Origin of the sequence: Pseudomonas sp. PDM21, assembly GCF_014852505.2 — a bacterium.
In the GTDB taxonomy this organism is placed as follows: Bacteria; Pseudomonadota; Gammaproteobacteria; order Pseudomonadales; family Pseudomonadaceae; genus Pseudomonas.
In genome coordinates this window covers 5,615,001-5,730,343 of sequence record NZ_CM181223.1, presented here as the reverse complement: position 1 = coordinate 5,730,343, position 115,343 = coordinate 5,615,001, and the positions used below count along the sequence as shown (strand labels likewise).

99 protein-coding genes, 4 tRNA genes, 2 rRNA genes, 1 other RNA gene and 1 riboswitch (2 of these 107 cut by a window edge) are annotated in these 115,343 nt (G+C 63.5%); of the genes, 65 read left to right on the top strand and 41 right to left on the bottom strand.

The features are described from left to right. The 9 genes from IB275_RS26460 to IB275_RS26420 all read left to right on the top strand — a co-directional run. Nucleotides 1-341: the 3' portion of an HAD family hydrolase gene (locus IB275_RS26460; RefSeq protein ID WP_038803369.1), read on the top strand. Its footprint begins 304 nt before the window's first position; the window shows 341 of its 645 coding nt (coding positions 305-645); the start codon falls outside the window, past its left edge; the stop codon is at nt 339-341. 2 nt (nt 342-343) lie between these two features. After that, nucleotides 344-1,075, top strand: coding sequence for a glycosyltransferase family 2 protein (locus IB275_RS26455; RefSeq protein WP_192292716.1), 732 nt, complete (start codon nt 344-346; stop codon nt 1,073-1,075). Continuing rightward, complete coding sequence (locus tag IB275_RS26450; RefSeq protein ID WP_192292714.1) at nt 1,072-1,398, top strand: cupin domain-containing protein; 327 nt, start codon at nt 1,072-1,074, stop codon at nt 1,396-1,398. Before IB275_RS26455 ends, IB275_RS26450 begins: the two co-directional genes overlap by 4 nt. Beyond that, nucleotides 1,395-3,170, top strand: a complete 1,776-nt coding sequence (locus IB275_RS26445) for a hypothetical protein (protein ID WP_192292712.1) — start codon at nt 1,395-1,397, stop codon at nt 3,168-3,170. Before IB275_RS26450 ends, IB275_RS26445 begins: the two co-directional genes overlap by 4 nt. Beyond that, complete coding sequence (locus IB275_RS26440) at nt 3,167-3,790, top strand: hypothetical protein (protein WP_192292710.1); 624 nt, start codon at nt 3,167-3,169, stop codon at nt 3,788-3,790. Before IB275_RS26445 ends, IB275_RS26440 begins: the two co-directional genes overlap by 4 nt. Nucleotides 3,791-3,801: 11 nt before the next feature. Further along, complete coding sequence (locus IB275_RS26435; protein WP_192292708.1) at nt 3,802-4,122, top strand: hypothetical protein; 321 nt, start codon at nt 3,802-3,804, stop codon at nt 4,120-4,122. 2 nt (nt 4,123-4,124) lie between these two features. Beyond that, nucleotides 4,125-5,612, top strand: coding sequence for a GMC oxidoreductase (locus IB275_RS26430; protein WP_192292706.1), 1,488 nt, complete (start codon nt 4,125-4,127; stop codon nt 5,610-5,612). After that, the gene (locus IB275_RS26425) at nt 5,609-6,613 is read left to right on the top strand and encodes a WavE lipopolysaccharide synthesis family protein (RefSeq protein ID WP_192292704.1); all 1,005 of its coding nucleotides are present in this window, start codon (nt 5,609-5,611) and stop codon (nt 6,611-6,613) included. The genes IB275_RS26430 and IB275_RS26425 overlap by 4 nt, the downstream gene beginning before the upstream one ends. 74 nt (nt 6,614-6,687) lie before the next feature. Beyond that, nucleotides 6,688-7,809, top strand: coding sequence for a glycosyltransferase family 4 protein (locus IB275_RS26420; RefSeq protein WP_225607700.1), 1,122 nt, complete (start codon nt 6,688-6,690; stop codon nt 7,807-7,809). A gap of 47 nt (nt 7,810-7,856) precedes the next feature. Here IB275_RS26420 and IB275_RS26415 read toward each other — a convergent pair whose 3' ends face one another. Next, entirely contained in the window at nt 7,857-9,341 is a 1,485-nt protein-coding gene (locus IB275_RS26415; protein ID WP_138214200.1) for an APC family permease, read from the bottom strand. Nucleotides 9,342-9,471: 130 nt separating this feature from the next. After that, a complete protein-coding gene (locus IB275_RS26410; protein WP_192292702.1) occupies nt 9,472-10,965 on the bottom strand; it encodes an aldehyde dehydrogenase in 1,494 nt (497 codons plus the stop codon). A gap of 308 nt (nt 10,966-11,273) precedes the next feature. Here IB275_RS26410 and IB275_RS26405 point away from each other — a divergent pair, with 308 nt between their 5' ends. From IB275_RS26405 to IB275_RS26390, 4 genes are all read left to right on the top strand, one after another. After that, the gene (locus tag IB275_RS26405; RefSeq protein ID WP_225601720.1) at nt 11,274-12,020 is read left to right on the top strand and encodes a FadR/GntR family transcriptional regulator; all 747 of its coding nucleotides are present in this window, start codon (nt 11,274-11,276) and stop codon (nt 12,018-12,020) included. 91 nt (nt 12,021-12,111) lie between these two features. Continuing rightward, nucleotides 12,112-12,906: a cache domain-containing protein gene (locus tag IB275_RS26400; RefSeq protein WP_225607699.1), complete on the top strand. Its 795-nt coding sequence runs from the start codon at nt 12,112-12,114 to the stop codon at nt 12,904-12,906. A 61-nt stretch (nt 12,907-12,967) separates the two neighbouring features. Further along, entirely contained in the window at nt 12,968-13,639 is a 672-nt protein-coding gene (locus IB275_RS26395) for a YceH family protein (RefSeq protein WP_081520087.1), read from the top strand. A gap of 113 nt (nt 13,640-13,752) precedes the next feature. Further along, nucleotides 13,753-14,055 carry a hypothetical protein gene (locus IB275_RS26390; protein WP_192292700.1) on the top strand — a complete coding sequence of 101 codons (303 nt, stop codon included), beginning with the start codon at nt 13,753-13,755 and terminating at the stop codon, nt 14,053-14,055. 61 nt (nt 14,056-14,116) lie between these two features. On the opposite strand, the gene ssrA is transcribed toward IB275_RS26390, so the two are convergent. The 10 genes from ssrA to IB275_RS26340 all read right to left on the bottom strand — a co-directional run bounded on the left by ssrA (nt 14,117) and on the right by IB275_RS26340 (nt 28,482). Continuing rightward, nucleotides 14,117-14,474, bottom strand: a transfer-messenger RNA (tmRNA) gene (ssrA, locus tag IB275_RS26385). Nucleotides 14,475-14,548: 74 nt separating this feature from the next. After that, on the bottom strand, nt 14,549-15,226 hold the full coding sequence (locus tag IB275_RS26380; protein ID WP_081520675.1) for a type 1 glutamine amidotransferase domain-containing protein: 678 nt from the start codon (nt 15,224-15,226) through the stop codon (nt 14,549-14,551). Nucleotides 15,227-15,312: 86 nt separating this feature from the next. Beyond that, a complete protein-coding gene (locus tag IB275_RS26375) occupies nt 15,313-16,326 on the bottom strand; it encodes a sodium:calcium antiporter (protein WP_138214212.1) in 1,014 nt (337 codons plus the stop codon). 55 nt (nt 16,327-16,381) lie between these two features. Then, nucleotides 16,382-16,551: riboswitch (yybP-ykoY riboswitch) on the bottom strand. Between the two features lie 37 nt (nt 16,552-16,588). Next, complete coding sequence (locus IB275_RS26370) at nt 16,589-19,873, bottom strand: acetyl-CoA carboxylase family protein (RefSeq protein WP_192292698.1); 3,285 nt, start codon at nt 19,871-19,873, stop codon at nt 16,589-16,591. 150 nt (nt 19,874-20,023) lie between these two features. Then, nucleotides 20,024-20,290, bottom strand: a complete 267-nt coding sequence (locus IB275_RS26365) for a PA2433 domain-containing protein (RefSeq protein WP_081520678.1) — start codon at nt 20,288-20,290, stop codon at nt 20,024-20,026. An 83-nt stretch (nt 20,291-20,373) separates the two neighbouring features. After that, the gene (locus IB275_RS26360; protein WP_192292696.1) at nt 20,374-21,777 is read right to left on the bottom strand and encodes a sensor histidine kinase; all 1,404 of its coding nucleotides are present in this window, start codon (nt 21,775-21,777) and stop codon (nt 20,374-20,376) included. Beyond that, complete coding sequence (locus tag IB275_RS26355; RefSeq protein ID WP_081520680.1) at nt 21,774-22,451, bottom strand: response regulator; 678 nt, start codon at nt 22,449-22,451, stop codon at nt 21,774-21,776. The genes IB275_RS26360 and IB275_RS26355 overlap by 4 nt, the downstream gene beginning before the upstream one ends. A gap of 190 nt (nt 22,452-22,641) precedes the next feature. Next, entirely contained in the window at nt 22,642-25,464 is a 2,823-nt protein-coding gene (locus tag IB275_RS26350) for an FAD-binding and (Fe-S)-binding domain-containing protein (protein ID WP_192292694.1), read from the bottom strand. 80 nt (nt 25,465-25,544) lie between these two features. Continuing rightward, nucleotides 25,545-26,690, bottom strand: coding sequence for an FMN-dependent L-lactate dehydrogenase LldD (gene lldD, locus IB275_RS26345; protein ID WP_192292692.1), 1,146 nt, complete (start codon nt 26,688-26,690; stop codon nt 25,545-25,547). Nucleotides 26,691-26,805: 115 nt separating this feature from the next. After that, nucleotides 26,806-28,482, bottom strand: a complete 1,677-nt coding sequence (locus IB275_RS26340; RefSeq protein ID WP_192292684.1) for a lactate permease LctP family transporter — start codon at nt 28,480-28,482, stop codon at nt 26,806-26,808. A gap of 346 nt (nt 28,483-28,828) precedes the next feature. Here IB275_RS26340 and IB275_RS26335 point away from each other — a divergent pair, with 346 nt between their 5' ends. After that, nucleotides 28,829-29,605: an FCD domain-containing protein gene (locus tag IB275_RS26335; RefSeq protein ID WP_192292683.1), complete on the top strand. Its 777-nt coding sequence runs from the start codon at nt 28,829-28,831 to the stop codon at nt 29,603-29,605. A gap of 36 nt (nt 29,606-29,641) precedes the next feature. Here the strand turns inward: IB275_RS26335 and smpB are convergent, their stop codons facing one another. Beyond that, nucleotides 29,642-30,121, bottom strand: a complete 480-nt coding sequence (smpB, locus tag IB275_RS26330; RefSeq protein ID WP_017518965.1) for an SsrA-binding protein SmpB — start codon at nt 30,119-30,121, stop codon at nt 29,642-29,644. A 154-nt stretch (nt 30,122-30,275) separates the two neighbouring features. Here smpB and IB275_RS26325 point away from each other — a divergent pair, with 154 nt between their 5' ends. Then, nucleotides 30,276-30,710 carry a type II toxin-antitoxin system RatA family toxin gene (locus IB275_RS26325; RefSeq protein ID WP_081520685.1) on the top strand — a complete coding sequence of 145 codons (435 nt, stop codon included), beginning with the start codon at nt 30,276-30,278 and terminating at the stop codon, nt 30,708-30,710. Continuing rightward, nucleotides 30,703-31,011, top strand: coding sequence for an RnfH family protein (locus tag IB275_RS26320; RefSeq protein ID WP_192292681.1), 309 nt, complete (start codon nt 30,703-30,705; stop codon nt 31,009-31,011). The genes IB275_RS26325 and IB275_RS26320 overlap by 8 nt, the downstream gene beginning before the upstream one ends. 87 nt (nt 31,012-31,098) lie before the next feature. On the opposite strand, the gene IB275_RS26315 is transcribed toward IB275_RS26320, so the two are convergent. Then, entirely contained in the window at nt 31,099-31,635 is a 537-nt protein-coding gene (locus IB275_RS26315) for an outer membrane protein assembly factor BamE (protein ID WP_192292679.1), read from the bottom strand. A 96-nt stretch (nt 31,636-31,731) separates the two neighbouring features. On the opposite strand from IB275_RS26315, the gene fur reads away from it, so the two are divergent. Beyond that, a complete protein-coding gene (gene fur / locus IB275_RS26310) occupies nt 31,732-32,136 on the top strand; it encodes a ferric iron uptake transcriptional regulator (protein ID WP_009613072.1) in 405 nt (134 codons plus the stop codon). Nucleotides 32,137-32,208: 72 nt separating this feature from the next. Here the strand turns inward: fur and recN are convergent, their stop codons facing one another. Then, the gene (gene recN / locus IB275_RS26305) at nt 32,209-33,885 is read right to left on the bottom strand and encodes a DNA repair protein RecN (protein WP_192292678.1); all 1,677 of its coding nucleotides are present in this window, start codon (nt 33,883-33,885) and stop codon (nt 32,209-32,211) included. Between the two features lie 197 nt (nt 33,886-34,082). On the opposite strand from recN, the gene grpE reads away from it, so the two are divergent. The 9 genes from grpE to IB275_RS26260 all read left to right on the top strand — a co-directional run bounded on the left by grpE (nt 34,083) and on the right by IB275_RS26260 (nt 44,907). Then, on the top strand, nt 34,083-34,646 hold the full coding sequence (grpE, locus tag IB275_RS26300) for a nucleotide exchange factor GrpE (RefSeq protein ID WP_081520689.1): 564 nt from the start codon (nt 34,083-34,085) through the stop codon (nt 34,644-34,646). A gap of 90 nt (nt 34,647-34,736) precedes the next feature. Beyond that, nucleotides 34,737-36,653, top strand: coding sequence for a molecular chaperone DnaK (dnaK, locus tag IB275_RS26295; RefSeq protein WP_184592263.1), 1,917 nt, complete (start codon nt 34,737-34,739; stop codon nt 36,651-36,653). Nucleotides 36,654-36,775: 122 nt separating this feature from the next. After that, nucleotides 36,776-37,906 carry a molecular chaperone DnaJ gene (gene dnaJ, locus IB275_RS26290; RefSeq protein ID WP_081520691.1) on the top strand — a complete coding sequence of 377 codons (1,131 nt, stop codon included), beginning with the start codon at nt 36,776-36,778 and terminating at the stop codon, nt 37,904-37,906. Between the two features lie 58 nt (nt 37,907-37,964). Continuing rightward, the gene (gene dapB, locus IB275_RS26285) at nt 37,965-38,771 is read left to right on the top strand and encodes a 4-hydroxy-tetrahydrodipicolinate reductase (RefSeq protein ID WP_192292676.1); all 807 of its coding nucleotides are present in this window, start codon (nt 37,965-37,967) and stop codon (nt 38,769-38,771) included. Nucleotides 38,772-38,958: 187 nt separating this feature from the next. Further along, nucleotides 38,959-40,095, top strand: a complete 1,137-nt coding sequence (gene carA / locus IB275_RS26280; RefSeq protein WP_138214225.1) for a glutamine-hydrolyzing carbamoyl-phosphate synthase small subunit — start codon at nt 38,959-38,961, stop codon at nt 40,093-40,095. Nucleotides 40,096-40,124: 29 nt separating this feature from the next. Beyond that, nucleotides 40,125-40,778 (top strand): leucine efflux protein LeuE, encoded by a 654-nt coding sequence (gene leuE, locus IB275_RS26275; protein WP_192292674.1) that lies wholly within the window; start codon nt 40,125-40,127, stop codon nt 40,776-40,778. Between the two features lie 19 nt (nt 40,779-40,797). Continuing rightward, nucleotides 40,798-44,019: a carbamoyl-phosphate synthase large subunit gene (carB, locus tag IB275_RS26270; protein ID WP_138214226.1), complete on the top strand. Its 3,222-nt coding sequence runs from the start codon at nt 40,798-40,800 to the stop codon at nt 44,017-44,019. After that, nucleotides 44,016-44,492 carry a transcription elongation factor GreA gene (greA, locus tag IB275_RS26265; protein ID WP_017518953.1) on the top strand — a complete coding sequence of 159 codons (477 nt, stop codon included), beginning with the start codon at nt 44,016-44,018 and terminating at the stop codon, nt 44,490-44,492. Before carB ends, greA begins: the two co-directional genes overlap by 4 nt. A 10-nt stretch (nt 44,493-44,502) precedes the next feature. Continuing rightward, a complete protein-coding gene (locus IB275_RS26260; protein ID WP_192293631.1) occupies nt 44,503-44,907 on the top strand; it encodes a DUF4149 domain-containing protein in 405 nt (134 codons plus the stop codon). A gap of 42 nt (nt 44,908-44,949) precedes the next feature. Here IB275_RS26260 and IB275_RS26255 read toward each other — a convergent pair whose 3' ends face one another. After that, a complete protein-coding gene (locus tag IB275_RS26255; protein WP_192292672.1) occupies nt 44,950-45,264 on the bottom strand; it encodes a YhbY family RNA-binding protein in 315 nt (104 codons plus the stop codon). 78 nt (nt 45,265-45,342) lie between these two features. Here IB275_RS26255 and rlmE point away from each other — a divergent pair, with 78 nt between their 5' ends. The 18 genes from rlmE (at nt 45,343) to IB275_RS26165 (ending at nt 62,821) form a co-directional block, all read left to right on the top strand. Then, nucleotides 45,343-45,966, top strand: coding sequence for a 23S rRNA (uridine(2552)-2'-O)-methyltransferase RlmE (gene rlmE / locus IB275_RS26250; protein ID WP_045216738.1), 624 nt, complete (start codon nt 45,343-45,345; stop codon nt 45,964-45,966). 201 nt (nt 45,967-46,167) lie between these two features. After that, nucleotides 46,168-48,084, top strand: a complete 1,917-nt coding sequence (ftsH, locus tag IB275_RS26245) for an ATP-dependent zinc metalloprotease FtsH (protein WP_192293629.1) — start codon at nt 46,168-46,170, stop codon at nt 48,082-48,084. A 9-nt stretch (nt 48,085-48,093) separates the two neighbouring features. Further along, nucleotides 48,094-48,963, top strand: a complete 870-nt coding sequence (gene folP / locus IB275_RS26240) for a dihydropteroate synthase (RefSeq protein WP_192292652.1) — start codon at nt 48,094-48,096, stop codon at nt 48,961-48,963. Then, nucleotides 48,960-50,300 (top strand): phosphoglucosamine mutase, encoded by a 1,341-nt coding sequence (gene glmM / locus IB275_RS26235; protein ID WP_192292650.1) that lies wholly within the window; start codon nt 48,960-48,962, stop codon nt 50,298-50,300. Before folP ends, glmM begins: the two co-directional genes overlap by 4 nt. A gap of 65 nt (nt 50,301-50,365) precedes the next feature. After that, on the top strand, nt 50,366-51,121 hold the full coding sequence (gene tpiA / locus IB275_RS26230) for a triose-phosphate isomerase (protein ID WP_192292648.1): 756 nt from the start codon (nt 50,366-50,368) through the stop codon (nt 51,119-51,121). A gap of 2 nt (nt 51,122-51,123) precedes the next feature. Then, complete coding sequence (secG, locus tag IB275_RS26225) at nt 51,124-51,516, top strand: preprotein translocase subunit SecG (protein WP_081520701.1); 393 nt, start codon at nt 51,124-51,126, stop codon at nt 51,514-51,516. Nucleotides 51,517-51,532: 16 nt separating this feature from the next. Further along, nucleotides 51,533-51,618 (top strand) — tRNA-Leu (locus tag IB275_RS26220). A 93-nt stretch (nt 51,619-51,711) separates the two neighbouring features. Further along, nucleotides 51,712-51,788, top strand: a tRNA-Met gene (locus tag IB275_RS26215). 127 nt (nt 51,789-51,915) lie between these two features. Beyond that, nucleotides 51,916-52,374, top strand: a complete 459-nt coding sequence (rimP, locus tag IB275_RS26210; RefSeq protein WP_045216751.1) for a ribosome maturation factor RimP — start codon at nt 51,916-51,918, stop codon at nt 52,372-52,374. Between the two features lie 45 nt (nt 52,375-52,419). Further along, the gene (gene nusA, locus IB275_RS26205) at nt 52,420-53,901 is read left to right on the top strand and encodes a transcription termination factor NusA (protein WP_017518943.1); all 1,482 of its coding nucleotides are present in this window, start codon (nt 52,420-52,422) and stop codon (nt 53,899-53,901) included. Nucleotides 53,902-53,928: 27 nt separating this feature from the next. Further along, nucleotides 53,929-56,466 carry a translation initiation factor IF-2 gene (gene infB, locus IB275_RS26200; RefSeq protein ID WP_192292646.1) on the top strand — a complete coding sequence of 846 codons (2,538 nt, stop codon included), beginning with the start codon at nt 53,929-53,931 and terminating at the stop codon, nt 56,464-56,466. A gap of 106 nt (nt 56,467-56,572) precedes the next feature. Next, entirely contained in the window at nt 56,573-56,959 is a 387-nt protein-coding gene (gene rbfA, locus IB275_RS26195) for a 30S ribosome-binding factor RbfA (RefSeq protein WP_045216758.1), read from the top strand. A 3-nt stretch (nt 56,960-56,962) separates the two neighbouring features. Continuing rightward, the gene (gene truB, locus IB275_RS26190; protein ID WP_192292644.1) at nt 56,963-57,877 is read left to right on the top strand and encodes a tRNA pseudouridine(55) synthase TruB; all 915 of its coding nucleotides are present in this window, start codon (nt 56,963-56,965) and stop codon (nt 57,875-57,877) included. A gap of 98 nt (nt 57,878-57,975) precedes the next feature. Continuing rightward, nucleotides 57,976-58,245, top strand: coding sequence for a 30S ribosomal protein S15 (gene rpsO / locus IB275_RS26185; protein WP_017518939.1), 270 nt, complete (start codon nt 57,976-57,978; stop codon nt 58,243-58,245). A gap of 169 nt (nt 58,246-58,414) precedes the next feature. Then, nucleotides 58,415-60,520: a polyribonucleotide nucleotidyltransferase gene (gene pnp / locus IB275_RS26180; protein ID WP_192292642.1), complete on the top strand. Its 2,106-nt coding sequence runs from the start codon at nt 58,415-58,417 to the stop codon at nt 60,518-60,520. A 94-nt stretch (nt 60,521-60,614) separates the two neighbouring features. Beyond that, nucleotides 60,615-62,036: a DUF4013 domain-containing protein gene (locus IB275_RS26175; protein WP_192292640.1), complete on the top strand. Its 1,422-nt coding sequence runs from the start codon at nt 60,615-60,617 to the stop codon at nt 62,034-62,036. Nucleotides 62,037-62,229: 193 nt separating this feature from the next. Next, a complete protein-coding gene (locus tag IB275_RS26170; protein WP_081520706.1) occupies nt 62,230-62,577 on the top strand; it encodes a BON domain-containing protein in 348 nt (115 codons plus the stop codon). A 46-nt stretch (nt 62,578-62,623) separates the two neighbouring features. After that, entirely contained in the window at nt 62,624-62,821 is a 198-nt protein-coding gene (locus IB275_RS26165) for a CsbD family protein (protein WP_081520707.1), read from the top strand. A 62-nt stretch (nt 62,822-62,883) separates the two neighbouring features. Here the strand turns inward: IB275_RS26165 and IB275_RS26160 are convergent, their stop codons facing one another. The 9 genes from IB275_RS26160 to IB275_RS26120 all read right to left on the bottom strand — a co-directional run bounded on the left by IB275_RS26160 (nt 62,884) and on the right by IB275_RS26120 (nt 74,397). After that, nucleotides 62,884-64,338, bottom strand: a complete 1,455-nt coding sequence (locus IB275_RS26160) for a rhomboid family intramembrane serine protease (protein WP_192292638.1) — start codon at nt 64,336-64,338, stop codon at nt 62,884-62,886. A 72-nt stretch (nt 64,339-64,410) separates the two neighbouring features. Then, entirely contained in the window at nt 64,411-64,734 is a 324-nt protein-coding gene (locus tag IB275_RS26155; RefSeq protein WP_225601718.1) for a DUF2845 domain-containing protein, read from the bottom strand. Continuing rightward, nucleotides 64,731-65,021 carry a DUF2845 domain-containing protein gene (locus IB275_RS26150; RefSeq protein ID WP_139791700.1) on the bottom strand — a complete coding sequence of 97 codons (291 nt, stop codon included), beginning with the start codon at nt 65,019-65,021 and terminating at the stop codon, nt 64,731-64,733. Before IB275_RS26150 ends, IB275_RS26155 begins: the two co-directional genes overlap by 4 nt. An 11-nt stretch (nt 65,022-65,032) precedes the next feature. Next, a complete protein-coding gene (locus IB275_RS26145) occupies nt 65,033-68,161 on the bottom strand; it encodes a DUF748 domain-containing protein (RefSeq protein ID WP_192292634.1) in 3,129 nt (1,042 codons plus the stop codon). Between the two features lie 100 nt (nt 68,162-68,261). Continuing rightward, nucleotides 68,262-68,942, bottom strand: a complete 681-nt coding sequence (locus IB275_RS26140; protein WP_318652556.1) for a response regulator — start codon at nt 68,940-68,942, stop codon at nt 68,262-68,264. Between the two features lie 125 nt (nt 68,943-69,067). Continuing rightward, a complete protein-coding gene (locus IB275_RS26135) occupies nt 69,068-70,246 on the bottom strand; it encodes an acetyl-CoA C-acetyltransferase (RefSeq protein ID WP_192292632.1) in 1,179 nt (392 codons plus the stop codon). A gap of 98 nt (nt 70,247-70,344) precedes the next feature. Next, nucleotides 70,345-71,223, bottom strand: a complete 879-nt coding sequence (locus IB275_RS26130; RefSeq protein WP_192292630.1) for an oxygenase MpaB family protein — start codon at nt 71,221-71,223, stop codon at nt 70,345-70,347. 82 nt (nt 71,224-71,305) lie between these two features. After that, a complete protein-coding gene (gene acs, locus IB275_RS26125; RefSeq protein WP_192292628.1) occupies nt 71,306-73,243 on the bottom strand; it encodes an acetate--CoA ligase in 1,938 nt (645 codons plus the stop codon). 62 nt (nt 73,244-73,305) lie between these two features. After that, on the bottom strand, nt 73,306-74,397 hold the full coding sequence (locus IB275_RS26120; RefSeq protein WP_192292626.1) for a DJ-1/PfpI family protein: 1,092 nt from the start codon (nt 74,395-74,397) through the stop codon (nt 73,306-73,308). A 100-nt stretch (nt 74,398-74,497) separates the two neighbouring features. On the opposite strand from IB275_RS26120, the gene IB275_RS26115 reads away from it, so the two are divergent. Then, on the top strand, nt 74,498-75,472 hold the full coding sequence (locus IB275_RS26115; RefSeq protein WP_192292624.1) for a GlxA family transcriptional regulator: 975 nt from the start codon (nt 74,498-74,500) through the stop codon (nt 75,470-75,472). Nucleotides 75,473-75,514: 42 nt separating this feature from the next. Here the strand turns inward: IB275_RS26115 and pgi are convergent, their stop codons facing one another. From pgi to dksA, 11 genes are all read right to left on the bottom strand, one after another. Then, complete coding sequence (gene pgi / locus IB275_RS26110) at nt 75,515-77,179, bottom strand: glucose-6-phosphate isomerase (RefSeq protein ID WP_192292622.1); 1,665 nt, start codon at nt 77,177-77,179, stop codon at nt 75,515-75,517. An 84-nt stretch (nt 77,180-77,263) separates the two neighbouring features. Then, complete coding sequence (gene panD, locus IB275_RS26105) at nt 77,264-77,644, bottom strand: aspartate 1-decarboxylase (RefSeq protein ID WP_017518923.1); 381 nt, start codon at nt 77,642-77,644, stop codon at nt 77,264-77,266. 122 nt (nt 77,645-77,766) lie between these two features. After that, nucleotides 77,767-78,618: a pantoate--beta-alanine ligase gene (gene panC / locus IB275_RS26100; RefSeq protein WP_192292620.1), complete on the bottom strand. Its 852-nt coding sequence runs from the start codon at nt 78,616-78,618 to the stop codon at nt 77,767-77,769. After that, entirely contained in the window at nt 78,618-79,415 is a 798-nt protein-coding gene (gene panB, locus IB275_RS26095) for a 3-methyl-2-oxobutanoate hydroxymethyltransferase (protein WP_138214248.1), read from the bottom strand. Before panB ends, panC begins: the two co-directional genes overlap by 1 nt. 141 nt (nt 79,416-79,556) lie before the next feature. Further along, entirely contained in the window at nt 79,557-80,042 is a 486-nt protein-coding gene (gene folK, locus IB275_RS26090; protein ID WP_192292618.1) for a 2-amino-4-hydroxy-6-hydroxymethyldihydropteridine diphosphokinase, read from the bottom strand. Then, the gene (locus IB275_RS26085) at nt 80,039-81,448 is read right to left on the bottom strand and encodes a polynucleotide adenylyltransferase PcnB (protein WP_138214250.1); all 1,410 of its coding nucleotides are present in this window, start codon (nt 81,446-81,448) and stop codon (nt 80,039-80,041) included. The genes folK and IB275_RS26085 overlap by 4 nt, the downstream gene beginning before the upstream one ends. Nucleotides 81,449-82,211: 763 nt before the next feature. Further along, a complete protein-coding gene (locus IB275_RS26080) occupies nt 82,212-83,648 on the bottom strand; it encodes a sigma-54-dependent transcriptional regulator (RefSeq protein ID WP_192292616.1) in 1,437 nt (478 codons plus the stop codon). 26 nt (nt 83,649-83,674) lie between these two features. Then, the gene (locus IB275_RS26075; protein WP_192292614.1) at nt 83,675-86,626 is read right to left on the bottom strand and encodes a sensor histidine kinase; all 2,952 of its coding nucleotides are present in this window, start codon (nt 86,624-86,626) and stop codon (nt 83,675-83,677) included. Further along, nucleotides 86,610-86,786 (bottom strand): hypothetical protein, encoded by a 177-nt coding sequence (locus tag IB275_RS26070; RefSeq protein ID WP_015478907.1) that lies wholly within the window; start codon nt 86,784-86,786, stop codon nt 86,610-86,612. Before IB275_RS26070 ends, IB275_RS26075 begins: the two co-directional genes overlap by 17 nt. 84 nt (nt 86,787-86,870) lie before the next feature. Further along, nucleotides 86,871-87,758 carry a tRNA glutamyl-Q(34) synthetase GluQRS gene (gluQRS, locus tag IB275_RS26065; RefSeq protein ID WP_192292612.1) on the bottom strand — a complete coding sequence of 296 codons (888 nt, stop codon included), beginning with the start codon at nt 87,756-87,758 and terminating at the stop codon, nt 86,871-86,873. 82 nt (nt 87,759-87,840) lie between these two features. Continuing rightward, nucleotides 87,841-88,284: an RNA polymerase-binding protein DksA gene (dksA, locus tag IB275_RS26060; RefSeq protein WP_015478905.1), complete on the bottom strand. Its 444-nt coding sequence runs from the start codon at nt 88,282-88,284 to the stop codon at nt 87,841-87,843. Between the two features lie 334 nt (nt 88,285-88,618). Between dksA and IB275_RS26055 the strand changes: the two genes are divergently transcribed. After that, nucleotides 88,619-89,791, top strand: coding sequence for a pyridoxal phosphate-dependent aminotransferase (locus tag IB275_RS26055; RefSeq protein ID WP_192292609.1), 1,173 nt, complete (start codon nt 88,619-88,621; stop codon nt 89,789-89,791). After that, on the top strand, nt 89,791-90,498 hold the full coding sequence (gene sfsA / locus IB275_RS26050; protein WP_192292607.1) for a DNA/RNA nuclease SfsA: 708 nt from the start codon (nt 89,791-89,793) through the stop codon (nt 90,496-90,498). The genes IB275_RS26055 and sfsA overlap by 1 nt, the downstream gene beginning before the upstream one ends. Nucleotides 90,499-90,644: 146 nt before the next feature. Here the strand turns inward: sfsA and IB275_RS26045 are convergent, their stop codons facing one another. Continuing rightward, a complete protein-coding gene (locus IB275_RS26045) occupies nt 90,645-90,980 on the bottom strand; it encodes a Rieske (2Fe-2S) protein (RefSeq protein ID WP_192292605.1) in 336 nt (111 codons plus the stop codon). A 255-nt stretch (nt 90,981-91,235) separates the two neighbouring features. On the opposite strand from IB275_RS26045, the gene IB275_RS26040 reads away from it, so the two are divergent. From IB275_RS26040 to IB275_RS26020, 5 genes are read left to right on the top strand one after another with little or no spacing between them, the layout of a single operon-like run. Continuing rightward, nucleotides 91,236-92,291 (top strand): hemin-degrading factor, encoded by a 1,056-nt coding sequence (locus IB275_RS26040; protein WP_192292602.1) that lies wholly within the window; start codon nt 91,236-91,238, stop codon nt 92,289-92,291. Between the two features lie 9 nt (nt 92,292-92,300). Then, nucleotides 92,301-93,194 carry a heme/hemin ABC transporter substrate-binding protein gene (locus IB275_RS26035; protein WP_192292599.1) on the top strand — a complete coding sequence of 298 codons (894 nt, stop codon included), beginning with the start codon at nt 92,301-92,303 and terminating at the stop codon, nt 93,192-93,194. A 50-nt stretch (nt 93,195-93,244) separates the two neighbouring features. Beyond that, complete coding sequence (locus tag IB275_RS26030; protein WP_192293625.1) at nt 93,245-94,228, top strand: FecCD family ABC transporter permease; 984 nt, start codon at nt 93,245-93,247, stop codon at nt 94,226-94,228. Next, the gene (locus tag IB275_RS26025; protein WP_192292596.1) at nt 94,228-94,995 is read left to right on the top strand and encodes a heme ABC transporter ATP-binding protein; all 768 of its coding nucleotides are present in this window, start codon (nt 94,228-94,230) and stop codon (nt 94,993-94,995) included. The genes IB275_RS26030 and IB275_RS26025 overlap by 1 nt, the downstream gene beginning before the upstream one ends. Nucleotides 94,996-95,006: 11 nt before the next feature. Beyond that, nucleotides 95,007-95,903: a ChaN family lipoprotein gene (locus tag IB275_RS26020; protein WP_192292593.1), complete on the top strand. Its 897-nt coding sequence runs from the start codon at nt 95,007-95,009 to the stop codon at nt 95,901-95,903. Between the two features lie 527 nt (nt 95,904-96,430). On the opposite strand, the gene IB275_RS26015 is transcribed toward IB275_RS26020, so the two are convergent. From IB275_RS26015 to IB275_RS26005, 3 genes are all read right to left on the bottom strand, one after another. Continuing rightward, nucleotides 96,431-97,231 carry a cyclic nucleotide-binding domain-containing protein gene (locus IB275_RS26015; protein WP_192318834.1) on the bottom strand — a complete coding sequence of 267 codons (801 nt, stop codon included), beginning with the start codon at nt 97,229-97,231 and terminating at the stop codon, nt 96,431-96,433. A gap of 104 nt (nt 97,232-97,335) precedes the next feature. Further along, complete coding sequence (locus IB275_RS26010; RefSeq protein ID WP_045216847.1) at nt 97,336-97,608, bottom strand: TfoX/Sxy family protein; 273 nt, start codon at nt 97,606-97,608, stop codon at nt 97,336-97,338. Between the two features lie 229 nt (nt 97,609-97,837). Next, nucleotides 97,838-99,400 carry a bifunctional aminoglycoside phosphotransferase/ATP-binding protein gene (locus tag IB275_RS26005; RefSeq protein WP_192292587.1) on the bottom strand — a complete coding sequence of 521 codons (1,563 nt, stop codon included), beginning with the start codon at nt 99,398-99,400 and terminating at the stop codon, nt 97,838-97,840. A gap of 216 nt (nt 99,401-99,616) precedes the next feature. Here IB275_RS26005 and mrcB point away from each other — a divergent pair, with 216 nt between their 5' ends. The 3 genes from mrcB to IB275_RS25990 are packed head-to-tail and all read left to right on the top strand — an operon-like array spanning nt 99,617 to nt 103,114. Continuing rightward, entirely contained in the window at nt 99,617-101,941 is a 2,325-nt protein-coding gene (gene mrcB, locus IB275_RS26000) for a penicillin-binding protein 1B (RefSeq protein ID WP_192292584.1), read from the top strand. A gap of 16 nt (nt 101,942-101,957) precedes the next feature. Continuing rightward, the gene (locus IB275_RS25995) at nt 101,958-102,785 is read left to right on the top strand and encodes a tetratricopeptide repeat protein (RefSeq protein ID WP_081520735.1); all 828 of its coding nucleotides are present in this window, start codon (nt 101,958-101,960) and stop codon (nt 102,783-102,785) included. Beyond that, the gene (locus IB275_RS25990; protein WP_192292581.1) at nt 102,785-103,114 is read left to right on the top strand and encodes a YqcC family protein; all 330 of its coding nucleotides are present in this window, start codon (nt 102,785-102,787) and stop codon (nt 103,112-103,114) included. Before IB275_RS25995 ends, IB275_RS25990 begins: the two co-directional genes overlap by 1 nt. A 7-nt stretch (nt 103,115-103,121) precedes the next feature. Here the strand turns inward: IB275_RS25990 and IB275_RS25985 are convergent, their stop codons facing one another. Continuing rightward, a complete protein-coding gene (locus IB275_RS25985; RefSeq protein WP_192292578.1) occupies nt 103,122-103,574 on the bottom strand; it encodes a DUF4124 domain-containing protein in 453 nt (150 codons plus the stop codon). Between the two features lie 403 nt (nt 103,575-103,977). On the opposite strand from IB275_RS25985, the gene IB275_RS25980 reads away from it, so the two are divergent. The 10 genes from IB275_RS25980 to IB275_RS25935 form a co-directional block, all read left to right on the top strand. After that, nucleotides 103,978-105,708 carry an acetolactate synthase 3 large subunit gene (locus IB275_RS25980; protein ID WP_081520738.1) on the top strand — a complete coding sequence of 577 codons (1,731 nt, stop codon included), beginning with the start codon at nt 103,978-103,980 and terminating at the stop codon, nt 105,706-105,708. A gap of 2 nt (nt 105,709-105,710) precedes the next feature. After that, nucleotides 105,711-106,202: an acetolactate synthase small subunit gene (ilvN, locus tag IB275_RS25975; RefSeq protein ID WP_081520739.1), complete on the top strand. Its 492-nt coding sequence runs from the start codon at nt 105,711-105,713 to the stop codon at nt 106,200-106,202. Nucleotides 106,203-106,246: 44 nt separating this feature from the next. Continuing rightward, nucleotides 106,247-107,263: a ketol-acid reductoisomerase gene (gene ilvC / locus IB275_RS25970; RefSeq protein ID WP_017516327.1), complete on the top strand. Its 1,017-nt coding sequence runs from the start codon at nt 106,247-106,249 to the stop codon at nt 107,261-107,263. A gap of 149 nt (nt 107,264-107,412) precedes the next feature. Then, the gene (gene pssA / locus IB275_RS25965) at nt 107,413-108,237 is read left to right on the top strand and encodes a CDP-diacylglycerol--serine O-phosphatidyltransferase (RefSeq protein WP_017516328.1); all 825 of its coding nucleotides are present in this window, start codon (nt 107,413-107,415) and stop codon (nt 108,235-108,237) included. Between the two features lie 57 nt (nt 108,238-108,294). After that, nucleotides 108,295-109,305 carry a protein-methionine-sulfoxide reductase catalytic subunit MsrP gene (gene msrP, locus IB275_RS25960; RefSeq protein ID WP_192292574.1) on the top strand — a complete coding sequence of 337 codons (1,011 nt, stop codon included), beginning with the start codon at nt 108,295-108,297 and terminating at the stop codon, nt 109,303-109,305. Continuing rightward, complete coding sequence (gene msrQ, locus IB275_RS25955; RefSeq protein WP_192292571.1) at nt 109,305-109,913, top strand: protein-methionine-sulfoxide reductase heme-binding subunit MsrQ; 609 nt, start codon at nt 109,305-109,307, stop codon at nt 109,911-109,913. The genes msrP and msrQ overlap by 1 nt, the downstream gene beginning before the upstream one ends. A gap of 545 nt (nt 109,914-110,458) precedes the next feature. Then, nucleotides 110,459-111,995 (top strand): 16S ribosomal RNA (locus IB275_RS25950). 64 nt (nt 111,996-112,059) lie between these two features. Beyond that, nucleotides 112,060-112,136: transfer RNA gene (locus IB275_RS25945), tRNA-Ile, on the top strand. A 27-nt stretch (nt 112,137-112,163) separates the two neighbouring features. Then, nucleotides 112,164-112,239: transfer RNA gene (locus IB275_RS25940), tRNA-Ala, on the top strand. A 229-nt stretch (nt 112,240-112,468) separates the two neighbouring features. Further along, nucleotides 112,469-115,343, top strand: a 23S ribosomal RNA gene (locus IB275_RS25935); it runs 17 nt beyond the window's last position. The 16S and 23S rRNA genes sit together here with 2 tRNA genes alongside, the layout of an rRNA operon.

Here is a 115,343-nt window from a genome sequence, read left to right as displayed (position 1 = left end):
GTGGCTACAAGCTGGCCGTGGCTTCCAACTCCATCCGAAACACCGTCGAGGTGATGATGGACAAGGCCCGCCTGGACCAGTACCTGGACCTGAAGCTGTCCAACGAAGACGTCAAGAGTCCCAAGCCCGCACCGGACATCTACACCAAGGCTATCCAGTCCTTCGGTCTGTCGCCCGATGAGTGCCTGATCGTCGAGGACAACGAGAACGGCATTCGTGCCGCCCGCGCTTCGGGAGCCCATGTGCTGGTCGTCGAGGACGTAGCCGACGTCAACCTGGACAACATCACCCGCCGCATCGAGCAGATCGAAGCACAGCGGCAAGAGCGGCTGGAGGCCTGATCATGCGCAAACTGAACATCGTACTGCTCGCCGGTGGCGAGGGTGCCTCGGTGAAGGCCGAAAGCAGCTACCCCGATTACCTCTCCGAGCGTGACGGCATTCCTCTGATCCAGCACCTGGTGGAGAACTGCCTTACCCTTGAGCCCGCACGCATCATCTGCATGCTGCCCAAGGACGACGTCAGCAAGTACCACCTGCGCAACATGCTGCAGCAGATGACCCCGGTCGCCTCCGTGCAGGCTGTCCAGGCGCTGACCATGGGTGCGGCCTGCACCGCGCTGCTGGCGGCGGAAAGCATCGACAACGATGACGAGCTGCTGATCATCAACTGCAACGAGCTGCTCGATGGCTCGCTTCGCGACATCATTGGCGGCTTCCGCAACGACCAGTGCGACGCTGGCGTGGTGGTCTTCAAGTCCCTGCATCCGCGCTATTCCTTCGTGCGCATGAATGCCGAGGGCTACGTCACCGAGGCAGCCGAGAAGAACCCGATCAGCAACCACGCGGTAGCTGGCCTGTACTGGTTCGACCGCGGCGCGGTGTTCGTCGAGGCGGTGAAGGAGATGATCCGCAAGGACGCCAAGGTGAACGATGCCTTCTACATCGCCCCGGCGCTCAACGAGCTGGTGCTGCTGCACAAGAAGATCGGCACCTTCCGCGTCGAACCGAGCCAGTATCACCCGCTGAAGAACACCCACCAGCTGCACGCTTTCGAAACGTTAGGTGCCCGATGAATTCCGCCAACCTGAAGGATATGGTCAAGGGCTGGTTCGTCGGCGGTTTCACCCCCACCGCATTCAGCACCCAGGCCTGCGAAGTCGCGGTAAAGCCCTATCAGGAAGGTGATGCCGAGGCCGCGCATTACCACAAGATCGCCACCGAGGTGACCCTGGTGCTCTCCGGCGAAGTGGAGATGTGCGGCAAGACCTGGGGCGCCGGCGAGATCATCGTGCTCGAGCCGGGTGACATCACGGCCTTCAAGGCGCTTTCCGATGCCGTCACCGTTGTGGTGAAGATTCCCGGTGCACTGAACGACAAGTATCTCGTAGAAGTATGAAGACGATTCAGCTCCAACATGATGCGAAGCTGGGCTATCTGCTGCCCAAGCAGCTGCGTGACATTCCCGCCGATCTGGACGTTACCCAGGACTGCCAGCAGCTGATCTCCTTTCGTGCTTTCAAGGACCGCAGTCCGGACGTCACGGTCAAGAAGGTGCATGCCGCGAAACGGCCGCTGGATATCTATGGGGCTAACTCGTATTGCTTCTATGGGCTACAGAGCGACTCGCCACTGGCGCCCTTGCTGTTGTGGGATGCAGCGCATTTCCTGGAGGTCGGCAAGACCCTGACGTTGATCGAAGATGTCCCGCAGGAAAGTTACCTGGATCGCGAATATTTCAGCGGCGCGCTTGCCTGCATCGAACGTAGCCCGACCCGCGTCACCTACCGGAAAGTCTCCCGGTTGCCGGCGGAAGCCGATGACGACCTCGACAGCTGGACCTTTGGCCTGCCGGTCGGACCTGAAGATGCCACCGTGCTCAACGCAGTCGTTCAGCGCATTCTCGAGCTGGATATCCCCAACAAGGAAATCCTGCTCTGCGGCACCCCAGGCAAGAACTTCCGCTACTTCGATCAAGTGCGCATAGTCGGTGAGGACATCACCGCGCCTCCCGTGCAAATCTGCAAAAAGAAGAATCGCCTGGCCCAGGAGGCTCGCTACAACAACTTGGTGATCCTCCACGACCGCGTGTTCCTGCCCAGCCATTTTGGCGAGATGGTGCGCCGGTTCGGCCCGCGCTATCCGCTCATGACGCTGCAAAGCCTGTTCTTCGACAACCGCGTGTGCCTTTACCCGCGCCGTTACTCAGACCTCGGACGGTCTGTGAACGAGATGGGCGGTGGCATCAAGGGGCTGCACCGTACCAGCCAGTCGGCCGTGACCGTCGCGCCTTCGACCTTCACCGAACTGGAGCGATCGGGCTTCTGCTTCGCCAATCCGATTCGCTACAACAACGATATTTCCTACCCGACCGGCAGCCTGTACATCTGCCGCAAGGAAGTGTGGGAACTCTGCCCGCTGGACGAGTCCCTGCTGTGGGTGGAATACGAGGATATCGAGCACGGCGTGCGCAGTTCCAAGTTGGGAGTGCCCACTCGTATCAACCCGCATGGCATCACTCAAAGCATCACCTCGCGGGCAGTCCTGGGATCCAGCGCCTACGTGGAAGTGCCCGACGGCGGGATTGCGTCCGCGTCGCCGAACTTCCTCTCGGCGCTGCCCAAGAAGCCGCTGCTGCGCATGACGCCCGCAGCTGCACTGTCCAGGCTGCAGGTTTTTGCTGATCGATACGTCAGCGATGAAAGTGCTCCGCCAATACCTACCGGTCTCAAGGATCTCGGTGCGCGCCGTTGGGTGCGACTGATCAGTTCGGTGGTGCGCCATGCTTCGTTCTCCAACGACCTGGCTTCGGTCCGCCAGTTCATCTCCGATTTCGAGAAACTGGTGCTGCTCGATCAGCTGCCCGACGGACTGCGCCTGGAGTACGAACAGAAGTTCCTGAAGAACCCGGCCGACGCGAAGCGGAACTTCATCATCGATTGCTGGCCGGTACGCAGCATGATCAAACAGCGCACGCTGCAGACCTGGTTCTTCGAGAGTCCGCGGGAGTACTTCCACCGTCGCGCTCTGTCGCTTCCGGGCGTGCTGATTTCCGCGCTGGGTCTTTACCGGAAGAATGGCCGATTCTTCTATTTCACCAGCTTCAAGGAGTGCGTCCGAGCCATTCATAACTCGACGCCCTTCGACACCTATGCGAAGGCCGACTCGTGAAAGTGTTCGTAGTGGCCCGGGATGCCGGGATAGTGGACGTCGATGGCCTCGTCGCCAGGCTTTCCTCGATCCAGACGGAAGATGCGGCCAGAAGCAGCATCGTTGCCGTCGACAACTTCTACAACCTGGCGGCGCAGCCCGACGCCCAGTCGGCTTCGCGCCAGGCCTTCCTGCTCGATGATTTCGTGCATGAGAAGGCAAGCGTCTCCGATGGCAAGGTCGTGCTCGATACCAACCGGATTGCCGAGCAGATCGGCACCATCGAGCAGGACTGGCTGGTCGTCGATTTCGGCCAGCATGCCTTCAACACCGGCGAAGACTTTGTCGGCAAGCTGGCTACCTGCCTGTTCATGCTGCCCCCGGCCCTGCATCTGAAGCTCGCCTTCGTCGTTCCGCGCGTGCAGCTGCCTCTGTACCTGCGCGCCAGCAATGCCGCGTTCAATGTTTTGCCCGAGGTCAGGAGCCTGTCCGGCCGTTCCCTCGAAACCGACCTGCTCTTTCTTTCCGCCACGACTGAAAAGCTCGTTGCGAGAGTCCCGCTGCTCAAGTGGCCCTTCGTGATGCTGCGGGCGTTGGCACGCTTTGCCATCCGCCGAATCAGCAACCGCGCACGAGCGTAACAGGGATACCCATGGAAGATGTAAAGCGTAGATCCTTCGTATCCGGCCTGCTTGTGCTGGCGGGCGGCCTTGCCGGCCATGCGCTTACCAAGGGGTTCAGCAATGCCAGCGCCCGGCGCTCCGACCCGCACTCCTTCGTAATGCGCAACAAGCACCTGAACCTGCAGCTGGTTTCCCAGGAGTTGCTGCTTAAGATCCTCTCGCAACGAGTCACCGAGCGTGACCGGATGGCGCTGATGGGGCAGTTGGTGAACCCCAATCGCCATCTCATCGTTGCTGACGCCGCCAGGCGTCAGCACGGCGTTCCCGGCTTCTTCCGAGTGTCCGAATAAGTATGTTTGTAGATACCCTGATCATCGGTAATGGCTTTGCTGGCCGGAGTGTGGCGAGCGAACTGCACGGAGAGGTGCTGATCGTCGAGCGCGGCGAGAAGTTCAACATCTTCGAGCGCCGCCAGCGATTCTACGAGATCCAGAAGGAGGGCAAGATCGATCGCCACTCCGCCATGATCCGTCACTCCTATGTCTCCGCGTTGCCCTTCAACAAGCCGGAGAAGATCGGCGGTGACTGCCGCTCCGAATACATCCTGGTGGATGGCGGTTGCTCCAATCACTGGGGCGGGCTGAGCTTCCGACTGACCGAGAACATCTTCTCTGATCGCAAGGGCACTTTCGCCTGGCCGTTCACCATGGCACAGGTGAAGCCCTTCTACTCCAAGGCGGAGCAGTTGCTGCGTATCGCCGCTGACCCGAACGACCCGGACGAGCGCAATCCGCAGGCGCAGATCAAGGGGGGCGCCAAATGGCGCGCAGCATTGGAGCCCTTTTTCCCTGCGGCCTATATCGGTGCGCAGTCGCACAACCTGACCGGGGATAACTCCAATGGCCAGGGATCGTGCATGGGAGCCGGTGATTGCGAGCTCTGCCCGCTGGACGCCAAAACCCGCTCGCTGCACATCCGCGCCGGAACTCGCGTACTCAATGGCGTCCTGGTCGAGTCGCTGCGCTTCGAGAACGGCAAGGCCGTGGAAGCGCTGTGCACGACCCAGGATGGGCCTCTGAGCATCAGCTTCAATCGTGTCATCGTGGCCGCCCACGGTGTCGAGTCGATGAAGCTGCTACTCAAGAGCAACCTGCCCAAGGCCACGCCCGCGCACCTGATGGGGCATCACTACCAGGATCACGCCATCGCCCAGCTGACCTGCAAGCTGCCCGGCTCGGCGCTTCCCTACCATGAGCTGAATACCTCTGCGCAGCTGGTCATCCCCGAACTGTCGGGAGAGCGCGATGGCATCGAGTACACCACGCTGGGCCTGATGACTCCGATCTCCGATCAGGCGCTCAGTGGTGCCCTGGACCTGAACAAGATCAACCACTGGGAGCTGGAGGAAGCAATTCGGGAAGTCGGTTCGACTCTGGCGCTGTTCATCCTGCTGGAAATTCCGCCGGAATGGGACGTGGCCATCAGTTACAAGAACGGCAAGATCTCGCTGGAGAGCGAGGTCTACCACCGCGAGAAAAAGATCTACGACAGGATCGTCCAGGACATCTACGACAAGATCGAATCCGCGGGTGCCGTACCGCTCAAGAGCGGCGAGATGAAGCATTACAACAAGTGGTTTGGTACTCACCACCTGGTTGGCACGCTGGGCATGGGCAATGGCCCACGCTCGGTCGTCGATTCCGAGTTCAAGCTGCGTGGCACCGACAACGTCTATGTCACCGGTTCTGCCGTGTTCCCGCGTTGCGGCTCGCGTAACCCGACCGTCACCGTCGTGGCACTGAGCCTGATGCTGGCCGACCAGCTCAACGGCCGCGCATGAGCATTGCATCCCGGCAGCTCACCGTCCTGCTCCAGGGGCCGCTGTTCGATGGCGCAGTGGACCTTGCGGGGCGCGCTGTCGAATCGGTCAGGCGCTTCCTGCCGGACGCGCAGATCGTTCTCGCCACCACCGACATCACTGGCGTCCCGCCTTTCGAGGATGTGGACTTCGTCGCCGACGGATCGGCACCGTACTTTGAAGACGTCAATGGCAACGTCAACAACGTGAACAAGCTGATCTCGTCGATGATCAACGGCCTGTCGCTGGTCAAGCGAGAGTACTGCCTGAAGATGCGCACGGACCATGTGCTGTGCAGCGATGCCGTGTTATCGCGCATGGGCGGCGGGGCACAGGGAGAGTTGTTCGTCGAGCGTGTCGCGGTGTCCAACCTGTTCCTGCGCAATCCCTGCCTGGTCCCCTACCTGTTTCACCTGACCGATACCCTGCAGTTCGGGCGAACCGAGGACCTGCGCAAGCTATGGGGTATCGATCTGCTGCCGCATGATTTCCTGTTCCTTCCAGATGGTCCACGTACCAATCCGTTCGGAACGTTCCAGGGCTTCACCTCGTTCCGTCTCCTGCCGGAGCAGGCGATCTTCCTGCGTTTCGCTCAGCGCAACGGGCTGAAACTCGATCTGGAACACATCTCTCACACTTCCTTTGAACTGTTCTCTGCCTGGGAAAACCTGTTGGCAGCGAACTTCGAGATATACGACTGGCAGAACCTGGGAATCGAACCACCCAAGCGCTTCCTCAGTGCGCCTTACGCGCCGGAATCGGTGATGACCGAGTGGGATTTGGAAATCCTGCGTACGCAGAATTCTTCCCTGCAAAAGGCGCTTCGGTACGCCGACCTGCTCATCAACAAGTACCTGCTGTGCTGGTTCCGCCGGCGCTGGTTGGTCTCGGTCGGATCGCTGCTGCTGTTTTCGTTTTCATCCAGTGCCGCAGTGAGCGTTCGGAATCTCTATCGGCGGGTCAGTGGCGCAGGTCGGCTCTGAATGGCATGCGCGGCCATGAGCAGTGAGCTCCATCCTGGACGTTCCAAGGTATGCCTCCGTCAGGGGAGGCTGCCTTGAAGGTCCTGCATTTCTACAAGACCTTCGGCCTCGAGCAGTACGGCGGTGTCGAAATGTTCATTCGGCATCTGGCTCATTCCACCGCGATCCAGGGTTGCGAAAACACTGTGCTCTCGCTGGACCGCGAGCCGATGAAACCGGTTACGACGTCCAGTTTTCGTCTGGTCCAGGCCAAGCAGGATCTGCATATCGCATCGACTGGGTTTTCCTGGTCCTCGTTGAGCGCGTTTGCGCGCCTGGCTGAGCAGGCCGACGTCATTCACTACCATTTCCCCTGGCCTTTCATGGATCTCGTCCATCTCCTCAAGGGGTTGGGCAAGCCGAGCGTGGTGACCTACCACTCCGACATCGTCCGGCAGAAGGTGCTGTTGCAGCTCTACCGTCCGCTGATGCGGGCGTTCTTGGGGCGGGTGGACGCGATTGCCGCCACCAGCCCCAATTACCTGGAAAGCTCAACGGTTCTCCAGAGCTATCAGGATAAGGCCTGCTCCATTCCCATCGGCCTGGAACAAGACCTCTATCCGCGCCCGGACGTCACCGAGGTCGCTCGACTGCACCGCCAGTTCGGCGAGCGCTTCTTCCTGTTCGTCGGGGTGTTGCGTTACTACAAGGGTCTGCACTACCTGCTCGAAGCGATGCGATCAGCTCCCTGGCCGCTGCTGATCGTCGGTGCCGGACCGATGGAGCAGGAACTCATGCAGATGGCCAAGGAGCACGGCCTGAACAACGTGCATTTCCTCGGGCAGGTCAGCGAGCAGGAAAAGATAGATCTGATGTGCGCCTGCTATGGCGTAATTTTCCCCTCGCACCTTCGCTCGGAAGCCTTCGGTATCGGCTTGCTGGAGGGCGCGATGATGGGCAAACCGTTGATCTGCAGCGAAATCGGTACCGGCACCAGCTTCATCAATCAGCACGAAGAAACCGGCATCGTTGTCCCGCCGGCTGATGCTAGGGCGTTGCGCCAGGCCATGCAGACGCTATGGGACGACCCGGTACTGGCAGAGCGTTATGGGCGAGCTGCTCGATCGCGCTTCCTGAGCACCTTCACTGCCAGGGGGATGGGTGAAGCTTATAGCGAGCTCTATGCTCAAGTGGCAGGCCGGCAGGCCGACCGATAGAAAAACGCCCGGCATCCTGCCGGGCGTTTTCGTTTCGCTTCGAACGCTTACTGCTGATGCAGCTTCCACGCATCCCCGTGGGGAGCGGTGCCTTTGTCGTACGGGCGGAACAGGGTCATGTAGGCCAGGCCCAGCAGGATCACGATGCCGCCCACCAGGATGATCCCGTAGTTCAGGTACCAGGGTGCATCCGGCGTACGGGGCCAGGACATGTTGATGATCGCCAGCACACCATAGGTCAGCGCCAGGACGTTCACGATCCACCCCCAGTTGCCCAGGGTGAAGGCGCCGCTCGGCTTCCAGCCGCGCAGGCGGGCGAACAGGGCGCCGCCAACGATCATCTGGAACGACAGGTAGATACCGATGGCGGCGAAGCTCACCACCATGGCGATGGCGTTCTGCAGGTAGAAGCCGGCGCAGACGATCACGGACGGGATCACGCCGCAGGCGATCAGCGCCGCGACCGGCACGTGGGTGTTGGGCGACAGGCGCTTGAGCAGGCCGCTGCCCATCACCATCTCGTCGCGGGCGTAGGAGTAGAGCAGGCGGCTGGCGGCGGCCTGCAAGCTGAGCACGCAGGAAACGAACGAGACGATGATCACCGCCATCACCAGGCGCGCGCCGGTTACACCGAAGGCGTTGTCGAGGATGGTGGTCATCGGGTCTTTATCCGCGCCGGAGATCACTGCAGCCATGTCCGGTACCGCGAGGATCAGCGCCAGGGCGGCGAAGATGGCTGCGCCGCCGCCGATCCAGATGGTCATGCGCATGGCCTTGGGAATCCGCCGGCTGGGGTTCGGGGTTTCCTCGGCGACGTCACCGCAGGCCTCGAAGCCGTAGTAGAGGAACATGCCGGCCAGCGAGGCGGTCAGGAAGGCGGGCCAGTAGCTGCCGTCGATGCGGATGTCGAAGGTGTTGAACAGCACCGAGAAGGGCTGGTGGCGTTCGAAGATCAGCAGGTAGGTGCCGATCACCAGCGCGCCCAGCAGCTCGCAGATGAAGCCGAACATCGCCACGCGGGCCAGCAGCTTGGTGCCGGACAGGTTGAGCAGAGTGGCGATCACCGTCAGCGCCAGGGCTACGAGGGTGTTGGTCACCGGTGTGGATTCGAAACCGAGCAATGTGGCGATGTACGGGCCGGCCCCCAGGGCCACGGCGGCGATGGTCACGCACAGCGACACCGAGTAGATCCAGCCGACCATCCAGGCCCAGCGCTTGCCCACCAGGCGTCGGGCCCAGGGGTAGACGCCGCCGGAGATGGGGAACTGCGAGACGACCTCGCAGAAGATCAGGCACACCAGCATCTGCCCGATGCCCACCAGCAGGTAGGACCAGAACATCGGCGGGCCCCCGGCGGCCAGGCACAGGCCGAACAGGGTGTACACGCCGACCACCGGCGAGAGGTAGGTGAAGCCCAGGGCGAAGTTCTGCCAGAGGGTCATGCTGCGTTCGAAATTGGAGGTGTAGCCCAGCGCGCGGAGTTGCTCCGCGTCGCGGTCCAGGGCGGCGCCTGGCTGGATCGAGCTGTTCATCGTGGGTGTCCTGTCTGAGGTTTTCGCGTCGGCAGCCAATCGGGTGCAACGGAAAGCGTTGTTGTTATTGTTCGGCGCGCGGGTTCAGCCGCGCGCCGTCTTGCTCCAAACCTCTCGTTTCCGGATCGCGTTACAGCTTGATCCAGGTCGCCTTCAGCTCGGTGTACTTGTCGAAGGCGTGCAGCGACTTGTCGCGACCGTTGCCCGACTGCTTGAAGCCGCCGAAGGGCGCGGTCATGTCGCCGCCGTCGTACATGTTCACCCACACGCTGCCGGCGCGCAGGGCGCGGGCGGTGAGGTGGGCCTTGGAGATGTCGCGGGTCCAGACCGCCGCCGCCAGCCCATACGGGGTGTCGTTGGCGATGCGGATCGCTTCGTCGGCGTCCTCGAACTCGATGACCGAGAGCACCGGGCCGAAGATTTCCTCGCGGGCGATCTTCATCGCGTTGCTCACGCCGTCGAACAGGGTCGGCTCGACGTAGGTGCCGCCTGTTTCCTCCAGCACGCGCTTGCCGCCGGTGAGGATCTTGGCGCCCTCGTCCTGGCCTGCCTGGATGTAGCCCAGCACCTGCTCCAGCTGGCGGCCGTCGACCAGCGCGCCGACGTTGGTTTCCGGGTCCAGCGGGTGGCCGGCTTTCCAGCCCTTGAGGGCCTCGACCACCAGCGGCAGGAATTTCGCCTTGATCGACTTCTGCACCAGCAGGCGCGAGCCGGCGGTGCACACTTCGCCCTGGTTGAAGGCGATGGCCGCGGCGGCGGACTCAGCGGCGGCCTGCAGGTCCGGCGCGTCCTCGAAGACGATGTTCGGGCTCTTGCCGCCGGCTTCCAGCCAGATGCGCTTCATGTTCGATTCGCCGGCATAGACCATCAACTGCTTGGCGATCTTGGTGGAGCCGGTGAACACCGCGGTATCCACGTCCATATGCAGAGCCAGGGCCTTGCCGACGGTGTGGCCGTAGCCCGGCAGCACGTTCAGCACGCCGGCGGGAATGCCCGCTTCGATGGCCAGCTGGGCGATGCGGATGGCGGTCAGCGGCGAGCGCTCGGACGGCTTGAGGATCACCGAGTTGCCGGTGGCCAGTGCCGGGCCGAGTTTCCAGGCGGCCATCATCAGCGGGAAGTTCCACGGCACGATGGCGGCGACCACGCCCACCGGCTCGCGGGTGACCAGGCCTAGCTGGTCATGGGAGGTGGCGGCCACTTCGTCGTAGACCTTGTCGATGGCCTCGCCACTCCAGCGCAGGGAGTCGGCGGCGCCCGGCAGGTCGACGTTCAGCGAATCGCCGATGGGCTTGCCCATGTCCAGGGTTTCCAGCAGCGCCAGCTCCTCGGCGTGCTCTTCCAGCAGGGCGGCAAAGCGGATCATCACGGCCTTGCGGGTGGCCGGCGCTTCACGCGACCAGACGCCGGAATCGAAGGTGCTGCGGGCGCTCTGTACGGCGCGCTCGGCGTCGGCATCGCCGCAGCTGGCGACCTTGGCCAGCAGGCGGCCGTCCACCGGGCTGATGCAATCGAAGGTCTCGCCGGAGGCGGCGGCAAGGTACTCGCCCTGGATGAAGGCGCGGCCCTCGATCTTCAGGGCCTTGGCGCGGGCTTCCCATTCGGCGCGGGTTGGCTGGCTCATGCGTATCGCTCCTCGTTCTTCCTGTTGTTGGCGGAGACGGCCTGCGGACCGTCGCTGGCAAATACATTTGAAACCATATCTTATGTTTTCCAGGTTGCCAATACAGGTCGAAAAATGAGCGTCTGAAAGGGGTTTTCGTGGCAAAAGACCTTGCTGAAAGTCCGGAAAGCGATTTAAAAATATGGAGACATAGTTTTCGCGAAGCCACAGCCGGGCTTGCCGGTAGACTTCGCCATCGACACCAGAACAGAACGCCAGAACAGGAATATTCCGCGCAGGACGCCTCCGCGCCCCTCGCACTGCTGCCTATGAACGAATTCAGGAAAGTCCGCCCCGCCAGTTTCATGCGCCTGCGCCAGGAAGGGCGCACCGAGGAAGTCGCGCGCCGGCTGGTGGAAATGGTCGACCTCGGCCTCTACGCCGAAGGCGAGCAACTGCCCAGCGAAAGCGAGCTGGCGATGCAGTTCGGCGTCGCCACCGTGACCCTGCGCGATGCCCTGGCGGAGCTGCGCGAACGCGGCGTGATCGAGACCCGGCGCGGGCGCAACGGCGGCAGTTTCGTCTGTTCGCCGCAGCACACGTCCGAGGACGCCCTGCTGGGGCAGCTGCGCCAGATGAGTGCGCTGGAGCTGCGTGATCTGGGCGACGAGCATGTCGCCATCGCCGGCGCTGCCGCGCGCCTCGCCGCGCAGCGCTCCACCTCCGATGAGCAGGCGCGCATCGCCCAGTACCTCGATGCGTTGGCGAGTGCCACCACCCGGCAGGAACAGCGCCGCGCCGATGCGCGCTTCCATATCGAGATCGCCGTCGCCGCCCAGTCGGTGCGCCTGACCCACGCGGAGACGCGCCTGCAGGCGGAAATCGGCGAATGGCTGTGGCTGCCGGTGGAAGGCTTCCCGGGCGCCGCGGTCATCGAACAGGAGCACCGCGCGATCCTCGAAGCGATCAGCGCCGGTGACTCGAACCTGGCCGGCGCGCTGGCCGAGGCGCACGTCACCCGTGGCATCAAGCGGCTGATCAACCTGCGCCTGAGCCTGCTGGCCGAAGACGGCTGACTGGCACAGCGCTTGCTGCTTTCACGGCGCGGTCGAGCGAGCGCATTGACTGACTTTCTGATCCGACTCTGCGAGCCTCTCTGGCCCGCCCTTGAGCAAGAACAACGACAAGAACAGCGAGGCCCCGGTCATGTCCAGCGATCAACCCACGGATGAGCTCCAGCGCTGCGCCCAGCGCATCGACGCTTCCATCCGTAACGTTTTCCAGCGCCTCGACGAGCTGGCCGGAGAGGTCGTGGCGATCTGGCGCACGCTGGCGGAGGAGGGCAAACGCCCGTCCTCGAAGGACCTTGGCGCCCTGCGCCCGCGCATTCAGCACGACCTCACCGATGACGGCACGCGCCTGCACGGCACCGGCGTGGTGATCGAGCCGGGCGAGCTGGCCGACCAGGAGATGTACCTGGAGTGGTGGTACCACGGCCGTGGCGACAAGGTCGTGCCCATGAGCCTGAACTTCAACCGGCGTAGCGAGAGCTTCTACAACTACCTCAACATGCCGTGGTTCTCGCGCCCGCGCACCAGCGGCCAGCCCTCGGTGGTCGGGCCCTTCGTCGACCTCTACGGCACCGACCTGTACATCCTCGCCTTCTCCGTGCCGATCCAGGTGGACGGCCGCTTCATCGGCGTCGCCGCCGCTGACATTGCCCTGCACGAGTTCGAGGGCGTGCTGTTGGGCAGCCTGATGCAGATGGGCCATGAGGCCCTGGTGGTGAATGGCGAAGGGCGAGTTGTCGCAGCCAATACCGCCAACTGGTTCACCGGCGACCTCGCCCGGCGCACGCTGGGGCGTGATGCGCAGGGGCGCGAGCAGGAGCTGGCGGCGTCCTTCTCGCACTGGGCGGTCATTGAGCGACCGTTGAACCGTCGTCTTGCCGGCGCCGCCTGAGGCTGCCAAACGCTGCGTAAACGGCTAGGCTAGGGCGGTTTCCTCATCGACGGATACCGCCATGAGCCAGTCGCTCGACACCCTCTCCGACTTCGAACCCCTGAGTGCAACGGATGCCCGCGTTCTCGGGTGCCTGATCGAAAAGCAGCTCACCACCCCCGAAGCCTACCCGCTGACCCTCAACGCATTGGTCACCGCGTGCAACCAGAAGACCAGCCGCGACCCGGTAATGAACCTCACGCCCGGTCAAGTTGGCCAGTCCCTGCGTCATCTGGAAGGGCGCGAAATGACCCGTCTGGTGATGGGCAGTCGTGCCGACCGCTGGGAGCAGCGGCTGGACAAGGCGCTCGAACTGGTCAAACCACAGGTCATCCTGCTCGGCCTGCTGTTCCTGCGCGGCCCGCAGACCCTCAACGAACTGCTCACGCGCAGCCAGCGCATGCACGACTTCGACGACACCGAGGAAGTCCGTCACCAGCTCGAACGCCTTGCCGGCCGTGGCATGGCCCTTCAGTTGGAACGCCTGAGCGGCCAGCGTGAGGATCGCTACATGCACCTGCTGGGCACCGAGGAAGACCGCGAGGCTGCCATTGCCGCCAGCGGTAGCCGTGCCTCCAGCGAGCGCAGCGACGGTGGTGGTCATGACGAGGGCCGTCTGGTCGAACTGGAAGGCCGCATTGCGGCTCTTGAAGAGCGCCTCGCGCTACTGGAAATGGGCATCTCCCGAGACTGAGTCGGAAGATTCCTCCGACAGGCCGACCAAGGTCGGCCTGCTCGCCTGCTAATACAGCGTTAACATTTGTCCCCGATAGTCATGCTTGCCCCCGCTTTACCCCGGAGTACCCCATGAGTCGCAAACCCTCCCAGGCCCAGTTGAGCGCCGTGCTCAGCCAACTCACGGAAACCGACTTCAAATCCCTTGGCGATCTCACCGGCCCCCGCGAAGCCAATCTCTTCGCCATCCGCGAACTGTTCCGCCAGGGGCTGATCAAGGGCGTGCTGATCGACGATCCCTTCGGCGCTGCGGACGAAGACGGTCCGCTGCTGTGCAACGCCGAACGTCTGCGCCTGCGCAAACCGTGCGTGGAAAGGGTAGTGGAAGAGCAGGCCGAACCGCTGATGCCACGGCTGGGGTTCCTGACGCTCTAGGCAAATCGCGGGCAAGAAAAAAGGCGCTGGGCTTGAGGCTCAGCGCCTTTTTCTTTGGATTTGGTGGAGCCGGGGGGATTTGAACCCCCGTCCGCCAGTTCTCCGCTGTCGGTTCTACATGCTTAGCCATCTCTATTAGGTTAACTCCTTGCGGCCCGAGTGGCAGGGCGCTTGGAGCGAGCTGTATGAGTTTTAGCCGTTACGTCTACAGCGAACTTGGCGGCGATCCTGTTCTATATGACAGACCTAATCTTCGGGTTTACAGGCATCCCCTAGGGTCTGCTAGCGGCACTTAGGCTGCTAGGGCGTAGTTGTCGTCGTTGGCAACTATAAAGTTGTGGCAGCTGATTTACGAGAACTGTCACCTACTCGGCATGCCCCTCGAGTTTTGTTACCGGCGTCGAATCCTAATCGGCCCCAAAACCTTGAAAGGTCGTTGGCGATTGTACGGGAAAGCCGCCCCGATAGCCACCCGGGGCGGCGCAAGGTGTTGTCAGCTCAGGAATTTCAGCACGGCTTCGGCCACGGCCTCGGAGGACGCGGGGTTCTGCCCGGTGATCAGGCCGCGGTCCACCTCGACGTGGCTCTGCCAGTCCGGGCCCTTGCTGTAGCGGGCGCCGTTGGCCTTGAGCATGTCCTGGACGAGGAAGGGCACCACGTCGGTGAGGCCCACGGCATCTTCTTCGCTGTTGGAGAAGCCGGTAACGTGCCGACCCTGTACCAACGGCCGGCCGTCGAGCCCGCGCGGGTGACGGAACACGGCCGGGGCGTGGCAGACCGCGGAGACGGTCTTGCCGCTGGAGTGGAAGGCTTCGATCAGCGCCACCGAGGTGCGGTCCTCGGCCAGGTCCCAGAGGGGGCCGTGGCCACCGGGGTAGAACACGGCGTCGTAGTCGTCGGCCTTCACTTCGCTGAGCTTCACGGTGCTGGCCAGCGCGGCCTGGGCGTCGCTGTCCTGGCGGAAGCGCAGGGTGGCCGGGGTCTGCGCGCCTTCCTCGTCGCTCTTGGGGTCGAGCGGCGGCTGGCCGCCCTTGGGCGAGGCCAGGGTCAGGCTGGCGCCGGCATCCTTGAACACGTAGTAGGGCGCGGCGAACTCCTCGAGCCAGAAGCCGGTTTTCTTGCCGGTGCTGCCCAGCTGGTCGTGGGAGGTCAGGACTACCAGGATTTTCATGCTCACTCCTTCGGCGTATCGCTAGTCGTGCGGCTGCCGCCGAAACGGCAGCCCGGACTGTCAGTGTAGGCAATGAGCCGTCTGCGTCAGCGCGACAGGGTGATACCCAGATAGGCGGCGTACAGCACGCCGTTGAGCATCAGTACCCAGATCGGCAGGCCGCCGCCGCGCTGGGCGTTGATTCGTAGCCAGAGCGCTGCGCCGAGGGTCACCAGCACGCCGGTGAGCACTTCGATACGCGGCTGCCAGGGCGTGAGCAGGATGCCGATCGCGGGCAGCAGGGTGCCCTGGAAGACCATGGCGCCGCTGATGTTGCCGAAGGCCAGGGTATCCTTGCCGCGGCGTACCCAGAGGATGCTGTTGATCTTCTCCGGCAGTTCGGTGGCGATGGGGATGATCAGCAGCGACAGCAGCAGCGCGGAAATACCCAGGATGTGCGACAGGCCTTCCACACCATGGATGAAGCCCTTGGCGCCCAGCACCAGCAGCGCCAGGCCCAGCAGCAGCTGCAGCAGGATGGTGGCGAGGTTGGTCGGCAGGCCGATGCGCGACAGGTACATATGGTGGTCGGCTTCGGTGCCGTGGCCGTCTTCCACCAGGCTTTGCGAGGCGCGGATGGTCAGCGTGATGTAGCCGATATAGGTGAGCACCAGCAGTACGCTGAGGGCGACGCGCACGGAGTGCAGTTCAGCCGGGACGAACATGGCGATGGTGGCGAAGCTGAAGGCGACCAGGAAGAAGTTCAGGTCGCGCTGCATGCCCGTGCGCTCGGGACGGATGCGCCCGAACAGGCCGCGCGCGCGCCAGGCGGCGAGCGCCATGAGGCAGGTGGACAAGGTAGAGAGCATCAGCGGTGCGCCGAGGATCGCGCCGACGCCGACTTCCTCATTGAGGTTGACGTTGCTGGTACCGGCGAACAGGGCCAGCAGAGGAATCAGGGTTTCCGGCAGGGCGGTGCCGATGGCGGCGAACAGCGAACCGGTAACGCCTTCGGAGATGCCCAGGCGCTCGCCGAAATGTTCCAGCGCGTTGGTGAAGAGTTCGGCGGCGATCAGGATCACCAGCAGCATGCCGAGCAGTTCGAGGATGAAGGTCAGCATGCGCGCAGCTCCAGAGGGATGGAGCAAAGGGTGGGGTGGTGCATCACGGTGAAGCTCCCGGCCGGTGTAAGTACCCATGACCACGCATCTCCCCGGCCGTTGCGGAGATCACGTGGTCAAAGGTCTTGCCAGGCAAAACTGCTGACGACGCCATGGCCTGCGGGCCAAGTGTGTTGACGTCGCCCCCGTTCGTCGAACGGTCGGCTACTCCCCAATGACGCCGCGCATTCTAGCGGATCGGGCGAGCAGCTCAACCCATGGGTTACCAGGTATCGATCAGTGGACGCTTTTTCCCCTGGCGCGGTACGGGCTTCGGCGTCGATGCCAGGCCGCGCAGCAACCAGCGACGGGTATCGGCCGGGTCGATGACGTCGTCGATTTCCAGGTAGCTCGCCATGTTCAGCCCCTTGCCGTTGCGGTAAGCGGCGGCGACCAGTTTGTCGAACAGCTTCTGCCGCTCCTGCGGGTCTTCAATCGCGGCCAGCTCTTTGGCGTAGCCGAGGCGGATCGCTCCCTCCAGCCCCATCGCGCCGAACTCGCCGCTGGGCCATGCGACCGTGAACAGCGCGGCGTGGAAGCTGCCGGCGGCCATGGCCTGCGCGCCGAGGCCATAACCCTTGCGCAGGACCACGGTGAAGAACGGCACGCTGAGGCTGGCGGCGGTGACGAACATGCGCGAGACGTGGCGCACGGTGCCGGTCTTCTCCGCTTCCGGGCCGACCATGAAGCCGGGGGTGTCGCACAGCGAAATGATCGGCAGGTCGAAGGCGTCGCACAGCTGCATGAAGCGTGCGGCCTTGTCGCCGGCCTCGGCGTCGATGGCGCCCCCCAGGTGCATGGGGTTGTTGGCGATCAGGCCGAACGGCTTGCCTTCGATACGCACCAGCGCGGTGACCATCCCGGCGGCGAAGTGACGGCGCAGTTCCAGCACCGAGCCGCTGTCGGCCAGTTGCTCGATGACCTGGCGGATGTCGTAGACCCGCAGGCGATTCTCCGGCACAGCATGGCGCAACAGGCGCTGGTCGGCGCACTGCCAGTCTGCGCTGTCGCCCTGGAAGTAGGCGAGGTACTGGCGGGCGATGCGGGTGGCTTCGACCTCGTCTTCCACCAGTACGTCGATCACGCCATTGGCGCTCTGCACGTCGCTGGGGCCGACTTCCTCGGGAGCGAACCTGCCCAGGCCGCCGCCTTCGATCATTGCCGGGCCGGCCATCCCCAGGCTGGTATCGCGGGTGGCGATGATCACGTCGCAGCAGCCCAGCAGCGCAGCGTTGCCGGCGAAGCAGCGACCGGAGACCACGCCCACCAGCGGCACCAACCCGGAGAGCCGCGCGAGGCCGACGAAGCTCATGTTGTCCAGCCCGGCCACGCCGACGAAATCGGTGTCGCCCGGACGCCCACCGCCGCCTTCCGCGTAGAGCACCAGCGGGATGCGCCACTGCTCAGCGAGGTGCAGCATGCGGTCGGTCTTCTTGTGGTTCATCACGCCCTGGGTGCCGGCGAACACCGTGTAGTCGTAGGCCAGCACCAGGCAGCGCGCCTTCTCCTCGCCGAACTGCGCGGCGTTGATGCTGCCCAGTCCGCTGACCAGACCGTCGGCCGGGCTGCTGGCAATCAGTTCCTCGACGCTGCGGCGACGGCGCTGGGCGGCGATGGCCAGGGCGCCGTACTCGATGAAGCTGCCGTCATCGAGCAGGTCGGCGAGGTTCTCGCGGGTGGTGCGCTTGCCGATCCGGTGGCGCTTGGCGACGGCGTCCAGGCGACGCTCGTCGAGGCCGATGGCGTGGCGTTCGAGCACTTCGGCGAGGTCGGCGCGGATAGCGTCGAGATCAATCGCTGCGCTGCTTTCATCGTGCTGCGCTTCGATCTCCGCCGGCTCGACGAACAGCAGCGCGTCGCCCTCGCCGAGACTGTCGCCGGGGGTGGCGGCGAGGCTGTGGACGATGCCACTGGCGCTGGCTTTTACCTCGAATTCCATCTTCATCGCCTCGACCACGGCGATGGTCTGGCCCTGGGCAACGGCGTCGCCAGTAGCCACGTTCAGGCTGACCAGCACGCCGGCGCTGGGCGTGGCGAGAGGGAGGCAGCCGGCCGGCGCTTCGCTGCTGCGCTGGGCTTGTGTGGTGGCGCCGGCATGGCTGAAGAAGCGATGCGGGTGCGCGTGCTCCTGTGCGCCCAGCAGCGTGGGCAGGTGTTCTTCGATGTAGCGAGTGGTGACCTGGTTGTCCGCGACCGCGCTCTGGCGCAGCAGATTGAGCAGCAGCGGGATGTTGCTTGCCACGCCTTCGAGACGGAATTCGCAGAGGGCGCGATAGGCGCGCTGCACCAGCTGCGGATAACTGCCGTTGCCGTGGACGATCAGCTTGGCCAGCAGCGAGTCGTAGCCGGCACTGTTGCGGTAGCCGGCGTAGCCGTAGCCATCCACACGCAGGCCGGGGCCACTGGGCGGCTCGTAGGCGCTGAGGGTGCCGCAGGCGAGGTGGGGCGTGCCGTCGCTGGCAAGCGTTTCCAGGTTGATCCGCAGCTGCAGGGCGTGGCCGCGCGGCGCGGGAATCTCCGCCTGGGTCAGGTTCAGCTCGGCGAGGCTGGCGCCATCGGCAATGCGCAGTTGCGCCTGGACCAGGTCGACGCCGGTCACTGCTTCGGTGATGGTGTGTTCCACCTGCAGGCGCGGGTTGGCTTCCATGAATACGAAGTCGCCGCTGTCTTCGTCGAGCAGGAACTCGAAGGTGCCCAGACCGCGATAGTTCACTGCTTCGGCCAGCCGCACGGCGGCAGCGAGAATGGCGCCGCGCAGGCGCGGGTGCAGGTTGGGGCTGGGAGCTATCTCCAGCAGCTTCTGGTTGCGCCGCTGCAGGGTGCAGTCGCGCTCCCCCAGATGGCTGACGACGCGGCCGTCGCCGATCACCTGCACCTCGATGTGGCGGGCGCGCTGGATCAGGCGTTCGACGTAGAGCCTGTCATTGCCGAAGGCCGCGCGGGCTTCGGCCTGGCAGCGGGCGTAGGCGTCGGCGATCTCCTCGGCGCTGCGCACCGCGCGCATGCCACGACCGCCGCCGCCAGCGAGGGCCTTGATCATCATGCCGGCGCCGGCAGGCAGTTCGCGGAAGAAGCGTTCGGCATCTTCCAATGAGGTGGCACTGTTGCTGCCGGCGGCCAGCGCCACGCCGTGATCACGGGCGAGGTCGCGGGCGCGGGCCTTGTCACCGAAGACGTCGAGTACTTCCGCCGAAGGGCCGACGAAGGTGAGTCCGGCGCTTTCGCAGCGGCGGGCGAAGCCGGCGTTCTCGGAAAGGAAGCCATAGCCTGGATGCACCGCATCGCAGCCCTGGGCCAGGGCGATGTCGATGATCTGCTGCTGGTCGAGATAGGCACTGGCGCCACGTCCTTTCAGGGCCGCGGCCTGGTCGGCCTGTCGAGTGTGCAGCGAGGCTGCGTCGTCCTCGGCGAAGATCGCCAGCGTCTGGATACCCAGCTCGGCGGCGGCGCGGGCAATGCGGATGGCGATCTCGCCACGGTTGGCGATGAGCAGGCGGGTGACGGGCATGGCGATTCCGGTTGTGGTTCTTGTGGTCGGCAATCGCACCATCTTAGGCGGGCGAGGAGGGTGGGGAATCAAGTACGGCGTCGCGAATGGCGCAGGCTTAGTGGGCCTTATGAGCGGTGACCGGCCTGGAGCCGGCCACCGCGTGCGGGATCACCCGTTGGCTCCGCCGTCGCCGGCGTTTTTCTTCAGCAGCTGCAGGGCTTTTTCGGTCTGCGCAATGCAGGCCTTTGTGTCACCCGCGGCCTGGGCCTGGGCGGCCTTTTCCTGCAGGCGCATGGCCTGTTCCTGGGCCTGGGTGTTGTTGGTGACGGTTTTCACCGCGTCATCGACTTTCTGCAGATTGTCGCTGCACAGGTCGGCGGCAAAAGCCGGCGACGCCAGCAGGGCGGCTGTAATGAGCAGGGCGGCACGTTTCATGGCAGTACTCCTGTCAACTTGACCGTTGTCGCGGACCGAACGAGCGGGCCGTACAGGGTGGACTGCCACCATTCACGCGGGGTTCAGAGAATCGGCCCGGCGGTTGTCGGGAGTTCGACGCAGACGCCCAGGCCGGCGCCGTCCAGCCCCTCGTGCAGGGAAATGCGCCCGTGGTGGATTTCCACGATGCGCTTGACGATGGGCAGGCCCAGACCGCTGCCGTTGCTGCTGGCGACGCTGGGGCTGCGGTAGAAGCGGGTGAAGATCGCTGCCTGTTCGGCCGCCGCCACGCCGGGGCCGCTGTCGCGCACCCAGAGGGTCAGTCGGTCGCTCGCACTCTCCAGGCTGACGGCCACGCGGCCGCCTTCGGGGGTGTAGCGCAGGGCATTGCCGACCAGGTTGGTGAGCATCAGCCCGAGCCACGCCGCTACGCCCCGCAGCGTGACCTCCTGGCTATCGAGGGTCAGTTCGATCTGCTTGTCGATGGCCTGTGGCGCGAGATCGGCGATGGTGTCTTCGGCCAGCAGGCGCAGGTCCACCGGGGCGAAGATTTCGTGCAGCTCTTCGGCGTCGAGCCGCGCCAGCAGGAGAATCTGCTCCATCAGCGCGCTGATCCGTTCGACGCTGCGGCTGACCTGCTGCAGCCCGTGGGCGTGGGCGGCCGGGTCGGACGAGCGCAGCGCCACCTGGGCGTGGGTGCGCAGGCTGGCCAAAGGCGTACGGATTTCGTGGGCGGCGTCGCTGGTCAGCCGGCGCTCGGCTTCCATCGCCGAGTGCAGACGTTCCAGCAGCAGGTTCAGTTCGTTGACCAGGCTGTGCACCTCCACCGGTGCGCGGCTCAGGGCCAGCGGGTGGAGGCTGTGGGCGCCGCGCTGGTGCACCTGTTCGATCAGGCCGCGCAACGGCGCAAGGCCCTGGCGGACGCCGAACCACACCAGTACGCCGAACAGCGGCAGGGCCAGCAGCAACGGGAAAAGGGCGCTGAACAGCAGCAGGTGCAGGGTCTTGTGGCGGTAGTGCAGGTCCTCGAAGACCCAGATGCGCACCTCGTCGGTCCCCGTCGTGGCCATGTGCAGCACGCGCCAGTTGACCCCGCCGCTGAGCAGGTCGGAGAAGCCTGGCGGCTGCGCCTCGATTCCTCTGGGCGGCTTGTGGGTGGCCAGCAGCGGTTGGCCGCGGTACCAGACGGCATAGCCGAGTGTGGCTTCGCGGCGAATCAACGGCAGCCCTTCGATGGCCTTGCGGCTGCGCGCGAGGATTTCCATGGCGTCACTGGACTGCGGGTCTATTGCGTCGGCGACATCGATCAGGCTCAGGGCTGCCTGGCCGAAGTCGATCATGTCCTGGTCGTAGAGGCGGTTCACCTGCTCGCGGGTCAGGTGGTAGGTGAACAGGCCGGCGACCAGCCACAGCAAGGAAACACCGCCGATCAGTGTCAGCAGCAGGCGCCGGCTGATGGAGCCGGCGCGGCGGGGCGTGCCGCTCAAGCTCGTGCGGCGCCTTCGGGACGGTCGATGCCGTAGCCGATGCCGCGCACGGTGCGGATCAGGCTGTTGCCCAGCTTGCGCCGCAGATGGTGGATATGGACTTCGATGGCGTTGCTTTCCAGATCGCCGTCCCAGCCGTAGAGGGCTTCCACCAGGCGGGCGCGGGACAGCACCTTGCCGCGCTGTTCCAGCAACAGGCGCAGCAGCGCGTATTCGCGCGGAGCCAGGTCCACCGGTTCGCCGCTGAGGCTGACCTTGTGGGTGGCCGGGTCCAGTGCCAGTTCGCCGTGTTGCAGCAGCGGCGCGGCGCGGCCGGTGTGGCGGCGGGTCAGGGCGCGGACGCGGGCGAGCAGTTCGTCGAGGTCGAAGGGTTTGGTCAGGTAGTCATCGGCGCCCGCGTCCAGGCCGGCGACGCGGTCGGCTACCTTGTCGCGGGCGGTGAGGATCAGCACGGGCGTCAGGTCACCACGGCGGCGCAGGCCGCGCAGCACTTCCAGGCCGTCCTTGCGCGGCAGCCCGAGATCGAGGACCAGCAGGTCGAACTCATCGGTGGCCAGCGCCTGGTCGGCGGCCACGCCATCGCTCACCCAGTCCACGGTGTCGCCTTCCAGACCGAGCCCCGCGCGAATGCCATCGCCCAGCAGCTGGTCGTCTTCTGCCAACAGGATTCTCATCTTCGTCCCCTCTACCGGCCTGTGCAGCAGGATAGCTGGCGTGATCCGGTTAGGGCAGAGGGTGACAGCGGTCGCTTAACGGGGTGTTAAGGCTTTCTGCGCCGTGGACGGAGAAAGCAGGGCGAAGCATCCGGAACCGATTATCCGCCGCCCGTGGGAACGGCGGATAACGCTGGAGACGTTGTGTGCCCTACGCCTGGACTGTGGACGAACGCGCGCGAGTCACGCGATCCACCAGATAGACCACGCCGCGATAGTCGATACCGCCATGGGCGGACAGGCCGATCTCGCAGGTGCGGCTGGTGGAGACGCCTTCCTCGCAATACTGCACCGCGTCCTTGAGCGTGCGCAGCGAATGCGCGTTCAGCTCGGGCGTGGTGAAGCCCTTGTCGCCGGCAAAACCACAGCAGTGGATGCCCTCGGGGATCACCACTTCGCGGGTGCAGCGCTTGACCAGGTCGATCAGCGCCTGGCTTTCGCCCAGGTGCTGGGTGCTGCAGGTGACGTGCACGGCCACCGGCTTGTCCTGCGGCTGGAAGTCCAGACGCTCGACCAGATGGGTGCGGATGAACTTCACCGGGTCGTAGATCTTCAGCCGGTCGTCCGCCAGTTCCTGCACCAGGCGCAGGGTGCAGGGGCTGGTGTCGCAGTAGATCGGGTCGAGGCCACCCCGGCTGGCGCGCAGCAATTCGGCGAGCAGTTCGTCGCGCTTGGCGTCGGCTTGGCTCTTGTAGCCCTTGGAGGCGAACGGCTGGCCGCAGCAGAGGTTATCGGCGTTGTCCGGGAAGACCACCTGGTAGCCGGCTTTCTCCAGCAACTGGCGGGTCTTGTCGATCAGCGGCATCTGCTCTTCGTCCGCCGCCGCCGGGCCCATGGCGCGGGAGACGCAGGCGGTGAGGTAGACGACGCGCGGCTTGCCGTTATCCACAGGCTGCGAAGCGGCAGCCAGGCGCACGGGCTGCGGCATGGCCGGCGTCCACTGGGGTACGCGGCCCTTGCTGGCATGGCTGATGGAAGCGCTGAGGCGGGCCAGGCGCGGCGCGCCGAGCACCATGCGCGCACCGTTGGCAGCGTGCAGCATGAACTTCGCACCCTTGAGTGCGGTGGCGAAGTTGCGTGCCAGCCAGGTGGCGGTGCCGGCGTGGTGCGCTTCTTGACCGCGCAGCTTGCGGACCAGCTCGCCGGTGTTGATGTTCACCGGGCAGCGCTGGGCGCACAGGCCGGTGGCGGCGCAGGTGTCGATGCCCTGGTACTGGTAGTCGCGCTCAAGCTCGGTGGTGTCGACGCCGGCGCGGCGCTTGGCCTGGATGTCGCGCCACATGACGATGCGCTGGCGTGGGCTGAGGGTCAGCCCCTTGGATGGGCAGACCGGCTCGCAGAAGCCGCACTCGATGCACTTGTCGACGATCTCGTCGGCGGCCGGCAGCGGTTTGAGGTTCTTCAGGTGCAGCTGCGGGTCGTCGGTCAGCACCACGCCGGGGTTGAGGATGCCGGTGGGGTCGAGCAGGCGCTTCAGCTGCCACATCAGTTGGTAGGCGTCGTGGCCCCATTCCAGCTCGACGAAGGGCGCCATGTTGCGCCCGGTGCCGTGCTCGGCCTTGAGCGAGCCGCCGTATTCCACGGCGACCAGGTGCGCGACGTCGTCCATGAAGGCCGAGTAGCGCGCGATCTGCTCAGGCGATTCGAAACCCTGGGTGAAGACGAAGTGCAGGTTCCCTTCCAGCGCGTGGCCGAACAGGATGGCTTCGTCGTAGCCGTGCTTGTCGAACAGCTCGATCAGGCGGTTCACGCCCTCGGCCAGCTGTTCGACGGGGAAGGTGACGTCCTCGATGATCACCGTGGTGCCAGTCTCGCGCACTGCGCCGACGGCCGGGAAGGTGTCCTTGCGGATGCGCCAGAGCTGGTTGTAGACCGCCGGGTCTTCGCTGAAGTCGACCTGTTTCTCCACCGGGTAACCGGCGATGGAGGCGCTGATCTGCACGAGTTGTTCATGCAGCAGCGACTGGGTCGCTGCGCGGGATTCGATGAGCAGCGCGCAGGCGCCTTCGGAGAGGCTCTTCACCCACGTCGGCATGCCCTGCATGTTCTCCACCGAGCGCAGGCTGCGGCGGTCCAGCAGTTCCACGGCGGACACCGGTTGCTGCTTGAGCACGGTCACGGCCTTGCAGCAGGTCTCCACGTCGGGGAAGACGATCAGCGCGCTGGCCTTGTTCGGGTGGTCGGGCACGGTGTCGTAGGTGACCGCGCTGATGAAGCCCAGGGTGCCTTCGGAGCCGACCATCAGGTGGGTGAGGATATCCAGCGGCTCGTCGTAGTCGACCAGCGCATTCAGCGACAGGCCTGTGGTGTTCTTCAGGCGGTACTTGTGGCGGATCTTCGCGGCCAGCTCGGTGTTGGCGCGGGTTTGCCGGCCCAGCTCGGCGAGCTGGTCGAGCAGTGTGCCGTGGCTTTCGCGAAAGGCCGCGAGGCTGTCGGGCAACTCGCTGTCCAGCAGCGTACCGTCGGCCAGCAGCAGGCGCATGCCAGCCAGGGTGTGGTAGCTGTTCTGCGCGGTGCCGCAGCACATGCCGCTGGCGTTGTTGGCGACGATGCCGCCGATCTTGCAGGCGTTGATCGACGCCGGGTCCGGGCCGATCTTGCGGCCGAACGGAGCCAGCCAGGCGTTGGCCTGAGCGCCGATGACGCCGGGCTGCAGGCGAATCTGCGTGCCGCCGTCGCGGATGTCGCGGCCGTTCCAGTTGTCACCCAGCACCAGCAGCACCGAGTCGCTCACTGCCTGGCCGGAGAGGCTGGTGCCTGCGGCGCGGAAGGTCACCGCGACCTTGTTGGTGTGGGCGGACTTGAGCAGGCTGGCGACTTCGTCTTCGCTTTCGACGCGGATCACCAGCTGGGGGATCAGCCGATAGAAGCTGGCGTCGGTGCCGAAGGCCAGGGTCGAGAGCGCATCGTCGAAGCGGCGCTCGCGGGGGATCAGGTGTTCTACCGTGTCGAGGAACGCGGCGGGCAGGCTCATGCAATCTCCTCGCGGGGCCATGGCGTCTGGCGCGCCACGTACCCCGGTCAATCAGGCTGTATTTCGTGTGGGCGTATGGATCACGCGCCCAGTTCGCTCACCAGCGAGTCGCGGGTGATCTCGCCAATGGTCTTGGCGCCGGTGAGCACCATGGCCACGCGCATTTCCTTCTCGAACAGGTCCAGCAGGTTCTTCACGCCGGCTTCGCCGTGGGTCGCCAGGGCGTAGAGGAAGGCGCGGCCGATGAGCACGGTGTCCGCGCCCAGGGCGATCATGCGCACCACGTCCAGGCCGTTGCGGATGCCTGAGTCGGCGAGGATCTTCAGGTCGCCTTTCACCGCATCGGCGATGGCCGGCAGGGCGCGGGCGCTGGAAAGCACGCCGTCGAGCTGGCGGCCGCCGTGGTTGGAGACGACGATGCCGTCGGCGCCGAATTTCACTGCATCCTTCGCGTCTTCCGGGTCAAGGATGCCCTTGATGATCATCGGGCCGTCCCAGAATTCACGGATCCACTCCAGGTCCTTCCAGGAGATCGACGGGTCGAAGTTGGCGCCCAGCCAGCCGATGTAGTCGGCCAGGCCGGTGGGGTTGCCGCGGTACTTGGAGATGTTGCCCAGGTCGTGGGGCTTGCCCAGCAGCCCGACGTCGAGGGCCCAGGACGGGTGGGTCATGGCCTGCCAGACACGGCGCAGGGGCGCGTTCGGGCCGCTCATGCCGGAGTGCGCGTCACGGTAGCGGGCGCCGGGCACCGGCATGTCGACGGTAAACACCAGGGTCTTCACGCCGGCGGCCTTGGCGCGCTCGAGGGCATTGCGCATGAAGCCGCGATCCTTCAGCACATAGAGCTGGAACCACATGGGCCGGTCGATGGCCGGGGCGACTTCCTCGATGGGGCAGACCGACACCGTGGACATAGTGAACGGGATGCCTTTCGCGGCGGCCGCGCGGGCTGCCTGTACTTCTCCGCGCCGGGCGTACATGCCGGTCAGGCCGACGGGGGCCAGGGCGATGGGCATGCTCAACGTCTCGTCGAACAGCTTCGTCTCAAGGCTCAGCTCGGACATGTTCTTCAGCACGCGCTGGCGCAGGGCGATGTTGGCCAGGTCGTCGACGTTGTTGCGCAGGGTGCGCTCGGCGTAGGCGCCACCGTCGGCGTAGTGGAAGAGGAACGGCGGCAGCTTGCGTTGGGCCGCGGCGCGGTAGTCGGTAGAGGCAGAGATGATCATGGGCGTCTCATCGTTGTGGGGCTTGTCGAGGCCACTGCGCTGGCGCGCGTGACCTCGAAAGACCTTAGCTGCTTTGGACGAATCTCCGCGCGCAGGCGCGGAGTCGGGTCTTGCCTTAATGCACCAGCATGCCGGTGAAGATGTACGCCTGGGCCAGGGTGATCAGGCCCACCAGGGCGGCGAACATCAGGCTGTGCTTGAGGGTGAAGCGGAACAGATCGGATTCCTTGCCGACCATGCCGGTGGCGGCGCAGGCCACGGCGATGGATTGCGGCGAGATCATCTTGCCGGTCACGCCGCCGCTGGTGTTGGCCGCCACCAACAGGGTGTCGTTGACCCCGATCTGGTGCGCAGTGGTGGACTGCAGCGAGCTGAACAGGGCGTTGGAGGAGGTATCCGAACCGGTCAGGAACACGCCCAGCCAGCCGAGGAACGGCGAGAAGAACGGGAACGCCGCACCGGTGCCGGCCAGGACCAGTGCCAGGGTGGTGGACATCCCCGAGTAGTTGGTGACGAAGGCAAAGGCCAGCACCATGCCGATGGAGAGGATCGGCCACTTCAGCTCGATCAGGGTCTCCTTGAAGGTGGTCAGACCAGTTTTCGCACTGATGCGCAGGATGAGCATCGAGATCACCGCGGAGAAGAAGATCGCGGTGCCGGTGGCCGAGACCGGGTCCAGCTTGAACACGGCGGCGATCGGCGTCGGGTTGGCGACGATGGGTGCGGTCTTCACGACCAGCTGGTCCAGGTGCGGGATGGCGAAGTTGAACACCAGGTTGTACAGCGCGCCGCCCGGAGCGAAGAGCGCCTTGAACGGCTTCAGGGTCCAGATGGTGACCAGCACGGTCAGCACCAGGAAGGGCGACCAGGCCTTGAGGATTTCGCCGAAGCTGTAGGGGGTCGGCTCGGCGCTGCGCGGGCCGTTGCCGCCCAGCACGGCGGTGCCGCCGGCGGTGGCGACCACTTCACGCTCGCTGGCGGGTTGCCAGACCTTCAGGAACAGGGTCAGGGAAATCAGGCTGACCAGGGCGGAGGTGATATCCGGCAGTTCCGGGCCGATGAAGTTGGAGGTGAAGTACTGGGTGATGGCGAAGCTGCCGCCCGCGACCAGGGCGGCCGGCCAGGTTTCCTTCACGCCCTTGAGACCGTCCATCATGAACACCAGCCAGAACGGCACGAGGATCGACAGGAACGGCAGCTGGCGGCCGGTCATGGCGCCGATCTTGAACGCGTCGATACCAGTGACCTGGCCCGCCACGATGATCGGGATACCCAGGGCGCCGAAGGCGACCGGCGCGGTGTTGGCGATCAGGCACAGGCCTGCGGCGTACAGCGGGTTGAAGCCCAGGCCGACGAGCAGGGCGGCGGTGATCGCCACCGGTGCGCCGAAGCCCGCCGCACCTTCGAGGAAGGCGCCGAAGGAGAAACCGATCAGCAGCACCTGCAGGCGCTGGTCACCGGTGATCGACAGTACTGAGCTGCGGATCACTTCGAACTGGCCGCTCTTGACCGTGAGTTTGTAGAGGAACACCGCCGCAACGATGATCCAGGCAATCGGCCACAGGCCGTAGGCAAAGCCATAGCCGGCAGCGGCGATGGCCATGTCGGCGGGCATGCCGAAGGCGGTGATGGCGACGATGATCGAGAGGGCGAGGGTGATGCTGCCGGCGACGTGGCCCTTGAGGCGGAACACAGCGAGGGCGAGGAAGAAGAACACGATCGGGATGACGGCGACCAGCGCGGACAGGCCGAGGCTGCCGAGCGGGGTGTAGATCTGCTGCCAGGTTTGCATCTGGTTGGCTCCCTAATTGTTTTTGGGTGGAGGGCCTGGTTGCCGGTCGGGCGATTCCGATGCGCTTGTGGCGCGTTGGGCAGACGGTCGACTGATCGCGGCTTGTTGTTTTTCGTGCATGTGTTGTCGTGCAATTCGACTTCCGGTAAATTGGTATGACCAATTTACAAAGCCGAGCGCTCAGGGTAAAAGCCCTGCTGGCGGCATGTCAATTTGCTGCCCTGCGACTTTTGTCGAGCGTGGTCGGATAGGTACGCTGGTCTTGTTGCCGCTGGCGGCACTGGTTAGGCTGCCGCGCGCCGCGCAGGTCGCGGCCTAGAGTGAGAGAGCGAAGGAGTTCACCCGCATGAGTTTTGGTCAGGTCAAGCAGCGCCGTCTGTCGGACGATATCGTCGAGCGGCTGGAGGCGATGATCCTCGAGGGCACGCTCAAGGCTGGCGAGCGACTGCCCGCCGAGCGCGTGCTGGCCGAACAGTTCGGCGTCTCGCGGCCGTCACTTCGCGAGGCGATCCAGAAGCTCGGCGCCAAGGGCCTGCTGGTCAGTCGTCAGGGCGGCGGCAACTACGTCAGCGAAGGGCTGGGCTCAATGTTCAGCGATCCGCTGCTGCATCTGCTGGAGAGCAACCCGGAGGCCCAGCGCGACCTGCTGGAATTTCGCCATACCCTGGAAGGCTCATGCGCCTTCTACGCAGCGCAACGCGCGACCGAGGTGGATCACCAGCGCCTGCAGCAGGCCTTCGATGCGCTGCAGGACTGTTACCTGCGCGTGGGGAAAGTCAGTCGAGCGGAAGAGGGTGCGGCGGACGCGGCCTTCCACCTGGCCATTGCCGAGGCCAGTCACAACGCGGTGCTGCTGCACACCATTCGCGGCCTGTTCGACCTGCTCAAGCGCAACGTGGTGACCAACATCGGCGGGATGTACGCGCAGCGCGACGAGACCCGCGAGCAGCTGATGCGTCAGCACCGCGAGTTGTACGAGGCGATTATCGGCGGGCACGCGGAAGCGGCGCGGGAGATTTCCCAGCGACATATCGACTACGTGCAGGAAGTGCTGGCCGAGGTGCAGGCGAAGGAGTTGCGCCTGCAACGGGCACAGCGACGCCAAGGCTCAGTGGACGCCTGATCGGCAACGCGCCCTCGCAGGAGGGCGCGAAAGGACTCAGTCGTCCTTACCGTGACGAATCGCGCGCTGGATTTCCCGGTCGGAGTCGCGCTCCTTCTCGGTGCCGCGCTTGTCGTACTCTTTCTTGCCCTTGGCCAGTGCGATCTCGCACTTGATCAGGTGCTTCTTCCAGTACATCGACAGCGCGACGCAGGCGTAGCCTTTCTGCTGCACGGCACCGAACAGCTTGCCCAGCTCGCGCTTGTGCAGCAGCAGCTTGCGCGTGCGCACCGGGTCGGCGATGACGTGGGTGCTGGCAGTGGTCAGCGGCGTGATGTGGCTGCCCAGCAGCCAGGCTTCGCCATCCTTGAGCAGCACGTAGCTGTCCACCAGCTGCGCCTTGCCGGCGCGCAGGCTTTTCACTTCCCAGCCGGCCAGGGCGACGCCTGCCTCGAAGCGCTGCTCGATGAAGTAGTCGTGCAGAGCCTTCTTGTTCTGCGCGATGGTCCCCGAAGGGTGTTTCTTCTGTTTAGCCATAGGCCGCGCATTATAGGGAGTCGCTCGCCGCGCCGCTATCGGGACAGCGTGCGACGGCATGCAAGCTTGAGGGTGTGTGGCTAATCTCGGACAATGCGCGCTGTTTTTTTGAGCAGCGGGCGTATGCAACGCCCCACAACCAAGCGAGACGTCTATGAGCACGCATATCCAGCGTTCGGCGCTGCTGCCCTATCCGGCGAAGGCGCTGTACGACCTGGTCAACGATGTGGCGCGCTACCCGGAGTTCCTGCCCTGGTGTTCCGCCTCCACCGTGCTGGAGGCCAGCGATACGGCCATGCGCGCCGAGCTGACCGTGGCCAAGGGCAGCATCACCCAGCGCTTCACCACGCGTAATGCGCTGGTGCCGGGGCAGAGCATCGAGATGAACCTCGAGGAAGGCCCGTTTTCTCAGCTGCACGGCGTGTGGACCTTCAAGGCACTGGGCGACAAAGCCTGCAAGATTTCCCTGGACCTGACCTTCGACTACGCCGGCGCCCTGGTGAAAGCGACCCTCGGGCCACTGTTCACCCAGGCGGCGAACACCATGGTCGACGCCTTCTGCCAGCGCGCCAAGCAGCTGCATGGCTGAGTCCGCGAGCATCGCCATCGAGGTCGTCTACGCGTTGCCGGAGAAGCAGTCACTGCTGCGCCTGAGTGTTCCGCGCGGCACGCGGATGCGCGAAGCGGTGTTGTTGTCGGGCATCGCTGCGCAATTTCCTGGCCTGGATGTGCAGGATTGCCCGCTGGGTATCTTCGGCAAGGCGGTGGCCAGGCCCGAGGAGCGTGTGCTGGAGGAGGGCGAGCGAGTGGAAATCTACCGTCCGCTGATCGTCGATCCCAAGGAAGTACGCAAGCAGCGGGCTGCGCGGGCCAAGGCGGCGCGCGGCTGATTCTTCTGCGCTGCTGATTCTTGTGTACTGAAAGCGCAGGCAACAAAAAGCCCGGCATTGGCCGGGCTTTTTCGTTGGTGCGAATCCTTACTGCGGATTCTTGTCCAGCGGTTCCGGAGTCGGGATCGGCACGGTTTCCACCTGGTCGACTTCCTTCTGGATCTGCTCTTCCACGGAGCCGGGCTTGGCCGGTTCTTCCTTGGGCTGTTCGGGCTGCTGCTGGGTTGGCTGCGACGGCGAGGTTGCCGGGGTGCCTTCCTTGCCCAGAATCGACTCGTCGCGGCTGACGCCGGGCATGAAGTCGCCATTCAGGCCGACCAGCTGGTCGTTTTCGCCGAAGTACAGGCTCATGCGCTCCTGCTGGCGCTGACCGCCGCCGGGCTGGATGCTGTAGAGGTAATCCCAGCGATTGGGGTGGAAGGTATCCACGATCAGGGGGTTGCCCATGATAAACCGCACTTGGCGCCGGGTCATTCCGGGCTTCAACTGGTCTATCATATCCTGCGTTACAACGTTGCCCTGCTGGATGTCGATCTTGTAGACCCCCGGGAACGAGCAACCGGCGAGTGCGGCGAGTCCCAGCCCGAAAGCGAGACTGGTCAGCATGAGCTTGGCGTTTTGCATCAAGGGGTGACTTCCACTATCTTGGCTGAGCGACGAAATCCCGATCATACCTGTATTGAGAGATGCTGCGAAGCATTCCGCGCCGAGAAAGCACACATGGTTGAAAATAGCGAACTGCGCAAAGCCGGACTTAAGGTCACACTGCCGCGCGTCAAGATCCTCCAGATGCTCGATTCCGCCGAGCAGCGCCACATGAGCGCAGAGGATGTTTACAAAGCGCTGATGGAGGCGGGTGAAGACGTCGGTCTGGCCACCGTCTACCGCGTCCTGACCCAGTTCGAAGCCGCCGGCCTGGTGGTGCGCCACAACTTCGATGGCGGCCATGCCGTCTTCGAACTGGCCGACAGCGGTCACCATGATCACATGGTCTGCGTCGATACCGGCGAAGTCATCGAATTCATGGACTCGGAAATCGAGAAACGCCAGAAAGAGATCGTCAAAGAGCGCGGCTTCGAGCTCGTCGATCACAACCTGGTGCTCTACGTGCGCAAGAAGAAGTAAGCGCGCGCAGATGCAGAAACGGCGACCTTCGGGTCGCCGTTTTCGTTTGTGCGGTTTTTGAGTGGAAGCGCTTCAGCCTTGGACGGCCGAATCCACCATCTTGCGGGCGTGGGCCAGGGATTCCTTGGTCAGATCGACACCGCCGAGCATGCGGGCGATTTCCTCGATGCGCTCGGCCTTCTTCAGGTTGGCCACGGCGGTGCGGGTCTCGCTGGTGTCGCGGTCCTTGTGCACGAACAGGTGCTGGTGGCCCTGGGCGGCGACCTGCGGCAGGTGAGTGACGGTCAGCACCTGGCCGCGATCGCCGAGGCGGCGCAGCAACTGACCGACCACTTCGGCGGTGGGGCCGCCGATGCCGACGTCCACTTCGTCGAAGACCAGCGTGGGGGTGCGTGAGGTCTGCGCGGTGATCACCTGGATCGCCAGGCTGATGCGTGACAATTCGCCGCCCGAAGCGACCTTGGCCAGACCCTTCATCGGCTGCCCGGGGTTGGCGCTGACCAGGAACTCCAATTGCTCCAGACCGCTGGCCTGAGGCTCGTCCGAGCTGGACTGGCGCAGCTCGATGGCGAACCGCCCGCCAGGCATGCCCAGACGCTGCATCTCCACTTCCACGGCCCTTGCCAGCTTCGGCGCGGCATCCTGGCGGATGTGGCTGAGTTCGTCGGCTTTCTCCTGATAGTGACGGGCGTAGGCGGCCAGTTCGTCGCCCAGGCGCTCCACGGCTTCATCGTCGGCGTTCAGCGCTTCCAGTTCGTCCAGCAGGCGCTGCTGCAGGTCCTGCAGTTCGTGGGGCTGCACGCGGTGTTTGCGCGCGAGGCTATAGATGGCGTCCATACGCTCTTCCAGTTGCTGCAGGCGCATGGGGTCGGCATCGAAGTGGTCGACGAAGCGGTTCAGCTCGCCGATGGCTTCTTCCACCTGGATCTGCGCGCTGGACAGCAGGTTCACCGCTTCGCCCAGCGCGGTCGGCTGGCTCGGGAAGGCGGTGAGGCGGTTGAGGCTGGAGGTCAGCGCCGACAGCACGTTGCCGGCATCGCTTTCGCTGCACAACTCGACGACCTGGCGGCAGGCCGCGATCAGGCTGCCGGCGTTGCTCTGGGTCTTGTGTTCGGCTTCCAGCGACTCCAGTTCGTTGTCACCCAGGCCGAGGTTTTCCAGCTCTTCCAGCTGGTAGCTGAGCAGCTGGTGGCGGGCGCGTTGCTCGTCGCCATTGCGCGACAGACGGTCTAGCTCCTGGCGGGTCTGCTTCCAGCGCTGGGCGGCGAGGTGCACCTGGCGCGCCAGGTCCTGGCTGCCGGCGAATTCGTCGAGCAGGCGGCGGTGGGTGTCCGCCTTGAGCAGTGACTGGTGCTCGTGTTGGCTGTGGATGTCGATCAGCAGCTCGCCCAGGTGCTTGAGGTCGCCCAGTGGGCAGGGCGTGCCATTGATGTAGGCGCGGGAGCGGCCTTCGGCGGTGATCACCCGGCGCAGGATGCACGGGCCGTCCTGCTCCAGGTCGCGCTCGGCAAGCCAGTCGCGGGCTTCGGCAATCGCGCTGACATCGAAGCTGGCGAGAATGTCTGCCTTGTCCGAGCCGGGGCGGACCACGCCGCTGTCGGCGCGGTCGCCCAGTGCGAGCCCGAGGGCGTCGAGCATGATCGACTTGCCGGCGCCGGTTTCGCCGGTGATCACGGTCATGCCGGCGGCGAGCTCGAGATCGAGGTGCTCGACGATGGCGTAGTTGTGCACGGACAGATGAACCAGCATGGCGGCGGCTCCGCAGAAAGGTCTGGTTATTTATACAGTATTTTCAGGCGCTGGCAATTTTCTTCACGACGCCCGGAGGGGCTCCTGAGGCAGGTGCCCTTGAACTCGGGGATTTCCGCCCCATATACACGGCAGAGCCGCGGACCATAGGGTTCGCTTTGTTTTCAAAGGCTTATTTTCTTTTTTAGGAGAGTGGCATGTCTGACGAACAACAGACTCAGGATTCCCAGTTCAACGAGCAGCCGGACACCGGCGCTACCGGGGATCTGAACGCCCGCGTGCTGGAACTGGAAGAACAGGTAGCCGCGGCGAAGGACCAGAGCCTGCGCGCCGTCGCCGAACTGCAGAACGTCCGCCGCCGTGCCGAGCAGGACGTGGAGAAGGCGCACAAGTTCGCCCTGGAGAAATTCGCCGGCGACCTGCTGCCGATCGTCGATACCCTCGAGCGCGCGCTGGAGATGTCGAACCCGGAAGACGAAGTGATCAAGCCGATGCGCGAAGGCATCGAGCTGACGCTGAAGATGTTCCACGACACCCTCAAGCGCTACAACCTCGAGCCGGTCGATCCGCACGGCGAGCCGTTCAACCCTGAACACCACCAGGCCATGGCCATGGAGGAGAGCATTCGTCTCGAGCCGGGCAGCGTGGTCAAGGTGTTCCAGAAGGGCTATCTGCTCAACGGTCGTCTGCTGCGTCCGGCCATGGTCGTGGTCAGCAAGGCACCGGAACAAACTCCGCCTTCGATCGACGAGAAGGCTTGAAATCCACCACCCGGTCCCCATCTGGGTAATCAACCGAGCCAAAGACCCGCAACAGGGTCAGCGCGGAATCTAATTTCTGGAGAGTGAAATATGGGCAAAATCATTGGTATCGACCTGGGGACCACCAACTCCTGTGTGTCCATCCTGGAGAACGGTAACGTCAAGGTCATCGAGAACGCCGAAGGCGCTCGTACCACCCCGTCGATCATCGGCTACGCCAACGACGGCGAAATCCTGGTCGGTCAGCCGGCGAAGCGCCAGGCCGTGACCAACCCGACCAACACCCTGTACGCGGTGAAGCGCCTGATCGGCCGTCGCTTCGAAGAAGACGTCGTACAGAAAGACATCAAGATGGTGCCTTACAAGATCGTCAAGGCTGACAACGGCGACGCGTGGGTCGAGGCCAAGGGTCAGAAAATGGCTCCCCCGCAGGTCTCCGCCGAAGTTCTGAAGAAGATGAAGAAGACCGCCGAGGACTACCTGGGCGAGCCGGTCACCGAAGCGGTCATCACCGTTCCGGCCTACTTCAACGACAGCCAGCGTCAGGCCACTAAGGACGCCGGTCGCATCGCCGGTCTGGACGTCAAGCGCATCATCAACGAACCGACCGCGGCTGCGCTGGCCTATGGCCTGGACAAGGCCAAGGGCGACCATACCATCATCGTCTATGACCTGGGCGGCGGCACCTTCGACGTTTCCGTGATCGAAATCGCCGAAGTCGATGGCGAGCACCAGTTCGAAGTACTGGCTACCAACGGCGACACCTTCCTGGGTGGTGAAGACTTCGACCTGCGCCTGATCGACTACCTCGTTGAGGAGTTCAAGAAAGAGTCCGGCATGGACCTCAAGGGCGATCCGCTGGCCATGCAGCGCCTGAAGGAAGCTGCCGAGAAGGCCAAGATCGAGCTGTCCTCGACCCAGCAGACCGACGTCAACCTGCCGTACGTCACCGCTGACGCTTCCGGCCCGAAACACCTGAACGTCAAGGTTTCCCGCGCCAAGCTGGAATCCCTGGTGGAAGACCTGGTCACCCGCACCATCGAGCCGTGCCGCGTTGCGCTGAAAGACGCAGGCCTGGACGTCTCGAAGATCGACGAAGTGATCCTGGTCGGCGGCCAGACCCGCATGCCGCTGGTGCAGAAGACCGTTGCCGAGTTCTTCGGCAAGGAAGCGCGCAAGGACGTCAACCCGGACGAAGCCGTTGCCATGGGTGCTGCCATCCAGGGCGCCGTTCTGGCCGGTGACGTGAAGGACGTGCTGCTGCTCGATGTCACCCCGCTGACCCTGGGTATCGAAACCCTCGGTGGCGTGATGACCGCACTGATCGACAAGAACACCACCATCCCGACCAAGAAGTCGCAGGTGTTCTCCACTGCCGATGACAACCAGGGCGCCGTGACCATCCATGTGCTGCAGGGCGAGCGCAAGCAAGCCGGCCAGAACAAGTCGCTGGGCAAGTTCGACCTGGCCGACATTCCGCCGGCTCCGCGCGGTGTGCCTCAGATCGAAGTGACCTTCGACATCGACGCCAACGGCATTCTGCACGTTGGTGCGAAAGACAAGGCCACCGGCAAGCAGCAGTCCATTGTGATCAAGGCTTCTTCGGGTCTGTCCGAAGACGAGATCCAGCAGATGGTTCGCGACGCCGAGGCGAATGCCGAGGAAGACCGCAAGTTCGAGGAACTGGCCGCTGCCCGCAACCAGGGTGATGCACTGGTCCACGCGACTCGCAAGATGGTCACCGAGGCTGGCGACAAGGCCACAGCCGAAGAGAAGGCGGCCATCGACAAGGCGCTGGGCGAGCTGGAAGTTGCCGTGAAGGGCGACGACAAGGCCGAGATCGAAGCGAAGATGAATGCGCTGTCCCAGGCATCCACTCCGCTGGCGCAGAAGATGTACGCCGAGCAGCCGCAGCCGGGCGCTGCCGCTCAGGGCGAGGCCGCTGATGACAAGGCTGGCGACGATGTCGTCGACGCCGAGTTCGAAGAGGTCAAGGAGAACAAGTAAGCCGCGTGCTTACTTCCGCCCCGGCGCACCGACCAGCGTGTCGGTGCGCATGAAACGTCACGCGGGGGCTTGCTCCCGCGTTGGCGTGTCTGGGGGAAAGGTTTTCAAGGTGCAAAGAATTTATGGCCAAACGTGATTTTTACGAGGTACTGGGTGTCGAGCGCGGCGCCAGCGAAGCGGACCTGAAGAAGGCCTATCGCCGGCTCGCCATGAAGTTCCACCCGGACCGCAATCCCGGCGACAAGGAAGCCGAGGACAAATTCAAGGAGGCCAACGAGGCTTACGAGGTCCTGTCCGACGCCAGCAAGCGCGCGGCTTACGATCAGTACGGCCATGCCGGCGTCGACCCGCAGATGGGTGGCGGCGGTGCGGGCTTCGGTGGCGCGAGCTTCTCGGACATCTTCGGTGATGTCTTCAGCGACTTCTTCGGTGGCAGCGGCGGGCGCGGCGGCTCCCGTGGCGGCCCGGCGCGCGGCGCCGACCTGCGCTACACCCTCGACCTGGACCTGGAAGACGCGGTTCGCGGTACCACCGTGACCATCCGCGTTCCCACCCTGGTCGGTTGCAAGACCTGCAGCGGTAGCGGCGCCAAGCCTGGCACCACGCCGGTCACCTGTACTACCTGTGGCGGTATCGGTCAGGTGCGCATGCAGCAGGGCTTCTTCTCGGTGCAGCAGACCTGCCCGCGTTGCCATGGCAGCGGCAAGATGATCACCGACCCCTGTGGCTCGTGCCACGGTCAGGGGCGTGTGGAAGAGCACAAGACCCTGTCGGTGAAAGTGCCGGCCGGCGTCGATACCGGTGACCGCATCCGTCTCACCGGCGAAGGTGAGGCCGGTGCCCATGGTGGCCCGGCGGGCGACCTGTACGTGGTGGTGAACGTGCGCGAGCACGACATCTTCCAGCGCGACGGCAAGCACCTGTACTGCGAAGTGCCGATCAGCTTCGCCGACGCGGCCCTGGGCGGAGAGCTGGAAGTACCGACCCTGGATGGTCGCGTGAAGCTGAAGATCCCTGAGGGCACCCAGACCGGCAAGCTGTTCCGCCTGCGCGGCAAGGGCGTTGCCCCGGTGCGCGGCGGTGGTGCCGGCGACCTGATGTGCCGCGTCGTCGTCGAGACTCCGGTCAATCTGGACAAGCGCCAGCGCGAGCTGCTCGAAGAGTTCCGCAATACCCTGCAGGGCAACTCTTCCCATTCGCCGAAGGCCAGTGGCTGGTTCGAAGGCATGAAGCGCTTCTTCGACGATCTATGATGCAAGGCCCCGGCGGTGCGAATCGTCCGGGGCTTTTTTAGCTTTGGAGCTGTTTTATATGCGACGTATAGCCGTAATGGGCGCCGCCGGGCGCATGGGCAAGACCCTGATCGAGGCGGTTCAGCAAACCAATGGCAGCGCCGGCCTGACTGCGGCGGTCGACCGTCCGGACAGCACTCTGGTGGGCGCCGATGCGGGTGAGCTGGCTGGCCTGGGCCGCATCGGTGTGCCGCTGTCGGGTGATCTGGCCAAGGTGGTCGACGAGTTCGACGTGCTGATCGATTTCACCCACCCGACCGTGACCCTGAAGAACCTGGAGGTCTGCCGCAAGGCCGGCAAGGCCATGGTCATCGGCACGACCGGCTTCTCCATGGCGGAGAAGGAGTTGCTCGGCGAGGCGGCGAAGGACATCCCGATCGTCTTCGCTGCCAACTACAGTGTCGGCGTGAACCTCTGCCTGAAGCTGCTCGACACCGCCGCCCGCGTTCTGGGTGATGACGTGGACATCGAGATTCTCGAAGCGCACCACCGCCACAAGGTCGATGCGCCGTCCGGTACCGCGCTGCGCATGGGCGAAGTAGTTGCCAATGCGCTGGGTCGTGATCTGGAAAAAGTGGCCGTGTACGGTCGCGAAGGCCAGACCGGTGCGCGTCCGCGCGAGACCATCGGCTTCGCCACTGTGCGTGCGGGTGACGTGGTGGGCGATCACACCGTGCTGTTCGCTGCCGACGGCGAGCGCGTGGAAATCACTCACAAGGCTTCGAGCCGCATGACCTTTGCTCGCGGTGCCGTGCGTGCTGCGCAGTGGCTGGATGGGCAGGCCAACGGCCTGTACGACATGCAGGACGTACTCGGTCTTCGCTGAGCGGCATGGCCGTACGTCGTGCAAAAGGTGGACCATGATGTCGCATTTCTGTAAACTACAGCTTTAGTGTGTCCACTAAAAGTAGCGCAGCATGATCACATAAAAAGCGGGATGACTTCTTCTGATGTCATCCCGCTTTTTTACAATCTGCGCACGCCCAGCCAGGCTTGAACTACGGGAGGTCTTCTTGACTAAGCCAGCCATACTTGCACTTGCCGACGGCAGCGTTTTTCGCGGTGACGCCATCGGCGCCGACGGCCAGACCGTCGGAGAGGTGGTGTTCAACACCGCCATGACCGGCTACCAGGAAATCCTCACCGATCCTTCCTACGCCCAACAGATCGTCACCCTGACCTACCCGCACATCGGCAACACCGGCACTACGCCGGAAGACGCCGAGTCGAACAAGGTCTGGGCTGCCGGCCTGATCATCCGTGACCTGCCGCTGCTCTCCAGCAGCTGGCGCGACAAGCAGTCCCTGCCGGATTACCTGAAAGAGAACGGCACCGTTGCCATCGCCGGCATCGATACCCGCCGCCTGACCCGCATCCTGCGCGAGAAGGGGTCGCAGAACGGCTGCATCTTGGTCGGCGACGACGCTACCGAGGAGAAAGCCCTCGAGCTGGCGCGCGGCTTCCCGGGCCTGAAAGGCATGGACCTGGCGAAAGTCGTTTCCTCCACCGAGCGCTACGAGTGGCGCTCCAGCGTGTGGAACCTGGAAACCGACAGCCATCCGGAAATCGCGGCCGCCGACTTGCCGTACCATGTGGTCGCCTACGATTTCGGCGTCAAGCTGAACATCCTGCGCATGCTGGTTGCCCGTGGCTGCCGCCTGACCGTGGTGCCGGCGCAGACCCCGGCCAGCGAAGTGCTCGCCCTGAACCCGGACGGCATCTTCCTCTCCAACGGCCCTGGCGACCCCGAGCCGTGTGACTACGCCATTCAGGCCATCCGCGAGTTCCTCGACACCGAGATCCCGGTCTTCGGCATCTGCCTCGGTCATCAACTGCTGGCCCTGGCCTCCGGCGCCAAGACCCTGAAGATGGGGCACGGCCACCACGGTGCCAACCACCCGGTGCAGGACCTGGATTCGGGCGTGGTGATGATCACCAGCCAGAACCACGGTTTCGCCGTCGACGAAGGCAGCATGCCGGCCAACCTGCGCGCCACCCACAAGTCGCTGTTCGACGGCACCCTGCAGGGTATCGAGCGCACCGACAAGGTGGCCTTCAGCTTCCAGGGTCACCCGGAAGCCAGCCCAGGCCCGCACGACGTGGCTCCGCTGTTCGACCGCTTCATCGCGGCGATGGCGGAGCGTCGCTGAGTACGAGCTCGAAGAGGTAGAAGAAGATGATGCCGACCCTGGGAATCACCGATCTCTGGACCTACGTCCTGGGCACGTTGTTCATCGTCCTGCTGCCGGGGCCGAACTCGCTGTTCGTCCTCGCCACCGCCGCCCAGCGCGGTGTGGCCTCGGGCTACCGGGCGGCGAGCGCGGTATTCCTCGGCGATGCGATCCTGATGTTCCTGTCGGCGCTGGGCATCGCCTCGGTCCTCAAGGCCGAGCCGATGCTGTTCCTGGGCCTGAAGTACGTCGGCGCCGCCTACCTGTTCTATCTGGGGATCGGCATGCTCCGCGGTGGCTGGCAGAAACTGCGCCGCCCGCTGGAGGCGGCCGCCGCGCCGGCGAAGGAAGTGGACGTCAACCAGCCGTTCCGCAAGGCGCTGCTGCTGAGCCTGTCCAACCCCAAGGCGATCCTCTTCTTCATTTCCTTCTTCATCCAGTTCGTCGACCCGGGTTACGCCTACCCCGGCCTGTCGTTCCTGGTGCTGGGCACGATCCTCGAGATCATCAGCGCCCTGTACCTGAGTTTCCTGATTTTCTCCGGTGTGCGTCTGGCGGCCTGGTTCCGTCGGCGGCAACGGCTGGCTGCCGGCGCCTCGAGTGGCGTCGGCGCCCTGTTTGTCGGCTTTGGCGTGAAGCTGGCCAGCGCAACCCTTTCCTGAATATTGCAACGAGAGTCCCATGCCCAAGCGTACAGACATCAAGAGCATCCTGATCCTCGGCGCCGGCCCGATCGTCATCGGCCAGGCCTGCGAGTTCGACTACTCCGGCGCACAGGCCTGCAAGGCCCTGAAGGAAGAAGGCTTCCGTGTCATCCTGGTGAACTCCAACCCGGCCACCATCATGACCGACCCGGCCATGGCCGACGCCACCTACATCGAGCCGATCAAGTGGCAGACCGTCGCCAAGATCATCGAGAAGGAGCGCCCTGACGCGCTGCTGCCGACCATGGGCGGCCAGACCGCTCTGAACTGCGCCCTGGACCTGGAGCGCCACGGCGTGCTCGAGCAGTTCGGCGTGGAAATGATCGGCGCCAACGCTGACACCATCGACAAGGCCGAAGACCGTTCGCGCTTCGACAAGGCTATGCGCGACATCGGCCTGGCCTGCCCGCGCTCGGGCATCGCACACACCATGGAAGAAGCCTACGGTGTGCTGGAGAAGGTCAACTTCCCGTGCATCATCCGTCCGTCCTTCACCATGGGCGGCACCGGCGGCGGTATCGCCTACAACCGCGAAGAATTCGAGGAAATCTGCACCCGTGGTCTGGACCTGTCGCCGACCAACGAGCTGCTGATCGACGAATCGCTGATCGGCTGGAAGGAATACGAGATGGAGGTTGTCCGCGACAAGAAGGACAACTGCATCATCGTCTGCGCCATCGAGAACTTCGACCCGATGGGCGTGCACACCGGTGACTCGATCACCGTGGCTCCGGCGCAGACCCTGACCGACAAGGAATACCAGATCATGCGCAACGCCTCGCTGGCGGTGTTGCGTGAGATCGGCGTAGAAACCGGCGGCTCGAACGTGCAGTTCGGCATCTGCCCGAACACCGGCCGTATGGTCGTGATCGAGATGAACCCGCGCGTATCGCGCTCCTCGGCGCTGGCCTCCAAGGCCACCGGCTTCCCGATCGCCAAGATCGCGGCCAAGCTGGCCGTCGGCTACACCCTCGACGAGCTGCAGAACGACATCACTGGCGGTCGCACCCCGGCGTCCTTCGAGCCGGCGATCGACTACGTCGTCACCAAGATCCCGCGTTTCGCCTTCGAGAAATTCCCGAAAGCCGACGCCCGCCTGACCACTCAGATGAAGTCCGTGGGCGAAGTCATGGCCATCGGCCGTACCTTCCAGGAGTCCGTGCAGAAAGCCCTGCGCGGCCTGGAAGTCGGTGCCACCGGCTTCGACCCGAAGCTCGACCTGAGCAACCCGGAAGCCGAGAGCATCCTCAAGCGCGAACTGACCGTGCCCAATGCCGACCGCATCTGGTACGTCGCCGACGCCTTCCGCGCTGGCAAGACCATCGCCGAAGTCTTCGACCTGACCCGCATCGACGAGTGGTTCCTGGTGCAGATCGAGGACCTGGTCAAGGATGAAGAGCGCGTCAAGACCCTGGGTCTGTCCGCCATCGACCGCGAGCTGATGTACAAGCTCAAGCGCAAGGGCTTCTCCGACGCCCGCCTGGCAACTCTGCTGGGTGTGACCGAGAAGAACCTGCGCAACCACCGCCACAAGCTCAAGGTGCTGCCGGTGTACAAGCGCGTGGACACCTGCGCCGCCGAATTCGCCACCGATACCGCCTACATGTACTCGACCTACGAGGAAGAGTGCGAAGCCAATCCGTCGACTCGCGACAAGATCATGATCCTGGGCGGCGGTCCGAACCGCATCGGCCAGGGTATCGAGTTCGACTACTGCTGCGTACACGCCGCGCTGGCCATGCGTGAAGACGGTTACGAGACCATTATGGTCAACTGCAACCCGGAGACCGTCTCCACCGACTACGACACGTCCGATCGCCTGTACTTCGAGCCGGTGACCCTGGAAGACGTGCTGGAAATCGTCCGCGTCGAGCAGCCCAAGGGCGTGATCGTGCAGTACGGCGGCCAGACCCCGCTGAAACTCTGCCGTGCTCTGGAAGAAGCCGGCGTCCCGATCATCGGTACCAGCCCGGACGCCATCGACCGCGCCGAAGACCGCGAGCGCTTCCAGCACATGGTTCAGCGCCTGAACCTGCGCCAGCCGGCCAACGCCACTGCGCGCAGCGAAGACCAGGCCCTGGAGCTGTCCAAGAACATCGGTTACCCGATGGTGGTGCGTCCGTCTTACGTACTGGGCGGCCGCGCAATGGAAATCGTCTACCAGGAAGAAGAGCTCAAGCGCTACATGCGCGAGGCCGTGAAGGTTTCCAACGACAGCCCGGTGCTGCTGGACCGCTTCCTGAACTGCGCCATCGAAGTCGACATCGACGCGGTGTGCGACGGCGAGACCGTGGTGATCGGCGCGATCATGCAGCACATCGAACAGGCTGGTGTGCACTCCGGTGACTCCGCCTGCTCGCTGCCGCCGTACTCGCTGCCGCAGCACATCCAGGACGAGATCCGCGAGCAGGTCAAGAAGATGGCCCTGGAGCTCGGCGTGGTCGGCCTGATGAACGTGCAGATGGCCGTGCAGGGGGAAGACATCTACGTGATCGAGGTGAACCCGCGCGCGTCCCGTACCGTGCCGTTCGTCTCCAAGTGCATCGGCGAATCGCTGGCCAAGGTCGCGGCTCGCGTCATGGCTGGCAAGTCCCTGGCCGAAGTCGGCTTCACCCAGGAGGTGATCCCGCCGTACTATAGCGTCAAGGAAGCGGTGTTCCCGTTCGCCAAGTTCCCCGGCGTCGACCCGATCCTCGGCCCAGAGATGAAATCCACTGGCGAGGTGATGGGGGTCGGCGACAGCTTCGGTGAGGCATTCGCCAAGGCCCAGCTGGGCGCCAGCGAAATCCTGCCGAACGCCGGTTGTGCCTTCATCAGCGTCCGCGAGGACGACAAGCCGCAAGCCGTTCAGGTCGCCCGCGACCTGGTCGCGCTGGGCTTCGAGGTCGTTGCCACTGCCGGCACTGCCAAGGTGATCGAGGCCGCCGGTCTGCCGGTACGTCGCGTGAACAAGGTGACCGAGGGCCGTCCTCACGTGGTCGACATGATCAAGAATGACGAAGTCACTCTGATCATCAACACCACCGAAGGCCGCCAGTCCATCGCCGACTCTTACTCCATCCGTCGTAACGCCCTGCAGCACAAGATCTACTGCACCACCACCATTGCGGCGGGTCAGGCGATCTGTGAGGCGCTCAAGTTCGGTCCCGAGAAGACCGTTCGCCGTCTGCAGGATCTCCATGCAGGAATCAACGCATGAGCAAATTTCCAATGACCGTCCAGGGCGCTCGCGCCCTGGAAGAAGAACTGAAATACCTGAAGACCGTTCTGCGCCCGCAGATCACCCAGGCTATCGCCGAAGCGCGTGAACTGGGCGACCTCAAGGAAAACGCCGAATACCACGCCGCCCGTGAACAGCAGGGCATGTCCGAAGCTCGCATCCGCGACATCGAGGCCAAGCTGTCCAACGCGCAGATCATCGACGTGACTACCATTCCGCACAGCGGCAAGGTGATCTTCGGCACCACCGTCGATATCGCCAACGTCGAGACCGACGAGACGGTGACCTACCAGATCGTTGGCGACGACGAGGCGGACATCAAGAACAGCAAGATCTCGGTCAACTCGCCGATCGCCCGTGCGCTGATCGGCAAGACCGAAGGCGACGCTGTTCTGGTCAAGACTCCGGGCGGCGACGTCGAGTACGAGATCGTTGAAGTCCGCCACGCCTGATCGGCAAACCCTGAACGCAGGCACCATCAGCTGGCTGCTGGCCCAGACATTCTGGGTCGGCGGCCTGTGGCTGCTTCAGTTTGTGGTGTTGCCGGCGCTGGACAAGATCGGCCTGGCGCCACTGCTGGTGGAGGCCGTCGCCGACGCGCTGAAGCCATTGCTGCTGGGCTTCGCCGGTTTCTGCGTGCTGCTCCAGGCCCTGGTGCTCTGGCAGGCGCGCGGGTTCGCTGCCTTCGCCCGTGAAACGCGGGGGCAGTTGCTGCTGACCGTACTGGTGATGGCGGCGGCTTATTTCGTGGTGCGCCAGGTAGCGCCGGACGCTCAGCGCTGGCTGTTGTTCAACTACCTGGTAGTGGCGCTGTGCGGCTTGCTGCTGGTGCTGCAACCGGCACCCGGGCGGGACGAGCGGAGCTGACGCGGCGGAGCCTTGCCGGCTCCGCGTTGCCGGTCTTGACTGTCAGAGACCGCTGAAGCGGCTGATGTTCGACAGGTTCTTGTTCGGCTTGGGATTGCGACGATAGATCAGCGCCATCTTGCCGATGGACTGAACCAGTTCGCAGCTGCCGTTCCGGCAGAGTTCGTCGATCAGCGCACGACGATCGTCGCGTTCGGTGATGCGGAACTGCACCTTGATCAGTTCATGATCGTTGAGCGCACGCTCAAGCTCGGCCATCACGCCTTCCGACAGACCGTTTTCAGCAACGGTCAATACGGGTTTCAGGTGATGCCCGATAGATTTGAACTGCTTTTTCTGCTCCTGAGAGAGCGCCATAATCTGACCCCTGGGAAAAAGGCGGATATTCTACCCGAGTTTCGGTTATACCGGGATGCCGCTCAGACGAGGTAATACGTGGCCCGTTCCAAGACTAGCCATCGCTGGCTGAAAGAACATTTCGACGATCCTTACGTGAAGATGGCACAGCGCGACGGCTATCGCTCGCGCGCCAGCTACAAACTGCTGGAAATCCAGGAGAAGGATCGCATCCTGCGCCCCGGCATGACTGTGGTCGACCTCGGCGCTGCGCCGGGTGGCTGGTCGCAGGTCACCAGTCGGGTGATCGGCGACAAGGGCACCCTGATCGCGTCGGACATCCTGCCGATGGACAGTATCCCGGACGTCACCTTCATCCAGGGTGACTTCACCGAGGACGAGGTCTTTGCCCAGTTGCTCGAGGCCATCGGAGAAAATCCGGTAGACCTTGTGATTTCCGATATGGCCCCCAATATGAGTGGACTGCCCGCCGTGGACATGCCCCGTGCGATGTTCCTCTGCGAGCTGGCCCTGGACCTCTGCACCCGCGTGCTGCGTCCGGGCGGCGATTTCCTGATCAAGATTTTCCAGGGTGAGGGTTTCGACGCTTACCACAAGATGGTTCGCGAGAACTTCGAGAAGGTGCAGATGCGCAAACCGCTGTCGTCCCGCGACCGTTCGCGGGAGCAGTATCTGCTCGCACGGGGCTTTCGCGGCGCCTAGACTGGAATGATTGGGCCGGCTTCTGGTCTATGCCTTGCAGGTTTTGCTTGTACCGGTGAAAGCCGGGGTTCATAAAGGGTTACAGACGGCGCCTGCCTGGCGGCGGGCGTTGTGTAGTAATTTTGGCCGGAAGGAGTCTGGCCGTCGTGAGAAGCGGTTTCCAGGGCGGAGCCGGCTTCAGAGGGTAGTCAATTGAACGACATGGCAAAGAACCTGATTCTGTGGCTGATCATCGCGGCGGTACTCGTCACCGTGATGAACAACTTCTCCAGCCCGAGCGAGCCACAGACGCTCAACTATTCCGACTTCATCCAGCAGGTGAAGGATGGCAAGGTCGAGCGCGTGACCGTCGACGGCTATGTCATCACCGGCAAACGCCAGGATGGTGACACCTTCAAGACCATCCGCCCGGCGATCCAGGACAACGGCCTGATCGGCGACCTGGTCAACAACAACGTCGTTGTTGAGGGTAAGCAGCCCGAGCAGCAGAGCATCTGGACTCAGTTGCTGGTAGCGAGCTTCCCGATCCTCGTGATCATCGCGGTCTTCATGTTCTTCATGCGCCAGATGCAGGGCGGCGGCGGTGGACGCGGCGGCCCGATGAGCTTCGGCAAGAGCAAGGCCCGCCTGTTGTCGGAAGACCAGGTGAAGACCACCTTCGCCGACGTCGCCGGCTGCGACGAGGCCAAGGAAGAAGTCAGCGAACTGGTGGAGTTCCTCCGCGATCCGGGCAAGTTCCAACGCCTGGGCGGTCGTATCCCGCGCGGTGTGCTGATGGTCGGCCCGCCCGGTACCGGTAAGACCCTGCTCGCCAAGGCGATCGCCGGCGAAGCCAAGGTGCCGTTCTTCACCATTTCCGGTTCGGACTTCGTGGAAATGTTCGTCGGCGTGGGCGCCTCGCGCGTTCGCGACATGTTCGACCAGGCCAAGAAGCACGCGCCCTGCATTATCTTCATCGACGAGATCGACGCCGTCGGCCGCCATCGTGGCGCCGGCCTGGGTGGCGGTCACGACGAGCGCGAACAGACCCTCAACCAGTTGCTGGTGGAGATGGATGGCTTCGAGATGAATGACGGCATCATCGTCATCGCCGCGACCAACCGTCCGGACGTGCTCGACCCTGCGCTGCTGCGTCCCGGCCGCTTCGACCGCCAGGTGGTGGTCGGTCTGCCGGACATCCGTGGTCGCGAGCAGATTCTGAAAGTGCACATGCGCAAGGTCCCGCTGGGCGACAACGTCGATCCCGCCGTGATCGCGCGCGGTACCCCAGGCTTCTCCGGCGCCGACCTGGCCAACCTGGTCAACGAGGCCTCGCTGTTCGCCGCCCGCGCCAACAAGCGCATTGTCGACATGCGCGAGTTCGAGCTGGCCAAGGACAAGATCATGATGGGCGCCGAGCGCAAGACCATGGTCATGTCCGAGAAGGAGAAGAAGAACACCGCGTTCCACGAAGCCGGCCACGCCATCGTTGGTCGCCTGGTGCCGGAACACGACCCGGTCTACAAGGTTTCCATCATTCCGCGCGGTCGCGCCCTGGGCGTGACCATGTTCCTGCCGGAAGAGGACCGCTACAGCCTGTCTAAGCGCGCCCTGGAAAGCCAGATCTGCTCGCTGTTCGGTGGCCGTATCGCCGAAGAGATGACCCTGGGCTTCGAGGGCGTGACCACCGGCGCTTCCAACGACATCATGCGGGCCACGCAGCTGGCACGGAACATGGTGACCAAGTGGGGCCTGTCGGAGAAGCTCGGTCCGCTGATGTATGCGGAAGAGGAGGGCGAGGTCTTCCTCGGTCGTAGCGCCGGTGGCCAGCACTCGAATATCTCGGGTGAGACCGCCAAGCTCATCGACCAGGAAGTGCGCCGCATCATCGACGACTGCTACGGTACCGCCAAGCGTCTGCTGGAAGAGAACCGCGACAAGCTCGACATGATGGCCGACGCGCTGATGAAGTACGAAACCATCGATGCCGATCAGATCGACGACATCATGGCCGGCCGCACTCCGCGCGAGCCGCGTGACTGGCAGGGTGGCAACTCCGGTTCCTCCGGCAACGCCGCCTCGCCACGCGACGAAGGTCGCCAGGAAAACCCGATTGGCGGGCCCGCCGGCGAACACTGAGAGCACTGAATGAGTTCGTTGTACCACCCGACCCGGTTGCCTTGCGGCAACCGGGTTCTTGATTTAAGTCGCCCGCACGTCATGGGCATCCTCAACGTCACCCCTGATTCCTTCTCCGACGGCGGGCGCTTCAACCAGCACGATGCTGCGTTGCGCCACGCAGCGGAGATGGTCGCGGCGGGCGCCACGCTGATCGATATCGGCGGCGAGTCGACGCGTCCGGGCGCTCGCGTGGTTTCGCCCACCGAGGAGCTGGAACGTGTCGCTCCGGTGGTCGAGGCCATTGCCCGCGAGCTGGACGTGGTGATTTCGGTGGATACCTCCACTCCGGCCGTCATGCGCGAGACCGCGCGCCTTGGTGCCGGGCTGATCAACGACGTACGCTCCCTGCAGCGCGACGGCGCGCTGGATGCTGCCGTCGATACCGGGCTCCCGGTATGCCTGATGCACATGCGCGGTGAGCCGGGAAACATGCAGGACGACCCGCGTTACCCGGATATCCTTCAGGAGGTCCGTGGCTTCCTTGAGGAACGCATCGCGCTGTGCGAGGCCGTGGGCATTGCTCGCGAGCGGATTGTCATCGATCCTGGCTTCGGTTTCGCCAAGACCCAGAGCCACAACCTGAATCTGTTCCGACAGATGGACAGGTTGATGGACCTGGGGTGCCCGCTGCTGGTAGGTGTCTCGCGCAAGAGCATGGTCGGGCGCGCGCTTGGCCGTGAGGTGGGCGAGCGTCTCTATGGCAGCCTGGCGCTGGCCGCCCTTGCGGTCACCAGGGGAGCCAGCATTATCCGCGTCCACGATGTCGCCGAGACCGTGGATGTGGTTCGAATGATTCACGCAGTGGAAAGTGCAACGGAAGAGGGGATGCCCGCATGAGCAGGAAGTATTTTGGCACCGATGGAATTCGCGGGCGCGTAGGCACTCCGCCGATCACGCCGGACTTCGTGCTAAAGCTGGGCTGGGCCGTGGGCATGGCCTTTCGTCAGCAGGGCAAGTGCCGTGTGCTCGTCGGCAAGGACACGCGGATTTCCGGCTACATGTTCGAATCTGCGCTGGAGGCTGGTTTGTCTGCCGCCGGTGCCGACGTGATGCTGCTGGGCCCCATGCCGACTCCCGGTATCGCCTACCTGACCCGCACCTTCCATGCTGAAGCCGGCATCGTCATCAGCGCCTCGCACAATCCCCATGACGACAACGGCATCAAGTTCTTCTCCGGCCAGGGTACCAAGCTGCCCGATGAGGTAGAGCTGATCATCGAGGAGCTCCTGGACGCTCCGATGACCGTGGTCGAGTCCGCGCGCCTGGGCAAGGTCTCGCGAATCAATGACGCGGCTGGCCGCTACATCGAGTTCTGCAAGAGCAGCGTGCCCTCGAACACCAGTTTCGCCGGTCTGCGCATCGCGCTGGATTGCGCCCACGGAGCGACCTACAAGATCGCTCCCAACGTATTCCGTGAGCTGGGTGCCGAGGTATTCGTCATCGGTGCCGAGCCCAATGGTCTGAACATCAACCACAATTGCGGCTCCACCCACATGGGCGCGCTGCAGGAAGCTGTTCTGGCTAATCACGCGGATATCGGTATCGCCTTCGACGGCGATGGCGATCGTGTGATGATGGTCGATCACACGGGCACCATCGTCGATGGCGACGAGATTCTCTACCTGATCGCCCGTGACATGCTCGATCGCGGCAAGCTGCATGGCGGCGTGGTCGGGACCCTGATGAGCAACCTGGGGCTCGAACTGGCTCTGCAGGAACTGCATATTCCCTTCGCCCGCGCCAAGGTGGGCGACCGTTACGTGATGTCCGAGCTGCAGTCGCGCAACTGGCAACTGGGTGGCGAGAATTCCGGCCATGTCGTGTGCTACCAGCACACCACCACGGGCGATGCGATCATCGCGGCGCTGCAGGTGCTGATGGCGCTCAAGACCCGCGGGCAGAACCTGGCGGAGGCGCGCATGGGCATTCGCAAGTGTCCGCAGGTGCTGATCAACGTGTGTTTCGCGGGCGGTGGCGTCGATCCGCTGGAACATCCGGCGGTGAAGGACGCCTGTGCCAAGGTGACCGAAGAAATGGCCGGGCGCGGCCGCGTTCTGCTGCGCAAGTCCGGCACAGAACCGCTGGTTCGGGTGATGGTCGAGGGTGATGAGGAAGCTCGCGTTCGCGCCTATGCCGAGCAGCTGGCAAAAGTCGTTACAGAGGTATGTGCTTGATTTCTCTTGTCAGTTCCCAAAGCGTCGAGTAATATCTGCGCCCACTTTGCTCAGCGAGGTACAGCATGCGTCGACCCTTGGTGGCCGGTAATTGGAAAATGCACGGTACCCGCTCCAGCGTAACGGAGCTGATCAAAGGCCTGCGTCAACTGGCTCTCCCTACGGGTGTCGATGTGGCGGTGTTCCCGCCCTGTCTGTACATCAATCAGGTCGTACAAGGCCTGAATGGAAAGGCGGTTGCCGTTGGTGCGCAGAATTGCGCGGTTGAGCCGATGCAGGGCGCCTTGACGGGCGAGATCGCAGCCAGCCAGTTGGCGGATGCGAGCTGCTCCCTGGTGCTGGTCGGTCACTCCGAGCGTCGCCTGATCCTGGGTGAGAGCGATGGCGTGATCAGTCGCAAGTTTGCGGCGGTTCAGTCGTGTGGCCTGGTTCCGATCCTGTGCGTGGGCGAGACCCGCGAGCAGCGTGAGGCGGGCAAGACTCTTGAGGTTGTCGGGCGCCAGTTGGGCTCGGTGATCGAAGATCTCGGTGTCGGGGCTTTCTCCCGCGCCGTTGTGGCTTACGAGCCGGTGTGGGCGATTGGGACGGGGCTGACCGCTTCTCCCGAGCAGGCCCAGGAAGTACATGCGGCGATTCGCGCGCAGATCTCGGCGGAAAACGCAGAGGTGGCTCGCGGCCTTCGTCTCCTGTACGGCGGTAGTGTCAAGGCCGCCAACGCTGTCGAGCTTTTCGGCATGCCGGATATCGATGGGGGGCTCATTGGTGGAGCTTCCCTGAATGCAGATGAGTTCGGTGCGATCTGTCGCGCCGCAGGAAACTGAAGATGCTGGAAACAGTTGTAATCGTGATTCACCTGCTGATGGCGCTGGGTCTGGTTGTGCTGGTCCTGCTTCAGCAAGGCAAGGGTGCCGACGCAGGTGCGTCGTTTGGTGCTGGCGCTTCGGGTACTGTTTTCGGTAGTCAGGGCTCTGCTACCTTCCTGAGTCGCTTCACCGCTGTGCTGGCCGCAGTTTTTTTTATTACCAGCTTGGGTTTAGCGTATTTTGCTAAAGAAAAAGCTGATATGATTCGTCACGCTGGGCTTCCTGATCCGGCAGTGATGGAGCAGAAGCAGGAACAAGCTCCGGCAGCTAGCGATGTGCCGGGCGCGCAAGGGCAACCTCAAGCCCCTGCAGGCGGTAACGGCGACGTTCCGGCGGCTCCTGAGCAGAAGTAAGCAGGCAAGAGTTTTTGCCGAGGTGGTGGAATTGGTAGACACGCTACCTTGAGGTGGTAGTGGCCATAGGCTGTAGGGGTTCGAGTCCCCTCCTCGGTACCATATTACGAAAAGGCCCGCAGTGCGGGCCTTGTCGTTCCGGAGTTTCGGTTGACCTTCAAGGGGCTCGACCGTATAATTTCGCACCAGCTTTGACGCGGGATGGAGCAGTCTGGTAGCTCGTCGGGCTCATAACCCGAAGGTCGTAGGTTCAAATCCTGCTCCCGCAACCAGTTTGGCAGAGCCCCTTTTCAGGGGCTTTTTGCTAGCTGGACAGTCCGCGCCGCCAGATCAGGGCGGTCCTTAAGGGATGGGCGTTTCGCCCATTTTTTGTTTCTACAGCATACGCGAGGCGATCAGGTGTCGAGCAAGCTAGAACAGTTGCAGGCCTTGTTGGCCCCTGTAGTAGAAGCGCTCGGCTATGAGTGCTGGGGCCTGGAGTACATTTCCCAAGGTCGCCATTCCCTGCTCCGGGTTTATATCGATCGTGCCGAAGGCATCCTGGTCGATGACTGCGAAATTGTCAGTCGTCAGATCAGTGGCATCCTCGACGTGGAAGACCCGATCAGTGGCGAGTACACCCTGGAGGTGTCTTCGCCCGGCATGGATCGGCCGCTCTTCACACTCGAACAGTTCGCCCGTTACGTCGGCGAGCAGGTGAAGATCAAGCTGCGCACGCCTTTCGAAAGGCGTCGCAATTTCCAGGGCATTCTCCGTGGTGTGGAGGAGCAGGATGTGGTGGTCCTGGTGGATGACCATGAATACCTGCTGCCGGTCGACTCGATCGACAAGGCCAACATCATTCCCCGATTTGAGTGAGCCGCCAGAGCGCGGATTCCAATGGATTGAAAGGCGAGGCGTACGATGAGCAAAGAAGTACTGCTGGTTGTTGAGTCGGTATCCAACGAGAAGGGTGTACCGCCTGGCGTGATTTTCGAAGCGCTGGAGCTCGCTCTGGCGACCGCGACCAAAAAGCGTTTCGAGGACGAGGTTGACCTGCGCGTGGAAATCAACCGCGCCAACGGCAACTACGAAACCTTCCGTCGCTGGACCATCGTCGAAGACGAGGACTACTCCAATCCGGCATCGGAACTGACCGTCGAAGACGTGCAGGAAGAGCACCCCGGCATGAAAGCCGGCGAGGTCATTGAAGAGAAGATCGAATCCATCGAGTTCGGCCGTATCGCCGCACAGACCGCCAAGCAGGTCATCGTGCAGAAGGTTCGCGAAGCCGAGCGCGCTCAGGTCGTCGACGCCTACCGCGAGAAGGTCAACGAGATCATCTCCGGCACCGTCAAGAAAGTCACCCGCGACAACGTGATCGTCGACCTGGGCAACAACGCCGAAGCGCTGCTGGCCCGCGATCAGATCATCCCGCGTGAAACCTTCCGCGTCGGCACCCGCGTGCGTGCGCTGCTGAAGGAAATCCGCAGCGAGAACCGTGGCCCTCAGCTGATCCTGTCGCGTACCGCGCCGGAAATGCTGATCGAGCTGTTCCGCATCGAAGTACCGGAAATCGCCGAGCAACTGATCGACGTGATGGCCGCCGCCCGTGATCCGGGTTCGCGTGCCAAGATCGCCGTTCGCTCCAAGGACAAGCGTATCGATCCGCAGGGCGCCTGCATCGGTATGCGTGGTTCCCGCGTCCAGGCCGTCTCCGGCGAACTGGGCGGCGAGCGTGTGGACATCGTTCTCTGGGACGATAACCCCGCGCAGTTCGTGATCAACGCCATGGCCCCGGCCGAAGTGGCGGCGATCATCGTCGACGAAGATACCCACACCATGGATATCGCCGTCGCCGAGGACAACCTGGCACAGGCCATCGGCCGCAGTGGCCAGAACGTCCGTCTGGCCAGCCAGCTCACCGGTTGGACCCTGAACGTGATGACCGAGGCCGATATCCAGGCCAAACAGCAGGCTGAAACTGGCGACATCCTGCAGCGCTTCGTCGACGAGCTGGATGTCGATGAAGAACTCGCCCAGGTTCTGGTTGAAGAAGGTTTCACCACCCTGGAAGAGATTGCCTACGTACCGATGGAAGAGATGCTCAGCATCGACGGCTTCGACGAAGACATCGTCAACGAGCTGCGCTCGCGTGCCAAGGACCGCCTGCTGACCAAAGCCATCGCCACTGAAGAGAAACTCGCCGACGCACAACCTGCCGAAGACCTGCTCAGCCTCGATGGTATGACCAAAGAGCTGGCCGTGGACCTGGCGCTGCGTGGCGTAACCACCCGTGAAGATCTTGCCGAGCAGTCTATTGACGACCTGCTCGACATCGACGGCATGGACGAAGAGCGTGCCGGCAAGTTGATCATGGCCGCCCGGGCCCATTGGTTCGAGTAAGCATTCGCGGCCTGAGGAGAGAAGTGCATGACGCAAGTCACGGTGAAAGAACTGGCCAAGACGGTCGATACGCCGGTAGAGCGCCTGCTGCAGCAGATGCGCGAAGCGGGTCTGCCGCATAACAACGCCGAGCAGGTGGTGACCGACAGCGAGAAGCAAGCGCTGCTGGCCCACTTGAAAGGCAGCCATGGTGATCGCGCGGATGAACCGCGCAAGATCACCCTGCAACGCAAGACCACCTCGACCATTCGGGTCGCTGGCAGCAAGACCGTCAGCGTCGAGGTTCGGAAGAAGAAGACCTACGTCAAGCGAGATCCTGAAGAGCTTGAGGCCGAGCGCCAGCGCGAGCTGGAAGAGCAGCGTGCCGCTGAAGAAGCCGTACGTGTGAAGGCCGAGGAAGAGGCCCGCCAGCGCGCCGCTGCGGAAGAGGCTCGCCGTCAGGCGGACGCCGCTCGGCAGGCCGCTGATGTCGCTCCTGCTGCTACCGCTCCGGCCGCTGCCGAGGCGCCGCGCGCCGCAGCTCCGGCTGTCGCTCCTGCTGCCCCGGCCGCTGCCGCTCCTGCTGCGGACGACCGCAAGAAGGACGAAGTGCGCCGCGCGCCCAAGCGCGACGAAGAGGACGAGCGCCGTGATCGCAAGCATGCCCAGCATCGCCCGTCGATCAAGGAAAAGGAAAAGACCACTGCTCCGCGCGTTGTACGCAGCGGTGGTGGCGACGACGACGACAGCTTTGGCCGTCGCGGCGGTGGCCGTGGCAAAGGCAAGCTGAAGAAGCGTAACCAGCACGGGTTCCAGAGCCCGACAGGACCGATTGTGCGTGAAGTGAATATCGGCGAGACCATCACCGTGGGCGATCTCGCTGCCCAGATGTCGGTGAAGGGTGCCGAGGTCGTCAAGTTCATGTTCAAGATGGGCACCCCGGTGACCATCAACCAGGTCCTCGACCAGGAAACCGCCCAGCTGATCGCCGAAGAACTCGGCCACAAGGTCAAGCTGGTCAGCGAGAACGCCCTGGAAGAGCAACTGGCCGAATCCCTGAAGTTCGAAGGTGAAGCGGTTTCCCGCGCGCCGGTCGTGACCGTCATGGGCCACGTCGACCACGGCAAGACCTCGCTGCTCGACTACATCCGTCGTGCGAAGGTTGCAGCTGGCGAAGCCGGCGGCATCACCCAGCACATCGGTGCCTACCACGTGGAAACCGACCGCGGCATGGTCACCTTCCTCGACACCCCTGGCCACGCCGCGTTCACCGCGATGCGTGCCCGTGGTGCCCAGGCGACCGACATCGTCATCCTGGTGGTGGCAGCGGATGACGGCGTGATGCCGCAGACCCAGGAAGCCGTACAGCACGCGAAAGCGGCTGGCGTGCCGATCGTGGTCGCGGTGAACAAGATCGACAAGCCCGACGCCAACCCGGACAACATCAAGAACGGCCTGGCCGCTCTGGACGTGATCCCGGAAGAGTGGGGCGGCGATGCTCCGTACGTTCACGTTTCCGCCAAGCTGGGTACCGGTGTTGACGAGCTGCTCGAAGCCGTGCTGCTGCAGGCTGAAGTACTCGAACTCAAAGCCACTCCGTCGGCCCCGGGCCGTGGCGTGGTGGTCGAGTCCCGTCTGGACAAGGGCCGTGGCCCGGTAGCCACCGTGCTGGTCCAGGACGGTACCCTGCGTCAGGGCGACATGGTCCTGGTCGGCGTCAACTACGGCCGCGTCCGTGCGATGCTCGACGAGAACGGCAAGCCGATCAAGGAAGCCGGTCCGTCCATTCCGGTCGAGATCCTCGGCCTCGATGGTACCCCGGACGCCGGCGACGAGATGACCGTGGTTGCCGACGAGAAGAAGGCCCGCGAAGTCGCTCTGTTCCGCCAGGGCAAGTTCCGCGAAGTGAAACTCGCTCGTGCCCACGCCGGCAAGCTGGAAAACATCTTCGAGAACATGGGCCAGGAAGAGAAGAAGACCCTCAACATCGTGCTCAAGTCCGACGTCCGTGGTTCGCTGGAGGCCCTGCAGGGCTCGCTCAGCGGCCTGGGCAACGACGAAGTGCAGGTTCGCGTGGTCGGTGGCGGCGTCGGTGGTATCACCGAGTCCGATGCCAACCTGGCGCTGGCCTCCAACGCGGTGCTGTTCGGCTTCAACGTCCGTGCTGACGCCGGTGCGCGCAAGATCGTCGAGTCCGAAGGCCTCGACATGCGTTACTACAACGTGATCTACGACATCATCGAAGACGTTAAGAAAGCCCTGACCGGCATGCTCGGCAGCGATGTTCGCGAGAACATCCTGGGTATCGCCGAAGTGCGTGACGTGTTCCGTTCGCCGAAGTTCGGCGCGGTCGCCGGCTGCATGGTCACCGAGGGTCTGGTGCACCGCAACCGTCCGATCCGCGTCCTGCGCGACGACGTGGTCATCTTCGAAGGCGAGCTGGAATCCCTGCGTCGCTTCAAGGATGACGTCTCCGAAGTCCGTGCCGGCATGGAATGCGGTATCGGCGTGAAGAGCTACAACGACGTCCGCGTCGGCGACAAGATCGAAGTGTTCGAGAAGGTCGAAGTCGCTCGTACTCTGTAAGGGTATTCGAGCGTGAACGCAGCGCCCGGGCCAGCTGAATTGCTGCCCCGGGCGTTTGCCGCTTTCAGACCCGGAGCCTCGCGGCTCGGGTAAGCAGGTTAGAAAAATGGCTAAAGAGTACAGCCGTACCCAGCGTATCGGCGACCAGATGCAGCGCGAACTGGCGCTGCTGATCCAGCGTGAAATCAAGGACCCGCGTCTCGGCCTGGTGACCATCACCGGTGTCGATGTGGCCCGTGACCTGTCCCATGCCAAGGTGTACGTCACCGTAATGGGGCAGGACGACAATGCCGAAGTGGTGAAGCAGAACACCAGCATCCTCAACGATGCCGCAGGCTTCCTGCGCATGCAGCTAGGCAAGGCGATGAAGCTGCGCACCGTGCCGCAACTGCACTTCAGCTACGACGCCAGTATCCGTCGCGGTGCCGAGTTGTCGGCGCTGATCGAACGCGCTGTGGCTGCCGATCGTCGCGGCGGCGATTCCGAGGAGTAACGCGTGGCCCAGGTGAAACGCATTCGCCGTGCGGTCAACGGTGTGCTGATTCTCGACAAGCCGCTCGGCATGAGCTCCAACCAGGCGCTGCAGAAGGTGCGCTGGCTGCTCAATGCCGAGAAGGCCGGCCACACCGGCAGCCTCGATCCGCTGGCCACCGGCGTGCTGCCGCTGTGCTTCGGCGAGGCGACCAAGTTCTCCCAGTACCTGCTCGACGCCGACAAGGCCTACGAGACGATTGCCAAGCTGGGCGTCACGACCACCACCGCCGATGCCGAAGGTGAGGTGGTCGAGCAGCGCGAAGTTACCGCTGGTCGGGAAGCCATCGAGGCCCTGCTGCCGCGCTTCCGTGGCGACATAGAGCAGGTGCCGCCGATGTACTCGGCCCTGAAGAAGGACGGCCAGCCGTTGTACAAGCTGGCCCGTGCGGGAGAGGTAGTGGAGCGCGAGGCGCGTTCTGTTACTATTGCGCGCCTGGAAATGCTCGCGTTCGAGTCGCCCTGTGCGACCCTGGCGGTTTCCTGCAGTAAGGGCACCTACATTCGCACCCTGGTCGAAGACCTGGGCCGCGAACTCGGTTGTGGCGCACATGTCGCCGCCCTGCGCCGGACACAGGCAGGTCCCTTCCAGCTGAACCAGTCGGTGACGCTTGAGGAACTCGAGAAAGCCCATGCCGAGGGTGGCAACGAAGCTCTCGACCGCTTCCTGCTGCCGGTGGATGCCGGCCTGGAACACTGGCCGCTGCTGCAGTTGTCGGAGCACAGCGCCTATTACTGGCTGCATGGTCAGCCGGTACGCGCCCCCGATATGCCGAAGTTCGGCATGTTGCGGGTGCAGGATCATGAGGGCCGCTTCATCGGTATCGGTGAAGTGGTCGAAGACGGGCGCCTGGCGCCGCGTCGACTGATTCGGTCTTAAGACCGAAACCGAGGGTGGCTGTCAGCAGGCACGGTCACTCCTCTTATTATGAACACAGGGATAAGTCCCTGGCCTGTTACCTCAGAGGAAGCCCCATCATGGCACTGAGCGTCCAAGAAAAAGCCCAGATCGTTAACGAGTACAAGCAAGCTGAAGGCGACACCGGTTCCCCGGAAGTGCAGGTTGCACTGCTGTCCGCCAACATCAACAAGCTGCAGGACCACTTCAAGGCCAACGGCAAAGACCACCACTCCCGTCGTGGCCTGATCCGTATGGTTAACCAGCGTCGTAAGCTGCTGGACTACCTGAAGAGCAAGGACACCTCTCGTTACAGCGCCCTGATCGGTCGCCTGGGCCTGCGTCGCTAAGACGGCAAGCCTGAAGTGGGAAGCTGGGAGTCCGGGGTCGATGGGCGGTGTAAACCGCTCATCGGCTCTGGCTCCCGGCTTTCTCGCTTTTACAGGGAATGAAATCGGGTCCGACTCCCGGCATTTCCACAATTTCCCCCAAGGCAACTAAAGAGAAGGTAGAGCAACCGTGAACCCGGTAACCAAGAAATTCCAGTTCGGTCAGTCGACCGTAACCCTCGAGACTGGCCGCATCGCCCGCCAGGCCACCGGTGCCGTCCTGGTCACCATGGACGACGTCACCGTGCTCTGCACCGTCGTCGGCGCCAAGCAGGCCGACCCGAGCAAGAGCTTCTTTCCCCTCTCCGTGCACTATCAGGAGAAGACCTACGCAGCCGGCCGCATCCCCGGTGGTTTCTTCAAGCGTGAAGGCCGTCCTTCCGAGAAGGAAACCCTGACCTCGCGCCTGATCGACCGTCCGATCCGCCCGCTGTTCCCGGAAGGCTTCATGAACGAAGTGCAGGTTGTCTGCACCGTCGTTTCCACCAACAAGAAGTCCGATCCGGACATCGCTGCCATGATCGGCACCTCCGCCGCCCTGGCGATCTCCGGCATTCCGTTCGCGGGCCCGATCGGCGCTGCCCGCGTTGGCTTCCACCCGGAAATCGGCTACATCCTCAACCCGACCTACGAGCAGCAGCAGAGCTCCAGTCTCGACATGGTCGTGGCCGGTACCTCCGACGCCGTGCTGATGGTTGAGTCCGAAGCCGACGAGCTGACCGAAGACCAGATGCTGGGCGCCGTTCTGTTCGCCCACGAAGAATTCCAGGCCGTCATCCGCGCCGTTGCCGAACTGGCAACCGAAGCCGGCAAGCCGACCTGGAACTGGTCCGCTCCGGTCGAGAACACCGCCCTGGTCAACACCATCAAGGCCGAGTTCGGTGCTGCCATCTCCGAAGCTTACACCGTCACCATCAAGCAGGACCGTTATGCGGCCCTGGACGCCCTGCGCGAGCAGATCGTCGCCAAGTTCGCCGGTGAAGGCGAAGGCCAGTTCTCCGCAGGTGAAGTCAAAGAAGTCTTCGGTCTGCTGGAATACCGCACCGTTCGCGAGAACATCGTCAACGGCAAGCCGCGTATCGACGGCCGCGACACCCGCACCGTGCGCCCGCTGCGCATCGAAGTCGGCGTACTGGGCAAGACCCACGGTTCGGCGCTGTTCACCCGTGGCGAAACCCAGGCTCTGGTCGTTGCCACCCTTGGCACCGCCCGCGACGCCCAGCTGCTCGACACCCTCGAAGGCGAGCGCAAAGACCCCTTCATGCTGCACTACAATTTCCCGCCGTTCTCGGTAGGCGAGTGTGGCCGTATGGGCAGCGCGGGCCGTCGTGAAATCGGCCACGGCCGCCTGGCACGCCGCAGCGTTGCTGCCATGCTGCCTACCCAGGACGAGTTCCCCTACACCATCCGCGTCGTTTCCGAGATCACCGAATCCAACGGTTCCAGCTCCATGGCTTCCGTTTGCGGTGCTTCCCTGGCTCTGATGGACGCCGGTGTTCCGGTCAAGGCGCCGGTTGCCGGTATCGCCATGGGTCTGGTGAAGGAAGGCGACAAGTTCGCCATCCTGACCGACATCCTGGGTGACGAAGACCACCTGGGCGACATGGACTTCAAGGTTGCCGGTACCGACAAGGGCGTTACCGCCCTGCAGATGGACATCAAGATCAACGGCATCACCGAAGAGATCATGGAGATCGCCCTGGGCCAGGCCCTGGAAGCTCGCCTGAACATCCTCGGCCAGATGAACCAGATCATCGCCGCTCCGCGCGCCGAGCTGTCGGAAAACGCTCCGACCATGATCCAGATGAAGATCGACACCGACAAGATCCGCGACGTCATCGGCAAGGGCGGCGCCACCATTCGCAGCATCTGCGAAGAGACCAAGGCCTCGATCGACATCGAGGACGATGGCAGCGTGAAGATCTACGGCGAAACCAAGGAAGCTGCCGAGGCCGCCAAGCAGCGCGTCCTGGGTATCACCGCGGAAGCCGAGATCGGCAAGATCTACGTCGGCAAGGTCGAGCGCATCGTGGACTTCGGTGCCTTCGTCAACATCCTGCCGGGCAAGGATGGTCTGGTGCACATCTCGCAGATCAGCGACAAGCGCATCGATAAGGTCACCGACGTTCTGCAGGAAGGCCAGGAAGTCAAAGTCCTGGTTCTCGACGTGGACAACCGTGGCCGTATCAAGCTGTCCATCAAGGACGTAGCCGCTGCTGAAGCCTCTGGCGTGTAAGCAATCGGTGAAATGAAAGAGGGCCCCTTGCGGGCCCTCTTTTTTTGCCTTGAAAATGCGCTATTCGCCGATCTCGCTCCAAGGATGCCCCGAGATGGACAAGCGTTACTGTCACTACCACAGTGCCCAGCCCGCGACCTGGCATTGCCAGCCCTGCGAGCGTCATTACGGCGACTGCTGTATTCCCCTCAATGCCGACGCTCCGGAGTACGCACCGGCGTGCCCGCTGTGCCGCGGCCACCTGCGCTTCCTCGGCGCGGCCAATACCGCGCAACCCTTCTGGGAGCGCCTGCCGAAATTCTTCGCCTACGGCTTCCAGGCCGGGCCGCTGGCCTTCTGCACCTTGCTGGCACTGGCCTGCGTGTTCATGCCGGCGATGATCGTGCTCTGGGTCGCGTTGCTCAGCGTGGCAACCAAGTACCTGCACAGCGTGATCGAGGCCGCGAGCTTTGGTGGCCAGGACGCCCCAGGCCTGATCGAAGCCTTCAGTGCCGACAGCCTGCGCACTTTCTTCCAGCAGTTGGCGGTGTTTCTGATCGCCCTGGTCCTGCTCTGGCTGGCAGCCGACTTCCACAGCGAGGCCGTCTACTGGGCCGCCAACATCGGCCTCATGCTGGTGCTTCCGGCGAGCATCATCCGCCTGTCCCTGGACAAGAGCCTGGGCGCTGCGCTCAGCCCCAGTGAAGTGGGGCAGGTCATCGCCGCCATGGGCTGGCGTTACCTGATCCTCTGTGTGTTCCTGTTCATCCTCTGGCAGTCGCCCACCTATGTTGGCTGGCTGCTCTCCAACGGACTACCGCGCGTGGTGATGGTCCCGGTGGTGGCGGGGCTGACCGGTTATTTCGCCGTGGTGATGTGCGCCATGATGGGCTACGCCGTGTTCCAGTATCAGGGTGAACTGGGCTACGTCTCCGCCGGGGAAGACGCACCAGCCGGCTTTGCCGCGCCGGAATGGCACCGCCGCAAGGCGCTGGCCGAGGCGGAAGTGCGGGTCAAGGAGGGGCAGACCGGTGCCGCCCTGGAGATTCTGGTCGCCGCCCTGCGTGAAGGTCGCCAGGACCTCAAGCTGAACGAGCGTTATCACCAGTTGCTCTTCGCCCTGAACGAGCGCGCCGAGTGCCTGAACCACCTGCCGCACTATCTGGGCCTGGCCAGCCGGCTCAATCCGCAGCTGGCTGCCAGCGCCTTCCTCAATGCCCGGCAGCTGCAGGCGGATTACCTGCCGGAGGATCCAGGCGTGTGCGAGCGTGTCGCCGAGGTCCTGATCGAGCGCCACAAGGCCCGCGAGGGGCTGAGCCTGCTGCGCAACCTGCACAAGCGCTTCCCGGAGTACCCCGGCCTACCACGTGCCTACCTGATGGCGGCGCGGGCTTTCTCCGAACAGCTGGGCCAGGTGGAGCCGGCGCAGCAACTGCTGGCTTTTATTCGGCAGCGCTACCCGACGTTCGAGCAGATGGGCGAGGTGGTGCAACTCGAGGCCGTGCTGGCGAAGTTGGGTCGAAGCTCCGGGACCTAATCGTGCAAGCTGCATGAAGCGCAGCGGCGGGCTTTGCAAACTGCAAGCGAAGGGTGCTGTTGGAGTTTTCACAACGCACTGATTTATAAGGTTTTTTCTGAATTGGAAAAGCTGGCACAGGGCTTGCGATAGTCCTAGTGCAACTGCTGCCAGGCACGGGCCGCAGTTTTCCAATAATTCAGGAGAAACCGCCATGAAACGTTTCAACAAACTGGCTCTCGCCGCTGCCACTGCAACCGCCCTGAGCTTCTCGTTCGCCAACTCGGTGTTCGCCCAGCCGACGACTCTGGCCGCTAACGAGACAGTTCAGAAAACCGAAGAGGCGGTCTCCGACACCTGGATCACCAGCAAGGTGAAGTCTTCGCTGATCGCCAACAAGGATATCAGCGGTACCAACATCAAGGTCGAGACCAACAAGGGTGTGGTTTCCCTCTCGGGTAACGTCAAGACCGACGCCGAGAAGGAACTGGCCATTCAGACCACCAAAGGGATCAAGGGCGTGACCGCTGTCTCCGCCGATGGCCTGAAATCGGTCGAGTAAGAACCACAGCTTCTCACCCCATCCAACCTCGAATAGGAGGATCGCCATGAACACTGACGTGATCAAAGGCAAGTGGAAGCAGTTGTCCGGCACTATGAAGGAAAAGTGGGGCAAGCTGACCGACGACGATGTACAAGCGGCAGACGGACACGCCGAGTACCTGGTAGGCAAACTGCAGGAACGCTACGGCTGGACCAAAGAGAAAGCGGAAGAGGAAGTTCGCGACTTCAGCAGCCGTCTGTAGCACCCAGAAAAGGCATGCCCCCAGCCCCGCCGGTTCGCCGGCGGGGCTTTTTCATGGGCAGATCAGGGGGCGAGGTGTTGCTGGTAGATCGTCAGCTGCCGGGTTGGATCGGCTTCCGGGTAGTGCTGGCGGAGGAAGCGCGAGAGTTCGCGCACTGCCTGCAGGTCGCCTTTTTGCCCCATCTGCTTGGCCAGTTGCAGGGTCAGGCCGGGTAGCGGTTCGGGCAGTTGGCCCGAGCGTGACAGGCGCCGCCAGCTGTGCAACGCCTGAGCGGATTCATTGCGCTGGAGCAGTTTGCGCAACAGGTGCAACTGAATCGCCGGGTGGGCCAGCAGTCCGGCGTCGGCGGCGGCACTTTCCTCGGTGAGGCGGCGCAGTAGCGCATCGGCTGACGCGGAAGGTGGCAGGGCGAACAACTGCTTGAGGGTTTCCCCCATCAGGGCGCGGTCCTGCCGCCCCTTGGCGACGCCGTACAGGCGTTCGACCAGTACCGGCTGGCCGGGAAACTGCCGCAGCAGCTCCGGGCCGCGTGCAGCAGCCTGGTCGAGGGCAAAGCGGCCGATCTGTTCGTCCAGCGAGGCCAGGGCGCGCTTGAACGGGGCGTCCGGGTCTTCCTTGCTCAGGTAGGCCTCGTCCACCGGCATGCGCCCCAGGGTGCGCGGTAGCCAGACGGTGAGAAAACCAGAAACCAGGCCGCCGATGTGCGCGTAGTAGTTCACATGGTCGGCGGCGCGGACCAGACCGAACAGTTCCTTGCCCAGCCACAGTGGCAGGATCCACAGCGCCGGTGCCTTGAGGTAGCCCATCAGGGGCCCGAGCCAGTAGAAGAACTGGATGCGCCGCAGGCCGTAGACGCCGATGTACATGCCCATCAGGCCGGAGATCGCGCCCGACGCGCCGATGCCCGGCACCCAGGACGGATCGAGCGCCCACCACAGCAGGCCGGAGCACAGGCCGCTGAACAGGTAGAGGCCCAGATAAAGGGCCCGACCCAGTGCCGCTTCGAGGGCGAAGCCGAAGATGAACAGGAACACCATGTTGCCGGCCAGGTGCCAGAAGCTGCCATGCAGGAACATCGAGCCGAACAGGCCCTGCACGGTGAAACGCTCGGGGATAAAACCGAAGCGCAGGCTGCTGGTCTGGTCGCGCGCTGTTTCGGCCCTGAGGCGCGAAGCCTGCCAGGCAGCGTCCTGCTGGAAAGCTGGCAGGGTACGCAGTTCGTGGCCGAACTCCAGGTCCGAGAGTATCAGCCAGGCCAATCGCTGGCGGGGAAGGGCTTCGAGGGCGCGCTGTTGGTCGGCTTCCAACCGGTCGCGACGCTCCAGCGAGGCGCTGAACAGTGGACGCTCATGGCTCAGCAGGTCCTGTTCGAGGTAGAGGCGCACGGCTTCTTCGCGCCGGGTGCTGTCGCCACCCTGGTAGCCGAAGTAGATCAGGACGTTGATGACGATCAGCAGCAGCGTGATGACGGGAGGTTTCTTCCAGTCCAGCGGGTGCTCGGCGGGGACGATTACCATGGCGACCGGTCCTTGGCCCGAATGGCGTGAATGCTTGAGTGGCGGCGAGACTAGCACCCGCCACCACGGCTGTCAGTTGCCGCTGCGCTTGCTCTGGATATCGCTGAGGCGGTTGCCTTCGAAGCGGACGAAATACAGCATGCCGCTCCAGGGGCCGTAGATCCATTCCTCTACGGCTACTTCCATCGATTCGCCATAACGCGGGCCGGGTACCTGCTTGTAGCCGAGGAAGGAGCGGCTGACCGGCTCGCCGCATCGGCTGAGTACGTCGCTGGTGACATCGCCGGTGCTGATCAGTTTGCTGCTGCAGCGCAGGCTGGCGGCCTGTGCCTCAAGGGGCGTGAAGGTGAGGGGTAGCAGCAGGGCTGCCAGGCGCAGTACAAGAGGCGTCTTCAATTGCGTTTGAACTCGATGCTTTTGAGCTTGTTGGCTTCGAAGGTGAGGATGTAGCTGGTGCCGTTGCGCGGGCCGTAGACCCATTCTTCGACCCGGTACTCGCGGCGATCATAGCCGCCGAGGGTATAGCCGACCTCATCACGGTGATCCGGCGCACCGCACTTCTGCTCGACTTCCCAGGCGCGGTCGCCAGCGTTGATCAGGGCGCTTCCGCAACGCATGCTTTCCGCCTGGGCGCCCGCCGCGCAAAGCAGCAGGGCGCAGGACATCCAGGTCAGGGCTTTCATCGAACGACTCCTTATTCGCTATCAAGGTGAAGCTGGGTGGCCACACTGCCACCATTCTCCGCTTCGCCGAAGCTGACGTCGATGAGGTAGATGCGGTCGTCACCCAGGCCACCCTTGGCGACCAGGTAGTCCTTGATCTGGGTTGCGCGCTCCTGACCGAGCTTGCGCAGCAGCAACTGGCTGTCGCTCCAGGAATCGAGCACGGCCTGGCGCATCTTCGCCGAACGCTCGTCCTTGCTCAGGTCCTGCCATTGCGCTGGCGGCTGCTTCTTCAGGCGCGCGCGGTAGACACCTTCGAGCAGAACCGGCTGCAGGTCTTCCGGCACTTCCAACTGGCTCGCGTCACTGGGCACCTTGTCGCCCCGGCGCTGCAACATGCTGTAGTAGTTCTTCTGGTATTCCTGCTTCAGGCGTTTGTCGGCCAGCAGCGGGCCGTCGCTCGAGGCGGCGGCGACGCCTTCGACTTCCAGCTTCAGCGCCGGACGCTGCTTGAGGGCTTCGGCCAGCTTGTCGAGATTGCCCTGGGCGCTGGCGTCCAGCTCGCTGGAGCCGGGGGCGAACACCACATTGCTCAGGTCCGGCCCGCCACCGCCACCGGCCAGGCCGGCGATGAAGTTGAAGGGCGCCTGCACGGCGCGCACGACCAGGTTGCGCAGGGTCTGCCAGACGATGGGCATGACGCTGAACTGCGGGTTGTTCAGGTCGCCTTCCACCGGCAGCTGGATGTCGATATTGCCGTTGGCGTCCTTGAGCAGGGCGATCGCCAGTTTCACCGGCAAGTCCACCGCGTCCGGGCTGTCGACCTTCTCGCCCAGCTGCAGATGTTCCACCAGTACCTTGTTGTCGGCTTTGAGCTTGCCCTGGGTGATCTGGTAGTGCAGGTCCAGGTTCAGCCGGCCCTTGCGGATGCGGTATCCGGCGAACTTGCCGGAGTAGGGCGTCAGGGTGGTCAGCTCGACGCGTTTGAAGCTGGTGGCGATGTCCAGCTTCTCCAGCGGCGAGAATGGGTTGAGGCTGCCCTTGATGGTGACCGGCGCGTACTTGTCGACCTTGCCCTTTACGTCCACCGAGGCCGGTGCCGGATTGCGGTTGTCGATGGTGCCGATCTCGCCAGCGAGTTGTTGGATGGCCGTGGCGAAGTCGGGGCGCAGAGTCAGGTCGGCGAAGTTGGCCGAACCGTTGTTGATCTTCACGCCACCGATACGAATGCCCAATGGCTTGCTGTTACTGCCCGCGGCGCTGCCCTTGCTCGCTGTGGACGAGGCGGATTCCGGTTGCGCAATGATCAGCTCGCTGACGTTGGTGCTGCGGTCCTCGTTGATGATGAAGCGCGCGTAGGGCTCCTCCAGCGAAACGGTCTGGATCACCAGGCTGTCGCCATGTTTGTAAGCCAGGCCGTCGAGCGTCAGCTTGGTCCATTTGACGAAGTCGCGGCTCTTGAGGGTGTCCAGAGTGTGCAACTGGGTCACCTGGGCGCTGCCGGCGACGCTGAAGGCCAGCGGCTCGGTGCCCTTGAGGTCGACGTCCAGGTCGCTGGACAGCAGGCCGCTGCGCAGCTCCAGGCGAATGAACGGATCGATGTAGGCCTGGGCAACGCGCAGGTCGATGTCGCGGGTCGAAACCTTGAGCTTGGCGCTGACCGGGCTGGGGATGACCTGGCCGCTGGCCTCGATCTGCCCGCGCGGGCCGAGGCCGGTCTTGAGCTTGAGCTGCAGTGGCGAGGTCAGGCCGCTGTCGACGTTCTGCAGGTCCAGGTCCAGCGGGCCGATCTCCAGGGCCACCGGTTTACCCGGTGCGCGATCGGCCAGATGCGCCTTGTAGCCGCGTAGCTGGGTATCGCGCAAAACCACGTGCCATGGCTTCTGCGGCTCGGCCGGTGCGCTCGGCTCGGCCGTCTGCACAGGTTTATCAGCCCCGTCGGGTTTAGCTTCGGGTTTGGTTTCTGGCTGGGGTGGAGCGGCGGGGCTGGCTGGCTCGGTCTGGGCCGTCCTGGTACGGGCGCCGGGCTGGGCTTCCGGTTGATCTGTCGGGGCCTCCGGCTCTTTGCCGGCTGCAGCTGTCGCCTCGGTGGCGGGCGCTGGCTCGGCAGCGGCCTGCGCCTGCGGCGTGGGCTCCTCGGGGCGCTTGTAGGGTTTGAAGTCGGCGAAGAGCTTCTGCCAGTCCAACTGGCCGTCCTTCTCCCGAGCCGCCCAGGCTTCCAGCCCCTGGCTGCGGATCTGGCCCACCACCACTTCCTGCTTGACGAGGTCCAGGGTGGTGTCGGCGACATCCAGGGTGGCGAGCTTGGCCAGGGGTTTTCCTTCGGGGGAACTGAGATCCAGGTCGCGCAGCTTGATGGCGGCCTTGTCCAGCAGGAGTTGCGTCCCCTTCGAGAGGTCCAGGTGGTAGTCGGAGGCCACGCTGAGGATGCCGTTGTTCAGGTTCAGCGGTGCGTTGTCCCGCACATAGGGCCACCAGGCCTTCAGTGGTACGCCGTCGAGGGTGAAGCTGCCCTTGGAGGTGAAGGGCACGATGCTCAGGTCGCCCTTCCAGTCGAGCTTGCCGCCGTGGGGACCGGTGGCGACCAGGGTCATTTCGGCGCCGTCTTCAGGCAGGGTGCTGAGGTTGTGCAGCTCGAAACCCATCGGGTCAAAGACGAATTCCACCGGATCGCTGGGGCGGCGGTCGAGGAAGTGCAAGCTGCCTTCGGCGAGGCGGATGCGGTCGATGCGCAGCGGGAAGGGATCGCTGGGTTCTTCCTGGGCCGGGGCCGGCTCACTGGGCGGCAACTTGAACAGTTTGCTCAGGTTCAGCGTGCCGTTCTCAGCGAACAGCAGTTCGGTGTGCGGGGCGTCCAGTTCAACGTCGGCGAGGTGCAGCCTGCGTTTCCACAGGCTGTCGAGTTCGAGGTTGGCGTAAAGGCGACGGAAGCGTACCTGCTCTTGTCCATCGTCTCCCAGATGCAGGCCCCAAAGGGTGAGTTCGAGGCTGAACGGGTTGAACTCGATGCGTTCCAGGCGTGCCGGGACCGTCGAGTAGTGGGCCAGTTGCTGGTTGGCTATCCGCAATCCAACGCCGGGCAGGATGAGAAAACCCAGCAGGCAATAGAAGAGGACCAACAGCACTACCGCGCCGATCGCGCGTTTCAATCCTTTGGGCATGGCGAGAGTCGTTTCCGTCGTGACGTGCCACAGGAGTATGGCACGGCTGTGATTCTTCGATTCGATAGTCGCCTGCGGACGCGGTTTTCAGTGATGTCTGTCAGTCATTCAGGCGATGGGTGCGGGCGAATTCGACCAGGTCCACGAGGCTTTCCAGGTTCAATTTCTCAAGAATGCGCGTCTTGTAGGTGCTGACAGTCTTCTGGCTGAGGAACAGTTCCTCGGCGATGTCCTTGTTGCTCATGCCTCTCACCAGGCTGCGCAACACGACCAGTTCGCGTGGCGTGAGGCAGGCCACCGGATCGGTATTCTTGTCGATGCTCAGGGCCTTTTCCGGGAAGCAGCGATAGCCCGAAACCAGCATGCGTGCCGCGTTGAGAATGGCGCTGGTGTCCTTGTTCTTGCTGACGAATCCATGCGCGCCCGCCGCTTCGACCTTGCTTGAGTACAGACGTTCATCCTGCGAGCTCAACACCAGCAGGCGGATGTTCTCGTCGAAGATATGGATGCGCGCCAGCAGGTCGAGGCCATCCATGCCGGGGAGGTTGAGGTCGAGTATCACCAGATCGGGGCGTTCCTTGCGCACGGCATCCAGCCCGCCATGGCCATCGGCCGCTTCACGGACTACTTCGAACTGCGGATCCTGCTCCAGCAGCGAGCGGATAGCCAAACGCATTGCGGGGTGGTCCTCGATCAGCACCACACGCTTCTTCATAACTGACTCCCTGAGTCCGAATAATTGCGCGCATTGATCTTGAAGATAGACCAGTTGTTCAAGCACCTACGGAATATTCCTATGCGTAGGACTGAAAGCATGCGGGGAATCAAGTTGGCAGGGAGTCGCCCTGCCAGCGTGCGCAGAGACTTGCCGCGCAGAGTGAATTCTGCGCAGCAAGCCAACGGTTGTCAGCGCTCCAGAGCCAGCGCCACGCCCTGCCCGCCGCCGATGCAGAGCGTCGCGAGACCTTTTTTCGCGTCGCGGTGGAGCATTTCGTGCAACAGGGTGACCAGCACGCGGCAGCCCGAGGCGCCGATGGGGTGGCCGAGGGCGATGGCGCCGCCGTTCACATTCACCTTCGAAGCATCCCAGCCCAGTTCCTTGCCCACGGACAGCGCCTGGGCGGCGAAGGCTTCGTTGGCTTCGATCAGGTCCAGGTCGGCGAGTTGCCAGCCGGCCTTCTTCAGGCAGCGGCGGGTAGCCGAGACCGGGCCAATGCCCATGATGGCCGGGTCGACTCCCGCGTTGGCGTAGGCGGCAATACGGGCCAGGACCGGCAGGCCCAGTTCGCCGGCTTTGGCGGCGCTCATCAGCAGGACGGCGGCGGCGCCGTCATTGAGGGCGGAAGCATTGCCGGCAGTCACGCTGCCGTCCTTCCTGAACGCCGGTTTGAGCTTGGCCAGGGACTCGGCGGTAGTGCCGGCGCGTGGCTGTTCGTCGGTGTCGAAGCGCAGCGGTTCGCCCTTGCGCTGGGGAATCTCGATGGCGGTGATCTCGGCCTTGAATCGGCCCGCCTCGATGGCCGCAGTCGCCTTGCGCTGCGAGTCGGCGGCGAAGGCGTCCTGCTCCTCGCGGCTGATGCCGTACTTTTCCACCAGGTTCTCGGCGGTGATGCCCATGTGGTAGTCGTTGAAGGCGTCCCACAGGCCATCCTGGATCATGCTGTCGATCAGCTTCGCGTGGCCCATGCGCAGGCCGGTGCGGGCGCCGGGCATGACGTAGGGGGCGAGGCTCATGCTTTCCTGGCCGCCGGCAATGATGATGTCGGCGTCCCCGCAGCGAATCGCCTGGGTCGCCAGGTGCAGTGCCTTGAGCCCGGAGCCGCAGACCTTGTTCACGGTCATCGCGGGGACGCTGTTGGGCAGGCCGGCAGCGATCAATGCCTGGCGCGCCGGGTTCTGGCCGGCGCCGGCGGTCAGGGTCTGGCCGAGGATCACCTCGTCGACCCGAGCCGGGTCCAGGCCGGTCTGTTGCAGCAGGCTGCGAATGACTGCAGCGCCCAGTTCATGGGCCGGCAGTGCGGAAAGCGAACCCTGGAAGCTGCCGATGGCGGTACGGGTGGCAGCGACGATGACGACTTCTTGCATGACACGAATCCTCTGTCGGAAGCGGCGAGGCCGCAGCGAACGGTCATGGTTGCATGCCCGCCGCCGGCTCACCACCCTCCGAACCGGGTGGTCACGCTTCAGCGCAGAGGTGGTAAACCCATGCGCCGGCGTGCGCGGTGCAACGAGCCGTTGCGGACCGCCCAGCGCAGCAGTGGCACGCTGCGCCTCACACTGGAACGGATCAGTTGCCGCTGCAGGCTCCCCAGGCTCAGGCCGAGCTGATCCGTGGCCCAGTCCGGCAGCAGATCTATGCCAGCGCGCATCATCAGCATGCCGAAGGGTTTGGCGAGGAAGCTCGGGGCGGGGGCGTTGAACAGCACGCTGACCACTTCGCGGGTGCGCTCGTCGTAGCGCAGTTGCGGGCGCATGCGTTGCAGGTAGGCGGCGACATCGGCCCGCGAACGCGGCACGTTGCGTGCTCCGAGACGCTCGGCGATGCGGGCGATCTCATCGTAGTAACGGTCCTGCTCTTCGCCGGAAAGGTCCGGGTTCAGGTAGCGCAGGTGCGAGGCGAGGAAGCAGCTGACCTCGGCGACATGCACCCAGGTCAGCAGGTCCGGGTCGCTGGCGGCATAGGATGTGCCGTCGGGCAGCGTGCCGTGCACATTGTCGTGGATGCGTCGCACCCGCTCGATCAGCTTCTCGGCGTCACTGCGCGAGCCATAGGTGGTGGCGGAGATGAACTGCCCGGTGCGTCGCAGGCGGCCAAGCATGTCGGCGCGGAAGTTGGAGTGGTCCCAGACGCCGCCGAGAGCAGCGGGGTGCAGCATCTGCAGGAGCAGGGCGCTGATACCGCCGATGAGCATCGAGCTGAAGTCCCCGTGGACTCTCCAGCTCACGGAGTCCGGCCCGAACAGTCCGGGGTCGCCCTTGGGCGACTCGAAGTCGACCCCGCCCAGGGCGAGGCCGGTCAGGCTGAGTACCTGGCTTTCGATATGACGGCGGACGGTTTCCATTGCGGCGGACAGGCCTCGGGGCAAGGACGACAGGTCTGTTTGCTAAACCTAGCATCTTTGCACCCTTGGCCTGTAGCGCGCGTCAGCGGTTGAGGCGGTTGTCGATCAGTCCCTGGACCACGCTGGGGTCGGCCAGGGTCGAGGTGTCGCCGAGGTTTTCCAGCTCGTTGCAAGCGATCTTGCGCAGGATGCGACGCATGATCTTGCCCGAACGGGTCTTGGGCAGGCCCGGCGCCCACTGCAGCATTTCCGGCTTGGCGAAGCTGCCGATCTCCTTGCTCACCAGCGCCAGCAGTTCCTGCTTGAGCGCGTCGCTGGGCTCGATGCCGTTCATGGTGGTGACGAAGGCGTAGATGCCCTGGCCCTTGAGGTCGTGCGGATAGCCGACCACGGCGGCCTCGGCCACCGAGTCGTGCAGGACAAGCGCACTCTCCACCTCGGCGGTGCCGATGCGGTGGCCGGAGACGTTGATCACGTCGTCCACGCGGCCGGTGATCCAGTAGTAGCCATCCTCGTCGCGGCGCGCGCCGTCGCCGGTGAAGTAGTAGCCGGGGTAGGGCTTGAAGTAGGTGTCGATCATCCGTTGGTGGTCGCCATAGACGCTGCGGATCTGGCTCGGCCAGCTTGATTTAATGGCGAGGACGCCGGAACCGGGGCCAGCGATTTCCTTGCCCTGCTCATCCAGCAGCACCGGTTGCACGCCGAAGAAGGGGCGGGTGGCGGAGCCGGGTTTGAGGTCAGTGGCGCCGGGCAGCGGGGTGATCAGGATGCTGCCGGTCTCCGTCTGCCACCAGGTGTCGACGATGGGGCAGCGTTTTTCGCCCACCACGTTGTAGTACCACTCCCAGGCTTCCGGGTTGATCGGCTCGCCAACCGAGCCGAGCAGGCGCAGGCTGCTGCGGTCGGTCTTCTGCACCGGGGCTTCGCCCTCGCGCATCAGGGCGCGGATCGCGGTCGGCGCGGTGTAGAAGATGTTCACCTGGTGCTTGTCGATCACCTGCCAGAAGCGCGAGGCGTCGGGGTAGTTCGGCACGCCCTCGAACATCAGGGTGGTGGCGCCGTTGGCCAGCGGGCCGTAGACGATGTAGCTGTGGCCGGTGACCCAGCCCACGTCCGCGGTGCACCAGTAGATGTCGCCGTCGTGGTAGTCGAACACGTACTTGTGGGTCATTGCCGCGCCCAGCAGGTAGCCACCGGTGGTGTGCAGTACGCCCTTGGGTTTGCCGGTGGAGCCGGAGGTGTAGAGGATGAACAACGGGTCCTCGGAGTCCATCGGCTCGGGGGCGCAGTCTTCGCTGACCTCGCCCAGCGCCTCGTGGTACCAGATGTCACGGCCTTCGACCCATGGGATCTCGCCCTGGGTGCGCTCGACCACCACCACGGTGGAGACGTTCGGGCAGTCGGCCAGGGCCTTTTCAACGTTCTTCTTCAGCGGGACGTACTTGCCGCCGCGCACACCCTCGTCGGCGGTGATCACGGTGCGGCAGTCGGCATCGTTGATGCGGTCACGCAGGGCGTCCGGGGAGAAGCCGCCGAACACCACCGAGTGGATCGCGCCGATCCGCGCGCAGGCCAGCATGGCGTAGGCCGCCTCGGGGATCATCGGCATGTAGATGCAGACCCGGTCGCCCTTCCCTACGCCGCGGCTCTTGAGCACGTTGGCCAGGCGGCAGACATGGCTGTGCAGCTTGCGGTAGGTGATGTTGGCGGATTCGCTGGGGTTGTCGCCTTCCCAGATGATCGCGACCTGCTCGGCACGCTGTTCCAGGTGGCGGTCGATGCAGTTGTAGGTGACGTTGAGCTGACCGCCCTTGAACCAGGTGGCCTGGCCCTTCGCCAGGTCGCCGTGGTGCACCGAGTGCCAGGGCTTGAACCAGTCGAGGAAGGCCTTGGCTTGCTCGCCCCAGAAGGCTTCCGGGTCGTCTACCGACTGCTTGTAGAGGCGCTGGTACGCGTCGTTATCGAGGTAGGCACGCTTGCGTACGGCCTCCGGCACGGGGTGAAGGCTGATCTCGTACATGGGGAATCCTTGTTGTTGTTGAGCCGAGATGCCCCCAAGGGTGCATCCAAGGCCAGGCGGGTTCAAGGGTTGTCCATGTTGTTTCGACGCGCCAGGCGGTCGGATCGTTCAGGCGGGGCGTATTCCAGCTGGGAGGCGACCAGGCGCCGGGTCGATTCGCCGTAGCGCCGGGCGATGGCGTCAAGTGTGCTGTCGAGCGTCGGGATCGCCGTGGCGCCAAGTCCCGGCAATGCTGGGTGGTCGTCAGGTGGATCCGGCAGGAACAGCAGGCCACCGGCACTGCTGACGGGGTGCGCGGCGCTGCCCCGTACTTCTGTTCGGAAGGTCCGCGCCCAGGCGTCCGCTGTCAGTGCCAGGCTGACTTCGTCGAAGCCCTGCTTCAGGGGGACGCTGAAGACCTCGTGGTTCCAGATGGCGAGGTAGTTGGCGGCGGCGATCAGGTAGCCGCTGACGCCGAGGCTGAAGCGCTGGCTGTCGTGCCGCGGCGACCAGTCCTGTACGCCGAACTCCCGAGCGAGCGTGGCGGCTCTGGGTTCGCCAGCGATGGCCGCTACCAGTGCAAGTGATAGCGGTAGTGCAGCGGTAACACCGGAGGTGGTGATCACCTTGCCGTCCGCTACGTAGCGGCGATTCTCCTCCCAGTGAGTATCGGGAAAGTCCTCCAGGCGCTGGCTACGCGAGTACCAATGGCCGGTGGCGCGTCGGCCGTGCAACAGCCCCGCGTAGCCCAGCACCAGGACGCCATCGCAGACGCCGACGATGGTCGCGTCCCGCGCTGCCTGCGCCTGGATGAAGGCCAGCAGGGTAGGGTCCTGGCTGTCGTGCACGGCGGGCACGATCAGATAGTCGGCGCCCTGCGGATAACGTTGCATGAACTCCTCCAGCGTGGCCTGTGGCTGAAGTCGCAGGGCGGGCATCAGTTGCACAGGTCCTGGCTCCGTCGCAAGGGCGAGCACTTGCGCCACTCCCGAACGGCGCAGTATGCCGAGAGGGATGACGTAATCCGCGAGCTCGGTCATGCGGTTCTGGGCGACGACGGCGATGACCGGGCGTTCGCGGCCGAGACGCGGTTGATAGGGTGCAAGCGTCTCGTCGTCAGCCTGGGCGGCGTGGGTGCAGAGCAGCAGGATGAGAAACAGCAGGACATTGCGCATGGCCATCTCCGAGGGGGGATTTCCATCCTGCCGGCGATACGTCTGTCACTTCTGACGCTGATGGATGAATATCTGCCAATCGTTCCCAGGACTTGCCCCGATGAGTGCTCCTCACCGCGTTCTGTTGCTGGTCTTCCCGGACTTCCAGTTGCTCGATGCCACCGGGCCGGCCGATGTGTTCTCGGCAGTGGACGAACACCTGCCGGCCGCTGCCCGTCCCGCCTACCAGCTCGAGGCGGTATCGCCAGCTGGCGGGTTGGTTCGCTCCAGTACCGGACTGGAACTGGCGACCAGGGCCTTGCCAGAGCCACAGCAAGTGGCGGGCTGCACTGTGCTCGTGGCGGGCGGCCATGGGGTGCAGGCGCTCCTGCAGAAAGGCGAAGTCGCGCGCTGGCTGACGCAGGCCTCAATCCACGCCGCGCGTTGCGGCTCGGTGTGCACCGGGGCCTTTCTGCTGGCACAGGCAGGGCTACTGGAGGGGCGATCGGTGGTCACCCACTGGCGTTACGCCGAACTGTTGCAGCGACTGTTTCCTCGCTTGCGGGTGATGCACGACTCGCTGTTCGTCCGCGACGAGAAGTTCTACAGCTCTGCCGGTGTGACGGCCGGGATGGACCTGTGCCTGAGTCTGGTGGAGGAGGACCACGGTCGCTCCCTGTCGCTGCGGGTTGCCCGTGGGCTGGTGATGTACCTGCGCCGTCCTGGCGGCCAGCGCCAGTTCAGTGCCGAGTTGCTGGCGCAGCAGGCGCCGCCGGGCGGGCAGATGGAGCGCCTGGTGGAGTGGCTGCGGGGACGGCTGGCGGAGGCCCTCGATGTCGAGGAGATGGCGACGCAGATGGCCATGTCAGCGCGCACTCTGCATCGGCATTGCAAGGCGGAGATGGGGATGACCCCGGCGAAGCTGCTGCTGGAGTTGCGTCTGGAGAAGGCGAGCCAGCTGCTGGAGGCGAGGGAATCGTCGCTCAAGCGGGTGGCACAGCACGCAGGCTTCGGCAACGAATACAACCTGCGACGCGCTTTCGTGCAGGCGCTGGGCGTGACGCCCGCGGAGTTTCGTCAGCGCTTCTGCCGCTAGGAGCGGGACGGACGCGCAGGCGCGCCTCCGTCCGTTTCGCTATCAGCCGCGGTGACGGCCGCGGAAGAAGTCGATCAGGCCTTGGGTGGAGCCGTCCTCGGCGGCGCTTTCCTCGCTGCCGACCAGGCGGCCGTAGACAGCCTTGCCCAGCTCCTTGCCCAGTTCCACGCCCCACTGGTCGAAGGCGTTGATGCCCCAGAGGATGCTCTGTACGTAGACCTTGTGCTCGTACATGGCGATCAGTGCACCCAGGCGGCGGGCGCTGATGCGCTCCAGCACCAGGGTGTTGCTCGGGCGGTTGCCCGGGATCACCTTGTGCGGCGCCAGGCGCTGCACTTCAGCTTCGTCCACACCTTTGGCGCGCAGCTCGGCTTCGGCCTCGGCGCGGCTCTTGCCGACCATCAGGGCCTGGCTCTGCGACAGGCAGTTGGCGTACAGCCACTGGTGGTGATCGGCGACCGGGTTGTAGCTGGACACCGGGACGATGAAGTCGGCCGGGATCAGGTGGGTGCCCTGGTGCAGTAACTGGTGGTACGCGTGCTGACCGTTGCAGCCCACGCCGCCCCAGATCACCGGCCCGGTGCCGGCGGACACCGGGGTGCCGTCCTGGCGCACGCTCTTGCCGTTGGATTCCATGTCCAGCTGCTGCAGGTGATCGGTGATGTTCCGCAGGTAGTAGTCGTAGGGCAGGATCGCGTGGCTGCGCGCGCCCCAGAAGTCGCCGTACCAGACGCCGAGCAGGCCCAGCAGCACCGGGATGTTCTTCTCGAACGGGGATGTCAGGAAGTGCTGGTCCATGCTGTAGGCGCCGGACAGCAGCTCCTTGAAGTTGTTGATACCCACCGACATGGCGATCGGCAGGCCGATGGCCGACCACAGTGAGTAACGACCTCCGACCCAGTCCCACATCGGGAAGACGTTCTCCGGGCGGATGCCAAAGGCGGCGGCCGCCTCCTTGTTGCTCGAGACGGCGATGAAGTGGCGGTACAGCTCCGCCTCGCTGCCGCCCTGGGCCAGGTACCAGGCGCGGGCTGCCTGGGCGTTCTTCAGGGTTTCCAGGGTGCCGAAGGACTTCGAGGAGACGATGAACAGCGTGGTCTCGGCGTTGAGCTTGGCGGTCATCTCGCGGAATTCGCTGCCGTCGATGTTCGCCAGGTAGTGGCAACGCACGCCTTTCTGGGCGAAAGGCAGCAACGCTTCGGAGACCAGTTGCGGGCCGAGGAAGGAACCTCCGATGCCGATGTTCACCACGTCGGTAATCGGCTTTTCGGTATAGCCGCGCCACAGGCCGTTGTGTACCGCGGCGACCAACTCAGTCATCTGGTGCAGCACGCGGTGCACTTCGGGCATCACATCGATGCCGTCGACCAGAACCTTGTCGCCGATGGGGCGGCGCAGCGCGGTGTGCAGCACCGGGCGGCGTTCGGAGGCATTGATCACCTCGCCACGGAACATCGACTGGATGGCCTCGCCCAGCTTGGCTTCCTCAGCGAGCTTCACCAGCAGGTCGAGAGTGTCCTGGCGAATCAGATTCTTCGAGAAGTCGAGGAACAGACCGCAGGCGCTCATGGAGAAGCGCTTGAAACGCTCCGGGTCCTCGGCGAATGCCTCGCGCATGGTGAAGTTCTGCAGATCCTGGCGGTGGGCCGCCAATGCCTGCCAGCTTGCCAGTTTGGTGGCATCCAGCGGGGTGAGGTGGTGTTCCATGACGTACCTTCGGGTAAGACGGGCGTGTTTGAACGAGGCTTTGGAACTTGGGAAGGCCCGGTGGTTCCGAACCTTCCCAGTGGCTCAGGCGAGCTGAACCGGGATGGCGTTGCTGGTGTGGCTGAGTTCATTGCCGGGCGCCATGTACAGCATGCGCGGCTGGTAGCCTTCCAGCTCGGCGTCGCTGAACTGAGCGTACGCGCAGATGATCACCCGGTCACCCACCTTGGCCTTGTGGGCGGCGGCGCCGTTGACGGAAATCATCCGCGAACCTTCCTCGCCACGGATGGCGTAGGTGGTGAAACGTTCGCCATTGTCGACGTTGTAGATCTGGATCTGTTCGTACTCGCGGATGCCGGCGAGATCGAGCCATTCGCCGTCGATGGCGCAGGAGCCTTCATAGTCGAGCACGGCGTGGGTGACTTCGGCGCGGTGCAGTTTGGCTTTGAGCATGATGCTCTGCATGGCGTGGCTCCTGTTTTTCTTCTGGTCGAGGAGAGCGGGGCGAGTATGCCCGAGCACCCGAAGTCGCTCAAGGCCGCGACTGGCGCGGCTTCGAGGCGAAAATTCGGGTATCGGGCGGGGAATCAGTCGATGTGGAAGGCGAGGTTGTCGATCAGCCGGGTGGTGCCCAGGAAGGCGGCGACCAGGATCACCAACTGATGGTCTTGCGCCGTAGCCGGGCGCAGGCCGGCGGACTCGCGCGCCTCGAGGTAGTCGATGCGCAGGCCGGCCGCTTCGATCTGCTGGCTGCCCTCGGACAGCAGCGCGGGGAAGTCGCGCTCGCCCTGGCGGATACGCTCGGCCAGTTGCTTCAGGGTGCGCTGCAGGACAGGCGCGAGGGCGCGCTGTTCCTCAGTGAGGTATCCGTTGCGCGACGAAAGGGCCAGACCGTCCTCGGCGCGCACGGTGGGCTCGCCGAAGATCTGGATCGGCAGGTTCAGGTCGCGTACCAGCTTGCGGATGACCGCCAGTTGCTGGAAGTCCTTCTCGCCGAACAGCGCCATGTCGGGCTGGACCATGTTGAACAGCTTGCAGACCACCGTGGCGACGCCATCGAAGTGACCAGGACGGCTGCCGCCGCACAGGCCCTCGGAGACGCCGGTGACATGCAGTCTGGTCTGGCCTTCCATGCCGTCGGGATACATCTCCTCAACGGTGGGGGCGAACAACAGATGGCAGCCGGCGTTGAGCAGTTTCTCCTGGTCCGCCGCCAGGGTGCGCGGGTACTTGTCCAGGTCTTCGCTGGGGCCGAACTGCAGCGGGTTGACGAAGATGCTCGCCACTACGAAGTCGGCGCGCTGGCTGGCCTTGGTCACCAGCGCGGCGTGGCCGGCATGCAGGTTGCCCATGGTCGGGACCAGAGCAATACGCTTGCCTTCGCTACGGGCGCGCGCCACGGCGGCGCGCAGCTCACGGACTGTCTTGACTGTATTCATCAGGCGAAACCGTGCTCCGGGCCGGGGAAGGTGCCGTCCTTGACTGCCTTCACGTAGGCGGCGAAGGCGGACTGAATGTCGGGCTGGCCGTCGAGGAAGTTTTTCACGAACTTCGGCGAACGGCCGGACAGCGACAGGCCGAGCATGTCGTGCATCACCAGCACCTGGCCGTCGGTGCCGGCGCCGGCGCCGATGCCGATGACCGGGATCTTTACGGCTTCGGTGATTTCCTTCGCCAGTGCGGATGGCACGCACTCCAGCAGCAGTACGGCGGCACCGGCCTGCTCCAGGGCGATGGCGTCGGCGCGCAGCTGGCGCGCCTGGTTTTCCTGGCGGCCCTGGACCTTGAAACCGCCGAACAGGTTGACGGCCTGCGGGGTGAGGCCCAGGTGTGCGCACACCGGGATGCCCATCTGGGCCAGGCGGATGATCGGCTCGGCGAGCCAGGCGCCGCCTTCGAGCTTGACCATGTGGGCGCCGGCCTGCATGACCTTCACCGAGTCGCGCAGCAGCTGGTCCAGCGAGGTGCCGGATTCGAACGGCAGGTCGGTGACGATCAGTGCGCCCTTGTTACCGCGTTTCACGGCGGCGGTGTGGTAGGCCATGTCCTCAACGGTCACCGGCAGCGTGCTGTCGTGACCTTGCAGCACCATACCCAGGGAGTCACCGATCAGCAGCATTTCGGCACCGGCCAGACTGGCGGTGTGGGCGAAAGTGGCATCGTAGGAGGTCAGCATCGCGATCTTTTCGCCGCTTTGCTTGAGACCTTGCAGGGTGGTCAGGGTGACATCAGGCATGAAAGTGTCCTCGGTTCTGCGCCGGGCAGGGGCAAACGGGGCCCTATAGTCCGGATCGAAAAAGGCTAAGTCAATTGCAGGTGTTACCGGACTGTTACGGCGTTACTGCCAGTGCGCCCCACGCCTGGGGCGCAGCATGCATCAGGACAGGCGCTCGAGGCCGCTGAACGGACAGGCGGCGAGCAGCTCGGCCAAGGTGCGCCCGTCGGGGAAACGCAGTTGCGGAGCGAGGTCCGCCAGCGGGTAGAGCACGAAGGCGCGGGCGTGCATGTGGTAGTGCGGCACGGTCAGGCGCGGCTCTTCGATCAGGCGCTGGCCAAACAGCAGAATATCGAGGTCGAGGGTGCGCGGACCCCAGCGCTCATCCTTGCGTACGCGGCCCTGCTCCAGCTCGATGGTCTGCAGGGCGTCGAGCAGCGCGAGTGGCTCCAGGTCGGTATCCAGGGCGGCCACGGCGTTGACGTAGCGCGGCTGGTCCGGCGGGCCCAGCGGGTCGCTGGCGTAGAGCGGGGAGACCACCGCCACCTTGGTGGCGGGGACTTGCGACAGCGCCTTCAGCGCGGCTTCCAGCTGCTGGCGCGGCTCGGCGAGGTTGCTGCCGAGCCCGATGTACACCCGTTCGCTCATTCGCTGCTGGCGCCTTCGGTGCGCGGGCCGCGACGGCGACGGTTGCTACCGCCACGGCGGCGCTTGCGCGGTGCGGCGGCGCCGCCTTCTTCCTGCTGGCTGGCCAGGTTACGGATCATCCCGCGGCGTTCACCGTCGCTGGCTTCCTGGTAGTCGGTCCACCAGTCGCCGAGGCCGCCGGTTTCCTCGCCGGCGCTCTCGCGCAGCAGCAGGAAGTCGTAGCCGGCGCGGAACCGCGGGTTCTCCAGCAGCAGGTCAGCCTTCTTGCCCTGGCGGCGCGGCAGGCGCTCCTGCATGTCCCAGATCTCGCGGATCGGGATGGTGAAGCGCTTGGGCACCGCGGTGCGGCGGCACTGCTCGAGGATCAGCTCGTGGGCGGCTTCCTGCATCGCCGGGATCGGCGGCATGCCACGGTCCTGCAGCTTCAGCACGCGGGCAGGCAGGGCCGGCCAGAGCAGCGCAGCGAACAGGAAGGCCGGGGTAACCGGCTTGCCCATGCGGATGCGCTCGTCGGTGTTGGCCAGGGCCTGGCGCATCAGCTTGCCGGCGTACTCCGGGTCGTCCTTCAGCGCCTTGGCGCTCGCCGGGAACAGCGGGGCGAACAGTTCGTACTCGTTGAGCAGTTCGAAGGTGCGTTCGGCCTTGCCGCTGAGGAACAGCTTGAGGATTTCGTCGAACAGGCGCGCCGAAGGAATTTCATTGAGCAGCGGCGCCAGGCGGCGAATCGGTGCGGCGCTGTGCTTTTCGATCTCAAAGTCCAGCTTGGCGGCGAAGCGCACGGCCCGCAGCATCCGTACCGGGTCTTCGAGGTAACGCTGCTCCGGATCGCCGATCAGGCGGATCAGGCGGTTGCGGATGTCGCGCACGCCGTGGGCGTAGTCGAGGATGCGCTCGCCGGTGACGTCGAAGTACAGGGCGTTGATGGTGAAGTCGCGGCGCTGGGCGTCGTCTTCCAGGGTGCCGTAGACGTTGTCACGCAGTATGCGGCCGGCCTCGTTGCGGGAGGCGTGGGCGCTATTGGCGTCGTCGTCTTCGCTGACCGGATGGTTTGCGCGGAAGGTGGCAACCTCGATGATCTCGCGGCCGAAATGGACGTGGACCAGCTTGAAGCGGCGACCGATCACCCGCGCGTTGCGGAATTCGGCACGCACCTGCTCGGGGGTGGCGCTGGTGGCCACATCGAAGTCCTTGGGCGGAATGCCCAGCAGCGGGTCACGTACGCCACCGCCGACGATGTACGCCTGGTAGCCAGCCTTGGTCAGGCGCTCCACGACGTTCACCGCGTTCCTGCTGAACTGTTCCCGCCGCAGCGAGTGCTGATGATTGCCAACGACTTCCGGAGTAGTGCGGACAGCGCGCGGACGGCGCAGTGGGGATCGGATGGACTGGATCAGCTTTTTCAGCATGTGTGCACTATCGGGAATAGGTGTATGGATGGCATACGCAGGTCTCGGCAAGCCGCCTGATTACGGCGTTTCCTGGAGGATAGCGGGTGTCTGCCGCTGCCTTGAAACAAATGGCAGCAAATCGAATGCCGTCTGCGCCGCGGCGATTCTAGCATCGTGGGGTGGGATGATGAAGAAAACTGAAGAAAGGGACTTGCGGGGAGGGATCGGGAGGGTGTAGCGAAAGCTACTGGGGGAGCCGAGGCTCCCCCCCAAATAGGTGCGTGCTTTGTTTTTATTATGATTACCGGGCTTGTTGTTTTTGTTTGTAGACCCGACCCTCGAAGCTACCTGCTTCGGGGAACCTTCCACACTTGGAAGGTGTTCAATAGCAAACGGATTGCTTTGGTCGCTGAGTGAGCAATGATCTTTCGATCCAACCAGTTTTGCGTGCTGTCTCAAGACAGTTTTATTCTTCTTGACTGGTTGCGGGACTGGTCCCGACGGCTACCCTTCTCCAAAAGAATCAGTTAGCTGCGCCTCCGCGATCTTGTTTTTGTTGTGCTGGAGTCGTTTCGTCTTGTTCTTATTGTGAGTGGTCGTGCTTGTTATTGTTGTTGTACCAATAACAAAGCAGATGCCGTGCCAACTTTTGCGAATCCTTATTTTTCAAGGGTTTGCGAGGATTCACCCCCGAACGGCAGGCACAAAAAAGCCGGGTTTCCGTTACCGATGAACCCGGCTTTTGTTACGGAGCTTGTCTCCGGTAACAGTGTGAAACGTCTTACGAGTCAGCCGATGCGCCGGATTTGCGGCGCGGGATGCCCAGGCGCTGGCGGCGTTCCCACAGGCATTTGCGGCTGATGCCCAGCTTGCGGGCCAGCTCGGTCTCGGTCATGTGGTCCTGATGCTCGAGGACGAAGTGTTGGAAGTAGTCCTCCAGCGACAGGTCCTCGGTAGGCTCGTGGTTGCTGGCGCTGCCGTTGGTCGGGCGCAGGTCGCCGTCATCGCCGAAGTCGTCGTCCAGATCATCCAGCTCGATGTCGATGCCCAGCAGGTCGGCCGGGATTTCCTGGCTTTCGCTGAGGATCACCGCGCGCTCGATGGCGTTCTCCAGCTCACGCACGTTACCCGGCCACGGGTAGTGACGGATGGCCTGTTCGGCCTCGTGGGAGAAGGTCAGTGACGGGCGCCCCATCTGGGAGCACTGGCGCGCCAGGAAGGAGCGGGCGATCTCCATCACGTCAGGGCCGCGCTCGCGCAGGGGCGGCAGTTTCAGCGAGATGACGTGGAGGCGGTAATAGAGGTCTTCGCGGAACTGGCCGGTCTTGGCCAGCATCTTCAGGTCGCGGTGGGTGGCGGCGATCAGGCGGACGTCGACCTTCTGCGACTGCACCGAGCCGACTCGGCGGATCTCGCCTTCCTGCAGCACGCGCAGCAGGCGTGCCTGGGCCTCGAGCGGCAGCTCGCCGATCTCGTCGAGGAACAGAGTGCCACCGTCGGCCGCTTCCACCAGGCCCGCACGGCCGGCGCTGGCGCCGGTGAACGCTCCTTTCTCATGGCCGAACAGTTCGGATTCGATGAGGGTTTCCGGAATAGCGGCGCAGTTCACCGAGATCAGCGGCGCCTTGGTGCGCTTGGACAGGTTGTGCAGCGCGCGGGCGACCAGTTCCTTGCCGGTACCGGACTCGCCCTGAATCAGCACATTGGAGTCGGTGGGCGCGACCTTGCGGATCTTGGTGTAGAGCTCCTGCATGGGCGCGCAGGAGCCGATGATGCCGATCTCGCCGTCTGCGGGCGCGGTGTTACCGCTGCTACGGTCGGCGGCCTTGGCGTTACCGCGGGCTTCGGCGGGAGCGTTACGGTTTTCCTGGCGATCCTTGAGGATGCGCGCCACGGCCTGGAGCATCTCGTCGTGGTCGAACGGCTTGGCGATGTAGTCCACCGCGCCCATCTTCATCGAGTCCACTGCCGAGCGCAGGCTGGCATAGCTGGTCATGATCAGCACCGGAGTGCCCTGGGCCAGCTTGATCAGCTCGGTGCCGGGTGCGCCGGGCAGGCGCAGGTCACTGACGATCATGTCGAACGACGGGATGCTGTAGCGCTCCTGCGCCTCCTGTACCGAGCCAGCTTCGCTGACCTGGTACTGGTTGCGCTCGAGCAATCGTCGCAGGGCGGAACGGATGATGGTTTCGTCTTCGACGATGAGGATATGTGCCATGTATTCAGCTCTCTCGACGTGCTCGTTTACTGCTCGGCCGTCGGGCCAGGATGCCGCGGCAAGGTGACGCTGATGCGGGTTCCGCATTCGCGTTCGGGGTCAGCCGGGCTGTCTATGGTGATTTGCCCATAATGCTCTTCCACGATCGAATAGACCAGAGCGAGCCCCAGGCCGGTCCCTTTGCCAGGGTCCTTGGTGGTGAAGAAGGGCTCGAACAGGCGGTCGATGATCGACTTGGGTATTCCGCTGCCTTCGTCCTCGACGATCAGGTCGATGGTCTGCTCGGAAGCTTCGGTGCGCACGCGGATCGCGCCGTTGGGCGGGGAGGCGTCGCGGGCGTTGGACAGCAGGTTGATCAGCACCTGGGCCAGACGCTGGGAGTCGCCTTCCACCCAGTGTTCCGGATCGCACAGGTTGAAGAACTGCACGTCGATGCTGCGCTTGTTCAGCGACAGCAGGCCGATGGCTTCCTGGGCGACGTCCGCCAGGCACACCGGCTCGGCCGCGACCTGCTTGCCGCCAGCGTGGGCGAAGCTCATCAGCGACTGCACGATGCGCGAGACGCGCTTGGTCTGTTCGAGGATCTGCCCGCTGATCTCGGTCAGCTCGCCATCGCCTTCGCGTTCTTCCCGCAGGTTCTGCGCCAGGCAAGCGATGCCGGTGATCGGGTTGCCGATCTCGTGGGCTACACCGGCGGCCAGGCGGCCAATGGAGGCCAGGCGCTCGGAATGGATCAGCTTGTCTTCCAGGGACTGGGTTTCGGTGAGGTCTTCGACCAGCAGTACCAGGCCACTGTTACCGGGCGCGAGGGGCTCCTCGATCGCCGCCTTGTGCAGGTTCAGCCAGCGGGTCTGGCCCTCGATGGTCAGGCGCTGCTTGTGCAGGTGTTCGTCGGGGGCGTCGATGAAGCCTTCCAGCAGGCCGCGCCACGGGTCGGGCAAGGCGGCCAGGCGCGAGCCGACCACGCGCTGTGCGCTGACGCCGGTGAGTTCCTCGATGGCGCGGTTCCACATGAGGATTTCCTGGTCCTTGGCCAGCGAGCACACGCCCATCGGCAGGTCCTGCAGGGTCTGGCGGTGGTAGCGGCGCAGGGTGTCGAGCTCGGCGGCCAGACCAGTGAGTCGGGAGTGGTAGTCCTCGAGGCGGCTCTCGATGAAGTGGATGTCCTCGGTGACGTAGGCTTCGCTGCTGGCCTTGTAGGGCAGGAAGGTCTCCACCATGTCCTGCGCCACGCTCGGGCCCATCAGGCCGGAGAGGTTTGCCTCGATGCGGTCGCGCAGGCGGCGCAGGGCGTAGGGGCGGCGCTCGTCGAAGGGCAGGTGCAGGTCGCGCAGGGCCTGTTCCACCTCGCGCTGGGCGGTCTTCGCGCCCAGCGGCTTGGCCAGCTGGCTGGCGAATTCCTGCGGGGAGACGGCAATCAACTCGCGGCGCTGCGGGCGGCGTACGTTGTCGACGGCGCAGGCTTCGGCGGCGCCTTTCTCTTCATCGCTGGCTTCGGTGAACAGCGAGACCAGGGTGAACACCAGTACGTTGGCCGCCAGCGAGGCGAGCGCCGCGAGGTGCCAGGTGGTGTCGTCGAGCACGTAGAGCGAGTTGAACAGCGGCAGATAGATGCTCTGCATGTTCGCCACCAGCGGGGTGAGCATGGTCGCGCCCCACACCAGCATCCCCGCCACGAGACCTGCGATGAAGCCGCGGCGGTTGGCGGTCGGCCAGTAGAGCACGGCCAGCGCGCCGGGAAGGAACTGCAGGGTGGCAACGAAGGAAACGATGCCCAGGTTGGACAGGTCCTGCTCGGCGCCCAGCAGCAGGTAGAAGGCATAGCCGGCCATGATGATCGCGGCGATCAGCGCGCGGCGGGTCCATTTCAGCCAGCGGTAGATGTTGCCTTCGGCCGGGGGCTGGTAGAGCGGCAGCACCAGATGGTTGAGCACCATGCCCGAGAGCGCCAGGGTCATCACGATGATCAGGCCACTGGCGGCGGAGATGCCGCCGACGAAGGCAGTCAGTGCCAGGGCCGGGCTGTCCACCGAGATGCCCAGGCCGAGGGTGAAGTATTCCGGGTTGGTCGAGGCGCCCAGGTGCAGGCCGGCCCAGAGGATCGGTGGCACCGCCAGGCTCATCGGCAGCAGGAACAGCGGCAGGCCCCAGCTGGCGCTGAGCAGTGCGCGCGGGTTGAGGTTCTCGGTGAAGGTCATGTGGAACATGTGCGGCATGACGATGGCCGAGGCGAAGAACACCAGCAGCAGCGTCCGCCACGGCCCCTCGGCCAGCGGTGTGTGCAGGGTGCTCAGGGCTTCCTGGTTCTGCAGCAGCCACACTTCCAGGCCATCCGGTCCGCCGAATACGCCGTAGAGGGCGAACAGGCCGATGGAGCAGAGCGCCACCAGCTTCACCAGCGATTCGAAGGCGATCGCCATCACCAGCCCTTCATGACGCTCGCGTGTGGCAATGTGGCGTGCGCCGAAGAGGATGGCGAACAGCGTGATCAGCGCGCAGAACGCCAGCGCTGCGCGGTTGGGTTCGGATTCTCGGGTGAGGATGCTGATCGAGTCGGTCACCGCCTGGATCTGCAATGCAAGCATCGGTAGCACGCCGATCAGCATGAACAACGTGGTCAGCGCACCGGCCCAGGTGCTGCGGAAGCGGAAGGCGAACAGGTCGGCCAGCGACGACAGCTGGTAGGCCCGGGTGATCCGCAGGATCGGATAGAGCAGCACCGGTGCGAGCAGGAACGCGCCGGAGACGCCCAGGTAGATCGCCAGGAAGCCGTAGCCGTACTGGTAGGCCAGCCCGACCGTGCCGTAGAAGGCCCAGGCGCTGGCGTACACGCCCAGCGACAGGGTGTAGATCAGCGGATGGCGCACCAGCCGGCGCGGAATGAAACCGCGCTCGGTGATCCAGGCGACACCGAAGAGGACCATCAGGTAGGAGGCGCTGATCAGGATCAGCTGGGTAAGGCTAAAGCTCGTCAGCATCGCGCTGGCTCTGCAGGATGAAGGTGACGACGATCAGGATCAGCCACAGCAGATACGGGCGGTACCAGGCGCCGTGGGGATCGATCCACCAGTCCATGATGGCCGGTGAGAACAGGTAGATGCCCACGACCAGGAGCAACACCAGTCGGTAGATGTACATGTCGTCTCTCTCTTTGTTCGGCGGGCAGGCTACCTGTGCGCACAGTTGCCGGCAAGCCGGCCGCCGGTGGGGACGGGTACAAGTCTAGAGCTGCGCGTCTTCCAGCGTCAGGCTATGGGGAATGGCATTGGCATCCCAGTGCGCGATGCCCCAGGCAAGCACCTCGTGGGGCGTGGCCTGCAGCAGTTCGGCGGGCGGCTCCTGGCCCAGCGCCTTGAGTGCGCGTACCAGCAATGGCGCGGCCTGATTGGCCTGCAGCGGCGGCGAGCGGTAGGACTTGCCGAGCTTGTGGCCGTCGGGCTGGATGATCAGCGGCACGTGCAGGTAACGTGGCGCGGCGATGCCCAGCAGTTCCTGCAGGTAGAGCTGGCGCGGGGTGTTGTCCAGCAGGTCGGCGCCGCGAACGATGTCGGTAACACCCTGCCACGCATCGTCCAGCACCACCGCCAGTTGATAGGCGAACAGCCCGTCGCGGCGTCGGATGACAAAGTCGCCCACTTCGCGGCCCAGGTGCTGGTGGAATTCACCCTGCAGGCGATCGGTGAAGCGGTAGTCCAGTTCCGGCACGCGGATACGGATGGCGACGTCGCCGTGCCAGTCATGCTGGGCGTCGCGGCAGGAGCCGGGATAGATACCGTGGCTGCCTTCGAGCTGCTTGCGCGAACAGGTGCAGGCATAGGCCAGGCCGCTGCGCAGCCATTGCTCGACCTGGGCCGCATAGGCGTCGCCACGCTCCCTCTGGTGCTCCACCGGGCCGTCCCATTCGAAACCGTAGCGTTCGAGGGCTTCCAGGATGGCGGCCTGAGCGCCGGGCATTTCGCGTGGCGGATCGAGGTCTTCCATGCGCACCAGCCACTTGCCGCCCACGGCGCGGGCGTCCAGGTAGGAAGCCACTGCCGCCACCAGCGAGCCGAAGTGCAGGTAGCCGCTGGGCGTAGGGGCGAAGCGTCCGACGTAGCGGGAGGCGGGCATGGAGGCTCTCTGCTGGAAGACTATCTATAAAACGCAGAAACGAAACGGGGCGCCGCAGCGCCCCGTCCGGGATCAACCAGGCTCAGGAGCCCAGTTGCTTTTCCTTGATTTCCGCCAGGGTCTTGCAGTCGATGCAAAGGGTGGCGGTGGGGCGGGCTTCCAGACGACGGATGCCGATCTCGACGCCGCAGGAATCGCACCAGCCGTAGTCGTTGTCTTCGATCAGTTGCAGGGTCTCGTCGATCTTCTTGATCAACTTGCGCTCGCGGTCGCGGGCGCGCAGTTCGAGGCTGAACTCTTCTTCCTGGCTGGCCCGGTCGGCCGGATCGGGGAAGTTGGCCGCTTCGTCCTGCATGTGGTGCACGGTGCGGTCCACTTCTTCCATCAGCTCAACTTTCCATTTGTTGAGGATGGAGGTGAAGTGCGCGCGCATGCGATCACTCATGTACTCCTCGCCCTTGGTTTCCTGGTAGGGCTCGAAGCCACGAATCAGTTGGCTGCTCTGTTGCTTTGCTTTGGTGGGCATGGATGACCGCCTCTCACTCTCGCTAATCCTCTCGCGGATGGTCCCTCTCCGGCACCGCCGGCCCCGCGCTCGCAGCGGGCGAACTTACCAGAACGATAACCGCGATGCTACTCCCGGTTATCGAGCCTGCCAGTGCCCGCACATGACCTGATCGCCAGGTCGGCGACCCACCGGTCATCGCCAGTGGGGTTTTCTGCAAACCTGAGCAGAATCGTCGGCGTTCGCCAGACGAAGCCTGCAAGTTCCCGGAAGCCGCACATCACAGGCGCGGCCGCCCAGAATTCATCAGTGGCCTGTTAGAATCCCGGCTCTGTCGCAAAGTTCGGAATATTCCATGGCCACCACCTTCAGTGCGCGCAGCCGCGCCATCGAACCCTTCCACGTCATGGCGCTGCTGGCGCGGGCCAACGAGCTGCAGGCTGCGGGCCACGACGTCATCCACCTGGAAATCGGCGAGCCGGACTTCACCACCGCCGCGCCCATCGTCGAGGCCGGGCAGAAGGCCCTGGCAAATGGTCACACACGCTATACCGCCGCACGTGGCCTGCCAGCCCTGCGCGAAGCCATCGCCGGCTTCTACGCCCAGCGCTACGGGCTGTCGGTCGACCCGCAACGCATTCTCGTTACGCCCGGCGGTTCCGGCGCCCTGCTGCTCGCCAGCAGCCTGCTGGTGGATCCGGGCAGGCACTGGCTGCTGGCCGATCCGGGCTACCCGTGCAACCGCCACTTCCTGCGCCTGGTGGAAGGCGCCGCGCAACTGGTGCCAGTGGGGCCGGAGAGCCGTTACCAGCTCACCCCGGAACTCATCGAACGGCACTGGGATCAGGACAGTGTAGGCGCTCTGGCCGCATCACCGGCGAATCCTACGGGCACCTTGTTGCACAAGGACGAACTCGACGCGCTGTCTCGCGCCCTGAAGGCGCGCGGCGGCCATCTGGTGGTGGACGAGATCTACCACGGCCTGACGTACGGCCTGGATGCGCCCAGCGTGCTGGAAGTGGATGACGACGCCTTCGTCCTCAACAGTTTCTCCAAATATTTCGGCATGACCGGCTGGCGCCTGGGCTGGCTGGTGGCGCCGCCCGAAGCGGTGGGCGAACTGGAGAAGCTGGCGCAGAACCTCTACATCAGTGCGCCGAGCATGGCCCAGCACGCCGCGCTGGCCTGCTTCGAGCCGGCGACCCTGGCGATCCTCGAAGAACGCCGCGAAGAATTCCGTCGCCGCCGCGACTACCTGTTGCCGGCGCTGCGTGAACTGGGCTTCGGCATCGCCGTGGAGCCGGAGGGTGCCTTTTATCTGTATGCGGATATCAGCGCCTTCGGTGGCGACGCCTACGCCTTCTGCCAGCACTTCATCGAGACCGAACACGTGGCCTTCACGCCCGGCATCGACTTCGGGCGTTACCAGGCTTCGCACCATGTGCGTTTCGCCTACACCCAGAGCGTCGAGCGCCTGCAGCAGGCGGTGGAACGCATCGCGCGCGGCCTGAAGACCTGGCGTCCCTGATGCGCTTCGAACCGGCGCTGGAAGAGGCGCGCCTGATCAAACGCTACAAGCGCTTTCTGGCGGACATCGAGACCGCCAGTGGCGAGCAGCTCACCATCCACTGTCCGAACACCGGCTCGATGCTCAACTGCATGAGCGAAGGTTGCCGAGTCTGGTTCAGCCGCTCCGATGACCCCAAGCGCAAGCTGCCGGGGACCTGGGAGCTGGTGGAAACCCCGCAGGGCCGGTTGGCCTGCGTGAACACCGGGCGGGCCAACCGTCTGGTGGAAGAGGCGCTGCTGGCCGGTACGGTGACCGAGCTGGCCGGCTTCGATGAACTGCGCCGCGAAGTGGCTTACGGGCAGGAGAACAGCCGCGCGGACTTCCGTCTGATGTATGCCGGCAAGCCGGTGTACGTGGAAGTGAAGAGCGTCACCCTGGGGTTCGATGACACCATGGTCGCCGCCTTCCCCGATGCCGTCACCCTGCGAGGTGCCAAGCACTTGCGCGAGCTGGCGGCGCTGGCGCGCGAGGGCATGCGTGCGGTGCTGCTGTATGCGGTGAACCTGTCGGGTATCGACGCGGTTCGCCCGGCGGTGGAAATCGACCCGGCCTACGCCGCTGCGCTGGCGCAGGCGCGCAACGCCGGCGTGGAGGTGCTGGCGTATGGGGCGCGGATTGATACGCAGGAAATCCGGCTGGAGCGGCCGATGCAGGTGCTGCTCTAGGCAAGACTCGGTGCGAGGGCTGTTCGCGAGCAGGCTCGCTACTGCGCAGGGCCGGACAGCTTCGTAGGGTGTACAGCTGTTCGCGGTCTTACGCCCATTGGTATCGGCAGCAGCCTGGCGGCTTATAACGCCGAGCGTTATGCGCCCTACGCCTGATCTTCTTCCTGATCTTCCAGCCAGATGCCGTTCTCATCTTCCCGGCAGGGCAACGCCTCCAGTACATCCCCCAGGCACGGCCCCTGGATGCACTCGCCTGTCTCGATCAGGAACAGCGCGCCATGGTGGCCGCACTGCAGCAGGCGTCCGCTGGCATCGAGGTACTGCTCAGCGTCGTAGCCCAGCGGGATTTCCCGGTGCGGGCAGCTGTTGCGGTAGGCATAGACACGGCCCTGGCGGCGCACGGCAAAGAGATTCAGGCCAGCGGCCTTGAAGCCCCGGCTCTGGCCTTCGGCCAGGTCATGCGGGGCGCAGAGCAGGATCATCCGGGTCTTCCATTCAGGTACGGCATCACGAGGCGGACATTATCCGCGCCTGCAGGGCGGTACCGGAAGAGGGTGCACTTCCGTGTGCTGAAGAGGGGCTGGGCTGGCGTCTTGCCAGCGAAAGCGGCGCCGACCTTAAGCCTCTCTGACATTTAATGCAAATAATTATCAAATAGATTTCCTGGTTTTCCTGTGGCAAGGTTCGTCCATGCTGCTGCGCCGCGGCAGGCTACCTTTCGAACGAGGAATTCTGCGATGACCACCCTGACTGCGCCGGCCTCCGAGCTGTACCGCGCCTGGCAAGCCCTGCGCGCCGAGAAGCCGCGCCTGCGCGCCCGCGATGCCGCGCAACACCTGGCCGTGAGCGAAGCCCAGCTGACTGCCTGCCGCCTGGGCGTGGACGCCGTGCGCCTGCGTACCGACTGGACCGAGCTGCTGCCGGCGCTGGGGGAGCTGGGCCAGATCATGGCGCTGACCCGCAACGAGCATTGCGTGCATGAGCGCAAGGGGCCGTACCGCGACGTGACCGTTTCCGCCAATGGCCAGATGGGCCTGGTGGTGTCTCCGGACATCGATCTGCGCCTGTTCCTCGGCGGCTGGGCCAGCGCCTTCGCCATCAGCGAGGAGACCGCCCACGGCATCCAGCGCAGCATCCAGGTGTTCGATCGCCAGGGCACCGCCGTGCACAAGGTCTTCCTCACCGAGCAGAGTGACCTCGCCGCCTGGGACCCGCTGGTGCGCAGCTTCACTGCCGCCGAGCAGAGCGCCGCACTCGACCTGGCCCCACTTGAGCCCAAGGCCGCGTCGCTGGCCGATGGCGAGATTGATGTCGCCGCTCTGCGCGAAGGCTGGTCGGCATTGAAGGACACCCACCACTTCTTCGCCCTGCTGAAGAAGCACAAGGTCCAGCGCACCCAGGCGCTGCGCCTCGCCGGCCGCGAGTGGGCCGAGCCGCTGGCTACCGTCGAACTGCCGCGCCTGCTGGAAGCAGCTGGGGTCAACCAGTTGCCGATCATGATCTTCGTCGGCAACGCCCACTGCATCCAGATTCATACCGGTACCGTGGAAAACCTCAAGTGGATGGACGACTGGTTCAACGTCCTCGACCCGCTGTTCAACCTGCACCTGAAAACCCCGGGCGTGGTCGAGCTGTGGCGCGTGCGCAAGCCCAGCAGCGACGGCGTGGTCACCAGCTGGGAAGCCTTCGATGCCCATGGTGAGCTGGTGCTGCAGGTGTTTGGTGCGCGCAAGCCCGGCGTTCCGGAACTGCAGAGCTGGCGCGAACTCGCTGAATCCTTCCCGGCACGCTGAGGACGACTCATGAAGACTTCCATGACTGCACGCGCGCTGTTCGCCGGCCTCTGCCTGACTGCCACCAGCGCGCTGGCCGACTCGTTGCCGCAACGCTGGGTGAGCGCCGGTGGTTCGCTGAGTGAATGGGTCGTCGCCCTGGGCGGCGAGGCCAAGCTGGTGGGCGTCGACACCACCAGCCTGCACCCGGCATCGCTTCACGCGCTGCCGAAGATCGGTTACCAGCGGCAACTCGCCGCCGAAGGCATCCTCGCGCTGAAACCGGACATCCTGCTGGGCAGCGAGGAGATGGGTCCGCCGCCGGTACTGCAGCAATTGCGTGCCGCCGGCGTGCGGATCGAGACGCTGTCGGCCACGGCTGACGAGAAAACCGTGCACAACACCATTCAGCGTCTGGGCGAACTGCTTGGTGCGCCAGACAAGGCCAGGCAGGTCGAGGCGGACTTCGATGCCCGCCTCGCCGCGCAGGACGCCTGGGTGAAGAAAGCCCAGTCCGCTCAAGCCGCGCCCGGTGTCGTCCTGCTGGTCGGGCACGCGGGCGGCAACCTGCTGGTGGCCGGGCAGGACACTGCCGGCGACTGGCTGATCCAGCATGCCGGCGGCCGCAACCTGGCGACCCACACCGGTTACAAGACGCTGTCCACCGAAGCCCTCACCGCGCTGAATCCACAGGTGGTGGTGCTCAGCGACCGTACCCTGGACGGTGACAAGGCCCGCGCCGCGCTGACCCAGCAGAACCCCGGACTGGCCGCAACCAGCGCGCTGCGTGACGGCCGCGTATTGGTGCTCGACCCGACCCTGCTGGTGGGCGGTCTCGGGCCGCGCATCCCGGACGGGCTGGCTAGCCTCTCCCAGGCCTTTTATCCTTCCGCGCAGGCCCTGAACACGGAAAGTCGTCCTTGACCCGGATCGTTACCGCTAGACCGCTGTTCCTGCTCCTCGGTTTCCTCCTGCTGCTGGTCGTCTGGCTCTCACTGGCTCTCGGGCCGGTGAGCCTGCCGCTGGGCGATACCCTGCGCGCGCTGGCGCGCATGGCCGGGCTACCAGTCTCTGCCGATGGCCTCGGCCAGGCCGAGCTGATCGTCGGGCAGATCCGCCTGCCGCGCACCTTGCTGGGCATTGCGACCGGGGGCGTGCTGGCGCTGGCCGGTGTGGCCATGCAGGGGTTGTTCCGCAACCCACTGGCCGATCCCGGCCTGATCGGTGTTTCGAGCGGTGCCGCGCTGGGGGCGGCCATCGCCATCGTCTTCGGTGCGTCCATCGGTGGATTGCCCGAGGCTTTCGCTCCTTACCTGTTGTCTGCATGTGCCTTTGCCGGCGGCCTGCTGGTGACGGCGCTGGTCTATCGCCTGGGGCGCCACAGCGGCCAGACCAGCGTGGCGACCATGCTGCTCGCCGGCATCGCGCTGACGGCGCTCGCGGGCGCACTGATCGGCCTGTTCACCTACCTCGCCGACGATGCCACCCTGCGCACCCTGACGTTCTGGAACCTTGGCAGCCTCAACGGCGCGAGCTACCCGCGACTGTGGCCGCTGCTGCTGATCACCCTGCTGGTGGCCTGCTGGCTGCCGCGCCGGGTGAATGCCTTGAATGCGCTGCTGCTGGGCGAATCCGAAGCGCGTCACCTGGGCTTCGACGTCGAGCGGCTGAAAGTCGAACTGATCCTCTGCACCGCGCTGGGCGTCGGGGCGGCGGTGGCTGCCGCCGGGATGATCGGCTTTATCGGTCTGGTGGTGCCGCATGTACTGCGCCTGATCGTCGGTCCGGACCACCGGGTGCTGCTGCCGGCCTCGATGTTCGGCGGCGCGATCCTGCTTCTGCTCGCCGACCTGATCGCGCGGCTGGCGCTGGCGCCGGCGGAACTGCCGATCGGCATCGTTACCGCGCTGATTGGTGCGCCGTTCTTCCTCTACCTGCTGATCCGGGGGCGTTCCTGATGCTGTGCGCAGACAAGCTGCTGGTGAAGCGCGGCGCCCAGACCGTCCTGCGGGAGGTGAGCGTGACGCTGCAGCCGGGCGAAGTGCTCGGCGTTCTCGGCCCCAATGGTGCGGGCAAGAGCACCCTACTTGGCGCCATGAACGGGGAACTACCGCTGGCCGGCGGATCAGTGAGCCTCGACGGCCGCCCGCTGGACTCCTGGCAAGGCACCGAGCGCGCACGCCGGTTGGCTGTTCTGCCGCAGTCGTCTTCGCTGAACTTCGCATTCCCTGTCGAGGCGGTGGTTGGCTTCGGACGCTTGCCTCACGACAGTGGCCGCCAGCGCGACGAGGAAATCATCCGCGAAGCCATGGTCGCCGCCGATGCTTCGCACCTGGCCGGGCGCAGCTACCTGGCGCTCTCCGGCGGAGAACGCCAGCGGGTGCATCTGGCCCGCGTGCTGGCCCAGTTGTGGCCGGGCGGGGCGGAACAGGTGCTGCTGCTGGATGAGCCGACCTCGGCGCTCGACCCGCTGCACCAGCACACTACGCTGCAAGCTGTGCGCGATTTCGCCGGGCGCGGCGCGGCGGTGCTGGTAATCCTGCACGACCTGAATCTTGCGGCGCGTTACTGTGATCGCCTGCTGCTGCTGCACGAGACACGCGCGCATCTGCTCGGCACGCCTCGCGAAGTGCTGCAGGCCGAGCCGCTGCGCACTGTCTTCGGCCTGGATGTGCTGGTGCAGGAGCACCCGGAACGCGGCCATCCGCTGATCATCGCGCGCTGAAGGGAGTCGCCATGAAGAAAGTCCTGCTCGTCCCGCTGCTGGCTATTCTCACCGCCTGCCAGGGTCAGGTGAGCGTGCCGCCGCTACCGGTCTGGCAGAGCCCGGAAGGGCGCGGCAGTGCCGAGCTGGGCGTAATCCGCGATCTGCGTAGCGGTGAAGAGCTGTCGCCAGCGCAACTGCTCGACCGACTGGCTGCCGCGCCGCGGGTGATAGTCGGCGAACAGCACGACAACCCCGATCACCATGCACTCGAGCTCTGGCTGGCGCGCGCACTGGCCGATCGCCGCCCGACTGGCAGCGTGCTGCTGGAGATGCTCAACCCCGATCAGCAGAGCGCCGTGACCGCTGCCCAGTCCTCGGCGGCGAAGGGTGATACGCCGAAAGACCTGATCGGTGCGCTGCGCTGGCAACCAGGCTGGGACTGGTCGCAGTACGGCCCGCTGGTGACCTGGCTGGTGAAGCAGCCGGCGCCGTTGCTGGCGGCCAACCTGGATCGCAGCGAGATCATGGGCATCTACCGGGGCAAGCCTGAATTGCAGGGCCCGGCCTCCACGGCCGCTCCGGTGCGCGATGCATTGCTGCAGGACATCCGTGATTCCCATTGTGGCCTGCTGCCGGACAGTCAGCTGCCGGCGATGCTGGCAGTGCAGCAGCAGCGCGATCGGCGCCTGGCCGAACGTTTCAAGGCGGCGCCCGCCCCCTCTCTGCTGATTGCCGGCGGCTTCCACGCGCGCCGTGACCTGGGTGTTCCGCTGCATCTACAGGATCTGGGCGCAGCACAAGGGCTGAAGGTGGTGATGCTGGCGGAAGTCGGCAGAGTGGTGGAGCCGGCCCAGGCGGACTTCGCCTGGTACACACCGGCGCAGCCGCCGACGGATTACTGCGCGCAGATGCGCGGCAATATGTGAAGGGGCCGAAAGGCCCTTTTTCATGAGTGGATGAAGGACGGTCGTGGCAGAAATCGCGGGCAAAAAAAGACCCGGCAAAGTGCCGGGTCGAAACCGTGATTAGCCTGATGAGGAGATAATCTGAAGAGTCCGACTGCGTGGTCTCTCGAGCTTATCCAACTGGCCTCGCAGCCAGTGGTTGTAATAATAACCATTATCATTTGAGAGTCAACACCTTTTCTTCGACCGATCCGAAGATTTTCTGGTGGACGTGAATGCGCCGCGCGAAGGAAAAAATCGAGGCAAAAAAAGACCCGGCAAAGTGCCGGGTCGAAACCGTGATTAGCCTGATGAGGAGATAATCTGAAGAGTCCGACTGCGTGGTCTCTTGAGGTTATCGATCTGGCCTCGCGACCAGATGACTCAATAATAATCATTATCATTTGAGAGTCAACCTCTTTTCTGCAGATTTTTTCTCGCCCGCGAAATTCCGCCTGCACAAACGAAAAAGCCCGGCGCTGGGCCGGGCTTTCTCAGGTGGAAGCGGATCAGTCGGCCTGGCGTTGCAGACGCAGCTGGGTGACTTCCTTGTTCAGCAGGTCAATGCGCCGCGCCATGCCTTCGATGAGGCTGTGGGCGATGCGCGGGTTGCTCTGCATCAGGCTGAGGAACTGGTCCTTGGGGATCACCATCACGGTGCACGGCTCACTGGCGATCACCGAGGCGCTGCGTTTCTCGCGGGTGAACACGGCCATGGCGCCGAAGATCTCGTCCTTCTGCACATCGCCGACCTTCTGCCCGTCGACGAAGGCTTCGGCGTGGCCCTCGATGATGATGAACACGTGCTCGGCGTCGTCACCCTGCTGGATCAGCTGGGCGCCGGCGGCGAAGTGCTGGAAGCCGGTGGCCGGGCGAATCTCCGGCTGCTTGAGGTGCGCCAGGGCATCCGACAGCAGCGCGGTGTGGCCGATCAGGTAGTGCAGGAACTGCTCCTGACGCTGTTCGTGGCTGTGGATATGGCGGAACACGTCGCTGCGCGAATAGGGAATCAGGCACAGCGGCTCTTCGCTGACATAGCGGCAGGGCGGCAGCTCGATGCCCTGGCGCAGGCCGACCAGGTCGCCTTCCTGCAGGTAGAACAGCGGGCGTTCATCCACCAGGGCATGGACCAGACCGTTCTCGATGAGGAACAGATGCTTGCCGGGCAGCTCGCCCTCCAGATCGTCGGAGCGCTCCAGGCGAATGGCTTCGCCTGCGGGCTCAAGGCCGGCGAGCAATTGCGCCGGAATGCCCTGCAGCCGATTGATCAGTCGATCGGCATAGGCGGGTTGTTCACCGAGTAGGTACATGGCCGTAATTCCTTGATATGGCGACGGTCGAGGGCGCACGAAGGGCCCTGAAACCATAAGCGGACAGGTACCTTGCGTAAACATTTTCACACAGAGCTTGTGAGCTAGCTCTTGTTACGTGCGGGAAATGTCTCAAGCTCGCCAAGAAGAGCAGCCTTGTGCGCGGGCGGCAGGTCGTTCCAGTGCACATCCAGCAGCGCGCCCTCGATGGCATAGAGCAGCACTTTCGAGGCGCGGAAGCCCCTTGCGCGCACGGCCCGATAGGCGCCGACCGCCCCCAGACGGCGCAGATCGCTGGCGCTGTGAATGCCCACGGCATGCAGCCATTGGGCGGAGGTCTTGCCTAGGTTCTTCAGGTGCAGCAGTTCGTCGTTCATCGTCTGTCCTTGCGATGGGCGCGATGGGTGTCGGGTCTTGAAGGGGCCGAGAACTGCTCGTAGCGGCCGGACACTCAGAAGGAAGTGTAGCGGTGACTGGGAAAAACGTGGCTTTGTGACATCGCCATGAATGCGGGGCAGGGCGTTGTCGTCGTCGAAGGCTGGTCGTGCGGCGTGGCCAACGGCCGGAAATCGCCGCGCGGGGCGACTCCGGCCGACAGGCGGTGGATCAGAGGCCGGGTAGGCGCTGGCGGATGCTGGCGACCAGGGCGTCGAGGCTGGCGGCGTCCGGAGTGTCGACGCGCTTGCTGTGTTGTTGCTCCTCGGCGCTGAGATCGTCGCGGCTGGCCAGTTGTGCCTGGACGACTTCCAGGGTGGCGTCGGACGGGTCGTTGCCGTCGTTCTGGCGCTGGGCCAGCCAGCCGGCGATCACGGCTTCCGGTGCGTGGCAGTCGAGGATCAGGAAGGGCACGCCGGTTTCCTCGGCAATTTCCCACGCGGCGGCGCGCTGCTCGCGCTTGAGGAAGGTGGCGTCCAGCACGACCGGGTAGCCGGCACGCAGAATGTCCACGGCCAGTTCGTTGAGGCGCTGGTAGGTCGCGGTGGTGGCGTCGGTGTCATAGATGCCGCTCTTGAGCTGGCCTTGCTGATCGGCCTTCTGTTCGCCGAACAGGCGCTTGCGCTCCACGTCCGAGCGCAGGCGCACGGCGCCCAGCGCTTCCACCAGGCGCAGGGCAACCTGACTCTTGCCGACCGCGGAAACGCCGACGGTGACAGCCAGGAAGCGCGAGGGAATGGCACTGTAGCTTTCCGCCAGGTTGGCGTAGTTGCGGTACTGGCGCAGGGTCGCGGCCTTCTGTACGGCGTCGGTCTGGTGCGCCAGGCTGAACAGCGCGATCTTGGCGCGGACCAGAGCGCGGTAGGCCTTGTAGAAGTTCAGCAGGGCCAGAGACTGGTAGTCGCCGGTGTATTCCAGGTACTGGCTGACGAAGCGCCGCGACAGGCATTTCAGGCCACGGTCTTCCAGGTCCATGGCGAGGAAGGCGTAATCGGCAGTGACGTCGGTGAAACGGAACGGCTCGTTGAACTCGATGCAGTCGAACAGTACGGCCTTGCCGTCGATGATCGCGGCGTTACCCAGGTGAATGTCGCCATGGCATTCGCGGATGAAACCGTTCGCCTTGCGCTGCTCGAACACGCTGTGCAGGCGTTCGAAGCTGGATTCTGCCCAGGCTTCCAGGGCGTCGAGCTGTTGCAGGTCGACCTTGTCGGAGAGCATCGGGCGAATCTGCTCGAAGTTCTGCCGCACGGGCGCCATGCAGGCTTCCGGGGTACCCAGCGGGTGCTCGGTAGGTACGATGGGGGTGCGCAGGTGGAAGTCGGCGATCTGCTTGGCCAGCCCGTCGATGTGCGCGGAACCCAGTTCTCCGCGTGCCTGCACCTCGCTGAGCAGCTGGGTTTGCGGGAATTCGCGGCACTGGAGCATGTACTCGATGGCCGGGCCTTCACCGTTCAGCTGCGGTGCGCTCTCGCTGCCGGTGATGGCGATCACGTCAAGGTACAGACCGTCGGTCAGGCGCTGGTTCAGGCGCAGCTCTTCCTCGCAGAAGTGCTTGCGCTGGGCGAGGTCGGTGAAGTCGAGGAAGCCGAAGTTCACCGGCTTCTTGATCTTGTAGACGTAGGAGCCAGTAAGCAGCACCCAGGAAATGTGGGTTTCGATGACACGGAAACCTTCGACCGGATGAGGGAAGAGGGTGGGATTCTGCAGGGCTGCGAGTAAGGTCTGGCTCACGTGATGTCCTTTCCGGTCGAATTTCTGAAGGCAGGCATTATGGCGGCTGGGTCGGTAGCTGCAAACTCTGCGGCCGACCGGCAACCAAATGGCCATCGTGGGGTCATAGCTCGGCGACTGCCGTAACCGCGAGATGCGCGGCAGTTCGCATCAAGCCTGGACGCCCGCTGGAGTGGCGTCTGTCTCCTGTGGATAAAGTACGTATAATGCGCCGCCATGACGCGTCCCCGATCTTCCAAACCTCGTAAAAAAAGCGGCAAATCGTCGCCTGCCATGCGCAAGTGGCTGGGCTGGGCTCTTAAGCTCAGTCTGGTTGGCGTGGTGGTGCTGGCCGGTTTTGCCGTGTACCTCGATGCGGTTGTCCAGGAGAAGTTCTCCGGCAAACGCTGGACCATTCCCGCCAAGGTCTATGCCCGGCCGCTGGAACTGTTCGTCGGCCTGAAACTGGGCAAGGACGACTTCCTGCGCGAGCTGGATGCCCTGGGCTATCGGCGCGAGACTTCGGTCGCAGGTCCGGGCGCGGTGTCGGTGGCCGGCAATGCCGTCGACCTGAACACACGCGGCTTCCAGTTCTATGAAGGTGCCGAGCCGGCGCAGCGCATTCGCGTGCGCTTCTCCGGCGACTATGTGGCCGGCCTGAGCCGCGCCAACGGTGGCGACCTCGCTGTCGCGCGCATGGAGCCGCTGCTGATTGGCGGCCTGTACCCCGCGCACAACGAAGACCGCATCCTGATCAAGCTCGACCAGGTGCCGCCGTACCTGATCGATACTCTGGTCGCCGTGGAGGACCGTGACTTCTGGACCCACCACGGGGTTTCGATCAAGTCCATCGCTCGCGCCGTCTGGGTCAACGCCAGCGCCGGCCAGTTGCGCCAGGGCGGCAGCACGCTGACCCAGCAGCTGGTGAAGAACTTCTTCCTGACCAACGAGCGCAGCCTGTCGCGCAAGCTCACCGAAGCCATGATGGCGGTGCTGCTTGAACTGCATTACGACAAGCGCGAAATCCTCGAGGGCTACCTCAATGAGGTGTTCCTCGGCCAGGACGGCCAGCGTTCGGTGAACGGCTTCGGCCTCGCCAGCCAGTACTTCTTCAGCCAGCCGCTGTCGGAGCTCAAGCTGCCCCAGGTGGCTCTGTTGGTCGGCATGGTGAAAGGGCCCTCCTATTACAACCCGCGCCGCAATCCCGAGCGTGCGCTGGAGCGCCGCAACGTCGTGCTCGACGTGCTCGCCGAGCAGGGCGTGATCACTGCCGACGAGGCCGCTGCCGCCAAGCAGACGCCGCTGGGGGTGACTCGCCAGGGCAGTATGGCCAACAGTTCCTATCCGGCGTTCCTCGACCTGGTGAAACGCCAGCTGCGCGAGGATTACCGCGACGAGGACCTGACCGAAGAAGGTCTGCGTATCTTCACCAGCTTCGACCCCATTCTGCAGATGAAGGCCGAGTCCGCCGTCAGCGAAACCTTCAAGCGTCTCGAAGGCCGCAAGGGCGTTGCCGAAACCGAAACCGCGATGGTCGTGACCAACCCGGAAACCGGTGAGATCCAGGCGCTGCTCGGCAGTCGTGATCCGCGCTTCGCTGGCTTCAACCGCGCTGTCGATGCGGTACGGCCAATCGGTTCGCTGGTCAAGCCGGCGGTCTACCTGACCGCACTGGAAAAGCCGAGCCAGTACACCCTGACCAGCTACATCCAGGACCAGCCGTTCCAGGTGAAGGGCAAGGATGGCCAGGTCTGGACGCCGAAGAACTATGAAGGCACCGCCAACGGCACGATCTTCCTCTACCAGGGGCTGGCTCGTTCGCTGAACCTGTCCACTGCCAGGCTGGGTCTTGACCTGGGCGTACCGAACGTTCTGAAGACGCTGGAGCGCCTGGGCGTTTCGCCGAACTGGCCGGCCTATCCGTCGATGCTGCTGGGCGCCGGTGCACTGAGCCCGATGCAGGTGGCGACCATGTACCAGACCATCGCCAGCGGCGGTTTCAACACGCCGCTGCGCAGTATTCGCAGCGTGCTGGCGGCCGACGGTCAGCCGCTCAAGCGTTATCCGTTCCAGGTCCAGCAGCGCTTCGATCCGGGCGCCATCTACCTGCTGCAGAGCGCCATGCAGCGCGTGATGCGCGAGGGCACCGGCCGCTCCGTCTACAACCAGTTGCCGGCGTCCCTGACCCTGGCGGGCAAGACCGGCACCACCAACGACTCCCGCGATAGCTGGTTCTCCGGCTTCGGTCAGGACCTGCTGGCGGTGGTGTGGATCGGTCGCGATGACAACGGCAAGACGCCGCTCACCGGTGCCACCGGTGCGCTGCAGATCTGGACCAGTTTCATGCGCAAGGCCAATCCGGCACCGCTGGACATGCCGATGCCGGATAATGTCGTGCAGGCCTGGGTCGATCCGCATACCGGGCAGGGCACTGACGCCAACTGCCCCGGTGCAGTACAGATGCCTTATATTCGAGGAAGCGAGCCTGCGCTGGGCGCAGGTTGCGGAAACCAGACGCCGGCCGGCGAAGTCATGGACTGGGTGCGCGGCTGGTTGAACTGATGCAAGAGGATTGGAAGTGAGAAAAGCTTGGTTTGCAGCGTCGGCGACTCTGGCGCTTCTGTCCGGTTGCGCGTCCCCGCAGCACGGTGCGATTCCCGTGCAGGACTCCGGTACCTCCGTCTCCAACTCGGAGCGCGTCGGCCGCAGCGGTGGCAACACCCAGGCGCCGGTGCGCGCTGGTGCCGGCCAGAGCATTCCGCAGGGTGACTCCGGCGTTACCGTGATGGTCCCGCAGGATGCCGGCATGGCGCCGATCCAGACCTTCCCCGCACAGACCGGCGCCGCGCCGATCAGCACCGCGCCGATGACCACGTCTCCGGGGGCTGCCGGCTCGACCTATTCTTCGCAGCAGCCGATCTCCACCAGTGGTGGTATCACCTCCAATGGTGGTTTCCAGTCGCAGACCTACCAGCAGCCGGCGTACCAGACCCAGCAGGCCGCGCCGTCGAGCCAGGGCAGCACCTACCAGGGGCCGTCGGGGATTCCGCGGAGCAACTCCGGCCTGTCGGCGGACGAGCAACTGGATGGACCGGTGCTTGCGCTACTGACCTCCGCTTCGCAGCAGCAGGGTGGTGGTGATCTGAACGGCGCTGCCGCGAGCCTGGAGCGTGCCCAGCGCATCGCACCGCGCGAGCCGCAGGTTCTCTACAAGCTGGCCCAGGTTCGCCTGGCCCAGGGCGATGCCGCGCAAGCCGAACAGGTCGCGTTGCGCGGCCTGTCGCTGGCCAATGGTCGCCCGACCATGCAGGCCAGCCTGTGGGATCTGATCGCCAAGTGCCGTGACCAGCAGGGCAACGCTGCCGGCGCTGCCGAAGCGCGTCAGAAAGCCAAGGTGACCCTGTAATGGACACGCGCGTGCTGGCTGTTGCCGATCAGTTGCTGTTGATAGAACGGGAGTTGCGTACGATCGGGATGTGGGGAGTCGAGAGCCCGTCGACGGACAGGCTTTCCAGCATCGAACCCTTCTGCGTGGACACACTGGCGCTGGAGGAGTGGCTGCAGTGGATCTTTCTGCCGCGGATGAAACTGATCATCGAGAGCGGCGCGGATCTGCCCAGTGCTTCGGGTATCCGCGCCATCGCGGAAATGGCTTACGCCAATGAGGGCGCGCGCGTGGCGGCGCTGCTGGATGCGCTCGGCGCCTTCGATCAGCTGATCAGCCCGACGCCCTGAGCGGGCGTCAGTTGCAGTTCTCGCGAATGCTCTTTTCGCTGTCCGCGATGCGCCCCTGACGTTCCTCTTCGGTGATCCGGCGCAGGTCACCATTGCCGTCGTCCACGCGGACGCGCGGGTTGTTCTTCAGTTGGGCCACGTCGGCGCGCAGCTTCTCGCATTGCTGGACTCGCTCGGCTTCCTGCTGCGCCACTTCCTGGCGCACCTTCTCGTCGGCGGCCTTCTGCTTTTCGTCTGCGCTGGGTGGCAGCGTCGGCTTGGCGGCGGCCGGCGGCGGGAAATTGCTGCTGGCCTTGGGCGGCGCGGTATTGGTGTTCACGGTGGCGGCATCGGTGCCTTCCGGCGGCTGAGCGCCGAAATGGGTGATGCCCTGGGCATCGACCCACTTGTAGACCTGCGCGGCCATCACGGTCGGGGCCAGTGCGAGCAGCAGGCTGCCCAGGAAAATCGTCCGTCGCATGCTTTGTCGATCCTTGGGATGCGGAGTCTGTCGGTAACTATAACCAAATCGTGCGCTTATTCACTCTGAGAAAGTTCACATCCCCGCTTCATTCAAAGCCATATATGGCTTGACTTGGCCGCTTCGTTTCAGAAGAATCCAAGGTTCGCTGCAGTGGGCCGGCCGCAAGCTGGTTTTACTCGGCAGACAAGAGGTGCTACCCGCGCCGCAAAGTTTCACCCTGTTTCGCGTTACCTCGCGCTGGGTGGAGGCTCTCCGTAACACAAACAGGAGCGCCTCCAGGTTCTGCTCAATCGGCAGTCGACGTAGCCGGCGATTACATTCGCCCATGTCTGCCGGGCAGCCATCCAAGTCGGTCCCCCACGTTGGGGGTTTCCGTATATAGCGTTCTAGAGGTGACAACGTGGAACTTTTATCCGGCGCTGAAATGGTCGTCCGCTCCCTGCGTGACGAAGGCGTTAAGTACATCTACGGGTACCCGGGCGGTGCCCTCCTGCATATCTACGACGCTCTCTTCAAAGAGAACGAAGTAACCCACATCCTGGTTCGCCACGAGCAGGCCGCCACCCACATGGCCGACGGCTATGCGCGCGCCACCGGTAAGCCGGGCGTGGTGCTGGTGACCTCCGGTCCCGGCGCGACCAACGCCGTCACCGGCATCGCTACCGCCTACATGGACTCCATCCCGATGGTGGTGATCTCCGGCCAGGTAGCGAGCAACATGGTCGGCACCGACGCGTTCCAGGAAACCGACATGGTCGGTATCTCCCGTCCGATCGTGAAGCACAGCTTCATCATCAAGCATCCGTCGGAAATCCCAGAGGTCATCAAGAAGGCCTTCTATATCGCCCAGTCCGGCCGTCCCGGTCCGGTGGTGATCGATATTCCGAAGGACATGGGCGATCCGACCCAGAAGTTCGAGTACAACTACCCGAAGAAGGTCAAGCTGCGCTCCTACAGCCCGGCGGTCCGTGGCCACTCCGGCCAGATCCGCAAGGCTGCCGAGATGATGCTGGCTGCAAAGCGCCCGATCATCTACGCCGGTGGTGGCGTGATCATGGGCAATGCCGCCGAGCCGCTGACCGAAGTCGCACGCATGCTCAACGTGCCGGTCACCAATACCCTGATGGGTCTGGGTGGCTATCCGGGTACCGATCGCCAGTTCGTCGGCATGCTCGGTATGCACGGCAGCTACACCGCGAACCTCGCGATGCATCACGCGGACGTGATCTTCGCTGTCGGCGCACGCTTCGACGACCGCGTGATCAACGGCGAGACCGCTGCCAAGTTCTGCCCGAACGCCAAGATCATCCACGTCGACATCGACCCGGCCTCGATCTCCAAGACCGTCAAGGCCGACATCCCGATCGTTGGTCCGGTGGACAGCGTCCTGACCGAAATGGTCGCGATCCTCAAGGAAATCGGCGAGACCCCGAACAAGGAAGCGCAAGCTGCCTGGTGGAAGCAGATCGAGGAATGGCGCGGCACCCGTGGGCTGTTCCCGTACAACATGGGCGACGGCAGCATCATCAAGCCGCAGACCGTGATCGAGACCCTCTGCGAAGTCACCAACGGTGATGCCTTCGTCGCTTCCGACGTGGGCCAGCACCAGATGTTCGCGGCGCAGTACTACCGCTTCAACAAACCCAATCGCTGGATCAACTCCGGTGGCCTGGGCACCATGGGCTTCGGTTTCCCGGCCGCCATGGGTGTGAAGCTGAACTTCCCCGAAGCCGACGTCGCCTGCGTGACCGGTGAAGGCAGCATCCAGATGAACATCCAGGAGCTGTCCACCTGCCTGCAGTACGACCTGCCGGTGAAGATCGTCAACCTGAACAACGGTGCGCTGGGCATGGTCCGCCAATGGCAGGACATGCAGTACAACAGCCGTTATTCGCACTCCTACATGGAATCGCTGCCGGACTTCGTCAAGCTGGCTGAAGCGTATGGCCACGTCGGCATGCGCATCACCGACCTGAAGGACCTGAAACCGATGATGGAAGAAGCCTTCGCGATGAAGAATCGCCTGGTCTTCCTCGACATCCAGGTCGATACCAGCGAGCACGTCTACCCGATGCAGATCCGCGGTGGTGCGATGCGCGACATGTGGCTGAGCAAGACGGAGCGTACCTGATCATGCGACACATCATTTCCCTGCTGCTGGAAAACGAACCCGGCGCGCTCTCCCGCGTGGTCGGCCTGTTCTCCCAGCGCAACTACAACATCGAAAGCTTGACCGTCGCCCCCACCGAGGACCCGACGCTGTCGCGCCTGACCCTGACCACCGCCGGTCAGGATGAGGTCATCGAGCAGATCACCAAGAACCTCAACAAGCTCATCGAGGTGGTAAAACTGGTGAACCTCTCGGAGAGCGCGCACATCGAGCGCGAGCTGATGCTGGTGAAAGTGAAGGCCACCGGCGCCCAGCGCGCCGAGGTCAAGCGCACCACCGACATCTTCCGCGGCCAGATCGTCGACGTCACCAGCAGCGTCTACACCGTGCAGCTGGCCGGTACCAGCGACAAGCTGGACAGCTTCATCCAGGCCGTCGGCACCGCGTCGATCCTCGAAGTTGTCCGCAGTGGCGTCACCGGTATTGCCCGTGGCGACAAGACTCTCAGCATCTGATTTGAAATACGGCCCACGAGGCCAACTGACAGGGGATTACCCAAATGCGCGTTTTCTACGATAAAGACTGTGACCTCTCCATCGTTCAGGGCAAGAAAGTTGCCATCATCGGTTACGGTTCCCAGGGCCACGCCCACGCCTGCAACCTGAAAGACTCCGGCGTCGACGTTACCGTCGGCCTGCGTGCGGGTTCTTCCTCCGTTGCCAAGGCACAGAACCACGGCCTGAAAGTCGCCGAAGTGGCTGAAGCCGTTGCCGCTGCCGACCTGGTCATGATCCTGACCCCGGACGAATTCCAGGGCCGCCTGTACAAGGATGAGATCGAGCCGAACCTGAAGAAGGGCGCTACCCTGGCCTTTGCTCACGGCTTCTCCATCCACTACAACCAGGTCGTACCGCGCGCTGACCTCGACGTGATCATGATCGCGCCGAAAGCTCCGGGCCACACCGTGCGCTCCGAGTTCGTCAAGGGCGGCGGCATCCCTGACCTGATCGCCATCTACCAGGACGCTTCGGGCAATGCCAAGAACGTCGCTCTGTCCTACGCCTGCGGCGTTGGCGGCGGCCGTACCGGCATCATCGAAACCACCTTCAAGGACGAGACCGAAACCGACCTGTTCGGCGAGCAGGCTGTTCTGTGCGGCGGTTGCGTCGAGCTGGTGAAAGCCGGTTTCGAAACCCTGGTCGAAGCCGGTTACGCTCCGGAAATGGCCTACTTCGAGTGCCTGCACGAACTGAAGCTGATCGTTGACCTCATGTACGAAGGCGGCATCGCCAACATGAACTACTCGATCTCGAACAACGCCGAATATGGCGAGTACGTGACCGGTCCTGAAGTCATCAACGCCGAATCCCGTCAGGCCATGCGCAATGCTCTGAAGCGCATCCAGGACGGCGAATACGCCAAGATGTTCATCTCCGAAGGCGCCACCAACTACCCGTCGATGACCGCCAAGCGCCGTAACAACGCCGCTCACGGTATCGAAGTCATCGGCGAGCAGCTGCGCGCCATGATGCCGTGGATCGCTGCCAACAAGATCGTCGACAAGACCAAGAACTAAGGTCCTTTCGACGAACGAAGAAACGCGGCGCTTGCCGCGTTTTTTCGTTTAGGGGCGGTGATCTGGTATAAAGCGGGGGCGTCGGGTGAGTCTGCGCAGTAGCGTGCCCCGGCGAATCTCAGCCTCAACGAGTTCTCAAGGAATCGTCCATGAGTGAAGGTCACGAGGAGCCGAACAAGGCTTCCGACACCGAAGAAAGTCTGCTGCCCATCGATGAGCACATCGAAGAGGGCCATGACGCCGAAGGTCGCAAGGTTCGTCATCGCGGCATCTACCTGCTGCCCAACCTGTTCACCACCGCGGCACTGTTCACCGGCCTCTACGCCATCATCAATGCCATGAACGGCGACTTCTCCAACGCCGCCATCGCCATCTTCGTCGCCATGGTCCTCGACGGCCTCGACGGTCGCGTGGCCCGCCTGACCAATACCCAGAGTGCTTTCGGCGCCGAGTACGACTCGTTGTCCGATATGGTCGCCTTTGGTGTCGCGCCGGCACTGGTCGCCTTCGAGTGGGCGCTGAGCAGTCTGGGCAAGGTCGGCTGGATGGTCGCCTTCATCTATGTGGCGGGTGCGGCGCTGCGCCTGGCGCGCTTCAATACCCAGGTGGGCAAGGCCGACAAGCGCTACTTCATTGGTCTGGCCAGCCCGGCCGCCGCAGCGCTGGTTGCCGGTACGGTGTGGGCGTTCGCCGACTTCGACGTGCAGGGTGCCAAGGTTTCCCTGCTGGTTGCCCTGATGGTCGCTGCCGCCGGCATGCTGATGGTCAGCAACATCAAGTACTACAGCTTCAAGGATCTCGACCTGCGTGGTCGCGTGCCGTTCATGGCGATCCTGGTGGTGGTGCTGGCATTCGCGGTGGTCTTCACCGACCCGCCGCGCATCCTGCTCCTGCTGTTCCTTGCTTACGCCACCTCCGGCCCGGTGCAATACTTGTTGCAATTGCGCCGTCGCAAGCAGCCGCCTGCCGTGTAATTTCCAGCGGGCTCCGCAGTCTACTGGCGCATACAGCCAGTCGTTGCGGAGCCCGTCATGCTGATCAAGTCGTCCCGCCTTTCCGATTGCCACGAATCGGAAGTCACTCCCGAATCCCTCTATCTCTCCCGTCGCCACTTTCTCGGTGGTGCGATGGCGGTTGCCGCGTTATCCGGATTACCGCGTCTGAGTCTCGCCGATGGCGGTCGCTATGCCGATGTGGCCCAAGCGGCTGCTCCTTCCTGGTTGGCGGAGAAGCTGTCGGCTACCCGCTGGGATGCCGTGACAGTGAAAGATGAAGCCATCACGCCGTTCAAGGATGCGACCACTTACAACAACTTTTATGAGTTCGGCCCCGACAAGGGCGATCCTGCCGCCAATGCCGGCGCGCTGAAGACCGAGCCGTGGTCGGTGGTGATCGATGGGGAAGTGGGCAAGCCTGGCAAGTATGGGCTCGAAGACTTCATCAAGCCCTATCAGTTGGAGGAACGCATCTACCGGCTGCGCTGTGTCGAGGCCTGGTCGATGGTGATTCCCTGGATTGGTTTCCCGATATCCGACCTGATTAAGCGCGTGGAGCCGACCAGCAAGGCGAAGTACGTGCGCTTTGAAACCCTGGTGGATCGAAAGGACATGCCTGGTGTGCAGTCCAATTTCGCCTTGATCGACTGGCCTTACGTAGAAGGGCTGCGCATGGATGAGGCAATGCATCCATTGGCGATATTGGCAGTCGGCATGTATGGCCGGGTGCTGGCGAACCAGAACGGAGCACCGCTTCGCCTGGTGGTGCCGTGGAAATATGGTTTCAAGGGCGCCAAGTCCATTGTGCGGATCAGCTTCGTCGAGGAGCAGCCGAAGACCACCTGGCAGAGCCTGGCCTCGGATGAGTACGGCTTCTATGCCAACGTCAATCCAGCCGTTGACCATCCGCGCTGGAGTCAGGCGCGCGAGCGTCGCCTGCCCAGTGGACTATTCAGCCCCAATGTTCGTCCCACCCTCATGTTCAACGGCTATGCCGATGAAGTCGCTCCGCTCTATGCAGGCATGGACCTGAGGAAGGATTACTGATGCGCTATCCGTTCTGGCGGGCCGGGGTGTTTCTGGCTGCGTTGCTGCCGCCGCTTTATTGGCTGTACCAGGCGTGGATCTTCGATCTTGGCCCGGATCCGGGCAAGGCGTTGGTCGACCTGCTGGGGCAAGGCGGCCTGGTCCTGTTGCTCATAACCCTGACCATGACTCCCCTGCAGAAGATTACCCGCTGGGGAGGCTGGGTACAGGTCCGTCGGCAGCTGGGGCTATGGTGCTTCACCTATATAGTGCTGCACCTGAGCGCCTATGCCGTCTTCATTCTGGGGCTGGACTGGGCGCAGTTGGGCGTCGAACTGCGCAAGCGTCCCTATATCATTGTCGGGGTCGTTGCCTTCCTCGGCTTGCTCTCCCTGGCGATCACTTCCAACCGCTACAGCATGCGGAGGCTGGGGACGGGCTGGAAGAAACTGCATCGACTGATATATGTCATCCTCGGTCTGGGATTACTCCATATGCTGTGGGTCGTACGGTCCGATCTGGAGCGCTGGGCGATCTATGCAGCCATAGGCCTGGTCCTGCTGCTCTTGCGGGTGCCGCCAGTGGCCCGGCGTTTGCCGTTGTTGCGGGGCCGTCTGGCTGCTAACTGAAGAAAGTTTAAATTAGTCGTTGACGGCCGATTTAAACTCCCTATAATGCGCACCACTCTCAGCGACGAAGCGCTGAAAGAACTTGAAAATCAAGTACTTACAAAGGTTCGAAGTTGAGGGTAGTGGTCAGGCAGGTGATTCACTTGCCGCTCTTCATTAGCTGCTCCGGCAGCGAGCTGAAAAGAAGATCACCGAGGTGGTTGACAGCGAGTTTGATCGCTGTAGAATGCGCCTCCCGCTGATGAGAAGGTTTCCTTCGCTGAAGCACAAGCGATTGAGTAGAAAAGAAATTTTCGAAAAATAAAGCTTGACGAAAGATGAGGTTAGCGTAGAATGCGCGCCTCGGTTGAGACGAAAGCCTCAGCCAAACGCTCTTTAACAAGTTGAATCAAGCAATTCGTGTGGGTGCTTGTGATGTAAGACTGATGATCGACTGATTATCAGCAACGCAAGTAACACTCGTGAATTCGAGAGTTTTAGCTCTTTAAATAGAGCATGCGATTGCTGAGCCAAGTTTAGGGTTTTCTCAAAACCCAAGCAGTATTGAACTGAAGAGTTTGATCATGGCTCAGATTGAACGCTGGCGGCAGGCCTAACACATGCAAGTCGAGCGGATGATGGGAGCTTGCTCCCGGATTCAGCGGCGGACGGGTGAGTAATGCCTAGGAATCTGCCTGGTAGTGGGGGACAACGTTTCGAAAGGAACGCTAATACCGCATACGTCCTACGGGAGAAAGCAGGGGACCTTCGGGCCTTGCGCTATCAGATGAGCCTAGGTCGGATTAGCTAGTTGGTGGGGTAAAGGCCTACCAAGGCGACGATCCGTAACTGGTCTGAGAGGATGATCAGTCACACTGGAACTGAGACACGGTCCAGACTCCTACGGGAGGCAGCAGTGGGGAATATTGGACAATGGGCGAAAGCCTGATCCAGCCATGCCGCGTGTGTGAAGAAGGTCTTCGGATTGTAAAGCACTTTAAGTTGGGAGGAAGGGCAGTAAGTTAATACCTTGCTGTTTTGACGTTACCAACAGAATAAGCACCGGCTAACTTCGTGCCAGCAGCCGCGGTAATACGAAGGGTGCAAGCGTTAATCGGAATTACTGGGCGTAAAGCGCGCGTAGGTGGTTTGGTAAGATGGATGTGAAATCCCCGGGCTCAACCTGGGAACTGCATCCATAACTGCCTGACTAGAGTACGGTAGAGGGTGGTGGAATTTCCTGTGTAGCGGTGAAATGCGTAGATATAGGAAGGAACACCAGTGGCGAAGGCGACCACCTGGACTGATACTGACACTGAGGTGCGAAAGCGTGGGGAGCAAACAGGATTAGATACCCTGGTAGTCCACGCCGTAAACGATGTCGACTAGCCGTTGGGATCCTTGAGATCTTAGTGGCGCAGCTAACGCGATAAGTCGACCGCCTGGGGAGTACGGCCGCAAGGTTAAAACTCAAATGAATTGACGGGGGCCCGCACAAGCGGTGGAGCATGTGGTTTAATTCGAAGCAACGCGAAGAACCTTACCTGGCCTTGACATGTCCGGAATCTTGCAGAGATGCGAGAGTGCCTTCGGGAATCGGAACACAGGTGCTGCATGGCTGTCGTCAGCTCGTGTCGTGAGATGTTGGGTTAAGTCCCGTAACGAGCGCAACCCTTGTCCTTAGTTACCAGCACGTTATGGTGGGCACTCTAAGGAGACTGCCGGTGACAAACCGGAGGAAGGTGGGGATGACGTCAAGTCATCATGGCCCTTACGGCCAGGGCTACACACGTGCTACAATGGTCGGTACAGAGGGTTGCCAAGCCGCGAGGTGGAGCTAATCCCATAAAACCGATCGTAGTCCGGATCGCAGTCTGCAACTCGACTGCGTGAAGTCGGAATCGCTAGTAATCGTGAATCAGAATGTCACGGTGAATACGTTCCCGGGCCTTGTACACACCGCCCGTCACACCATGGGAGTGGGTTGCTCCAGAAGTAGCTAGTCTAACCGCAAGGGGGACGGTTACCACGGAGTGATTCATGACTGGGGTGAAGTCGTAACAAGGTAGCCGTAGGGGAACCTGCGGCTGGATCACCTCCTTAATCGAAGATCTCAGCTTCTTCATAAGCTCCCACACGAATTGCTTGATTCACTGGTTAGACGATTGGGTCTGTAGCTCAGTTGGTTAGAGCGCACCCCTGATAAGGGTGAGGTCGGCAGTTCGAATCTGCCCAGACCCACCAATTGTTGTGGTGTGCTGCTGATCCGATGGGGCCATAGCTCAGCTGGGAGAGCGCCTGCTTTGCACGCAGGAGGTCAGGAGTTCGATCCTCCTTGGCTCCACCATTAATCGTCGAAAGCTCAGACATGAATGTTCAAGATGAACGAACATTGATGTCTGGTCTTTGTGCCAGAACTGTTCTTTAAAAATTTGGGTATGTGATAGAAGTAGACTGAATAATCTCTTTCACTGGTGATTATTCAAGTCAAGGTAAAATTTGCGAGTTCAAGCGCGAATTTTCGGCGAATGTCGTCTTCACGTTCGAGACAATAACCAGATTGCTTGGGGTTATATGGTCAAGTGAAGAAGCGCATACGGTGGATGCCTTGGCAGTCAGAGGCGATGAAAGACGTGGTAGCCTGCGATAAGCTTCGGGGAGTCGGCAAACAGACTTTGATCCGGAGATCTCTGAATGGGGAAACCCACCTAGCATAAGTTAGGTATCTTGCACTGAATACATAGGTGTAAGAGGCGAACCAGGGGAACTGAAACATCTAAGTACCCTGAGGAAAAGAAATCAACCGAGATTCCCTTAGTAGTGGCGAGCGAACGGGGATTAGCCCTTAAGCTTCTTTGAATCTAACAGAACGCTCTGGAAAGTGCGGCCATAGTGGGTGATAGCCCCGTATGTGAAAGGTTCTTTGAAGTGAAATCGAGTAGGACGGAGCACGAGAAACTTTGTCTGAATATGGGGGGACCATCCTCCAAGGCTAAATACTACTGACTGACCGATAGTGAACCAGTACCGTGAGGGAAAGGCGAAAAGAACCCCGGAGAGGGGAGTGAAATAGAACCTGAAACCGTATGCGTACAAGCAGTGGGAGCCTACTTTGTTAGGTGACTGCGTACCTTTTGTATAATGGGTCAGCGACTTATATTCAGTGGCGAGCTTAACCGTATAGGGAAGGCGTAGCGAAAGCGAGTCTTAATAGGGCGTTTTAGTCGCTGGGTATAGACCCGAAACCGGGCGATCTATCCATGAGCAGGTTGAAGGTTAGGTAACACTGACTGGAGGACCGAACCCACTCCCGTTGAAAAGGTAGGGGATGACTTGTGGATCGGAGTGAAAGGCTAATCAAGCTCGGAGATAGCTGGTTCTCCTCGAAAGCTATTTAGGTAGCGCCTCACGTATCACTCCAGGGGGTAGAGCACTGTTTCGGCTAGGGGGTCATCCCGACTTACCAAACCGATGCAAACTCCGAATACCTGGAAGTGTCAGCGTGGGAGACACACGGCGGGTGCTAACGTCCGTCGTGAAAAGGGAAACAACCCAGACCGTCAGCTAAGGTCCCAAAGTTATGGTTAAGTGGTAAACGATGTGGGAAGGCTTAGACAGCTAGGAGGTTGGCTTAGAAGCAGCCACCCTTTAAAGAAAGCGTAATAGCTCACTAGTCGAGTCGGCCTGCGCGGAAGATGTAACGGGGCTCAAACCATACACCGAAGCTACGGGTGCATCGCAAGATGCGCGGTAGAGGAGCGTTCTGTAAGCCTGTGAAGGTGAGTTGAGAAGCTTGCTGGAGGTATCAGAAGTGCGAATGCTGACATGAGTAACGACAATGGGAGTGAAAAACTCCCACGCCGAAAGACCAAGGGTTCCTGCGCAACGTTAATCGACGCAGGGTTAGTCGGTCCCTAAGGCGAGGCTGAAGAGCGTAGTCGATGGGAAACAGGTTAATATTCCTGTACTTCTAGTTACTGCGATGGAGGGACGGAGAAGGCTAGGCCAGCTTGGCGTTGGTTGTCCAAGTTTAAGGTGGTAGGCAGAGATCTTAGGTAAATCCGGGGTCTTAATGCCGAGAGCTGATGACGAGTCATCTTTTAGATGATGAAGTGGTTGATGCCATGCTTCCAGGAAAAGCTTCTAAGCTTCAGGTAACTAGGAACCGTACCCCAAACCGACACAGGTGGTTGGGTAGAGAATACCAAGGCGCTTGAGAGAACTCGGGTGAAGGAACTAGGCAAAATGGCACCGTAACTTCGGGAGAAGGTGCGCCGGCGAGGGTTAAGGATTTACTCCGTAAGCCCATGCCGGTCGAAGATACCAGGCCGCTGCGACTGTTTATTAAAAACACAGCACTCTGCAAACACGAAAGTGGACGTATAGGGTGTGACGCCTGCCCGGTGCCGGAAGGTTAATTGATGGGGTTAGCGAAAGCGAAGCTCTTGATCGAAGCCCCGGTAAACGGCGGCCGTAACTATAACGGTCCTAAGGTAGCGAAATTCCTTGTCGGGTAAGTTCCGACCTGCACGAATGGCGTAACGATGGCGGCGCTGTCTCCACCCGAGACTCAGTGAAATTGAAATCGCTGTGAAGATGCAGTGTATCCGCGGCTAGACGGAAAGACCCCGTGAACCTTTACTGTAGCTTTGCACTGGACTTTGAGCCTGCTTGTGTAGGATAGGTGGGAGGCTTTGAAGCGTGGACGCCAGTCTGCGTGGAGCCATCCTTGAAATACCACCCTGGCATGCTTGAGGTTCTAACTCTGGTCCGTTATCCGGATCGAGGACAGTGTATGGTGGGCAGTTTGACTGGGGCGGTCTCCTCCTAAAGAGTAACGGAGGAGTACGAAGGTGCGCTCAGACCGGTCGGAAATCGGTCGTAGAGTATAAAGGCAAAAGCGCGCTTGACTGCGAGACAGACACGTCGAGCAGGTACGAAAGTAGGTCTTAGTGATCCGGTGGTTCTGTATGGAAGGGCCATCGCTCAACGGATAAAAGGTACTCCGGGGATAACAGGCTGATACCGCCCAAGAGTTCATATCGACGGCGGTGTTTGGCACCTCGATGTCGGCTCATCACATCCTGGGGCTGAAGCCGGTCCCAAGGGTATGGCTGTTCGCCATTTAAAGTGGTACGCGAGCTGGGTTTAGAACGTCGTGAGACAGTTCGGTCCCTATCTGCCGTGGACGTTTGAGATTTGAGAGGGGCTGCTCCTAGTACGAGAGGACCGGAGTGGACGAACCTCTGGTGTTCCGGTTGTCACGCCAGTGGCATTGCCGGGTAGCTATGTTCGGAATAGATAACCGCTGAAAGCATCTAAGCGGGAAACTAGCCTCAAGATGAGATCTCACTGGGAACTTGATTCCCCTGAAGGGCCGTCGAAGACTACGACGTTGATAGGTCGGGTGTGTAAGCGCTGTGAGGCGTTGAGCTAACCGATACTAATTGC

Coding starts and splice junctions, on each gene's coding strand:
- IB275_RS26455 (WP_192292716.1), top strand. CDS start 344: ATGCGCAAACTGAACATCGTACTGCTCGCCGGTGGCGAGGGTGCCTCG.
- IB275_RS26450 (WP_192292714.1), top strand. CDS start 1,072: ATGAATTCCGCCAACCTGAAGGATATGGTCAAGGGCTGGTTCGTCGGC.
- IB275_RS26445 (WP_192292712.1), top strand. CDS start 1,395: ATGAAGACGATTCAGCTCCAACATGATGCGAAGCTGGGCTATCTGCTG.
- IB275_RS26435 (WP_192292708.1), top strand. CDS start 3,802: ATGGAAGATGTAAAGCGTAGATCCTTCGTATCCGGCCTGCTTGTGCTG.
- IB275_RS26430 (WP_192292706.1), top strand. CDS start 4,125: ATGTTTGTAGATACCCTGATCATCGGTAATGGCTTTGCTGGCCGGAGT.
- IB275_RS26425 (WP_192292704.1), top strand. CDS start 5,609: ATGAGCATTGCATCCCGGCAGCTCACCGTCCTGCTCCAGGGGCCGCTG.
- IB275_RS26415 (WP_138214200.1), bottom strand. CDS start 9,341: ATGAACAGCTCGATCCAGCCAGGCGCCGCCCTGGACCGCGACGCGGAG.
- IB275_RS26410 (WP_192292702.1), bottom strand. CDS start 10,965: ATGAGCCAGCCAACCCGCGCCGAATGGGAAGCCCGCGCCAAGGCCCTG.
- IB275_RS26405 (WP_225601720.1), top strand. CDS start 11,274: ATGAACGAATTCAGGAAAGTCCGCCCCGCCAGTTTCATGCGCCTGCGC.
- IB275_RS26395 (WP_081520087.1), top strand. CDS start 12,968: ATGAGCCAGTCGCTCGACACCCTCTCCGACTTCGAACCCCTGAGTGCA.
- IB275_RS26390 (WP_192292700.1), top strand. CDS start 13,753: ATGAGTCGCAAACCCTCCCAGGCCCAGTTGAGCGCCGTGCTCAGCCAA.
- IB275_RS26380 (WP_081520675.1), bottom strand. CDS start 15,226: ATGAAAATCCTGGTAGTCCTGACCTCCCACGACCAGCTGGGCAGCACC.
- IB275_RS26375 (WP_138214212.1), bottom strand. CDS start 16,326: ATGCTGACCTTCATCCTCGAACTGCTCGGCATGCTGCTGGTGATCCTG.
- IB275_RS26370 (WP_192292698.1), bottom strand. CDS start 19,873: ATGCCCGTCACCCGCCTGCTCATCGCCAACCGTGGCGAGATCGCCATC.
- IB275_RS26365 (WP_081520678.1), bottom strand. CDS start 20,290: ATGAAACGTGCCGCCCTGCTCATTACAGCCGCCCTGCTGGCGTCGCCG.
- IB275_RS26355 (WP_081520680.1), bottom strand. CDS start 22,451: ATGAGAATCCTGTTGGCAGAAGACGACCAGCTGCTGGGCGATGGCATT.
- IB275_RS26350 (WP_192292694.1), bottom strand. CDS start 25,464: ATGAGCCTGCCCGCCGCGTTCCTCGACACGGTAGAACACCTGATCCCC.
- lldD (WP_192292692.1), bottom strand. CDS start 26,690: ATGATCATCTCTGCCTCTACCGACTACCGCGCCGCGGCCCAACGCAAG.
- IB275_RS26340 (WP_192292684.1), bottom strand. CDS start 28,482: ATGCAAACCTGGCAGCAGATCTACACCCCGCTCGGCAGCCTCGGCCTG.
- IB275_RS26335 (WP_192292683.1), top strand. CDS start 28,829: ATGAGTTTTGGTCAGGTCAAGCAGCGCCGTCTGTCGGACGATATCGTC.
- smpB (WP_017518965.1), bottom strand. CDS start 30,121: ATGGCTAAACAGAAGAAACACCCTTCGGGGACCATCGCGCAGAACAAG.
- IB275_RS26325 (WP_081520685.1), top strand. CDS start 30,276: ATGAGCACGCATATCCAGCGTTCGGCGCTGCTGCCCTATCCGGCGAAG.
- IB275_RS26320 (WP_192292681.1), top strand. CDS start 30,703: ATGGCTGAGTCCGCGAGCATCGCCATCGAGGTCGTCTACGCGTTGCCG.
- IB275_RS26315 (WP_192292679.1), bottom strand. CDS start 31,635: ATGCAAAACGCCAAGCTCATGCTGACCAGTCTCGCTTTCGGGCTGGGA.
- fur (WP_009613072.1), top strand. CDS start 31,732: ATGGTTGAAAATAGCGAACTGCGCAAAGCCGGACTTAAGGTCACACTG.
- recN (WP_192292678.1), bottom strand. CDS start 33,885: ATGCTGGTTCATCTGTCCGTGCACAACTACGCCATCGTCGAGCACCTC.
- grpE (WP_081520689.1), top strand. CDS start 34,083: ATGTCTGACGAACAACAGACTCAGGATTCCCAGTTCAACGAGCAGCCG.
- dnaK (WP_184592263.1), top strand. CDS start 34,737: ATGGGCAAAATCATTGGTATCGACCTGGGGACCACCAACTCCTGTGTG.
- dnaJ (WP_081520691.1), top strand. CDS start 36,776: ATGGCCAAACGTGATTTTTACGAGGTACTGGGTGTCGAGCGCGGCGCC.
- dapB (WP_192292676.1), top strand. CDS start 37,965: ATGCGACGTATAGCCGTAATGGGCGCCGCCGGGCGCATGGGCAAGACC.
- leuE (WP_192292674.1), top strand. CDS start 40,125: ATGCCGACCCTGGGAATCACCGATCTCTGGACCTACGTCCTGGGCACG.
- carB (WP_138214226.1), top strand. CDS start 40,798: ATGCCCAAGCGTACAGACATCAAGAGCATCCTGATCCTCGGCGCCGGC.
- greA (WP_017518953.1), top strand. CDS start 44,016: ATGAGCAAATTTCCAATGACCGTCCAGGGCGCTCGCGCCCTGGAAGAA.
- IB275_RS26255 (WP_192292672.1), bottom strand. CDS start 45,264: ATGGCGCTCTCTCAGGAGCAGAAAAAGCAGTTCAAATCTATCGGGCAT.
- ftsH (WP_192293629.1), top strand. CDS start 46,168: ATGGCAAAGAACCTGATTCTGTGGCTGATCATCGCGGCGGTACTCGTC.
- folP (WP_192292652.1), top strand. CDS start 48,094: ATGAGTTCGTTGTACCACCCGACCCGGTTGCCTTGCGGCAACCGGGTT.
- glmM (WP_192292650.1), top strand. CDS start 48,960: ATGAGCAGGAAGTATTTTGGCACCGATGGAATTCGCGGGCGCGTAGGC.
- tpiA (WP_192292648.1), top strand. CDS start 50,366: ATGCGTCGACCCTTGGTGGCCGGTAATTGGAAAATGCACGGTACCCGC.
- secG (WP_081520701.1), top strand. CDS start 51,124: ATGCTGGAAACAGTTGTAATCGTGATTCACCTGCTGATGGCGCTGGGT.
- nusA (WP_017518943.1), top strand. CDS start 52,420: ATGAGCAAAGAAGTACTGCTGGTTGTTGAGTCGGTATCCAACGAGAAG.
- infB (WP_192292646.1), top strand. CDS start 53,929: ATGACGCAAGTCACGGTGAAAGAACTGGCCAAGACGGTCGATACGCCG.
- rbfA (WP_045216758.1), top strand. CDS start 56,573: ATGGCTAAAGAGTACAGCCGTACCCAGCGTATCGGCGACCAGATGCAG.
- rpsO (WP_017518939.1), top strand. CDS start 57,976: ATGGCACTGAGCGTCCAAGAAAAAGCCCAGATCGTTAACGAGTACAAG.
- IB275_RS26175 (WP_192292640.1), top strand. CDS start 60,615: ATGGACAAGCGTTACTGTCACTACCACAGTGCCCAGCCCGCGACCTGG.
- IB275_RS26170 (WP_081520706.1), top strand. CDS start 62,230: ATGAAACGTTTCAACAAACTGGCTCTCGCCGCTGCCACTGCAACCGCC.
- IB275_RS26165 (WP_081520707.1), top strand. CDS start 62,624: ATGAACACTGACGTGATCAAAGGCAAGTGGAAGCAGTTGTCCGGCACT.
- IB275_RS26160 (WP_192292638.1), bottom strand. CDS start 64,338: ATGGTAATCGTCCCCGCCGAGCACCCGCTGGACTGGAAGAAACCTCCC.
- IB275_RS26150 (WP_139791700.1), bottom strand. CDS start 65,021: ATGAAAGCCCTGACCTGGATGTCCTGCGCCCTGCTGCTTTGCGCGGCG.
- IB275_RS26145 (WP_192292634.1), bottom strand. CDS start 68,161: ATGCCCAAAGGATTGAAACGCGCGATCGGCGCGGTAGTGCTGTTGGTC.
- IB275_RS26135 (WP_192292632.1), bottom strand. CDS start 70,246: ATGCAAGAAGTCGTCATCGTCGCTGCCACCCGTACCGCCATCGGCAGC.
- IB275_RS26130 (WP_192292630.1), bottom strand. CDS start 71,223: ATGGAAACCGTCCGCCGTCATATCGAAAGCCAGGTACTCAGCCTGACC.
- acs (WP_192292628.1), bottom strand. CDS start 73,243: ATGTACGAGATCAGCCTTCACCCCGTGCCGGAGGCCGTACGCAAGCGT.
- IB275_RS26120 (WP_192292626.1), bottom strand. CDS start 74,397: ATGCGCAATGTCCTGCTGTTTCTCATCCTGCTGCTCTGCACCCACGCC.
- IB275_RS26115 (WP_192292624.1), top strand. CDS start 74,498: ATGAGTGCTCCTCACCGCGTTCTGTTGCTGGTCTTCCCGGACTTCCAG.
- pgi (WP_192292622.1), bottom strand. CDS start 77,179: ATGGAACACCACCTCACCCCGCTGGATGCCACCAAACTGGCAAGCTGG.
- panD (WP_017518923.1), bottom strand. CDS start 77,644: ATGCAGAGCATCATGCTCAAAGCCAAACTGCACCGCGCCGAAGTCACC.
- panC (WP_192292620.1), bottom strand. CDS start 78,618: ATGAATACAGTCAAGACAGTCCGTGAGCTGCGCGCCGCCGTGGCGCGC.
- panB (WP_138214248.1), bottom strand. CDS start 79,415: ATGCCTGATGTCACCCTGACCACCCTGCAAGGTCTCAAGCAAAGCGGC.
- folK (WP_192292618.1), bottom strand. CDS start 80,042: ATGAGCGAACGGGTGTACATCGGGCTCGGCAGCAACCTCGCCGAGCCG.
- IB275_RS26085 (WP_138214250.1), bottom strand. CDS start 81,448: ATGCTGAAAAAGCTGATCCAGTCCATCCGATCCCCACTGCGCCGTCCG.
- IB275_RS26080 (WP_192292616.1), bottom strand. CDS start 83,648: ATGGCACATATCCTCATCGTCGAAGACGAAACCATCATCCGTTCCGCC.
- IB275_RS26075 (WP_192292614.1), bottom strand. CDS start 86,626: ATGCTGACGAGCTTTAGCCTTACCCAGCTGATCCTGATCAGCGCCTCC.
- IB275_RS26070 (WP_015478907.1), bottom strand. CDS start 86,786: ATGTACATCTACCGACTGGTGTTGCTCCTGGTCGTGGGCATCTACCTG.
- gluQRS (WP_192292612.1), bottom strand. CDS start 87,758: ATGCCCGCCTCCCGCTACGTCGGACGCTTCGCCCCTACGCCCAGCGGC.
- dksA (WP_015478905.1), bottom strand. CDS start 88,284: ATGCCCACCAAAGCAAAGCAACAGAGCAGCCAACTGATTCGTGGCTTC.
- IB275_RS26055 (WP_192292609.1), top strand. CDS start 88,619: ATGGCCACCACCTTCAGTGCGCGCAGCCGCGCCATCGAACCCTTCCAC.
- sfsA (WP_192292607.1), top strand. CDS start 89,791: ATGCGCTTCGAACCGGCGCTGGAAGAGGCGCGCCTGATCAAACGCTAC.
- IB275_RS26045 (WP_192292605.1), bottom strand. CDS start 90,980: ATGATCCTGCTCTGCGCCCCGCATGACCTGGCCGAAGGCCAGAGCCGG.
- IB275_RS26040 (WP_192292602.1), top strand. CDS start 91,236: ATGACCACCCTGACTGCGCCGGCCTCCGAGCTGTACCGCGCCTGGCAA.
- IB275_RS26035 (WP_192292599.1), top strand. CDS start 92,301: ATGAAGACTTCCATGACTGCACGCGCGCTGTTCGCCGGCCTCTGCCTG.
- IB275_RS26025 (WP_192292596.1), top strand. CDS start 94,228: ATGCTGTGCGCAGACAAGCTGCTGGTGAAGCGCGGCGCCCAGACCGTC.
- IB275_RS26020 (WP_192292593.1), top strand. CDS start 95,007: ATGAAGAAAGTCCTGCTCGTCCCGCTGCTGGCTATTCTCACCGCCTGC.
- IB275_RS26015 (WP_192318834.1), bottom strand. CDS start 97,231: ATGTACCTACTCGGTGAACAACCCGCCTATGCCGATCGACTGATCAAT.
- IB275_RS26010 (WP_045216847.1), bottom strand. CDS start 97,608: ATGAACGACGAACTGCTGCACCTGAAGAACCTAGGCAAGACCTCCGCC.
- mrcB (WP_192292584.1), top strand. CDS start 99,617: ATGACGCGTCCCCGATCTTCCAAACCTCGTAAAAAAAGCGGCAAATCG.
- IB275_RS25990 (WP_192292581.1), top strand. CDS start 102,785: ATGGACACGCGCGTGCTGGCTGTTGCCGATCAGTTGCTGTTGATAGAA.
- IB275_RS25985 (WP_192292578.1), bottom strand. CDS start 103,574: ATGCGACGGACGATTTTCCTGGGCAGCCTGCTGCTCGCACTGGCCCCG.
- ilvN (WP_081520739.1), top strand. CDS start 105,711: ATGCGACACATCATTTCCCTGCTGCTGGAAAACGAACCCGGCGCGCTC.
- ilvC (WP_017516327.1), top strand. CDS start 106,247: ATGCGCGTTTTCTACGATAAAGACTGTGACCTCTCCATCGTTCAGGGC.
- pssA (WP_017516328.1), top strand. CDS start 107,413: ATGAGTGAAGGTCACGAGGAGCCGAACAAGGCTTCCGACACCGAAGAA.
- msrP (WP_192292574.1), top strand. CDS start 108,295: ATGCTGATCAAGTCGTCCCGCCTTTCCGATTGCCACGAATCGGAAGTC.
- msrQ (WP_192292571.1), top strand. CDS start 109,305: ATGCGCTATCCGTTCTGGCGGGCCGGGGTGTTTCTGGCTGCGTTGCTG.